The organism is Nitratidesulfovibrio sp. HK-II, assembly GCF_003402415.2.
Classification (GTDB): domain Bacteria; phylum Desulfobacterota; class Desulfovibrionia; order Desulfovibrionales; family Desulfovibrionaceae; genus Cupidesulfovibrio.
Map to the genome: position 1 here is coordinate 2,905,611 of NZ_AP036014.1, position 115,343 is coordinate 3,020,953.

Consider the following 115,343-nt stretch of genomic DNA (forward strand, 5'->3'; position numbering starts at 1 on the left):
CGAACCGGTGGGGGTGGCGGTTTCCGCCGGGTTCGCCATCTATCCGCAGGACATGGAAGGCGCGGCCTTTGCCCGCGACCACGGGGAGCAGGCCCGGGTGCTGCTGCGCAAGGCGCGCCTGGCCGCCGCCGTGGCCGTGGAGGCCGCCGCCATGCACTCCGGCGACGCGGACGGCCGAACCGGTGACGGCAGAAGCGGCGACGCCGCATCCGGCGTTCCGGTCATGGGTTTTTCACGCATCCTCGCCGAAGGGGGCCGGGTGCTGGAAACACTGCCCCTGTCGCGGGTGGTGGTGAGCCTTGGCGGCAACATGAACGCCCGCGAGGGGCAGCGCTTTTCCGTGTGGTCGGTGGCCTACCCCGTGCGCGGCGGCTCGCAGGAGCCGCGCCAGCCCCTGTACAAGGGCGAGGTGGTGCTGATGGAGGTGCGCGACAACACCTCGCTGGCCGAAATCATGCACGTGGGCGACCCCACCTGGTCCGTGGAGCCGGGCGACCGGCTGACCCTGCTGCCGGAGGAAAAGGGCGTCACCGTGCGCGACGGCGGCGGGGAATCCCCACGCACCGATCCCCTGACGGGCCTGTTCCGCCACGGCGATTTCCTGGCCCGCTGGAGCGCGGAGCGCGAAACCTGCGACGCCTTCGCCCTGGCGCTCATCCGCCTGTCGGACGAGGGACGCGAACCGGAGGGCCGGGCCGCGCATCCCGAGCAGCTCATGGCCGAGGCCGCCCAGATGTGCCGCGACCTGCTGGGGCCGCAGGCGCTGGGCGGACGCTACGGCCTGAACAGCCTGATCTTCTTCCACCCCGGCATGACGCCCGATGGAGCGAATGGAACGGACGGCGCGCGCGCCCAGTATGCCGCGCTGTGCGACGAACTGGAACGCCGCCTGCGCATCGGAGCCGCCGTGGGCGTGGCCTGCCATCCGTACCTCAGCTACCGCAAGGCCGACGCGCTGGAAAACTGCCTGAAGGCCCTGGAATACGCCATGCTGCTGCCCGCGCCGCGCGTGGGCGTGCTGGATTCGCTGGCCCTGAACATCAGCGCCGACAAGCGCTACAGCCTGGGCGACACCTTCGGAGCCATCGAGGAATACAAGCTGGCCCTGCTGGCCGACGAGAACAACACCATGGCCTGGAACTCGCTGGGGGTATGCATGGCGGGGCTGGGTCGGCATTCCGAGGCGCGGCGGCACTTCGGCGAGGCGCTGGCCCGCAAGCCCGGCGACCCCATGGCCCTGTACAACCTGGGCACCGTCTGCCAGTCCGAGGGCGAAACGACGGAGGCGCGCGACTGCTTCCGCAAGTGCCTGCGCAACGCGCCGGGGCACGTTTACGCGCTGATCCGCCTGGGCCAGCTGGCCGAGGGCGAGAAGCGCTTCGCCCAGGCCCGGCAGTACTACACCAAGGCCGCGAAGCTGGACGGCGGCGCGGCGCTGACCTGCCGCCACCTGGCCCGGCTGTGCATGCGCCAGGGCCGCCCCGACGAGGCACGCGAACACCTGCACGAGGCGTTGCTGCACAACCCGCAGGACGCCATCGCCTTGCAACTCATGGCGCGGCTGTATCTGGACGGCGGCGAGGACCCGGAAATCGCGGAAGTGATGGCCCGCCAGAGCGTGGCCCTGCGCCCGGACCTGAAGCAGGGCTGGCTGGAACTGGCCCGCGCCCTGCAAGTGCGCGGCCGCGAGCACGACGCGCGCGAGGCGCTGCTGCGGGCCGGGGAGCGCTGAGCCCGCCCCGCATTCGCAAACGAAAGGACGGCGCTTCGGCACGGCTGACCGCCGTGGCCGGAGTCGACGCGCGTGTCGGAATGCGGCCCGCTTCGGCAAACCCGCCCGGCATGGACCGGTGCGGCCCGTGTTCCGCATGGGGGAAGTTTCGCGCGGGATGACGGCACGACCAGAGGCGGCACCCCGCGACCGTTGCCCGGCCCCCCTTGCGCCCTACCGATTGATTGGGTACTCTTTCAACGTGAGGAACCCCATAGGCGGAACGCCATGGGCGTTGCATCTCCTCACCGTGGGCATTCCCCGCATCGGCGCTCCTGCCCAACCTGCCGCCGATGCCACGCCCATGCAGGCCACGCCCCCATCCCCCTACACCTCCGGTCACCGAGCACCGGCACACCATGGACCCCGCGCCCGCCCCATCCGAACCACACTTGCGACGCCTTGCCTGGAACGGCATCAGCCTTTCCGTCCCGGGCGACTGGCGCCCCGCCGACGTGGAACATCACTTCCTGTCGCTGGCCCGGCACGGCCGCATCATGCTGGAATGCGCATGGCGCCCCGACCCCGCGGAGTTTTCCACCCCGCGCCGCCGCGCCGCCCTGGAGCGCCAGAACCGCCGCCAGCCCGGCTTCACCGCGGACCCGCGCCGCGTACCCGCCCGCTGGGCGCAGGTGCTGGCCGCGTTGCGCCCCCGGCTGGCCTACGTGCCGTTTGCGTGGCTCGGCGGCTGCGGCGCCCTGTGCCATGACGCTGCGGCGCGGTGCAGCATCGAAGTGCGCTTTCTGCTTGCGCCTTCCCCCCGCACCGAAGGCATGGACACGCCCGGCCCGGACGCAAGCAGTCCAGACGCTATCGGCCCAGACCCTATCAGCCCAGACGCCGCCAACTCTCTGCGACGCGGGCGCGCGCCCGCCGCGCCAGCAGTCAGCAGGCTGCACGCGCCCGAACCCGACGAGGCCGCCCTGCTGCAGGCCGCCACGGTGCTGACCACCCTGCGGCTGCATTCCGGGCGCGAGGCAATGCCCTTCCGCCTTCATGATCTCGGGCTGGACGTGCCCCCCGGCTTCACCCTGCGCGACTTCACCTTTCGGCCGGGGCTTTGCGCGCTGCACTTTCGGCGCGACGCGGACACCCTGACCGTGGAGCGCCTTTCACCCGCCAACGTGGTGTTGCAAGGCGTTCCCTTGCGGCACTGGGCCGCCCGCCGCGCCGGGGTGGACACCGGGGAGGTGCGTTCGCGCCTGCCCCACTGCCAGCCGCCCCGCGCGAAAGAGGCGGCCGCCTGGCAGCGCGTGCTGCGCCGCCCCCTGCTGGGCGCGTTGCCGGTCATCGGCAGGCTGGCCCGGGGAGACATGCACGAGACCGGCGCGGCATGGCTGGTCGCCGACGAGAACAAGCTGGTCTCTGTCTGCCTGCGCAGCGCCGGGCAACCAGCCCCCGCCACATTGGCCGCCCTGTGCGCCAGCCTGCACGTGCTGGATACGGAGTAAGCCCGGATTCGGGGCACCCGCGCATATCCGGCAAAGTCAGAAACGACATGCGGCGGGCCGGGGAACACCCCGGCCCGCCGCCTTTTCACGAAACACTCGAACCTGGAGCAGCTAATAGATCTTGCGGCTGGAGAATCCCGTCCCGAGCACGTTGAAGGTATTCTCGATGATCATGAACGCATTGGGGTCGTGCCGGAACACCGTCTCTTCCAGGCGCTTCAACTGGTAGTTCTGCACCACCGTCATCAGCACCTGCTTCTCGCGCCCGGTAAAGGCCCCCTTGCCGTTCAGGAAGGTGGCGCCACGGTGCAGGTGCTGCAATATCTCCGCTGCAATGCATTCGGCGCATTCGGATATGACGAACACCATCTTGCGCTCGTTGAACAGCGAATGCACATAGTCCATGCCCTGTGAATACGTATACACGAGAATGATGGAATAGAGCACCGTGTCCACGTCCAGCGTGGCCAGCCCCACCATGAACAGCGCGAAATTGTAGGCGAAGCTGACTTGCCCGACTCGAATGTTCCAACGCTGGTGCAGCATGATGGCGATGATGGTCAGCCCGCCTTCGCTGCCCAGCGACCGCAGCACGATGCCCAGGCCCGCCCCGCACACAGTGCCCGCTGCCACGGCCGCCAGCAGCGGGTTGTTGATGTGCGCCTGCCAGGTGATGAACTGTGCGGCAAGCGAGGTGACCGCCGTTCCGTACAGGCTGTACAGAAAGAAGCGGCGGCTCACGAACAGCCACCCCAGCACGAAGATGGGCAGGTTGAGCAGCACGTACCACAAGGCGGGCGACAGCATGCCCGTGGCGTAGTAGATGTACATGCCGGTGCCGAAGATGCCGCCGGAGATGAAGCCGTGCGGCACGGCGATGGACTTCATGCCCAGCGAGAACAGCGTGCCGCCGATGGTGAGCAGCGCGATGTTCCACCAAACGGTCATGCTGACGTTGCGCAATTCCCTTTCAAGCATGGCTGTTCCTTTCGTATGCGTGGTGCGACGGTCCGGCGGCTCCACGGTCGCCGGGCGCGACAAGCGTCGACGGGCGTTGCCGCGCAAGCCCATGCTATCGACGTTCCCGTCCGGGGCACGGGGCAGGACCGCTCCGGGTGGTTGTGCTCCCCCCGGAAACAGGTATAGAATGGTTCCAACAGGATACCCTAGACCATCAACGCGCGCCACCCGCGACGAAGGAGGATTCACCGCATGCTCATCCGCGAATGGATGACCAAGGATGTCATCACCGTCACGCCTGACACGTCAATGATGAAGGCGTCCAAGATACTCAAGGAGAACCGCATCCGCCGGTTGCCCGTGGTGGACGCCGAAGGGCGGCTCATCGGCATCGTCTCCGACCGGGACATCAAGGAAGCCTCGCCCTCCAAGGCCACGACGCTCGACATGCACGAGCTGTACTATCTGCTTTCCGAAATCAAGGTCAAAGACATCATGACGCGCGACCCGTTCACCGTGCGCGCCGAAGACACCGTGGAAACCGTGGCCCTGAACATGATCGAGAAGCGCATAGGCGGCCTGCCCGTGATCGACGACGGCGGCAAGCTGGTGGGCATCATCTCGGACAGCGACGTGTTCAAGGTGCTCATCACCATCACCGGCGTGCGCCACGGCGGCGTGCAGTTCGCCTTTGAACTGGAGAACACTCCCGGCACGCTGAAGCCCATCGTGGATACCCTGCGCGAACACAACGCGCGCATCATCTCCATCCTTACCTCCATGGACGACAGCACCGGGCCCACGCGCCGCGTGTACATCCGCATCCTGCCCATGGACCGCGCCGAGGAAAACCGCATCATCGAAGCGGTGAAGGGGCGCTTTCCGCTCATGTACTGGGCGCGCGACAACGTGCACCCCGCCTAGCGCGAGCACCAGGCGGCACCGCCGCCAGAAGATATGGCCAGCACGGCCCGCCCGTCCGGTGCAACCGCGACTCGGCGGGCCGTTTCGCGTTGTGGGCGGAGAGGGATAGGGAAAATTGGGGGCGGCGGTGCGGCCATACCCCAGCCCCCTTCGGGTTGGCATGCAGGGCGCGCCCAACCTGTCGGGCACGGCAGGGCATTGCCCGTATCCCAGGCAGGTCACCGCCACGCCGGACGAGCGTGAGGCGGGAACTGCACTGAAGAATGGCGCGCCTTCGCACGCCGCCATGCCAACCTGACGCAGCAAATGAAAAACCGGGGGCCTTGCGGCCCCCGGCGGGGTGTGTGGAATCAGGCAGGGTAAGGCTTAGAAGTCGTAAACGAAGTTGAAGACCAGCTTCTTGGCGTCGGAGAAGTCCTGGTCGGCCCAGGTGTCTTCGTCCATGTCGAGCTTGATCCAGCCCATTTCGACCACGAGGGAGAGGTTCTCGTAGATCTTGTAGGTGGTGTCGAAGTTCACTTCGATGGCGCTGTCTTCGTCGGTCAGGAACACGTAGGTGTTGCCGGGGGTGAAGGCGTCACGCACGCCAGCGTTGTTCTTGATCACGTCGGCATCGTTGGTGCCCTTCATGTACACAAGGCGGAACACGTGCGACAGGTTCTCCATGAAGGAGATGTCGGCCAGCTGCAGGCCCACGGCCCAGGTGCCAGCGCCGTTCAGGCCGAAGTAGGTGTCCTGACGGTACACGGAACCGGGGTAGCCGAAGCTGGTCACGCCCCAACCGGTGGGGGAGACGGAGGGCATGCGCTCGGAGCCGTTGTCGAGGTCGTCGTCTTCACCAGAGCCGTACCAGGCCAGGATACCGGGGGTGACCATGTCGAGCTTGTACTCGGCAAGGGCAGCCACGATCCAGCCAGAGCGCTCGGCGGATTCGGCGTCGTCGTCGGCGGTCTTGGAGCCGTACACGGCGTCCATCTTCAGGGAGAAGGGAGCGAAGTAGGTCATTTCGAAGGCAGCGCCGCCCCACCAGGCATCATAGGTGCTGGAGGAGCTGTCGATGGCGCCGTTGGCGAATTCGGTCATGCTCAGCATGCCGGACAGGAATTCGGCGCCGCCGTTGGTGACGCCGGTGAAGTTGGCGTCCTTGCCCACGGAAGCGTACGCGCCGTAGGGGGTGATCTTGAAGCCGTCCAGGGTCACGGGCACCACGAGGGCGAACATGTCGACTTCGTCGTAGGTGTTGTTGTCGCTGCCTTCGTTGCCGGAAGCGTCAACAGGGCGGGCCCACAGGGCGGTCACGCCGACGTTGTCGTTGATGGCGTAGGACACGGTCAGGCCGGCCACGTCGTCATCGAACACCATGGAGGAAGGAGCAACAGCGCCGGGCAGGGACAGGCCCTGCAGACCCATGCGGACCTTCACGTCGGTGTTGGGCACGATCCAGTCGATGTACGAACGACGGACTTCGACGGACTTGCCGTCGGTGCCGAGGGCGCCGTCGGTACGGCCCCACACGGTGGTGCCCACTTCAAAGAACACGACGCCCTTCAGGGCTTCGCTGGCGATGACGTCAACCTGGGTGCGGAAGCGCTGGCTGGCGGAGAAGTCGTCGTCGCTGTTGCCATCGTCATCCTGGGAGGTGAAGTCGCCGCTGTCGAGCCACGAGAAGTCAAAGGCCCACTGGCCCTTGGCCTTGATGGTGGCGGCCTGCGCGCCGGAGATGGCGCCCAGCACCAGCGCGAAGGCCAGCATCAGGGTAGCAAAACGTTTCATGGAGTATCCTTCCTTCTTTGCTGTTGGGGATGCCTGAAACCACCTTGATTACGTATCCGAAGTTTAAAATTTTGGCAACAATCCCACGACGGCCTCTTTACCCCCATTGTGGAGGGCATTTTTTGCACGACAAAAATGGCAATGCTCGCGGGCCACACGCCGTGGGCATCGGCGCGTCACACATCCCCCCTAGCCTGTCCGGTTCCAGACTTCACGCGCCCCTCCCCCACACACACCACAACGACACGAGAACGCCCGCCTGCCGCTCCCGGCGATGGAAACCTTGGAGCACGCCGCCCCGTTTCCGCATGACCATTCCACCCCCGACAAACACGTAGAGGGCCACCATGCCGGGTGGCCCTCTACGTTGGACGAAAAAAGGGGAGGCCTTGCGGCCTCCCCCCGGGGTGCGTCAGGAACAGTGCAACCTAGAAGCTGTACTTGAGGTTGAAGCCCAGCTTCCAAGCGTCGCTGAACTCGTCGGTGCCCCAGGTATCTTCGTCGAGGTCGGCCTTGATGTAGCCCATTTCGACGATCAGGTCCAGGTTCTCGTAGATCTTGTAGAAGTGGTCGAAGTTCACTTCCCAGGCGCTGTCTTCTTCGGTCAGGTACAGACCGTTGGTGGTGTTGCGCAGGGAGGTGTAGTTGGCCATTTCTTCGTCGTTGGTGCCGCGGTAGTAGGTGGCACGCAGGGTGTGCTTCAGGTTCTCCACGAAGGAGATGTTGGCCAGCTGCACGCCAACGCCCCAGGTACCGGTACCGCTGACGGACACGATGGAGTCGGTCGCGATGGGCGCGCCCACCTTGTCGGTGCCGAACGAGGTCGGGCCGAAGTCGGGCGAGATGTAAGGCATGCGCTCGGAGCCGTTGGTCTGGTCGTCGTCGTCACCAGAGGCGTACCAGGCGAAGAGACCGGGGGTCATCATGTCCATCTTGTAGTCGACGGCGCCGATGACCATCCAGCCGGAGCGGTCCATATCGATGTTGCCAATTTCTTCGGCGTCCACGTTGCCGTACATGGCGTCCATCTTGAACGACAGGGGCGAGAACATGGTCAGTTCAAAGGCGGCGCCAGCCCACCAGGCGTTGGTGTCGTCACCAAAGGCCGAGGGAGCGTTGGCCGGACGCAGGCCGTAGATGGCCTGCTGGTAGGACGAACCGTTGTAGTCGGTCGGGGTGGTGGAGGAAACGGGCACGTCCTTGCCCACGGAGGCGTACACAGCGTAGGGGGTGATCTTCGCGCCGTCGAGGGTCACGGGCACCACGACGCCGAACACGTCCATTTCGTCGAAGGTGTTGTTGTCGCTGCTTTCGTTGCCGGCGGTGTCGTACGGACGCGCCCAGAAGGCGGTCAGGCCGACCATGTCGTTGAACTTGTAGGCCAGGGTAAGGGCGGCCACGTCGTCGTCCATGATCGGGGAACCGGCCACGGCGCCGGGCAGGGCCAGGCCCTGCAGGCCCATGCGGACCATCAGGTCGGTGTTGGGCACAACCCAGTCGATGTACGAACGCTTCACTTCAACGGACTTGCCGTCGGTGCCGAGGGCGCCGTCGGTGCGGCCCCACACGGTGTCGCCCATTTCAAAGTACACCACGCCGCGCAGGTTTTCGCTGGCGATGATGTCGATCTGGGTGCGCAGGCGCTGCTTGGCGCCGAAGTCGTCTTCGCCAGCGTTGTCCTGATCACCATCCTGGAAGTTGGTGTTGTCCAGCCATTCAAAGCTGAAGTCCCACTGGCCTTTCGCCTTGATGTCGGCGGCCGAGGCGCCGGCGACGGAGCCGAGCACCAGCATGGCGGCGAGCATCAGAGTAACGATGCGCTTCATTGTTTTCCCTTCCTTCCTTTGCGGTTCAAGTGCGATGTTCCTGACGCGGGAACACAAGGTTCGGGTGCAAGATACTCCACCCGAAAACCCTTGGCAAGGGCCGGTGTAAAATTTTTTTTACGGTAGAAGTTTTTAGCCCCGGATCGGGCAAAGCCGCCCTGCTGCCCGGCAATGCTTGACGCGCGCCGCCCGATGGGTGAGACCAGACCGCGACGCAGCGCGCCCGCTCCCCCCGGCGCGACCATGACGCAACCTGAACGTCACGTTTTTGACACATGGCTCCGCACTGGCGGGCCGCCCCCCTTCGCATGCAAAAGCCCGTCATGTCGAGCATTCCCGATACGCCCGGCGTCTACCTGTACAAGGACGCCGCCGGGCGCATCCTGTACGTGGGCAAGGCCAAGCACCTGCGCCGCCGCGTCGCGTCCTATTTCCGCGAGGCCGCCGAGGGCGCGCCCCCACCCCAACCGCCCCATACCCCGAAGACACTTGCCATGCTGCGCCAGGCCGAACGCCTGGACACCCTCAGCACCACCACCGAAAAAGAGGCGCTGCTGCTGGAAGCCAGCCTGATCAAGAAGCATCGGCCGCGCTACAACATCGTACTGCGCGACGACAAGCAGTACGTGCTGTTCCGGCTGCAGAAAAAACATCCTTACCCGCGCCTGGACATCGTGCGCGCGGTGCGCCGCGACGGGGCGCAGTACTACGGGCCGTTCACCTCGGCCGGGGCGGCCCGCGCAACGTGGAAGGCCATCCACCGCGCCTTTCCCCTGCGCCGCTGCACCGACAGGGCGCTGGAGAACCGGGTGCGCCCCTGCCTGTATCATTACATAGGGCAGTGCCTTGCCCCGTGCGTGTTCGACGTGCCCAAAGAGGACTACGCCGCGCTGGTGCAGCGGGTGGAGATGCTGCTCTCGGGCCGTTCGGGCGAACTTGTCGGGCAACTGCGCGCGGAGATGGAAACCGCCTCCGAGGCGCTGGAGTTCGAACGGGCGGCCGCGCTGCGCGACCAGATCAAGGCCGTGGAGCGCACCGTGGAACGCCAGGCCGCCGTGCTGCCGGGCGGCGGCGATCTGGACGTGGTGGGCATCGTGGACACAGGCGGCGGGCTTGGGCTTGGCGTGCTGTTCGTGCGCCAGGGGGCGGTGCTGGACGGCCGGGCCTTCCTGTGGCCGGGCCTGGGCTTTGAGGAGGCCCCGGAACTGTTGTTGAGCTTCCTCGGCCAGTTTTACGGCCCGCATTCGGCCATTCCCGCGCGCATCGTGGTGCCCTGGCTGCCGGTGACGGTGGACGGCGACGACGCGGGTGATTCCGGCGACACCGCTGCGCCAGGCGGACTGGACGGGCAGGACGGGCAGGGCGGGCAGGACATGGCCAGCGTGCCCGGCATGCCCGCCGCCCCCGGCATGCTCGCCCCCCAGGCGGCCACCGACATGAGCCTGCGCGCCATAGAGGAAACTCTGGCCGACCTGCGTGGCGGCCCGGTGCGCATCACGGCCCCCCGCTCGCCCGAGGAAAACCGGCTGGTGGACATGGCCGCCGCCAACGCGCGCGAGCATGCCCGCCGCGAGACCGAAGCCCCCCTGCCGGAACTGCTGGCCCGTGCCCTGCATCTTTCCGAACCGGTGCGCCGGGTGGAGGCCGTGGACATTTCGCACACCGGGGGCCGGTCCACCCGCGCGGGCATGGTGGTCTTCGAGGATGGCCGCCCCGTGCGCGACGCCTGGCGGGCCTACGCCCTCGATCGCCCAGTGGACCGCCCTGCGGACCGGCCCGGAGATTCCCCCCTGGACAGTTCCGCTGCCCATCCGGCATGCCGCTCCGCCGGGCACGAGTCCCCTTCCGGGGATGTCGGCCATGCCGGACCGCTCGCGGTCGCGACAATCGCGGGCAGCCCCGCCCACGCAGGGGGCGACCCCACGCCCACACCTGCCGAATCGCCTGCCCCCCCATCCCTTCCGGCTGCGTCCTTCACGGCGGGCGACGACTACGCCGCCCTGGCCGAATGGGCGCGGCGGCGCATTGCCTCCGGCCCGCCATGGCCGGACCTGGTGCTGATCGACGGCGGCAGGGGCCAGCTTTCCGCCGTGCGCAGGGCCATCCGCGAGGCGGGCGGCGAGGGGCTTTTCGCCCTGGCCTCCATCGCCAAGGCCCGCACCGAGGACGGCCGGGCTGACCGCCGCGCGGGCAACGTGGCCGATCGCATCTTCCTGCCCGATCGGACCAATCCTCTGCCCCTGCGCGACGGCGCGCCCGAACTGCTGTTTCTCCAGCACTTGCGCGACGCGGTGCACGACTTCGCCATCGGGCGGCACCGCCGCGCCCGGGCCGGGGCGGCGCTGACCGGCGAACTGCAGCGGGTGGAGGGCGTGGGCCCCAAGACCGCCCGCCTGTTGTGGGACCGCTTCGGCACGCTGGCCGCCATGCGCGAGGCCAGCGAGAAGGAACTGGCCGAGGTGCCGGGCATCGGCCCCCGCCGGGCGCGCCAGATACGCCAGCGCCTGCGGGAAATGGACACCTCGCGCAGCCGCTGACCCTGCCCTGCGACCGGCGCAACGCCTGGCGGGCGCACGCCCCCCCGAAGCATCCGTGGCCCCATGCGTCCGCCGCCAGCGCGATCCATGGGCCGGAAGACTCCCGGCCTGCGGAAGCCCCTGCGTTTTTCCAGTCCGCACCGCAGGTTCCGCCCCCCCGGACCATTGCCTTGCGGCGCGACTTTGCGCAGTATGGGGACACGACGGAGCCCGGCGGATTTCCCGCCGCGCCCTCCGGATGCGGGGAACACATGACACGTCTGCTGCACGACCACGCCGGAACCGGCCTTTGCGCGGTGGCCCCCTCGGGCCGCGTGCTGGGCGCGAGCGGCCTGTTCCTGCGTGCGCTGGGGCTTGCCGCCCTCCCGCCGGACGCCATGCTGCACGACCTGCTGCCCCTTGCCGACGGCTGCCCGCCGTGCGCCGGGTGGCACTGGCTGATCGAGCCCTCGCCCTCACGTCACCATCCGGCCTCGTTGCCCAATCCGCACGAGATGCAGGGCGACGCACGGCCCGCCCCCGCGCCATCGGGCCAGCGCCCCACCCCCGCCCCCGCCCTGGGCGGCGTGCTGGTGCGCACCCTGGCCATGGAAGAAGCCCGCGCCATTCCCGGCTGCCCGGATTTGCGTGATGCCGCCGGGGCGCCCGCCGGTCAGGCAGCATCCGCCGCACGGATGGGCGTGCTGCTGCAACTGTTCGCCCCCGACCTGCCTCTTCTGCCCGATCTGCCTGGCGTCCCCGCATCCCTTGCGCCCCCCGCACCCGGACCGCTTCAGCCGGGACGCGTCGCGGACGCTCCCCAACCCGCCCATGCGCCCGATCCTTCGCATGTCCACCCCGCCGCCCCGCCCGCAACGCCCAACGCCCACCTGCGCCAGGCGCTGGACGCGCTGTCCGTGGGCCTGGGGCACGACTTCGGCAACGTGGTGGCCTCCGTCCTGGGCTTCGCGGAAATCGCCATTTCGCGGCTGCATGCCGCGCCGCGACGCGTGGACGACCCGCACCCCGCCGTGGACCCCATGGTGGTGCGCAGCCTGGACAACATCGTCCTGGGGTGCCAGCGCGCCAAGGAGGTCATCGCCTTTGCCCAATCCATTGCCGGACGCGTGGACCTGACGGCCGAACCCGCCGACCTGCGCCCCCTGGTCACCGCCTGGTGCGCCGAACTGGCCGGGGAGCTGCCTCCGGAAGCCCGCTGGGCGGTATCCTGCGGGCTGCCCGCGCAAAAAACGTCATCGGAAAACCCCGCCCCGGACCGGGCGGATGCGGACCGTCTGCCGCTGGTCCGCGTGGACGCCGCCCGCCTGCGCGAGGCCTTTGCCGAAATCTGGCGCAATGCGGCCTGGTCTGTGCAAGCGGGGCAAGCGGGGCAAGCGGGGCAATCGGGGCAGCCGGGACAAACGACGACACAGGGCCACCACGCGGCCGCAGCTGCGCCCGTCAGCGCACCCGCCTCCCACCCGGCAGCGGACCCGCATGCGCCAGCGGCCCTGCGCGGCGACGACCAGACCGGGCGCATCCTGGTGGAAACCGCGCTTGTTCCGCCTTCACCGCGCCTGCCCGGCCGGTGGCTGCGGGTGCGCGTGCGCGACACTGGCCGGGGCATGGACGCGGACACCCTGTGCCGCATGCGCGACCCCTATTTTTCCACCAAGGCCCGGCACGAAGGCAAGGGACGCGGCCTCGCCCGCGCGGCGGGCATCGTGCGGGCCCACGGCGGACGGCTGGACGTGGCGGCGGGGCCTGGCCTCGGCTGCATGGTGGACATCCTGCTGCCCGTTCCCGACGGCGCCTGATCCCGGAGCCCCGCATGGCCAACGTGCTCATCCTCGACGACGACGAGCTGTTCTGCGAAATGCTGCGCTCCGCCATGGAGATGGAGGGCCACGCATCATCCGCCGCGCATTCGCTGGCCGAAGGCGCGCGCCTGCTGGAACGCGACACCTTCGACGCCGTGTTCCTGGATGTCCGCCTGCCCGACGGCAACGGGCTGGACATGCTGCCCCGGCTGCGCCGCATGGCCAGCCCGCCGGAGATCATCATCGTCACCGCCGCGGGCGACCCGGACGGCGCGGAACTGGCGATCACCGATGGGGCGTGGGACTACGTGGAGAAGCCCGCCTCGCTGGAACAGATGCGCTTCTCCCTCGACCGCGCCCTGCGCCACCGCGACCGGCAAGCCCGCATGCAACGCCGCCCGCTGGACACGGGGGGCATAGTGGGTGCCAGCCCACGCCTAGCCGCCTGCCTGGAACGGCTGGCCGAGGCGGCCAAGGGCGACGCCGCCGTGCTCGTCACCGGCGAAACGGGCACCGGCAAGGAACTGTTCGCGCGGGCCCTGCACCGCAACAGCCGACGCGCCTCCGGGCCGTTCATCACCCTGGACTGCGCGGCCCTGTCGCGCTCGCTGCTGCACAGCGAACTGTTCGGCTACCAGCGCGGAGCGTTCACCGGGGCCATGGAATCGCGCGCCGGCCTCATTCGCCAGGCGCACGGCGGCACCCTGTTCCTGGACGAGGTGGGCGAACTGCCCCTGGCCCAGCAAAAGGCCTTCCTGCGCGTGCTGCAGGAACGGCGTTTCCGCCCCATCGGCAGCAAGGAGGAGGTGGAAAGCGACTTCCGCCTGGTGGCCGCCACCAACCGCAACCTGCCGGACATGGCCGAGCGCGGCGCGTTCCGCAAGGACCTGCTGTTCCGCCTGCAAGCCGTGGAACTGCGCCTGCCCCCCCTGCGCGAACGCAAGGAGGACATCCGTGAACTGGCGACCACCCACGCCGCCCGCATCTGCCGCCGCGACGGCATCGCCGCCAAGGGCTTCGACCCCGAGGTGTTCGAGGCGCTGGCCGCCCACGACTGGCCCGGCAACGTGCGTGAACTGGTCAACGTGGTCGAGGGGGCGCTGCTGCTGGCCCGGGAGGAAGCCGTGGTGCAGCCGGAACACCTGCCGGTGCCGATGCGCGCCCGCCGGGCCCGGCACCGCCTGACCCCGGACGGACATGGCAGGGAACACGACGCGCCCACCCCCCAGGCACGCACGGACCCGGCAACGGGCCTTTGCCCGGCCTTGGCCGCCACCGGCGCGCACGCACACCCGGCCTGCCCCCCGCGCGTTGCCTGCGGCACGGAAATCATGCCGGGTGATCCACCTGCCGCCTGGAAGGAATACCGCACCGCGGCCCTGGGCAATGTGGAAAAGGGCTACCTGCACCACCTGTTGCTGGCCAGCGGCGGCAACATCTCGCGCGCCGCCCGCATGGCCGGGCTGTCACGCCAACGGTTGTACGCCCTGCTGCGCAAACACGGCGTGGCGCGGCACTGGATTGGCGGCGAAATAGCCAACGAGGAGTGACAATGTAATCTTTTTCAAGACTGATGATTGCTTTATTTTACACATTGTGCTCGGGCAACCACCCGCACCAAATACGCAACACCCCGCAATTACAAATCAATCACGAAAATAATGCCATGGTATGACTTTTGATAACGAACAAGCATGACGTTCCCGACCACAACCAGGAGACCGCTCATGCTTTCCGAATTGACCAAGATCGTCCACGGTATCGTGCTGGACAGCCCCACCCCCGCCAAGGCGCTGGCCAAGGAAATCGGCAAGCCCTACTCCACCCTGCTCCGCGAGATCAACCCGTATGATACCGGGGCCAAGCTGGGTGTCGAGACGCTGCTTGAAATCATGAAGCACACCGGCAACATCAAGCCGTTGGAATACATGGCCCGGCAGCTCGGCTACCGGCTGGAGCCCGATGCGGGCGGCGCCGAAATCCATCGGCCCCTGCTGCCCCTGCGTATGTCGGCCGAGCGCTAGCCCGCCCGGCACGCGCATCGGCCCGGCCAGCTCACGGCTGGCCGACCCTGGTGGAACGACGCGGCCGCACGGCGGCAGCCGTCCTGCCCGGATACCGGCATGACATGCCGCGCCGTGGCGCGGCGGAACCCGGCGGGGCTACCCGCATCTGCAACGGAGGACGAAGTGCGGATTCTGGTGGTGGACGACGACGCCGTGACGCTGTGCTACCTCGAAGCCCTGCTGTGCAGTTGGGGCCACGAGGTGGCCACGGCGGACAACGGCCGCTCGTGCATGAGCTGCCAGCGCGTGGCCCCCGCCGACGTGGTGATCACCGACATCATCATGCCGGAGCAGGACGGCCTGGCAACCATCGCCCAGTTGCGCCGCGAATTTCCCGGCGTGAAGGTCATCGCCATGTCCGGGGGCACCCCGGTCATGGACATGGAATCCGCCATCCGCACCGCCCACCTCATGGGCGCGGACGCCGTGCTGCCCAAGCCGCTGGACACCGACGTGCTGCGCGGCGCGCTCAACGCCGTATCTACGCAGCGCGTGCTGGCCGCCACCGCAAATCATCCGGATAGGCCCGCCATGGCGGCGCCCCTTCCCAAGCTCTGCTGAACCCGGCCTGACCGCCTACCAGGCACCACCTGACGCATCGCGCCGCCCCGTCCATCCGACCGGGCGGCGCGATGCGTTGCAATGCCGACATGCCTCTCCCACTTCCCGGCGCTGCTCCCCCCCCCCTGCCCGCCAAAGAAAAACGCCGCATTCCGTGCGGAAGGCGGCGTGCGCGCGAGGCGGCGTCAGTTCGTTGGTATGCGATACCAAATGGTTGCACGGCCCTGCCTACAGGCCCCATGCCGGTGCGATCCACACCAGGCCCGCACGGGTTGCACCGCGACGGTTGCTGCCTACACCGGCCCCAGAATGACGCCCCCGGCCAGCACGTGCCCTTCGGCGTCGTACACCGCCGCCACCTGCCCGCGCGCGGGCGGGGTTTGCGGCTCGCGAAAGCGCACGGCCATGCCGGTGTCGCCCACGGTAACCCGCGCGGGCAGCGGAGCCTGACGGTACCGGGTGCGTACCAGGATTTCCGCAGGCCAGTCGGCGGGCTCCACCAGCAGGTTCACGTCCTCGGTCAGGCAGCCGCGCGCTGCCAGGTGCTCGCGCCCGCCCACCAGCAGCACGTTGTTCTCCATGTCCTTGGAGACCACGTACAGCGGTTCGTCCCAAGCGATGCCAAGGCCGCGCCGCTGCCCCTCGGTGTATTGCCACAACCCCTTGTGGCTGCCGATCTTGCGGCCTCGCATGGTCACGATGGGGCCGGGGCCGGGCAGGCGCACCTGCCGCTCGCGCAGGAAGGCCCGGTAGTCGTCATCGGGCACGAAACAGATTTCCTGGCTTTCAGAGGGCAGCGGCGGCACGATGTTCCGCTTCGCCAGTTCCGCCTTCACCTGTTCCTTGCGCCAGTTGCCCAGGGGAAACACGGCCTGTTCCAGCCGCGCGCGCTCCACCAGCGACAGAAAGTAGCTCTGGTCCTTGGCCGGGTCGGCCCCGCGTTGCAGGGTCATGCCCCATTCCGGGTGGCGCAGCTGGCGCACGTAGTGGCCGGTGGCCAGGCGCGCCGCGCCAAGTTCGCGCGCGGCATCCAGCAGCAGGCCGAACTTCATGGTGGCGTTGCAGCGGGCGCAGGGGTTGGGCGTGCGCCCCACCACGTAGTCCTCGATGAACGGAGCCACCACGGCCTCCTCGAAGGCGTCGGACAGGTCCACGGCGTGAAAGTCCACCCCAAGGCGCGCGCACAGGGCACCTATGGCCTCTACCGGGTCGGGCCGCCCAGGGTGCTGGTGCGGACGGGGGGGCAGGAAGCGGGCGTGCAGGCCGAACACGTCCTGCCCCTGCTCCCGCAGGAGCAGAAGCGAAAAGAGGCTGTCGGTGCCTCCGCTGAGAGCGACGGCGATCTTCATGCCGGGTGCGCTGCCATTGTGCGGATATGGATCATTCCGATGCGCTACGCGCCCTCGCAGGCCGGGGCCACGCCCGGCACGCCCAGCGCTCCGGACAGCACGTTGGCCGCCGCCAGCAGGTCGCCCTCGCCAAAGGCGCGGCCCAGCATCTGCAAGCCCACCGGCATGCCGGAACGGCCGCCCATGCCCACGGGAATGCACAGGCCCGGCAGGCCCGCCAGGTTCAGCGACAGGGTGAACACGTCCATCATGTACATCTTCAGCGGGTCGCTGGTCAGTTCGCCAAGGCCCCACGCCGTCACCGGTGACGCCGGGCCGCACAGCACGTCGCACCGGGCAAGGGCCTTCTCGTAGTCCTCGCGGATCAGGCGGCGCACCTGCGCAGCCTTGCGGTAGTAGGCGTCGTAATAGCCGGACGAGAGCACGTAGGTGCCCAGCATGATGCGCCGCTGCACCTCGTCGCCGAATCCTTCCGCGCGCGAGCGCACGTACAGGTCGGCCAGATCGCGCGGGCTTTCCGCCCGGCGGCCGTAGCGCACCCCGTCGAAGCGGGCCAGGTTGGAACTCGCCTCGGCAGGGGCGATGATGTAGTACGCCGCGATGCTGTAGGGGGTATGCGGCAGTTCCACGTCCACGATGGACGCGCCCAGTTCCTGCGCCTTGTCCAGCGCGGCCTGACAGGCGGCGGACACCTCTGGGTCGATGCCCTCGCCCCGGAATTCGCGCGGCACGCCGATGCGCACCCCGGACAGGTCCTTGCGGGCGGCCAGCGCGCCCATATAGTTGTCCACCGGCAGGGCGGCGCTGGTGGCATCGCGCGGGTCGTGCCCGGCGATGACCGACAGCAGCAGGGCCGCGTCCTCCACGGTGCGGGTCAGCGGGCCGATCTGGTCCAGCGACGAACCGTAGGCCACCAGGCCGAAGCGCGAGACGCGCCCGTAGGTCGGCTTCAGCCCCACGCAGCCGCACAAGGATGCGGGCTGGCGGATGGAGCCGCCGGTGTCGGTGCCGAGAGACCCGAAGCACTGCCCGGCGGCAACGCTGGCGGCGGAACCGCCGCTGGAGCCGCCCGGCACGCGGGCCACGTTCCACGGGTTGCGGGTGGGGGCGAAGGCGGAATTTTCCGTGGACGAGCCCATGGCGAACTCGTCCATGTTGGTCTTGCCCAGGATCACCGCGCCAGCCTCGCGCAGCCGGGCCACGGCAAAGGCATCGTAGTGGGGGGTGAAGTCGCCGAGGATGCGCGAGCCGCAGGTGGTGCGGGTGCCCGCCGTGGTCAGGGCGTCCTTGACCGTCAGCGGCACGCCCCACAGGGGCTTTGCCGGGTCCGGCCCGGCCCCGTCCAGCGCGCGGGCTTCCGCCAGGGCGGCCTCGCCCCGGTTGGTCAGCAGCGCGGCGATGGCGGGCTCGGTGCCCGTGATGCGGTCAAGACACGCGGCGGTGACCTGCTCCGCCGTCAGTTCGCGCCGGGCCAGCCGGTCGCGCACTTCGGCCAGCGACAGGGAAACGATTGCGGTGGACGTATCGGACATCTCACTATCCTTGGCTGTGCATGCCGCCGCTTGCGCGGGGCCTTGTCTGTAAACTTTAAGAAAAATATCTGCGAGAGAGGAGGGTTAAGGAATCGGGGCTCCGCCCCGAACCCCGCCGGGGGAACATGTTCCCCCGGCCCCCCTGCATTGTCTGCCACCGGGCCAGACAGGCATCGGGAAACGCGCCACGCACTTTCGCGCGTCAGGCGGATACCCTCTCTTTCTGCCTTTTCCCCGTCGCACCTCAACGCATCAGGGGAACAGGCTCTCTTCCGGCCTTTTCCCTGCCGCGTCGGCACTACCAGCGCGGCGTCCGGTTCAGGAAGGAGGCACTTTTCTTTTTCCCTGCGGGCCTCCGCACGTCAGATGCGTTGCGCTCTGTCTTCCTGCCTTTCCCTCGTTGCGCCTCCGCGCGTCAGGTGCGGGAAGTCCGTGTCGTGGCAAGGAAGGCAAGCACGGTGGGGTGAAGGAATACTCTTGTCGTATTTCGAACCCCACCGTGCGCAGCCTGACGCCGCCACGGCGCGGAATCCCCGCACCTTGTCACACGATTCGCGGAACGATGAAGAATTCCGAATCGGCCTCCGGCGCATTCCGCAGCACGTCCTCGCGCGTGCAGCGCGGTGCGGCCTCGTCGGGCCGCAGGGCCGTGGCGTGCTGCACGGGGCTGTACAGCGGCTCGACGCCGGTGGTGTCGAGGCCGTTCAGCATGTCCATGTAGCCCAGGATGTCGCCGAACTGGCGGGCAAAGGTTGCAAGCTGCGCCTCGTCCGGGGCCAGCCGGGCCAGCCGCGCGATGGCGGCCACCTGTTCGGTGCTGATGGTGGTCATGTTCGATCCTGTATGCGTGCGGATTATTGCGGGGTCGCGGTGGCGGCGGCCTTGGCGCGCGCCTCGTGGCGTTCGCGGGTGCGTTCCAGCTTCTGGCGAAATTCCGTGGGCTCCACGGGCCTGAAGCCGTCGGACGCGGGGGTGAACAGGAACAGGTCTTGCGCGGCGCGGCCGTCGGCGCTCCAGTGCAGCGCGCCCATGGCCCACTGCATGCGCTGGGCGTCGGCCAGGCGCCGGTTGACCTCGGCCGGGGTCCAGCCCTTTTCCGGCAGGCCCAAGGTGGTGGCGAAGCGCACGAAGTCGTAGCCCAGGCCCACCCAGAAATCGGGGGCGTCGGGGTTGCCCGCCTCGCGCAGGGTGCGCGCCAGGGCGTCCCCGGCGGGCGAGGACTGCGCGCCGTTCCACGCGCCGGGGAACACGGCCAGCCCGAAGTTGCGCACGTCCACGCTCTTCTGCCCGGCCAGGCCCTGCTCCCACAGGGCGGTGCCCAACAGCACCTGGCGGTCCTCGCCGTGGAAGAACAGGTTGGGGACCAGCATCTCCGTGTTCTTCCAGCTGTCGGGCAGGAAGGTGGCCTCGAAGGTTGCCCCCGGCACGGGATAGCTGTTGACGGTGCGCACCTTCACGAAGCTGCCCGCGATGCGGTTCCATTCCTGGTGCCTGCTGGCCGGATAGGACATGGTGGAGGCCACGCTGCCGCCGCGCGCGCGGGCGCGCTCCGCGAACAGCGAGGCCATCTTGCCGCCGAAGGCGTCGTCCGGGTGCAGCACGCCGTAGCTGGTCGCGCCCAGGGAGTCCTGGGTGAAGGCCAGCAGCGCGTTCACCTGGTCGTCGGGGCTGGTGAAGAAGCGCCACGCCACGCGGCCCTCGTCGCTGCCGTCAAGCTGCGGCAGAAAGGTGAAGAAGGCGCGCTGGCCGGTCAGGCCGCGCTCCCTGGCCGCGTTGAAGCTGTTGACGCGCAGCGGCCCGCCCACCACCACGCACTGGGGCGGCAGGGCGGCCAGCTTGTCCAGCCAGTCGGGCGATTCGGTGTTCAGCACCACCACCTCGACCTCGACGCCGGTGCGCGAAAGCTCCCACTGGGCCGCGCCCGCGCCGCGCGAGACCTTCCAGCCGATGTTGCCGAAGGCCCCGGTCATGGGCAGGGCCAGGGCCACGGTGCGCGAGGCGCGCATGCCGCCCTGCTCCAGCGGCGAAAGCACCCCGCCGAGCAGGTTGGGGTCGTTGAAGTTGCCGCTGCGCTGCAACCGGGTAAGGGTTTCCAGCGCGCGCAGCGAACCGGCGTTGGCGGCGGCCATGCGCCGGGCCGACTCCAGTTCGATGATGTTGTAAGGGTAGCGGCCCTCGTTCTCCGGCGAGACCGCGGCGGCAAGGCGGTCCACGGTGGCGGGTTCGGCGCGCTTGAGTTCGTCGAGCAGGCGATTTTCCAGCGCGGCGCGGAAGGACTGGCTGCCCGCCCCGCCACCGGCCTGCGTGCCCGCCTGGTTCCACAGGCTGGACAGCGTCTGGAGCGAGGCGGGAATGTCGCCCGCCTCCCACTGCCGGGTGGCTACGATGAGCCCGGCCTGCGCGCGCAGGCCCCACGGCCGCGCCTGGTCGGCGAACACGGCGTTGGCGCGCTGGCGGCTTTCGGTCTTGGAAATGCGCGAGACGGCGCGGTACCAGGCGTCCTGCCATTCCTGCCCGGCGTCGGCGGCCGGGTCCTGCCTGCGCCAGCCATCCAGCCCGTCCAGGGCCAGGTTGGGGTGGCCGTTGGCCTCGGCGGCAAGGCTGTAGCCGCGCCACGCGCCCAGGCGCTCCTCGGGCGTGATGTCGGTGCGTGCGGTCATCATGCCGAAGATGCGTTCCGCCGTGGCTGCGTCGCCGCGCTTGAGGGCCTCGTTGCCCTCGTCCAGCGCGGAACGCCGCACCGGCTGCTGCGCCTGCGGGGTGACCGGCTCTCGCGGGATGATGATGGACCGCTTGCCGCCGCAACCGGCGGCGGAAAATACCATGAGCGCGAGCAGGAAGAGGACCGTGGCGCGCGAAAGAACGTGCTGCATCGTGGGTACCGTGGCGTGCACCGTGGGGTGGGCCGTGGGTTTCCGGATGGGGTTTCCGGATGAGAATTCCCGCATGGGGTGGGCCGCATGGGGTTGCCGCGCGGGGCGTGCCCGGCAAGGGGTGGCGCCACGCGCCGCGAAACGGGTGGGGCATGCTCCGGCATGCCCGGCGGCGAATCGCGTCAGGCTATACATTGTGGCCCCGGAATGCAAGCAGGGCGCGCCCTGCGGCCCGGCCGCCCCCAAAGGGATGCGGACGGGCGCGTGGCGCGCCCCGGATCATTCCTGCTCCGTTTTCCCCGCGCGGCCAAGGCCGCGCGGGAGAAGACGGGGCGTGGCTACTTCTTCACTTCGGTGTAGTCGGCGTCCACCACGTCGTCGTCGCCCTTGGCCGAGCCGCCGTGGCCGCCGTCGTGGCCCGCTTCGGGGCCTGCGCCGGGCTGGCCCTGCTGGCTCTGCTGGTACAGCTGTTCGGCCAGCTTGTGCGAGGCGCGCGAGAGTTCTTCGGAGGCGGACTTGATGGCGTCCACGTCCGAGCCGTCCATGACCTTCTTCAGGGCCTCGATCTTGCTCTCGATGTCGGCCTTGGTGGCGGCTTCCAGCTTGTCGCCAAGGTCGGCGATGGACTTTTCGGTGCCGTAGATCAGGCCGTCGGCCTGGTTGCGGGCCTCGATGAGTTCCTGCTTCTTCTTGTCCTCGTCGGCGTGCGATTCCGCTTCCTTGATCAGGCGCTGAATTTCACTTTCCGACAGGCCGGAAGAGGCCGTGATGCGGATGGACTGTTCCTTGCCGGTGCCCAGGTCCTTGGCCGACACGTTGACGATGCCGTTGGCGTCGATGTCGAAGGTCACTTCCACCTGCGGGGTGCCGCGCATGGCCGGGGGAATGCCGGTCAGCTCGAAGCGGCCCAGGGTCATGTTGTCGCCGGCCATGGGGCGTTCGCCCTGCAGCACGTGGATGGACACCGAGGGCTGGTTGTCCGCCGCCGTGGTGAAGGTCTGGCTCTTGCGGGTGGGGATGGTGGTGTTGCGGTCGATGAGCCGGGTGAACACGCCGCCCAGGGTTTCGATGCCCAGCGAGAGCGGGGTCACGTCCAGCAGCAGCACGTCCTTGACGTCGCCCGCCAGGATGCCGCCCTGGATGGCGGCGCCCATGGCCACCACTTCGTCGGGGTTCACCGAGCGGTTGGGCTCCTTGCCGAAGAACTCGCCCACCTTCTTCTGCACCAGGGGCATGCGGGTCATGCCGCCCACCAGCACCACTTCGTCGATCTGCGCGGCGGAAAGCCCGGCGTCGGCCAGGGCCTTGCGACACGGTTCGATGGTGCGGTCCACCAGGTCTTCCACCAGCTTTTCGAGCTTGGCGCGCGAAAGCTTCATCATCAGGTGCTTGGGGCCGTTCTGGTCGGCAGTAATGAAGGGCAGGTTGATTTCCGTCTCCATGGAGGTGGAAAGGTCCTTCTTGGCCTTTTCCGCCGCTTCCTTCAGGCGCTGCAGGGCCATGCGGTCCTTGGAGAGGTCGACGCCGTTCTCGCGGCGGAACTCTTCCACAAGGTAGTTGATGATCCGCAGGTCGAAGTCTTCGCCGCCCAGGAAGGTGTCGCCGTTGGTGGCGCGCACTTCCACGACGTTGTCGCCCACCTCGAGGATGGAAATGTCGAACGTGCCGCCGCCAAGGTCGAACACGGCGATCTTCTCGTTGGCCTTCTTGTCGAAGCCGTAGGCCAGCGAGGCGGCGGTGGGTTCGTTGATGATGCGCTTGACCTCAAGGCCCGCGATGCGGCCCGCGTCCTTGGTGGCCTGGCGCTGGGCGTCGTTGAAGTAGGCGGGCACGGTGATGACGGCGTCGGTCACGGTTTCGCCAAGGTAGGCTTCCGCGTCGGCTTTCAACTTGCCAAGGATCATGGCCGAAATCTCGGCGGGGGAATACTGGCGGCCCTGCACTTCCACAGAGGCATCGCCGTTGGCGCCGGGCACGATGCGGTAGGGGCTGTGGGCCTTCCACTTGTTCACTTCGGGGGCGTCGCCCTTGCGGCCCATCAGACGCTTGACTGCGAACACCGTGCGCTCGGGGTTGGTCACGGCCTGGCGCTTGGCGATGTCGCCGACAAGGCGTTCCTTGTCGGTGAAGGCCACGATGGAGGGCGTGGTGCGCCCGCCTTCGGGGTTGGTGATGCACTTGGGATCCTTGCCCTCCATCACGTAGACGCAGGAGTTGGTGGTCCCGAGGTCGATGCCGATGATCTTGCCCATTGTCTTCCTCCTCAAAGGGTACGCGAACGTATCGCGAAGTGATCTTGCGCTGGCCGCCGACCCGGTGCGAGCCGTTCCGGCGTTGGCTGGTGTGAATAGTAAGGCGGGGTTGCCGGTCGTAAAGAGGGGAAGGCCAATTTTTCGTGCAAGGATGTGCACCGATGTGGTCGGACGCGGGGCTGCGGGGCGGGAAAGATGGGCGCGAGCGGGCACGGCGCGCCCCGAAACGCCAACGGCCCCGACACGATGCCGGGGCCGAAGGGGATCCTTGCCATTGTTGCCGAGGATGGAGGAAAAAACTCGTCAGACGTCAGTTGCCGGAAAGCGCCGGGTTCCGGGTGTGGCGCGTCAGCAGGCGTGACTCTCCCTGCCTAGGCAAGGCCCATTTCCTGCCGCAACCATTCCTTGATCTCTTCAGTGGGTTCGTAGATGCCGCGCAGGTCGCCGAATTCCGCCAGAAAGCGGTTGGCCAGCCGCTCGGGCAGAGGTGCGCTGTAAATGTCTTCCGCCGCTTCGGAATTGCGGCGCACCAGGCGCACCACCGGGCGCGGCCCCCAGGTGTCCACCACGAAGTAGGTGGAATAGTCGTCCTTGGAGCGCACGGGGGGGTATTCCGCGTGCCAGTTGTTGTTGCCCCACTCAAGGTACATGGTCACCGCGTGCTCTGGGCTGAGGTTCCAGTCGATATCCATGTGGCCGAGCGTCTTCAGGTCGTGCATCGTTCACTCCTGCCTGGGTGTTGCGCGTAACGGGCTGACCGCCCCCGCCCGGTGCGTCGCGTTGAAATTTCCGGGCCGCTCCTGCCCGGGCCATCCCCCTTCCCCATCCGGTCACCAGAGCGGGCCGGGCTGCCACTCCCGGCCCGCCGGTAACCGTCGCCAATGTGAAGGAGAGTGTGGCTGAGGAAGCACCACTCACCTACACAGTAACAATTACCATTACCGTGTCAACGGGTTTTCGGAAAATTCCGGCAACGTCTTGGCAGGGCTTTCGCCGCGCAGCGCTCTCGGCGTTGCACCATGCTGCTTGCCCACGGTGGCACGGCGGTTGCCCGGCGCTGTGGCGATGCCCGCGCGGCCAGCCTACGGGCTTTCTGCACCGCGCCGACTTGACGGTTGGTGCCCCGTATGTCTTTATGGTGACGGTGGGAAAGTCTGGAAGCACATCCAGTCTCCCCCCGCGTTCGGACATGGTTCCGCCCGCCGCCGCCCGCCTGCTGCCAGTTTGCCGTGCGTGCGCGCGCCGGGCCCTTCTCGCCACACCGCGACCTGGGAGGATACATGAAACCGGAAGAGTTCGCCCACAAGTTCATGCAGACCGCCAACACCATGGGCTGCACCGTCACCCCGTCGGGCAACGTGGTCTGCCCCGGCGGCAAGAACATTTCGCCGGGCAAGGCGGCCGCCATCTACAAGCGTTATGGCGACACCACGGCCAAGGTGCCTTCGTCGGAATTCCGCAACGAGCCGCACAGCCTGAAGCTGTTCCGCTCCATCGCCGCAAAGACCCTGGGATAGCCCTGGGCGGCATGGTGCGGGACATGCCCTACGACAGGCCTGGCAATCTGCCCCGCAGTTTGCAGTGACGCCACGGAGCGGCCCCCTGCCGATCCCCAACAATACACGACGGGGGCAACGGCAGGGCCGCGCCTGGTCGCAGCCCGCACGCCGGGCCGGTACTTCCGGCCCGGCTCTTTTTTGGGGCGGGGGTGGCATGGCCAGCCGGAACAGCAACCGCATGCTGGCGGCAAGGCCTTGCCCTGCACACCGCGCTTGCGGGACCGCCCCGGCGCCCCTCCCCGGCACAACGCAAACGGCCCGGAGGTTTCCCTCCGGGCCGTCGCATTTCGTCGTCGGCCGTGCGGTCGGTCCGCGCTAGGCGGCGCCGCGCACCCTCATGCGCGCCAAGGCGCGCTGCAGGGCTGCCTGGGCCCGTGCGCTGTCGAGCTTTTCCTTGGCTTGGGCCAGGCGTTGCTCGGCACGTTCCCTGGCCTTGCGGGCGCGTTCGAGGTCGATGTCCTCTGCGCGTTCCGCCGATTCGGCCAGCACGGTCACCTTGTTGTCCGAAACCTCGGCAAAACCGCCGGACACGAAGATCCAGTGCGTCTTGCCGCCAGCCTTGTAGTACAGGCTGCCGATGTTCAGCGCGGAGAGGAAGGGAATGTGGTTCGGCAGGATGCCGAATTCGCCCTCGTAGCCGGGCGCGCCCACATAGTCGACCTTCTCGCTGAGCACGAGCCTGTCAGGCGTGACGATTTCGAGATGGAGCGACTTTTCCATGGGTCACTCCTTATTGCTGCTCCTGGCGCTTCTTGTACTTTTCAAGGGCCGTCTCGATGCCGCCCACCATGTAGAAGTCGCCTTCCGCCAGGTGGTCGAAATCACCGTTCAGGATGCCCCGGAACGCCTTGATGGTGTCTTCCAGCTTCACGTACACGCCGGGCGTGCCGGTGAAGGTTTCGGCCACGTGGAACGGCTGCGACAGGAAGCGCTGGATGCGGCGCGCGCGCGCCACGGTCAGCTTGTCCTCGTCGGACAGTTCGTCCATGCCGAGAATGGCGATGATGTCCTGCAGGTCCTTGTACTTCTGCAGAACCTGCTGCACCGCGCGGGCCACCGAGTAGTGCTCGGCACCGACCACGTTGGGGTCGAGGATGCGCGACGTGGAGTCGAGCGGGTCCACCGCGGGGTAGATGCCGAGTTCCGCGATCTGGCGCGAAAGCACCAGCGTACCGTCAAGGTGCGAGAAGGTGGTGGCAGGCGCGGGGTCGGTAAGGTCGTCCGCGGGCACGTACACGGCCTGGACCGAGGTGATCGAGCCCTTGACCGTGGAGGTGATGCGTTCCTGCAGGCCACCAAGGTCGGTACCCAGGGTGGGCTGGTAACCCACCGCCGAGGGCATGCGGCCGAGCAGCGCCGACACTTCCGAACCCGCCTGGGTGAAGCGGAAGATGTTGTCGACGAACAGCAGCACGTCCTGGTTCTCGATGTCGCGGAAGTATTCCGCGCAGGCGAGGGCGGTCAGGGCCACGCGGGCACGGGCTCCTGGCGGTTCGTTCATCTGGCCGTAGATAAGCGCGGCCTTCTCCAGAACGCCCGCGTCCTTCATTTCGTGGTACAAGTCGTTCCCTTCACGGGTACGCTCGCCAACACCCGCGAACACGGAAATGCCGCCGTGCTGCTTCGCGATGTTGTTGATCATTTCCATGAGGATAACGGTTTTGCCCACGCCCGCGCCGCCGAACAGGCCCATCTTGCCGCCCTTGGGGAACGGGATGAGCAGGTCGACGACCTTGATGCCGGTTTCGAGCAGTTCAACCTTGGTGTTCTGCTCGGTGAACTCGGGGGCCGCACGGTGGATGGGCAGGTACTTGTCGGTATCGATGGGGCCCATTTCGTCAACGGGGCGGCCCACGACGTTCATGATGCGACCAAGCGACGCCTTGCCGACAGGCACCATGATGGGCTTGCCGGTGTCCACCGCTTCCATGCCGCGCACGAGACCTTCGGTCGCGTCCATGGCGATGGTGCGGACGACGTTGTCGCCGAGGTGCTGGGCAACTTCGCAGACCAGCTCGGGCGCGTCGCTGTTGTTGGGGTTCTTGATATCCAACGCGCTCAAGATGTTCGGCAGGTTGCCGCTCGGGAACTCGACGTCCACGACGGCGCCGATGACCTGAACGATCTTGCCAATGTTAGCACTCATGTGTGTACGCTCCCTTATTAGCCTTTCAGCGCCTCGGCGCCACCGACGATGTCCATGAGGTCGCGCGTGATCGAAGCCTGCCGCGTCTTGTTGAAGAGCAGCGTCAGGGAACCGATCATGTCGTCGCAGCTGCGCGTGGCGTTATCCATGGCGGCCATGCGCGCCGCGTGCTCGCTGGCGGAGGTGTCGAGCAGGCCGCGATACAGCTGCACCTTGATGAAGCGGGGCAGCAGTTCGGCCAGCAGGCCCTCCACGGCGGGTTCGTAGATGTACTCCTTGTTGGAGGCGGGGGCAGCCGGGGCGGCCTCCTCTTCCTTGGGAGCAATGGGCAGGATGGGCAGCGCGATGGGCAACTGCTTGGCCATGCTCACGAACTCGCCGTAGACCATGATCACTTCGTCCAGTTCACGCGTCAGGTAGGCATTTATGACCTCGAGCCCGATCCTGTTGGCGAGCTGGAAGTCGAAACTGCCCATCTGGTCGGCAAGCGCCATGGCGACCTCGTGGTCGGTCTTGCGGGCCGCGTCGCGGCCTTTCTTGCCCACGCAGTAGAACTTGACCTTCTTGCCTTCCGCGGCCTTCTTGGCGGCCAGCTTCAGGGCGGTGGTGATGAGGTTGGAGTTGAAGCTGCCGCACAGCCCGCGGTCGGAGGTGGCGAGGACGATCCCACACGTCTTGATTTCCTCGCGCACTTCCAGAAGCGGGTGGACGGAGCTGTCCGCCTTGCTCGCCAGGTCCCCCAGCATGTCATAGAACTTGGACGCGTAAGGGCGGAACCGTTCTATGCGCTGCTGGGCACCGCGCAGCTTCGCCGAGGCCACCATGTTCATGGCCTTGGTGATCTGCTTGGTCTTCTTGACCCCGGCGATCTTGACCTTGACGTCTTTCAAAGAAGGCATCGGTTACCTCCCGCCTAGGCTTGGAAGCCCTTTTTGAACTCGGCAACAGCTGCCTTCAGGCGGTCTTCGATGTCCGCGTCGAGAGCCTTCTTGGTCTTGATGTCGTTCAGGATGTCGGCCTTCGAGTTCTTGATGAAGTCGAGCATCTCGGTTTCGAACTTGCGAATGGACAGCACCGGCACGTCGTCCATCAGGCCGCGGGTGGCGGCGTACATGGAGGCGACCTGCTGTTCCACCGGCATGGGCTGGTACTGGGGCTGCTTCAGCAGTTCCACCAGGCGCGCGCCGCGATCAAGCTTCTGCTTGGTGGCCTTGTCGAGGTCGGAACCGAACTGCGCGAAGGCAGCCAGTTCGCGGTACTGGGCAAGGTCCAGACGCATGGTGCCGGCAACCTGCTTCATCGCCTTGATCTGCGCGGCGCCGCCCACTCGGGAGACCGACAGACCGACGTTGATGGCGGGCCGGATGCCCGCGTTGAACAGGTTGGGTTCCAGGTACACCTGACCGTCGGTGATGGAGATAACGTTGGTCGGGATGTACGCGGACACGTCGCCGGCCTGGGTTTCGATGATCGGCAGGGCGGTCAGCGAACCGGCGCCCAGCGAATCGTTGACCTTGGCGGCGCGTTCCAGCAGGCGCGAGTGCAGGTAGAACACGTCGCCGGGGTAAGCTTCGCGCCCCGGAGGACGGCGGAGCAGCAGCGACATCTGGCGGTAGGCCACGGCCTGCTTGGAAAGGTCGTCGTAGATGATCAGGGCGTGGTCGCCCTTGTCGCGGTAGAACTCGGCCATGGTGCAGCCGGAGTACGCCGAGATGAACTGCAGCGGCGCGGGCTCGGAAGCGGTGGCGGAGATGATGGTGGTGTATTCCATGGCACCGTGCTTGCGCAGGGTGTCGGCCACCAGGGCGACCGTGGCCTTCTTCTGGCCGATGGCCACGTAGAAGCACCGGATGCCGGTGTCACGCTGGGCCAGGATGGCGTCGATGCAGACGGCGGTCTTGCCGGTCTGACGGTCGCCGATGATCAGTTCGCGCTGCCCGCGCCCGATGGGCGTCATGGCGTCGATGGCCTTGATGCCGGTAGGCATGGGCTGGTGCACCGACTTACGTGCGATGATGCCGGGCGCCTTCAGTTCCACGGGGCGGAACTCCTTGGCGTCCAACGGGCCCAGGCCGTCGATGGGCTGGCCGAGGGGGTTGAGCACGCGGCCCATGACCGCGTCGCCCACCGGCACCGAGAAGATCTTGCCGGTACGCTTGACCGGGTCGCCTTCCTTGATGTTGGTGTCTTCACCCAGAAGAGCAACACCCACGTTGTCCTCTTCAAGGTTGAGCACCATGCCCATGAGCCCGCCGGGGAACTCGAGCAGTTCCATGGCCATGGCATTACGGACGCCGTAGACGCGCGCAATACCGTCACCGACCGAAAGGACGGTGCCGGTTTCGCTCATCTCGACCCGCTGCTCATAGCTTTGGATCTGCTCTTCGATGATCTTGCTGATTTCTTCGGCTTTGATCTGCATAGCCCTACTCACCCCTCTTGATGTTGTCTTTGAGGATACCTAACTGCGCGCGCAGGCTGGCATCCAGCACCCGGTCGCCGACCTTCAGCACGACGCCGCCAAGGATGTCCTTGTTCACGCTGAAGGTGAGTTCCAGCTTGCGTCCGGCCTGCTGTTCAAGAGCTGCCTTGACCTGTGCGCGCTTTGCTTCCGCAAGTTCAACGGCCGTCATCAGCTCGCCGCGGATGACGCCCTTTTCGGCGTCGAGGAGAACGCCGTAGAAGGACTGGATGTCGGAAAGGTTGGAGAGCCGCCCCTTGTCCGCCAGCAGCAGACAGAAATTGCGGACGGTGGCGCTCACGCCGTACTTCTCGACCAGTTTCAGGATCACGCTCCGCTTCTCATCGGCGGTGATGATGGGATTGCGGAAGATGCGGCCAAGTTCGGGCGCCTTGTCGAGAGCCTCGGCAAGCGCGGCAAGGTCGCCACCGCACTTTTCGAGTTCACCGACGCCCGATTTCGCGCCCAGCGCAAAAAGCGCACGGGCGTATCTGCGAGCTACGATGTTGCCGGTCAATTGAGCACCACCTTCGTTAAGTATTTGTCGATAAGCTTCTCGTGCTCCTCACCAGTGAGCTTTTCCTGAAGCATCTTTTCGGCGGCGGCAATGATCTGGTCGGCCATCTCGGCGCGCATGTTCTCCATGGCCTGCTTGATCTCGTTCTCGGCCGTGCGCGCGGCCTGCTCGGTGATCTGGGAGGCGGTCTTTTCCGCCTTCTCGATGATGGCGGCCTGCATGGCTTCGCCCTGGGCGCGGTACTCGGCGAGGATGGCCTGCCGTTCCTGCTCAAGGCTGGCGATGCGGCGTTCGACGTCGGACAGGTTCTTGGCGGCCTCTGCCTTGCGGCTTTCAAGGTCGTTCAGTTCCTGCTCGATGCCCTTCCTGCGGCCGGAGAAGAAGCCCACAATCTTCTTGCCCGCGGCCCAGTAGATGATGCCGATGAAGATGACGAAGTTGGCGACACGGAAGGCGAAGTTGCCCCAGTCGGCATGACTCTCTCCTCCGCCGTCGGAGGCCAGAGCCACGCTGGCGGTGGCAAGCACCAGTCCGAGCGCCGCTGCACTGTGTTTCAGCCCTTTCAACGCCGATCCCTCCTTGCTGTTGCGCACTGACGGGGGGGGTTAGCCCAGCACCTTGGCGGTAGCCTTGGCGGCCAGCGCGTCGACCTGCCCCTTCAGGGTGTCCATGGCGGTCTTCACCTGGGCGGCCACCTGCTGGCGGGACTTTTCCAGGTAGTCCTGGGCCTGCCTGCCGGCATCGGCCAGGATCACCTGTTCCCGGGCCACGCCCTCGGCCCGGGCCTTGTCGCGCTCGGCCGTGGCTTCGGCGCGGGCTTTGGCAAGGGTGGCCTCGTAATTCTTCAGCTTGGCGTCGGCCTGACCGGCGAACTGCTCCGATTCGCCGAGAAGGCCGGACATCCTGTCACGCCGCTTTCTGATGATATCCCGCACCGGCCGGATGAGGATGGCATTCAGAACCACGAGCGTCACAAGGAAGTTCACCAACTGGAAGAAGAAGGTGATGTTCAGATCGATCATGCCTGCTCCCTTGGTGAGGTTGTGAATTTAAGCTCAAAGTCGGGTTGGATTTAGCTGATTACAACGGGTGTGTCAAAGTCTTTTTTCCTTTGCAAACAGTCTCCTGGAGCCCAACCTGCCGTCATTGCGATACAAATGAAAAAGCCGCCCGAAGGCGGCCGGAAAGGGCATGTGAAGGGGCGGGGTTTACTCCGTCTTTTCGGAAGGCTGCATGGTGATGCGGCCCTCGATGACGGCGCCCTCCTCCATGACCAGCACGGGGGTGGAGAGATTGCCGTTCAGATTGCCGGTGCGGTGCAGGATGACCTTGCGCTGGGCCGCCACCTCTCCGGTGACGCGGCCCGACAGGATGAGCTGCCCCACGCGCACCTGCCCTTCCACATTGGCGTCCTTGCCCACGATGAGCGTGCCCTCTGAATGCACCTCGCCCACGAAGTTGCCGTCTATGCGCACCGCCCCCTGAAAGCTCAACTGGCCCTGGTACACGGTACCTGCGCCGAGGAAGGCGTTTATCTCGTCCCTTGCCATGTGTGTCGCCTCCTTTGTGAGGGAAAGTGCAACTTTGCCGATGTTCGTATTTTCAGGAATCACGACGTCTTGAACATGAACCGCCGCATGGAGACATTGAGCACGATCCCAATCAGGCTGAAATTGACCAGGGTGGCGCTGCCCCCGTAGCTGATGAACGGCAGCGGCACGCCCACCACGGGCATGAGCCCCATCACCATGCCCATGTTGATCAGTATCTGCCAGAAGAAATAGAAGAAAACCCCCACCGTCAAGTAGCTGCCAAAGCGGTCCTTGGCGTCTCGCGCGGTGTTGAAGATGCTGAGCAGAAACAGGCAGAACAGCGCCAGCAGCACCACGCACCCCATGAAGCCCCATTCCTCGCCGAACACGGCCAGGGCGAAGTCGGTGTGTTTTTCCGGCAGAAAGCGCAACTGGCTCTGGGTGCCCCCCAGAAATCCCTTGCCCCACAGCTGCCCGGAACCGATGGCTATCTGCGACTGGATTATGTGATAGCCCGCCCCAAGCGGGTCGTTGCCGGGGTCGAGGAAGGTCAGGATGCGCTGCTTCTGATAGTCGTGCAAGCGGAACCACGCCAGCGGCAGCAGGGAGGGCACCACCACCAGGCAGGTCTTCAGCACGCCGGGCTTCACCCCGTGGAACAGGGTGATGCCGCCCAGCAGCATGAGCAGCAGCAGCGTGGTGCCAAGGTCCGGCTGCATGACGATGAACGAGGCGGGCAGCAGGCCCAGCCCCAGCACCTCGAACAGCCCCTTCCAGCCCAGCGGCTCGCGGCTGCGCGACAGAAAGCGCGCCCCCATGATCAGGATGGCGATCTTGGCCACCTCGCTGGGCTGCAGGTTCATGAAGCCCAGCGGCAGCCAGCGCCGCGCGCCGTACACCACCTTGCCGAACACCGGGATGGCCGCCAGCAGGATCATGGTGATGATGAACAGCGGCAGGGCCAGGCTCTTCATGTGCCGGTAGTCGAACAGCATGAAGAAGACCATGCCGCCAAGGCCCATCAGCCCCCACAGCAGCTGCTTCTGGTAGAAGGTGGAGACCACGATGCCGTCTTCCATGCGCACGCCGCTGGCCGAGTACAGGTTGGCCACGCCGAAGAGGAACAGCAGCGCGGTGAACCCTACCAGGCCCCAGTTCATGTGGGTGATGAGTCGGCGGTCGATGGGGGTCATTGTCCGTCCTCCGGGGCCACGTTCTGGAAGCGCCGCAGCGGCGGCGCCACGCCGTCGTCACCACCCCGCCCGTCCGTCGTGGCGGCGTCGGGATCGAAGGTGTCCGGGTCGTAGCGGTGCTGGCCCTCGCGGGCATCCTCCACCTCAAGCGCCTCGGCCCCCCGGCCCGTGGCGCGGTCTCGCCCCGCGGGCCGAGCCGAACGGCCCGCGGGCACGGTGCGCAGGCCTTCGTCCTGCCGGTCCTGCTGCTCCGGCTGTTCCGGCGCACCCGCCGTCTGGTCTGGCCGGGCGGGCGGCGGCACGGGGATGGCGGAACGGGAACTCGGAGCAGGCTGCACCTGCGGGACCGATTGCCCGGGCTGACCGGGCTGGACTGGCTGGCCGGGCTGGACTGGCTGGCCGGGCGAGACCATGCCCGGAGAGGCCGGAGCGACCGGGGCGGTCTGCCCGGCGGGCGACAGCGGCGCCGCACCCGGCGGCGAGCCGAAAAATTTGTCGTACACCCGGCGCGCCACGGGACCGGCATCCGAGCCGCCGTGCCCGCCGTGTTCCACCATGACCACCACCACCAGGCGCTTGCCCGCCTTTTCACCCCAGGTGGCGATCCAGGCGTGGTCGCGGTGCTCGTAGGCCAGGTTTTCGGTGCGCACGCGCTCTTCGCCCACCATCTTCAGCTTGGTGACCTGCGCGGTGCCGGTCTTGCCGCCCATCACCGCGTCGGCGCGCCGCAACACCTTGGCGGTGCCCCGGTCATCGTTGACGGTCTGGCGCATGCCGTCGAGAATCATCTTGCGGCCCGCGGCGGTGAACGGCAGAGAGGAGCGCACCGTGGGGTCTTCGTCGGCCAGCAGGCTGGGCTTCAGCAGCTTACCGCCGTTCATCAGGGCGGAAACGAACGAGGCCACCTGCACCGGCGTGACCAGGGTGAAGCCCTGGCCGATGGACACGTTCAGGGTTTCACCGCGGTGCCACGGTTCGCCGAAGCGGCGGCGCTTCCACTGCTTGGAGGGCACCAGGCCGGACTTTTCGTGCGGCAGGTCTATGCCCGTGGGCGCGCCGAACCCGCACGCCTTGGCGAAGGCCTCGATCTTGTCGATGCCGAAGCGGTCGCTCATCTGGTAATAGTACACGTCGCACGATTCGATGAGCGAACGCATCATGTCCACGCGGCCGTGCCCGCCCTTCTTCCAGCAGCGGAACACCTGCTTGCCCAGGGCCACTTCGCCAGTGCACCACACCGAGTCGGCGGGGTTCAGACCTTCGTTCAGCAGCATGCCCGCCATCATCAGCTTCCATACCGAGCCGGGCGGGTACACGCTCTGGATGACGCGGTTCTGCAGGGGATGGCGGGGGTTGTCGCGCAGGGCCTGCCATTCCTTCAGCGAAAGCCCGGCGGCGAAGGCGTTGTTGTCGAACGAGGGCTTGGTGACCAGCGCCAGCAGCCTGCCGGAGTCGGGGTCCATGGCCACCACGCAGCCGGTCTCGTCCTCCAGCGCGTCCCAGGCGACCTGCTGCAACCCGAGGTCGATGGAGAGGTCGATGTTCTCGCCGCTCTGCGGCTCCAGCACCAGCTTCTTGTTCAACTGGCGGCCCAGCACGTCCACTTCCAACTGGTGCAGCCCCTTCTGGCCGCGCAGGCGGCGTTCCAACACCAGCTCCAGCCCCTGCTTGCCCACGAAGTCGCCAAGGTTCAGGTCCTTGTCGTCCTCCAGCTCCTTTTCGTTGGCTTCGGCCACGTACCCCAGAATGTGGGCCATCAGCTCGCCCTGCGGATAGTTGCGCTTGGACCGGGTGACGATTTCCAGGCCCGGCCATTGCAGCACGCGGTTCTCGATGCGCGCGAGCAGATCGAAGGGCATGTCGGAGATGAGCAGCAGGTGCTCGAAGGGCTTCACCCGCAGGCGGTCCTGGTTGAACTTGGCGGTGAGCTGGTCAAGGGGAATGCCCGTCCACTCACTGACCTGGGCCAGGGTGGAAGGAATGTCGCGGCAGTCCTCGCGCACCAGGGCCAGACCGAAGGCGGGACGGTTTTCGGCCAGCAGGCGGCCTTCACGGTCACGCAGGAGCCCGCGCGAGGCGTAGATGCGCTCCTGGCGCAGCCGGTTCTCGCGCGCCATGCGCGCGAACTCCTCGCCCCGGTGGATCTGCAGGTACCAGAAGCGCACCACGAACAGGAAGAACAGTCCGGCGACAATGCACTGGAGCAGTATCAGGCCCCCGCGGGGCGGCTGAAAACCTTCGGGTTCAAACTGAATGCGCATCGCCCATGCATCTCCGGCGCACGAAATGGGTCAGCCACCAGGCCGGGGGAATGACGCAGGCCTGCCACACGCTTTCCAGGAACAGCCTGTCCTGCGGAATGTCCAGTTGCTGCAGCGAGGCCATCATCAGCGTGAACAGGAAGTGGCACGCGCCAAGGCCCAGGCTGAGCAACACCACGAAGACGAGGTTTTCGGCCTCGAACAGCCAGCGCCCCACGTTGAAGAAAACGATAAGCGCGCCGTACCACAGCGCGGTGGAGCCGAAGGCCAGGGTGCCCGTGCCCTCCTGCACCAGCAGCAGCACAAGCAGCAGCCAGAAGGTCTGGTAGAGCCGCCGTTCCTGCAGCGACACCAGCAGACCGGCCACCAGCAGGTCGATGCCCGGCAGCTGCTGCTGCAGCCATACGCCCACCACGATGAAGCAGGCCCACCAGACAAGGTTGCTGAAGTTCATGGACGTTCCGGCATGGGGGTGGTTGCGCCCAGGGGGCCAGGGTTGCGTGTGGACGGGCGGGCGCGCGTGCGCCGTGTGCGTGCAAACGGCCCGCGCAAGGTGCCGGGCCGGACGTGGCGCCTACTGCCGGGGAGGCTGGCCGGGCTGCTGCCCCGCCGGAGCCGTCTGGGGTACCATTTGGGGTGCCGCCTGGGGAACCGTTTGCGGAGTCACCTGGGGCTGCGCCTGCGGGCGCGGCGCTCGCGGCGCGGGCTGGTTCGACGGGGTCTGCTGCGCGCGGTGACCGCCGTGGCCAGAGGACGCTCCGCCGCCCTGCCCCGAACCCTGGCCGGTGCCCGGCCCCACGCCCTGCGTGGCGTTGACGCTGGGCAGGGGCAGTGTCTGCGCCCCCGGCTGCACCGGGGGGCGCTCCAGCAGCAGCACCTCTTCCAGGGCCTCCAGGTCGGCCAGCGGGCTCGCGTACACGGTCTGGAACAAAGAAAGATCGGACTGCGACACGCTTTCCACCCGGGCCACCGGCACCCCCTTGGGGAACGCGCCTTCAAGGCCCGATGTCAGCACCAGTTCGCCCACCTCTATGCGGGCGTTCTGCGGCACATACTTCATTTCCAGCAGGCCTCGCGGGCCGGTGCCCACCAGGATGCCCGCGGTGCGGTTGGCGGCGCTGAGCACGGCGATGCGGCTGCCCGGATCGGTCAGCAGCAGCACGGTGGCGGTGTAGGGGCCAGCCCGGTACACGCGGCCCACCACGCCTTCGTGGGTGAGCACGGGCGTGCCCGGCCCCGCGCCGGAATAGTAGCCCCGGCTGATGATGGCCGACTCCAGCGCGGCCTGCGGGCCAAGCCGGTTGGCCACCACGCGCGCGCCAAGGGGTTTCCAGCCTTCGGGGGGCTCCAGTTCAAGCAACGCGCGCAGGCGGGTCAGCTCGGCCCGCTCTTCGGAGGCAACCTGCACCTGTTGCGAAAGGGTGCGCACCTGCTCGCGCAGCGCCTCGTTTTCCTCGCGGACCCCGACCAGGTCGAGGTAATTGTTCCACGACGAAACCACCTGGTCCCTCGCCCATATGCCCGGCTTCAGGATGGCGCCCACGAATTCCAGACCGGCGTGTTCCGCCAGCCTGTCGAGCACGCCGGTTCTCTGGTTCCAGGTATACAGCCCAAGGTACAGGAACAGCGCCAGTACCAGAAGCAGGATGATGCGCTTGAGCGAGGCGTTAATCTATGCACACCTCCTTCAGGATGTGCAGATTGTCCAGCGCCTTGCCGGTGCCGATGACCACGGTGGAGAGCGGGTCGTCCACCACGGTGATGGGCAGCGAGGTTTCTTCGCGCAGCAGTTGGTCGAGCCCCTTGAGAAGGCCGCCGCCGCCCGTGAGCACGATGCCCCGGTCCACGATGTCGGCCGCCAGTTCCGGCGGGGTCTGCTCCAGCGCGATGCGCACCGCCTGAACGATGCTTTCGACCTGCTCGGAAATGGCCTTGCGCACCTCTTCGGAGGTGATGATGATGTTCTGCGGAATGCCGGTGACAAGGTCGCGGCCCTTCACCTCGAGCTGCTGCTCGGGGTCCATGGGGTAGGCGGAGGCGATCTTGATCTTGATCTCTTCGGCCGACGATTCGCCGATGAGCATGTTGTACTTGCGCTTGACGTGGGTCATGATCGCCTCGTCCATCTTGTCGCCGCCCACGCGCACCGAGCGCGAGTAGACGATGCCCGACAGCGAGATGACGGCCACTTCGGTGGTGCCGCCGCCGATGTCCACGACCATGTTCGAGGTGGGTTCCTGAATGGGCAGGTTGGCGCCGATGGCGGCGGCCATGGGCTCCTCGATCAGGTACACCTCGCGCGCGCCGGCGCTCTGGGCCGATTCCTTCACCGCGCGCTTTTCCACCTGGGTGATGCCGGTGGGCACGCAGATCATGATGCGCGGGCGCACCAGGCGGCGGGAATTGTGCACCTTGGAGATGAAGTGGCGCAGCATGGCCTCGGTGATCTCGAAGTCGGCGATGACGCCGTCCTTCATGGGCCGGATGGCCTGGATGTTTCCGGGGGTGCGGCCCAGCATGCGCTTGGCGTCGTGGCCCACGGCAAGCACCACGTTGTTGCCGCGCGTATCCTTTTTCACCGCCACCACCGAGGGCTCGCGCAGCACGATGCCCTGGCCCTTGACGTAGACGCAGGTATTGGCCGTACCCAGGTCTATGGCCAGGTCGTTGGAAAACATTCCGAGGACGAAATCCAGTATCTTTGCCATTTTATCTTACTTGCCTCTCTGAGGGGGAATGCGTATCAACATTGCGAAACAGGGCATTCTTCCAAAAGGACAGCCATTGTCAATCGAAAACACCACGGCCCGGCTGCACCAGTTGGCGACGTATTTGCGGTTGCGCTTCGGCGCGCGCGTCCAGAAGGTGCCGCTCGACGCCGGATTCTCCTGCCCGAACCGCGACGGAACGCTGTCGCGCGGGGGCTGCGTGTTCTGCAACCCGCACGGTTCCGGTTCCGGGCTTGGCGAAGAAGGACTGACGCTGGAAGAACAGTGGACGGTCTGGACGGGACGTTACGCCCGCACGCGCAACGCCGGTCTGTTCATAGCCTATTTGCAATCATTTTCCAACACGTATGGTCCACTCGACAAATTGCGCCATGTTCTCGGCGCGTTGTCCACATTACCGGGCATTGTTGGCGCGGCCGTGGGGACCCGTCCTGACTGTGTGGACAATGAACGCCTGGATCTGGTGGCCGCGCTCCCCCTGCCCGAAGTCTGGCTGGAGCTGGGCTTGCAGTCGGCCCACGACGCCACCCTGGCCCGCATCAACCGGGGGCACGACGCGGCCACGTCCGAGCGGGCCGTACGCGCGGCGGCGCAACGGGGGCTGCGGGTGTGCGCCCACCTCATGGCCGGGTTGCCGGGCGAAACCGGGGACGACTTTCTGGCCACGGTGGACTGGGTGAACCGCCTGCCCGTGCACGGCGTGAAGTTCCACGGGGTGTACGTGTGCGCACACACCGCGCTGGCGCGGCAGTGGCGGGCCGGGAAATACACCCCCCTGGAACGCGAGGAGTACGCAGACCTCATTGCCCGCGCCCTGCCCCGGCTGCGCCCGGAAATCGTCATCCAGCGCCTGACCGGCGACCCGGCCGGGGATGAACTGCTGGCCCCGGACTGGGCCGGGGACAAGCGGGCCACCACGGCGCGCATCCACGAACTGCTGGCCCAGCGGGGCACATGGCAGGGCAAGGATGTGGCGGAACATGCACCCAACGAACCGGGAGCGCCATCCGCCCCACAAGGCCCACCCGCATGGTTCGGCGTGCCTGCCCACCGCCTGCCGGGGGCCGCGCCGCGCCTGTGCGATACGGAACAGGCCCGCGCGTGGGAGGCCGAATATGCGGCCGCCTGCGCGGCGTTTCCGCATCTGCGGCCGATTCCGGGCGGCGAATGAGCGCGCCTGGCCGGTCCGCCTGAACGCACCGGCCAGCGCCGTCCCGCGCGGCGGAGCCTCTTTCCCGGCCTCGGCCTTTCCGGCTATGGAAGCAACAGGCGGACGCTCCGTCAGTGCGGCCCCGCCTTGCCGCTGCCCGCCGCAGGACAGCCCGATTCCACCGCCCACCCGCGCCCATTTTCGGAGGCCGCATGCCGCAACGTCGCCCCACCAATCCCCGCCGCCCCGCACTCGATTTTCCGGATACAGCACTCTTCGACGAGGTGCGCGAACGCCTGGCGGCTGGCCCGCTCTCGCTGATCCTGCATTGGCGCGGCAACAGCCTGCGCGAGATCACCATGAGTTGGGACGGGGCCGCGCTGGCATCGCCCCCCGCCGCGCGCGACGGGTGGAGCAACCCGCGCCCGGACGCCTGGCCCGGTCTGCCCGCAGGCCCGGTCACGGAGCACGGGCGGGCCGTTCAGACGGCACTGGCCGACTACGTGGCCGGGAAGCCGGTGCGCTGGCCCGACCTGCCCCTGCTGCTGGACGGGCTGACCCCGTTCACGCGCGACGTGCTCACCGCCCTGCGCGACAAGGTTCCGCACGGGCAGTTCACCACCTACGCCGGTCTGGCCGCGCTGGCGGGCCGCCCCGGCGCGGCGCGCGGCGTGGGGCAGATCATGGCGCGCAACCCGTGGCCGCTGGTCATTCCCTGCCACCGGGTGCTGGGCGGCTCCGGCCGCAACATCCGGCTGCACGGCTTCGGCGCGTCCGGCCTGCCCATGAAGCGCTGGCTGCTGCTACTGGAAGGGGCCATCGACGAAACCATGAAGGACTGACCCGGCCCATGCTGGACAAGACCACCCTCATCGCCACGGTGTGCGAACGGCTGCCCCGGCTGGAAACGGGCCACTGCCTGGACCTGCGCACCTACAAGCGCAACCGCTCCGTGGCCATCGTGCGCACCGGGCCGGACAGCTACGACGTGTTCGAGGCGGGTTTCCACGAGGAAACGTGGACCGGCGTGACCGCCGACGCGGTGCGCAGCCTGCTGAAAACCCTGCTGAAACGCGAATTCCCGCGCAGCCACAAGGTGCGCCTGTACACCCTGCCCAGCCGCGAGGCCGCCAACGTGAACCGCATGGGCCACGGCGCGGGAAGGTTTGGGGATTGAATCCCGCCATTTCTGCCTGGAAAAACGAGACGGCCAGCGCTCCCGATTGCGCTGGCCGTCTTGTTTGGAGGAGGCGGTGGTATGCCGAGACTTCCCTCAAGAGGGGCTGCCCCGCCCGGAAACGTCCGCAACGCGGGCGCATCCGGTGCCGCCGATGTGCACGTGCGGTATGAACACGGCACACAACAGATGAAGGCACAAGTTTCCTTGTGCCTTCAGGGAGCCGGACACCCGGCCACAACCGTTACCGCTGCTTCCTTTCGGACCTGACGGGGTTGGCGGCGTTGCCGCCGTCCGGCTCCCGATCTGCAATCAAGCTGAAAAAGACTGGCGGAGAGGGGGAGATTCGAACTCCCGGTACGCTGTTAACGTACACACGATTTCCAATCGTGCTCCTTAGACCAGCTCGGACACCTCTCCGTGCGAGAGGCAGTGTCTAGCAGACGCCGGGGCAGCATGGCAAGCGAAAAGTGCGGGATGCTGGCCAATCTGCCGCACACCACCCGGCAGCCTCCATCCCGCCTGAATACCGACGAACATCACGGCATGCCCCCGCACCGCGCAGAACCCGACATGCCCGTAGCCCGGCCATCCGCAGGCAGCCCTGGCAAACTACTCCTTTCCCGCGTCATGCCGCACGCGGCACCGCGCACCATCTTCCGTCCCGGCGCGCTCCCGGCGCGCCCGTGGCGGGCCTCAACACCCGCCGCCCGAGGGCAAAAACCGCCCGGCCACCACCACCCACACAACCAGAACGGCCACCAGTATCAAAATCTCCCACATGGGGACTGCTCCTCACATACGGCTACCGGAAAGGCGCTACACGCCCGCCATCTCCGGCGCTTCCGCATCCCTACGCCCGCCCCTTCCGGACGGCAACAGCGTGAGAACACAACGGCGCACGCACGACGCTCCGCACGCCGTCTAGACTTCCCCACCCACGCCCACGCGACAACACGCCATCCTCAAGCGCCACCAACACAAAAGGCCCACCCTTGCGAGTGAGCCTTTGTGAAAAGCAAAGCCGTGGCGCACTGTGGGACTGTTCACACTGCGGGGATTTCGTTCTCCGGCAAGGAAGGCGAGTCTTTTTGCGAAGGGAGCGTACTCTTCCGTACGTGACCGGAGCAAAAGGCGACGCCTGACGATGCCGGAGGGCGAAAGAACGCAGTGTGAATAGTCCCGCCTAGATGCCCATGACATTGTACCCGGAATCCACAAACATCACCTCGCCCGTCATGGCGGACGACAGGTCCGAGGCCAGGTACACGGCGGCGCGGCCCACGTCTTCGGTGGTCACGTTGCGGCGCAGGGGCGAATGTTCCTCGATGTGGTCCAGAATCTGCTTGAAGCCCGAAATGCCCGAGGCGGCCAGGGTCTTGATGGGACCGGCGCTCAGGCCGTTGATGCGCACGCCCTTGGCCCCCAGGTCCACGGAAAGATAGCGGACTGACGCTTCCAGCGCGGCCTTGGCCACGCCCATGACGTTGTAGTTGGTGATGACCTTCTGCGCGCCGTAGTAGGTCATGGTCAGCACGGAGGAACCGGGGTTCAGCAGCGGCTCGAAGGCCTTGCACAGCGCCACCAGCGAGTAGGCGGAAACGTCCAGCGCCAGCTTGAAGCCGTCGCGGGTGGTGTCGATGAACCGGCCGTGCAGGTCGTCACGGTGGGCAAAGGCCACGGAATGGACGATGACGTCCACGGTGCCCCACTTCTCGCGCACCATCTCGGCGGCGGCGGCCATCTGCGCGTCGTCGGTGACGTCACAGGGGAAGGTGAAGTCGCCGCCCAGTTCTTCGGAAATGGGCTCCACACGCTTCTGGATGGCCTCGCCCACGTAGCTGAAGGCCAGTTGAGCGCCGTGGTTCTTGAATTCCTTCGAAATGCCGTAGGCGATGCTCTTGTTGTTGGCCACGCCGAAGATCAGAGCCTTCTTTCCTGCGAGCAGCATGCGGTTCTCCCTGTTGTTCTGGGTAGATGACGTAAAGGGGGATGCTGGCGCGCGGGCGCGGCACCCCGGCTTGCGGCGGCGCAGTGCCCTTCCCTCAAGGGCACTGCACGCCGACAGAAATCGTGCGAAAACTAGACGGCCAGTTTGGCACCCGTCAGAATCTCATACGCCTCGCGGTACTTCTTCCCCGTCTCGGCAATGACGTGCTCCGGCAGGGCCGGGGGCGGCGGGGTCTTGTCCCACGGCTGCGAGGCCAACCAGTCGCGCAGGTACTGCTTGTCGAAGCTGGGCTGCCCCTTGCCGGGCGCGTACCCTGCGGCGGGCCAGAAGCGCGACGAATCGGGGGTGAGCACCTCGTCGATAAGGATCACCTCGCCATCCACCAGCCCGAACTCGAACTTGGTGTCGGCGATGATGATGCCGCGCCCTTCGGCGTATTCGCGCCCCTGCGAGAAGATGGCGATGGAAAGTTCCTGCACCCTGGCGGCCAGGTCGTCGCCCAGCAGCTTCGCGGCCTGCTCGATGCTGATGTTCTCGTCGTGCTCGCCCAGTTCGGCCTTGGTCGAGGGGGTGAACAGCGGGGTTTCCAGCTTGGCGGATTCCAGCAACCCGGCGGGCAGCTTGTGGCCGCACACCGCGCCGGTGGTCTTGTAGTCCTTCCAGCCGGACCCGGTGATGTGCCCGCGCACGATGCATTCCACCGGCAGGGGCTTGGCCTTCTTCACGATGACGGCGCGGCCTTCCAGCATGTCGCGGTAGGGGGTGAGCGGCGCGGGAAAGCGGTTCACGTCGTGCTCGATCAGGTGGTTCTTCACCAGCCCGGCGAAGCGGTGCATCCAGAACAGGGTGATGCTGTTCAGGATCACGCCCTTGTAGGGAATGGGCTCGCCCATGATCACGTCGAAGGCCGACATGCGGTCGGTGGTGACGATGAGCAGGGTCTGCGCGTCGATCTCGTAGATGTCGCGGACCTTGCCCCGCGAAAGCAGCGGGTATTCCTTGATGTCGGTTTGCGTGACGACCTGCATGTCTGTTCCCTTGTGTTCGGTTGCGGTGCCGCTGCGATGGCGGTGCCGATGTCGTTGCGACGGCATTCCGATGCCGGACTCCCTGCCGCCCCGCCAGCCGCGCGTGCGCGGGACGGGGTCGGCGGGCCTTCAAGTACGATAACGCGGGACGGGCGCCGGGGACAAGATGCCCACCACGCCGCGCGCCCCGACGCGCTACCTGTTGCGCGATTCCGCCGAGCGGGCGTGCGCCTCCAGCCCTTCCAGCCGGGCCAGCCGCGCGATGGAGGCGGCATGCCCGCGCGTGAACGCGGCCGTGGCGGATATGACGCTGGAGCGCTTGCAGAAGGTCTGCACCGAAAGGGCGGACGAAAAGCGCGCCGTGCCCATGGTGGGCAAGACATGGTTCGGCCCGGCGAAGTAGTCGCCCACCGGTTCCGGCGACCAGCCCCCCAGAAACACGGCCCCGGCATGGCGGATGGCCCCCAGCAGCGACCACGGATCCTTGGTCAGCACTTCCAGGTGCTCCGGCGCGACCTTGTTGGTGATGTCGACGCCGGTGGCCATGTCGGGCACCACCACGATGGCCCCCCAGTCGGCCAGCGCCTTGCGGGCGATGTCGGCACGGGGCAGCGTTTCGCACTGGGCGGCCAGTTCCAGCTTCAGGGCGTCCACCAGCGCGGGCGAATCGGTGATGCAGATGGACGACGCCAGTGGGTCGTGCTCGGCCTGCGACAGCATGTCGGCGGCCACCCAGTCGGCGCGGGCGGTGTGGTCGGCCAGGATCAGGATTTCGCTGGGCCCGGCGATCATGTCGATGCCCACCCGGCCGATAAGCAGCCGCTTGGCCGTGGTCACCCAGATGTTGCCCGGCCCGGCGATGACGTCCACGGGCCGCACCGTTTCTGTGCCGAAGGCAAGGGCGGCGATGGCCCAGGCGCTGCCCGCGCGGTGCACCTCTGTGATGCCCAGGTGGTGCGCGGCGGCGAGGATGTACGGATTCAGCGTGCCGTCCTTGCGGGGCGGCGAGATGACGGCGATTTCCGGCACCCCGGCCACCTGGGCCGGAATGGCGTTCATCAGCAGGCTGGAGATGAGCGGGGTGTTGCCGCCCTGCCCGCCGGGCACGTACAGCCCGGCGCGGTCCACGGGGGTGACCATCTGGCCCAGCACCGAACCGTCCGGCCGGGTGGTGAACCAAGACCGTTCCTTCTGCGCCTCGTGAAAGCTGCGGATGTTGGCGGCGGCCTCTGCGATGATGGCCCGGTCGTCCGGGCTCACCTGTTCGAGGGCGGCGGCCATTTCGTCTTCGCCCACGCGGATGCGCGCGGCGTCGAAGTCGGGACAGTCGAACCGGCGGGTGTAGTCGGCGAGGGCGGCGTCGCCCCCGGCGCGCACGGTATCCAGAATCTCGCGGACGGCTGGCTCCACGGTGTCGCCGGGGTCGTCACGTCCCGCGAGCAGGGCCTGCAGTTCCTTCCAGTCGTCCACCGACCGGAGAAAGAGCGTGCGGCAAGGCATGGCGGCCTCCTTGAAAAGAGTACGACCTGTTGTGCGACGATGTGCATCGGAATGCCGCGCGGCGGACGGCCCGGCGGGGGCCTGCCTGCGCGCACAGGCGGCATGGCGTGTCCGCGCCACATACCGGAGCGCCGTGCAAAAGTCGAGAGCGGCGCACTGGCGCACTGTCCTGCCCCGCTGCGTGGAGGGAGAGGCGACGGAAGGGCGACGGCGGTCCGGGCGGTGAACACGCGGCGGACTGACGCGGGGTAACGCGACGTGGCGGGCATGCGGCAGCGCCCGGTTCCGGCCAGGCAGCCCGGACGGACTATCAGGTCGGACAGGCTGGTCGGACAGTCGGGGCGGACAGCACGCCCCGGCCGCAGGCCGGAACGCGCCCCGTCAGCTCACGTTCAGGATGACCGAGAACACGTTGATCAGCACCCACACCGGGGTGCCCACGGAAAGGTCCAGCGCGCGCACCCGGTCAGCCGTGAGCACGGAACATATCTCGGTGCCGTCTTCCAGCCGCGCCACGGCCTCCGCAGTGGCCGCGCCCACCACCACCTTGACGATGGTGGCCGGGTACACGTTGCCCGCCGTGGACGACGGGGCCTCGCTGCCCACGGTCAGCACCACCCACGGGGCCTTCACCTCCGCCGCGGCGAACACGCCTGGCCGCAGGCCCAGGTTGTCCAGGCTGTCGTTGGTGATGACAGAGGCCACCCGGATGCCGGACGGCGTCTGCACCGAAACCACCGACTGTACGTCGCCGCGCACCACCGCCGCGATGCGCCCGTAGAAGGCGTTGCGCGCGCTGGTGCGGCGGCGTTGCTCGCGGTCCAGCGCGTGGCCCACCATGCGCTGCATGTCCTCGTGCGAAACGTCGATGTAGGCCGCCGTCAGGCTGGCTGTGGAATGGCCCAGCAGACGCTGCACCACCGGCAGCGGCAGGCCGGAGCGCAGCAGTTCGATGGCCCGCGAACGGCGCAGGGCGCTGGGGTTGGCCAGGTCCGGGGCCAGGTCGCATTCGTGGGCGCGCTCGTAGAACTTGCGGCGCACGTGGGCCTGGTCCACGGCAAAGGGGTGTTCGCCCTCGCCCGCCACGGCCTCGTCCAGCAGGTCGGAAAGCTGGGCGGCGAGATCGGGCGGCAACTGCACCTCGCGGGGCGGCTCGCCAAGGTACGCCACGCCGCGCGCCGCGTCGATGTCGCGGGCTGGGGCCAGGGCCAGCACCTCGCCCAGGCGCGCCCCGGTGTGGCGGATGAGCAAAAACACCAGCAGCATGCGCAGGCGCGAACGGCGCACGTCGCCCCGCGCCGGACGGGCGGCCCACAGGCGAAAGGCTTCTTCCAGCCGGGCCAGTTCCACCGTGTCCAGATACTTCACGTCGTCGGGAATGGAGAGCATGCCCGCCGGGTTGTGACGGCGTTCCGACACGTTTTCGGCAAGCGCTTCCCAGATTCGTTCGAGGCTGTCGTCCTGTCGCATGGGTGTCCCGTTGGTTGCGTGCGCGTGGGGGCCGGGGCGGCATGCGCGCCCTGCGGCGTGCCTGTTCGCGGCACGCCATGCAGGAAGGCGGGGCCAGAATCCGCGCGGCAGGGCCGCCCTTGTTCCCGGCCATTGTCCCCGGCCATTGCCCGAATTCCTATCATATAGGCGCAGACGCGCGAAAATCAAAGCCGTGTTTCAGGCCGCGCACGGACATGAAAATGAAATAATCCGTGACAACGGTTTTCCGATGCGCTATCTTTTCATTGACACGAAGATTATAAAAAACGTGTCAATAGCAGGCCAGACAGAAAACGGGCGGCGTCCTTGCCGAGCCAAGCCCGCCCGGCCACCCCCCCCCCTCACATCAGGAGGTCGCCATGTACTTCCCTGTCGCAGGCATTCACGCGGAACCGTGGGTACCGCCGCTGGTGGCGTTCGTGGTGTCGTTCTTCATGTCCATGGGGGGCGTGTCGGGCGCGTTCCTGCTGCTGCCCTTCCAGATGTCCTTCCTGGGCTACGTGAACCCATCCGTCAGCGCCACCAACCAGTTCTACAACGTGGTGGCCATTCCCAGCGGGGTGTACCGCTACATCCGCGAAGGGCGCATGGTCTGGCCGCTGACGTGGGTGGTGATCATCGGCACGCTGCCGGGGGTGCTGATAGGGGCCTTCGTGCGGGTGACGTACCTGCCCAACGCGCGCGACTTCAAGCTGTTCGCCGCGTGCGTGCTGGCCTACATCGCCCTGCGCATGGTGCGCGACCTGACCAAGAAGAAGGCGGGCAACGGAAAGGCCACGGCAGAGGAAAAGTTCCGCTCGCTGGTGCGCACCCACCGCGAAAAGGCGGCGGCGGAAGGCAAGAACCCCGATGACCTGCCCGCCGTGTGCATGAACGAATGCTGCCTGTCGCACATCTCGTACAGCTTTTACGGCGAAACCTACAGCTTCCGCACCGTGGGCATCTTTACCCTGAGCTTCATCGTGGGGATCGTGGGCGGGGTGTACGGCATTGGCGGCGGTGCCATCATCGCGCCGTTCTTCGTCTCGTTCTTCGGGCTGCCGGTGTACACCGTGGCGGGCGCGGCCCTGATGGGCACCTTCGTCACCTCGGTGGCGGGCGTCACCTTTTACATGGCCATCGCGCCGCTGTACCCGCACATGTCCGTGGCCCCGGACTGGATGCTGGGCCTCTTGCTGGGCATTGGCGGCATGGCGGGCATGTACCTGGGCGCGCGCTGCCAGAAGCACGTGCCCGCAAACCTGATCAAGTGGATGCTGTGCTGCATCCTGCTGTTCACGGCGGGGAAGTACGTGGTGGAGTTTTGGAGCAACTAACTAGTCTTTATGCATGTACATAGAATACGTAGCCCTTGTTAAATCAAATATAGCATAAAATATTGCAAAAACAGCAACCAACAGCATTATTTTTATTGCATCACAATAGTGGTGCCACTCAAAAACATTAACCTTCCCCCTATACAAAACCGCTAAAAACATGGTCATCAAGAACAAGAAAAAAACTTCATAGAAACTATTTCTCATAGCCACAAATGTATCTGTAAAATCTCCTGAAATCTCACCCTCCAACATTTTCAAATGTCCTGCCATCACTGCACCTCCGGCAGTGTGTATCGCCACAAATGTCCATACACACTCCAGCAAGCTTCCTTTTATGAAATCATCAATGAAATCACCTTGTATGTAATTTTCAAAAGCAACAAAAAACAATGACAATACAACAAACACAGAATATTTACCTATCATTTCTGCCATAGAAATAATCCAGTATTTTAACCAGTTCATCCACGTCGTTTGCCCTCAAAACAACATCATCAACTGCAAGTGTTATCGGATAATTTGACGTTCTTATCGGAACCCTCATCCCATTAATTTTCATTGCTATTTCCCCGCCACCTTCAGCGGAATAATCAACCAATCCACCCAATTCCTCGTTCTCAGGAGAAAGATCTAAGTAGCCGCTCTGCGGAGCCTCAATTTTTAGGCCAGTCTTAGCCGACAACGTATTCTTTGCTAATGCTTTTAATTGACCAGAAAGCGTTTTCGTAATCGATGACATATTTGGTGTCACCAATGAAAACTCTACGTAGCGCACTCGCCCAGAATATTCCTCAACACTCTCCCAAAAATCATCCTTTTTAAACATTGGCAGCGCTTGCGCTAGCAAATCATTCTTCCCGAGCATTCTGTTTACATTACGCATTATATACTTAACGACCGTTCTTGTTTCACGGAATGCAAGCGCATTGCGCTCAACAAAAAGTAACTGTCTTTCAGGTTTAACGTCAAAAATGACATGCGTAGGCGGCCAAGAATCTAATTCTTCACGAACAAATTTTTCTTTTTTGAACCTCTTCACATTTTTCTTCTTGCCAAGTCTAAAAAGAATGACTCCTGTTCCAAGATTAACCTTGGCATCAAAAACACTATCAAACGGAAAGTTATAGTCTGACACCCGCATCAAAGATTCATTAAAATACTTATTCTTATTCGCAATCACTTCAGCAAGGCTTGACTTCGCGAATAAAGATAACTGGATCTCCCCAGCTTTAGGTACAATTTGATACCTATACGCATCAAAAATTTTTTCCCTCTCCACCTAGGCCTCCATAAAAATTATACCTTACCAAAACACAAAGCCCCCAAAGTATCGCTCTATTCGTATTTGATTTCCACAATCCGGGCAATTCAAAATCACTCAGAGCTCCCCTTGCCTTTTGCCCCGCTCCGTGGTGATGGTGTGCCCGCCGGGCGCACCATGCACATCCGGGCATCCATCGCCCTGCCCACCACCCGCCCGACATTACCTGACGCCGACCGACCTCACCCGGCCAGTCCGGAACCCCGCGCAAGGAGCCCTGCAATGCGCAATGCCGTGCCGCGCGTGGCGGCCATCCACGATCTTTCCGGCTTCGGCCGCACCTCGCTCACCGTGGCCATACCCGTCTTGTCCGCCATGGGCGCGCAGGTGTGCCCCATGCCCACCGCCGTGCTGTCCACCCACACGGCAGGCTTCACCGGTTACAGCTTTCTGGACCTTACCGACCAGATGCGCCTGTTCCTGGACCACTGGCAGGCCCTGAACCTGAAGTTCGACGCAGTGTACAGCGGCTTTCTGGGTTCCCCGGCGCAGGTGGACATCGTGGCCCGGTGCATCGACATGTGCCGGGTAGAGGGCGGCCTTGCCGTGGTGGACCCTGTTCTGGGCGACAACGGCCAACTGGAACCCACCATGGACATGGAGATGGTGCAGCGCATGCGCTGGCTGGTGCGCAAGGCGGACATCATCACCCCCAATTTCACCGAGGCCGCCCTGCTACTGGACGAGCCCTATCGCGAATCCATCTCCACGGCGGAACTGAAGGACTGGCTGCGCCGCCTGACCGGCATGGGCCCGCGCGTGGCGGTGATAACCAGCGTGCCGGTGGCCGGTCATGCGGGCGTCAGCTCCGTGGCGGCGCACCACCGCCCGCACGACCGGTTCTGGAAGGTGGACTGCCAGTACATACCCGCCCACTATCCCGGCACGGGCGACACCTTTGCCAGCGTGCTCACCGGCAGCCTGTTGCAGGGCGACAGCCTGCCCATCGCCATGGACCGCGCCGTGCACTTCGTCACGCTGGGCATCCGCGCCACCTTCGGGCACAATTCGCCCAGCCGCGAGGGCATTCTGCTGGAACGGGTGCTGGACACCCTGCGCGCCCCGGTAACCGTGAGCAGCTACGAACTTCTGGAGGACGAGGACCGATGCAAGTAGACGGCCCCGCGTGCGGCAACGCCGCCACGGGCTCTGACCAGAACGGCGCGGGCGGATTCGCCCCCGACGCCGCGCACCTGCCCATCGGCATGTTCGATTCGGGCGTGGGCGGCCTTACGGTGCTGAAGGCCCTGCGTACCCGCATGCCCTGCGAGGACATATTGTACCTGGGCGACACCGCCCGCCTGCCCTACGGCACCAAGAGCGCGGAAACCATTACCCGCTACGCCGTGCAGGCCGCGTCCAAGCTGGTGCAGCGGCGCATCAAGCTGCTGGTGGTGGCCTGCAACACGGCCACCTCCGTGGCGCTGGACGCCCTGCGCGCCGCCAACCCCGGCCTGCCGGTGGTGGGCGTGGTGCAGCCGGGCGCGCAGGCGGCCTGCCGGGCCTCGCGCCGGGGCAACATCGCCGTCATCGCCACGGAATCCACCATCCGGGGCCGCGCCTACCACAAGGCCATCCACAGCCTGCGACCCGACGCGCAGATCATCGGGCAGCCCTGCCCGCTGTTCGTGCCGCTGGCCGAGGAAGGCTGGGTGGACGGCAAGATCGTGGAAGACATCGCCGCGCGCTACCTGGACCCCATCTTTCGCCCCGCGTCCGGCAGCGACACGCCGGAAACGCCCGATTGCCTGGTGCTGGGCTGCACCCACTTTCCGCTGCTGGCGCGGGCCATCCGCAACGTCATCGGGCCGGAACCGGTCATCGTGGATTCCGCCGCCACCACCGCCCTTGCCGTGCAGGCGGAATTGCAGGCAGCCGGGCTGGTGCGCCCCCTGCGCACGGGGCCGGGCGGCAACGAATGCGGCGAGGCGCGCTTTCTGACCACCGACGACGTGCCCCGCTTCGCCCGCACCGGCGGGCTGTTTCTGGGCACGGCCATCGCGCCGGACGAGGTTGAACTCATCGACCTGTAGCCTGTGCGACATGCTGTTGCCGCTTGGGTGTGGTTACTGGGCGGTAGGGGGACGTTGTTTTTTGCGCCTCCGGCGGGCAGGGGCTGCGCCCCTTGCATCCCCCGAATGGGGCGGTGAATTTTTACTACCAGATGGAAACCACACTGATGGGAATGCAAGGGGCGATAGCCGCTGTGCGATCGCCATCCGTAGTGCTCGAAGACTCGCATAACGGCTGCCGTCCTTGCCCGCCGGAGGCGTATAATAACTCTCCCCCATCCTCGCAGGGGCACAACAGCCCACCATATTTTGCAACCACCGGAGGTCACCCCCATGGCGCACAAGCCCTACGCCCCCATCCCCATGGTGCCCGGCCCGGTCACCCTGCACCCCGCCGTGCTGGCGGCCATGACCCGCGACTACGGCTCCGGCCAGATCGAGCCGGACTACCTGAAGCTGTACGCGGAAACGGGCCGCAACCTCGCGCAGCTCATGGGCACGCAGCATGACGTGGTGCTGATGACCGGCGAGGGCATGCTGGCCCTGTGGGCCGGGCTGAAAAGCTGCCTCGTGCCCGGCGACAAGGTGCTGTCCGTGGGCACCGGCGTGTTCGGCGACGGCATCGGCGACATGGCCGCGTCCATCGGCTGCGAGGTGCTGAAGGTCTCGCTGCCCTACGACGAAACCATCGACGACCTGACCGGCATCGAAGACGCCATCCGCAGCTTCAAGCCCAAAATGCTCACCGCCGTGCACTGCGAAACGCCGTCCGGCACGCTGAACCCGTTGGATGGCCTTGGCGCGCTGAAGCAGTCCTGCGGCGTGCCGCTGTTCTACGTGGACGCGGTGGCCAGCGTGGGCGGCGCGCCCGTGCAGGCCGACGCATGGCACGCGGACCTTGTGCTGGGCGGCTCGCAGAAGTGCCTTTCCGCCCCGCCGTCCATGAGCTTTCTGTCCGTCAGCCCGGCGGCGTGGGAAATCATAGAGGCCGTGGGCTACCAGGGCTACGACGCCATTGCCCCCTTCCGCACCGTGCAGCAGGATGGCCGCTGCCCATACACCCCGTACTGGCACGGCACCGCCGCGCTCAACGCGGGCGCGCTGGCCATCCTGAACGAAAAGGGCGGCATGCAGGGCTGCTTCGACCGCCATCGGGAAGTTGCCGAACGCTGCCGCGCGGGCCTCGCCAAGCTGGGCGTGGAACTGTGGACGGCGCAGGGCGCGGTGAACTCGCCCACGGTGACGGCGGCCCTGGTCCCGGAAGGCTTCGAGTGGCCGGAATGGCGGCAGGGCCTGCGCGAACGCGGGCTGATCGTGTCCGGCAGCTTCGGCCCCATGGCGGGCAAGGTGTTCCGCCTTGGGCACATGGGCACCCAGGCCACGGAAGCCCTGGTGGACGCGGCGCTGGATGTCATCGAAAGCGTGATGCAGGACTAGCCCGGCCCGCGAAGCGGCGGCAGGCGGCGATCGGTGGCTTTCCGATCCCGCAACCTGCCGAAAGACAACATGAACGCCCCCGGCGCGCAGCACGTGCCGGGGGCGTTTTCCATTCACGGCGTGGATTGGGGAAAGAAAAAGACCGGGTGGCCCTGCCCCTTTCCTTCGCTTACCGCACCAGTTCCTCCACCTCCGCCGCGCAAGCCAGGTAGCGCGCCTTGGTGGCCTCGTCCTTGGCAAGATCCGGCCGCTCGTCCAGAATGCGCGCGAAACGCAGCCGCGCCTCGCCCACGGACGCCACCAGCCCCGGCTCTTCCACCATGTCCGCCAGCTTGTCGGCGTAAATCACCAGTTTCTCTTCCAACGAGGTCAGACGGAAGTCACGCGGGGGCAGCCCGTAATCGCCGGTCTGTTCCAGCGGCACGCCCGCGCGCACGTGCTTTTCCATGATGTCCAGCACCGCGCCGGGCAGCCCCAGATGCCTGCCCAGCCGCGCCCCTTCCACCCCGTGCAGGATGCCGTCGGTGCGCACCTTGCCAAGGTCGTGAAACAGCGCGCCCAGCGCCACCAGCGAAAGGTCCACCGCCACGCGGGCCAGGCTGCCCAGCCCCACGGCAATGCCCGCCACCTGGCGCGAATGGGCGATGTCCGCTTCCGTCATGCCTGCCTCGCGCAGCAGGTCCACCTGTGCGTTGTCGTTATACGCGTTCATGTTCCTACTCCTGCCCGCAGGCGGCCCCGGTGGGCTCGCCGCCGCGCATCACCGCCAGAAACCACGGCACCGAACACAGCAGCACCCCGGCGATGATGGCGAATGCCGGGCCGTACCCCAGCGCGCCCACCAGCAGGCCGACCAGCAGCGGACCGGAGGCGTGCCCCACGTCGAAGATGGTGCCGAACACGCCCATGGCCGTGCCATAGTGGCGGGCGCGGCACAGGTCGGCCACCAGCGCGGCGGACGACGAAGTGACCAGCGCTTCGCCGAATCCGAACACCAGGCAGGCCCCGGCCAGCGGCCAGAACCCGGCCAGGTGCGGCACGGCAGCGAAGGGCGCGGCGCAAGCAACCACGCCCGCCACGATCAGCCCGCGCCGCCCCAGCATGCCGCGCGCGTCGGATGCGCGGCCCAGCAGGGGCTTGGCCAACAGGGTGGTCACCACCTGCACGGCCCACAGCAGCCCGGCCTGAAAGGGTGCCAGCCCGGCCACGGTCACGGCGTACACCGGCAGAAACGCCTCCAGCGCGCCCATGCTCATGTTCTGCACGCCCTCCATGACGGAGACGGCCACCACCCGCCGGTCGGACGCCACCTCGCGGATGCCGGAGGAAAACTGCCCCAGCCGGGCGCGGAAGCCGCCGGACGTTGCAGGCGAGGCGTTCTCCCCCCCGTCGCGCAGCACCCGCCAGCCCAGCGCCAGCGCGGCAAGGCCGGTCACCGCCACCACCCCGTACACCACCCGGAAGGCCACGGACGATCCGCCCGTCTCTGCCCCCAGCAGCGACAGGGCAAGCCCCCCCACGGGCGCGCCCGCCAGCGTGCCGATGATGCCCACGGACGAAAACCACCCCAGCATCTCGCCCTTGCGCGCCCCGGCCATGTCGGCCACCACGGCCATAACCACCGGGCCGTACACCGCCGTGGCGAACCCGTGCACGAAGCGCACGGCCACCAACTGCGCATAGTCGTTCACCAGAAAGTAGGCGAAGGGGGCCATCGCGAAAAAGCACAGCCCCGCCAGCATGGTGCGCCGCCGCCCGATGACGTCGGACAGCGCCCCGGCGGGCAGCTTGAAGAAGATGCCCGTCACCGTGGAGATGCCCACGGCAAGGCCCACCGCCTCCGGCCCCGCGCCCAGGAACACCGCGAACAGCGGCAGCACCGGGTTGCGCGCCAGCGCGTACGAGAACCGGGCCAGAAAGCCCACCGAGCACAAGGCCCGGAACATGGCCGATGCGTGCATGATTATTTCCTTTCGCCGGGCGCGCGCGGCGCTCCGGCGCTACTTCTTGCTGGGCCGGTCGTGAAAGATGGACTTGCCGTACACGCCCACGGGCACGCCCATGACCACGTCGGCCTCGATGATGCCCAGCGCCCGCGCCGCCGCGCCCACGCGCTGCTGCACGCGGTTGTCGATGCTGAGCAGGCTGGCCGCCTTGGCGGCGGAAGACAGCGCGCAGCCGATGTCGATGATGCGCATGACGCAGTGCGGGCCGCCGTAGCCCATCTCCTTGGCGAAGGCGGGCTGCTGCCCGCGCGCCGCCAGAAAGGCCTTGCACGATTCGTGGCCGCAGGCCCCGCAGTCGTACCCGGCGGCGGGGGAGGAACGCAGGCCCACCAGCACCACGGCGTGGCACTGGGCGATGTTGTCCGCGTCGCGCAGCCAGTAGGCCTCGTTGGTGCTGCGCGGGGCAAAGTCGCGCATGGCCTCGGCAATGCGGGCCAGATCCGCCTCGTCGGAAACCACGGCGATTTCCAGAAAGTCCTTGCCGCCCGCCTTGGGGGCGGTACGCATGGCGGCGGCCATCAAACCGGCGGCCAGAATGGAAACGTCTTTCATGGCTGACTCCACTTCCTTTTATTCCATGATGTTGGGCGCGCGCCTTTCGCACGATCCCCGAGAGAGCAACTGCCTTATCTACTAGCGCAATTGACATATATGAGCCTCGTGATGATATGTCAATTGCCACTTTTTAAAAAAAGCATTATCTGGCAATTGACACACAAGGAGACTGCCATGCCCGCCGACCAAGCCCGCGCCCTGCCGTGGCTGCTGTGCATCCACAACATCCCCCCCAAGCCGCCCTACCTGCGGGCCAAGGCCGCCCGCCGCCTTGCCGCGCTGGGGGCCGTGGCCCTGAAGAACGCCGTGTACGTGCTGCCCGACGGAGAACGGCAGCGCGACGGCCTGCTGTGGCTGGCCCGCGAGATAGAAGAGGGCGGCGGACGGGCCTTCGTCTGCGGCGCATGCTTCGACGTGGAGGCGGGCGGCCTGACCGACGCCCAGGTCAAGGCGCTGTTCGTGGAGGCGCGCGACGCCCAGTACCGGGAGTTGGCCGCCGAGGCGCAGCCGGAATTCGAGGCCCTGGGCGACCCCCGCGAGGTCGATGCCCCCCGGCGCGATGCCGTGGCCGCATGGGCGGCGCAGTTGCGCGCCCGGTTCGAGGCCGTCGCCGCCGTGGACTTTTTCGGCGCGCCCGCGCGCGAGATGGTGGAAGGATTGCTGGCCGGGGCCGAACGCTGGCTGCGCCTGGGCGCGCCCGGTGCCGCCCGCGCCGTGCAGACCGAAACGTACCTGCGCGCGGACGACTACAAGGGCTGCGTATGGGTGACCCGGCCCGGCGTGCACGTGGACCGCATCGCCAGCGCATGGCTGGTACGCAGGTTCATCGACGCCGAGGCCGCGTTCCGCTTCGGCCCGCCGGAATGCCGCGCGGACGGGACAGGCGGGCCAGACGGGCCAGGCAGGACAGGCAGGGCAGGCTCTAGTCGTTGCATCCGCTTCGACATGGCCGAGGCGGAATTCACCCACGAGGGCGAACTGTGCACCTTCGAGGTGCTGTCGCGCCGCTTCGGACTGGACGCGGACCCTGCCCTGGCCGCCGTGGGCGCGGTGATCCACGACATCGACCTGGACGAGCGCCACCCCGCCCGGCCGGAATCGCCGGGTGTGGGCGCGCTCATCGCGGGCATAACCCTGCGCACCGACGATGACGACGAACGCCTGGAACGCGGCTTCCGCGTGCTGGACGACCTGCTGGAATACTTCCGCCGCAGCGCGCCCGCGCGCCCCGCATAGGAGGCAACCATGGATGCCGCACCGCCCCCCAAGGCATCACCCCCTGCCGCAACATCACCTGACGCATCGTCAGCCTCCCCCGCGTCCCCGCCCCCCGCCACGCCCCACCCCACCTTCGGCGAGGCCCTGCGCACCTGGCTGCGCGTGGGCTGCCTGGGCTTCGGCGGACCAGCCGGACAGATCGCCCTGATGCACCGCATCGTGGTGGACGAAAAACGCTGGGTGGACGACGCGCGCTTCCTGCACGCCCTGAACTACTGCACCCTGCTGCCGGGGCCGGAGGCGCAGCAGCTTGCCACCTACGTGGGCTGGCTGCTGCACCGCACCGCCGGGGGCATCGCGGCGGGCACGCTGTTCGTGCTGCCCGGCTTCTGCGTGGTGATGGCGCTGTCGTTCATCTATGCGGCATACCGGCAGATTCCCGCCATCGATGCGCTGTTCTGGGGGCTGAAGCCCGCCGTGCTGGCCGTGGTGCTGGAAGCGCTGCTGCGCGTGGGCCGCAGGTCGCTGCGCGACGGGTTCTCGCTGGCGCTGGCGGGCGGGGCGTTCGCGGCGCTGTTCGCCTTCGGGGTGCCCTTTCCGGCGGTGGTCTTTGGCGCGGGGCTGCTGGGCTGGCTGCGCGCGCGGTACGCACCTGCCGCAGGCGGCGGCAACGGCGCAGGGGCCTCGCATGCTCCAGCAGGAAAAGGGACGCCCCCCGCAAGCGCCCTCCCTGCGGCCATCCGCGACATGCCCGATCACGCCCGGCCCTCCACCGCCCGCGCCCTGGGTGTGCTGGCCACCTGGCTGCCGCTATGGCTGGGGCCGGTGCTGCTGCTCGGCCTGCTGCTGGGATGGGACAACGTTTACGCCAGGATGGGCGTGTTCTTCAGCAAGATGGCTGTGGTCACCTTCGGCGGGGCCTACGCGGTGCTGGCCTACGTGGCCCAGCAGGCCGTGCAGGCGCACGGCTGGCTCACCGCCGCCGACATGCTGGGCGGCCTGGCCCTGGCGGAAACCACGCCCGGCCCGCTGATACTGGTGTTGCAGTTCGTGGGCTACCTGGCCGCGTGGAACAGCCCCGGCGCGCTCCACCCGGCCCTGGCCGGGCTGCTGGGGGCCACCCTGACGGTGTGGGTCACCTTCACCCCGTGTTTTCTGTGGATATTCCTGGGCGCGCCGTACATCGAGGCGGTGCGCGGCAGGCCCGCGCTGGCCGCCGCGCTGGCGGGCGTCACCGCCGCCGTGGCCGGGGTCATCGCCAACCTTTCGCTGTGGTTCGGGCTGCACGTGCTGTTCGGCACCGTCGGCACATGGGATGGTCCCATCGGACTGCACCTGCCCCTGCCCGCCCCGGCAAGCCTGGACCCGGTGGCCGCCCTGCTGGCCGTGGGCGCGGGCGTGGCCCTGCTGCGCTTCAAGGCCCCCATGCTGCCCGTGTTGGCGGCCTGCGCCGGACTGGGCGCGGTGATCCGCCTGATTCTGTAGGCGGACGGACCGGACGCCGCTCCTTTCCGCCCACTTTCCCGAGCCGAAACGACGAACGCCCCCGGCGCGCCCTGTCTCATCGGGACGCGCCGGGGGCGCTTTCATCCGCTGTCGCCAATACGTTCCGCGCGGCTACTGCACGGGCTCGAAGTATTCCTTCTCCGCGTCGCACCACGGGCACACCCAGTCTTCCGGCAAATCCGCGAAGGGGGTATCCGGCCCCACGCCATGTTCGGGGTCGCCCTCGGCGGGGTCGTACACATAGCCGCAGGGGCACTTGTACTTCTGCATCGGTGTCTCCTTGCGCCATGTCGGGCGCTGTTTCGGTCGTCCGCGCGCGCCCCGCGCACGCATGCGGGGCGCGGCGGAATGGCTACGGAATCAGGTACGACTTCACCGAGCGCACGCCGCCCACGGCGCGCGCCACCATCACGGCGCGGTCCACGTCAGCCTGCGCGCGCACCATGCCCAGCAGCACCACGTGGCCGCCGTATACTTCAAGGTCGATCTGGGTGGAACTGAGGGCCTTTTCGGCGATGAGGTTGGTGCGCACCTTGGTGGCCACGGCCAGGTCGTCGGCGGTATGCCCGGTGCCCGGATCGAACCAGTGGGTGGTTACCGAACGCACGCCCTTGACCTTGCGCGCGATCATCACGGCAGGGTCGCGGAACGACGACTGCACCTCGCCCACCAGAAAGACGCGCCCGTCGTAGCTGTACACCTTCACGGCGTACCCGTCCGAGGCGTCGCGCTGCAAGAGGTCGCTCTTGATGGCGGTGCGGATGGTGCTGTCGTCCACCATGGTGCCCACGGTGCGTTCGTCCTGCGGCACGGAATAGACGGCACAGCCGCCCAGACCGGAAAGCACGAGCACCGAGGCCGCCAGCAGCAGCACCGGCATGACGGCGGAAAGGATGCGGCGTTTCATGGCAGTCTCCTGCATTGTGTTCTGCGGTTGGTTGCCCCGCGCCCCGCGCCGCCCCACTGCCAAAGGGGGCGGCTCGGGCGCGAAGATTCATGATGAAATATAGCACGCGCCGGGCGCGCTGTCACCGGGGCGGGCGCGGCATGGACGGCCATCCGCCTTCCCCGCCGTCACGCCTCTTGACCGGTGGCGCACGGGCCACCTACCATGCGTCACGCGGCAGCGCCCCGCGCCCCGCCTTCTTCGTGAAGGATCGCCACGCGGACGGAAACCGCACCGCCGCCCCACCCCCAACCACGTCCCCGCAACGACGCCCCCTAACGACGCCAAGGAGATCGCCGCATGACCCCCGAACAGCGCGCCGTCCTCGACCATATCCTGTCCCGCGCCCTGGACGCCGTGGCCCCCGACCGCGCCGTGCACCGCCACGTGCGCCGCGACGGCAACACCCTGCACATAGCGGGGCGCGACTACGACCTTTCCGCCCACGACCGGGTATACGTGGTGGGCGCGGGCAAGGGGGCCGCCCCCATGGCCGCCGCGCTGGAGGACATCCTGGGCGACCGGGTGCACGACGGCGTGGTGGTGGTGAAGTACGGGCACACCGCCCCCCTGAGGCGCATCGCCCTGCGCGAGGCCGCCCACCCCGTGCCCGACGCCGCCGGAGAACGCGCCGCCAACGAGATACTGGACCTGGTGCGCACGGCGGGCCCGCGCGACCTCGTGCTGTGCGCCCTTACCGGCGGGGCCAGCGCGCTCACCCCGGCGCTGCAGCCGGGCATCACCCTGGACGACATGCGCGCCGCCACCACCCTGCTGCTGGAATGCGGGGCCACCATCCACGAGATCAACGCCCTGCGCAAACACCTGTCCGCCTTCGGCGGCGGCAACCTGGCCCGCGCGGCCGCCCCGGCGCAGGTGGTGTCGCTGATCATCTCCGACGTGGTGGGCGACGACCTGGACGTCATCGCCTCCGGCCCCACCTCGCCCGATGCATCCACCTATGCCGACTGCACATCCATCGCCGACAGGTTCGGCATTCTCCACAGGCTGCCCGCGCCGGTGGTGGAACGGCTGACGGCGGGGCTGCGCGGCCTTGCGGCGGAAACGCCCAAGCCCGGCGACCCGGTGTTCGGCGCGGTGCAGAACTGCATCGTGGCCAGCAACAGGCAGGCGCTGGAGGCGGCGGCGGAAGCGGCCGCCGCGCGCGGCTACCGGCCGCGCATCCTCACCGACACCATGACCGGCGAGGCCCGCGTGCGCGCCCGCGAACTGGTGGAGGAAGCCACCCGCGCAGCCGTTGGGCTGCCCCACCCCGAAGGCCCGTTCTGCCTGCTGGCGGGCGGCGAAACCACCGTCACCATCAGCGGCGGCGGACTTGGCGGACGTAACCAGGAAATGGCCCTGGCCGCCGCCATCCGCATGGACGAACTGGCCGACTGCGAGCATATCGCCATGCTCTGCGCGGGCACCGACGGCACTGATGGGCCGACCGACGCCGCCGGGGGCTACGCATCCGGCAGCACCCTGTGCGTGGCCCGCGAGTGCGGCGTGGACGCCCACGGCCACCTTGCCGACAACGACGCCTACCACTTCCTGGACCGCACCGGGCACATCCTGCGCACCGGCCCCACCCTGACCAACGTCATGGACCTGGCCGTGCTGCTGGTGGATGCGCCCAAGGGCAAGCCCGCCGCGTAAGGCCGCCCGGCCGGAGAAGAAAGGGAGACTTCGTGAAGGACGCCCGCGAAACCATCAGGCCGGAAAAAACGGACAAGCCCGGTGACCGGCCCGCCCCCCGCCCCGCGCACCCCCTGGCCGGGTTGCGTTCGGTGGGACCGGCAGCCCGGCGCGACCTTGACCTGCTGGGCGTGCGCACCCTGGCCGACCTCGCGGCGGCGGACCCGCAGGAACTGTACGACCGGCTGTGCTCGCGCACCGGGCAACGCCACGACCCGTGCGTGCTCGACGTGTTCGCCTGCGCCGTGGCCCAGGCCCGCCACCCGCGCCTGCCCGCCCCCCTGCGCGACTGGTACAACTGGACTCCCCACCGCAAGGCTGGCGCCCTGCGCGACGCGCTGCCGCCGCCCCCCGGCGGCGATTCCGGAAAGTGACGCGCCGGGCACCCTGCCCGCGCCAGTGCGCGCCGCTGGCCACGACGCCCCCTTCCACCCGCCAGCCCGGCATCCCCGGCCAGCGCCCCGCCCATTCCATCCCCCCGAAACGCGAAACGCCCCGCGTCTCCTTGCCGGAGACGCGGGGCGCGGAAATCTGCGGCCCGTGGGCTGCCTACTTCACGGAATCCTTCAGCAGCTTGCCGGGGGTGAACTTCACCACCTTGCCGGAAGGAATGGTGATTTCTTCGCCGGTGCGGGGGTTGCGGCCCTTGCGCGCGGCGCGTTCGGTCACCTTGAAGCTGCCGAAGCCGGTGAAGGTCACGGATTCGCCGGCGGCCAGGGCGTCGGCAAGCACGGCGATGGTGGCGTCAAGCGCGCCTTCGGCCTGGACCTTGGAGGCAAGACCGGCCTTGGCGCGGATCTTTTCAACCAGTTCAGCTTTGGTCATCGGTATCTCCATATGGGGGTTTCGGTCCGCGCGCGCTCCGGCGGCGCGGTATTGCATGCACGTGGTGCAAGGGCGCAGCTTTTACAGAGGTTGGCCCCCTTGTCAACCGTTTCTGCCCTCTAAGGCGCGCCGTTGCTTGATTCGTCACGCAACCGCCCCCGTTTCGGGCATGCCTTCGGCGTGTCCGCTGCCCACCCCCGGCGCCGGAACGCGGCGGCATGACGGGAAAACGCGCCGCGCAACCCTTTGATTTCGGTCCCGCTTGCGCTATAGAGGCCCCACAGAGAGACGGGAACCAGGGAGACGCAACCCCCATGGAAGTGCGCATCGAACGCCTGCCGGAACTTCGCGTGGTCGGCATCCGCGTGCACGGCCCCTATGCCGAATCGGGGCCGCAGGCGTGGAAGCTGCTTTCGCCGTGGATCGCGCGGCGGCAGGTGGCGTCCGCCTCCACCATGTTCCTCGGCCTGTGCCACGACGATCCGGAAATCACCCCGCCGGAACGCATCCGCTACGATGCCATGGTCACGGTGCCGGACGGTTTCGAGCCGGACGACTACGTCATCGTGCGGGTCATCCGGTCGCGGGAGTACGCCGTGGTGGAGCACAAGGGGCCTTACGCCACCCTGCCGTGGTCGTGGTCGGCGCTGTACTGGGAATGGCTGCCCGACAGCGGGCGCACCCCGCTGTCCGCGCCGCGCATGGAGATCTATCTCAACGATCCGGGTGCCACGCCCGAGGACGACCTGCTCACCCGCCTCTACCTGCCGCTGGCCCCGCTGTAACATCCGCCGCCCCGGCGGCGAACATCCATGCGCCGCGCACCGCGCACCGCGCACAGGAGGAACAATGCTGCATCACAACGTTTCGCGCACGCTCGCCGCGCTGCTGCTGGTTCTTGCCGCGCTTGCCCTTTCGGCCTGCGCCCCCGGCAATTCCGTCCGCCTGCTCTACTCGCCGCCCGACGCTTCCGTGCTGCCCGATCCTTCCGCCCCCCGCGTGACCGTGGTCATGTTCGAGGACAAGCGCCCGGTGGTGCAGGTGGGCGAACGCAAGGACGGCACCTCGTTCGTGGCCTCGTCCACCGTGTCCGACTGGATCAGCCGCTCGCTGGCCGACGAACTGGCCCGCCAGGGGCTGCAGGTGTCCTTTGCCCTGACCCAGGAACAGGCCCGCGCGGGCGGCCCCGACTACATCGTCACCGGCGTGGTCAACGAGGTGTGGCTGAAGGAACTGAAGACCACCGAGTTCAGCACCTCCATGAAGCTGGCCGTCACCGTGTCGGACTACACCAAGGTGCTGTACACCGAGCACCTGTCCGGCGGGCAGTCCAAGCAGGTCATTCCCGCCTCCGACGTGGCCGAGAAGCTGCTGGCCGAAACCCTGCGCGACGTGCTGCAACCCGCGGCCCGCAAGGTACAGGCCACCGTGAAGAAATAGATGCATTATTCAGGACGGGCGTTGCCGGGCCGCGCATCCGGCCCGGCAACGCCCCCTTCCGCCCGCCTGCGCGCGGGATTGCCCGCGCTGCTCTGCGGCATCGCCCTCCTGCTGGCGACAGCCGCCACCGCGCACGCCGCCAGCACCGTCACGGCGCCCTTCGGCGGCGGCCTGCGCAAGGAATCCGCCATCGTCATCGCCCGCTCCGCCGCGCGCCTTGCCGCGCTGCGCGAAGGGGTGGCCCCCTTGCTGGAAGGGTCCGCCGCCGCGTCCTTCGCCACCCTGGCCGCGCATGATCCGCAGCGCCGCCTGGCCGTGGCCTCCGCCGTGCTGGTCACCCGCGTGACGGACACCCGCGTCGAAGGCTACCCGCCCGAGGTGCGCGTGGCCGTGACCGTGCAGGCCACGCTTCCAGATGCGCCCGCCCCCGCGCCTTCGCCCGGGCTTTCCTCCGAAAGCTCATCCGAGACCTCGCCCGATATTTCAAACGTCACGCCATCCGACGACATCCCCCACCCGTCGCCCGCCGGAGCGGAGCGCGTCCGCGCCGTGCTGCGCGACGAAGCCCTGCTGGAACTGCACGAGGACGTGCTGCGCCGCGAAGCGGCCCTGACCGAAGAGGCGTTGGACGCGGCCCAGGCCACCGCCCGCCACGTGGCCCGCCACGGCGGCGAGGACGAAAGCCCCTTCGCCCAGCGGCTGGGCGCGCTGGCCCGCTCGCTGGAGGCGCTGGAACTGTACCGCGCCTGCCTGTCCGGCATCCCGGTCGGCGGCGACACGGCGGACAAAGGGAATCCCCCCCCGCAGCACTCCGCCGCCGAAAACGGCATCGGGAGCGGATGGGGCGGATGGGGCGCGCCGCCGGAGGCCATGCTGCGCCACATGCGCCGCGCCGTGGCGCTGGACGCGCGCAACCCGCTGCTGTGGAACGCGCTGGGCGAGGCGTTGCTGCTGCTCGACCGGCCGCAGGACGCCATGGAGGCCCAGGACCGCGCCCTGAAGCTGTCCCCCGGCTTCGCGCGCGCCCTGCACGCCCGCGCCGTGTGCCACCTGCGCCTGCAAATGCCCGCGCTGGCCGTGGAGGATGCCTCCGCCGCCATCCGCCTGCGGCCCGACGTGGCCGCCCACTGGCGGGTGCGCGGCGCGGCGTGGCAGGTGCGCGGCGAGCCCGGCCCCATGTGCGACGATTTCTATCGGGCCTGCGCCCTGGGCGACTGCGAGGGCTTGCGCCTTGCGCGCGGACGCGGGCAATGCCGTCCCCCCGCTGGCGGCAACGGGACCGACGCGCCCCCATCCCCGCCTGAAAAGGCCGCCTTGCCCACCACAACGGGCACTGCCGCCCCTGCCCCCGACGGCAGCGCACCCGCGCAAGGCGCAGCGGGCGGTGCCGGGAACGACGACCCGCTGCAATCCCCCGCGTACAACGAGCACATTCCGCCCGACGAAAAACCTGCTACCATGCAGACTCCGACGCGGAACGACGGCGACGCGGCCAAGGGCACGGACAGTGACGCGGGGACGGCGTCCGGCCCCGGACGGAAACCGGAGAGCGACGCCGGACGCAAAGCCAGCCTGTACGAACTGCCGGACGACAGCCCGGCCCCGCGCGCGCTGCCCTGACCCCGTCCGGCCAACTGGTCCCGTCCGGCCCAACTGCCCCCCGCCTGGCCGCGCCGGGACTGTCTTGCCAGACCTGCCAGGCCCGCCGTGTCCGCCCCCGCCATTCGCGGCCGCGCAAAAAGAGGTCGGCCGCGCTCCGAGGGGCTGGAACGCGGCCGACGCTGCAAGGGGGAGGATGAGTGGCCGGGTTGCCCGTTGCCGCGTCCCTTCGCGATACGTTTGCTGCCGTACGTATCGCCGGGTCCAGCACAGGGGGGTGCGGACCGGGCGCGGCGTGGAAACCGTAAACGGGTTTCCGGGGCACCACGTGACCACGGTAGCATGCTGCGCCGACCCGGCAATGATAACTTCGCCGCGACAACGATATCTTCGCGCGATACGTCCCACAGGAGCACGCCATGTACGATGCCGAAACCCTGGGTAAATACGCCGACGTCATGCTGTGGGGCCTTGCGCGTGGCCGCCGCGCCCCCCTGCGCAAGAGCGATTTCGTGCTGGTGCGCTTCGATTTGCCGGGTCTGCCTCTGGCCGAGGAACTGTGCGGCAGGCTGCACGACATGGGCATGATTCCCGTGCCGCGCATGCAGCCCACCCCGCGCATGGAGCACGACTTCTACGCCAAGGCCAACAACAAGCGCCTGACCACCCTCGTCCCCGGCGAGCGCGACCTGTACAGCCACCTTGGCGGGTGCATCACCATCATCGCGCCGGAATCGCTCACCCATCTCGCCTCCATCGAGCCGGAACGCATCGCCACGGCCCAGGCCGCCCGCCGCCCGTTGCAGGACATCGCCCACCTGCGCGAGGACATGGGGGCCTACGGCTGGACCCTGTGCATCTGGCCCACGGCGGCCCTGGCCGGGCAGGCCGGGCTTTCGCTGGCCGACTACGCCGACGAGGTGCGCCGCGCCTGCCTGCTGGGCGATGCAGACCCCGCCGCCACCTGGGCCCGCGTGGCCCTGCAGGCCGAGGAAATCCGCGCGAAGCTGGACGAACTGGGCGACGCCGCCCTGCACGTGGAGGCCGAAGGCACCGACCTGCGCCTGCGCGTGGGCCGCCAGCGCCGCTGGGCCGGGGTGACCGGCCGCAACATTCCCAGCTTCGAGTTGTACGTCTCGCCCGACTGGCGCAGCGTGGAAGGGGTGTACACCGCCGATCTGCCGTCGTTCCGCTCCGGCAACATCGTGCAGGGGGTGCGCCTGGAATTCCGGCAGGGCCGGGTGGTGCGGCTGGACGCCGAACAGGGCGAAGGCTTCGCCACCGGGCAGCTGAACAGCGACCCCGGCGCGGCCATGCTGGGCGAATTCGCCCTGGTGGACCGGCGCTTCTCGCGCATCACCCGGTTCATGGCCAACACCCTGTATGACGAGAACCACGGCGGCCCGCACGGCTCCATGCACGTGGCCCTGGGCCAGTCGTACGCCAACACCTTTTCCGGCCCGTCCGACGAACTCACGCCCGATGCCCGGCGCGACCTGGGGTTCAACAGCTCCAGCCTGCACTGGGACCTGGTGGCCACCACCCCGCGCAAGGTCACCGCCGTCACGCCGGGGGGCGCGCGCGTGGTGGTCTACGAGGACGGCGAGTTCCGGTTGTAGGAGGAGAGGCGGGGGAGATTTTTTGTACGCCTCCGGCGGGCAAGGGGCTTCGCCCCCTGCACCCCTCACTGTGTGATGACTCTGCTTGCTTGCAGCATATGTGGAGATGAACACGCCCGGCTGTCGTAATGAAACGTACAAATATTGGGGTGCAGGGGACAACGTCCCCTGCCCGCCGGAGGCATAAAAAAACACCTGCCTCCTGCCCGCCAGACACGCACAACCACCTGTCGGCACCCCTCGGATACACGCAAAGGAAGCCCGCATGGCCCGCGACATGATTCAGGAAAAGGTCTACGGCTCGGTGTGGCCCGCCGGGCAGGACATGCTGCGCGCGGCCGCCGGGGCCATCGGTGAGGAGTGGGTGGAGCTTGAGGGCGACCTGCTACGCATCGCCTACGAAGGCCCGTACTGCGACGCGCAGGAACTGGCCGACGCCATCGCCCCGCACCTTACCCCGGATTGTCAGGGCCGCATCGACCACATCGACATGGATGCCTGGCGGCTGACCCGCTACCTCATCACGGGCACGCAGGTGAAGAAGTCCAGCGCGGGGCTGAACCACGTGCTGGCGTATTCCGGCCATTAGCGGAATGGCCGGGGCGCTTGCCCGGCCCCGTCCCGCCTTCCGCCGGGCTCTCCTCTCGCGCCGTTCTCACGGCTGATCTCCCGGCTCCTCCCGTCGCTTCTCACGCTGCCCGCGCAAGACGTCCGATTCCACCATTCGCCAGATTTCACCCTTCGCCTTGCCCCGGCGTGCACGGTGTGCCAAGGTGGCGCAGGGTCCGTGGCGCGCGCCGCCTTCTGGCGGCGGTTCCGTTGTCCGGTGGCTGCACGGCGTTGCCCGGCGGCGGCCCGGCCCGCGACACACCCGCCAATACCGCAAGAAGGGAGGCACGCCATGCCGAGAGACGTCGAACTCGTCCTGCACGGGGAACCGGTCACCGAAGGCGCGGGCGTGCGGCTGCGCCGCATGTTCGGCTACTACGAGGCCCCCATGTTCGATCCGTTCCTGCTGCTGGACGACTTTCGCTCCGACCGGCCGGAAGACTTCGTGAAGGGCTTTCCGTGGCACCCGCACCGGGGCATCGAAACCATCACCTACATCCTGCGCGGCGACGTGGAGCACGGCGACAGCATGGGCAACAAGGGGGTCATCTCCTCCGGCGACGTGCAGTGGATGACGGCGGGCAGCGGCATCATCCACCAGGAAATGCCCAAGGGCGACGCGCACGGCTCCATGCACGGCTTCCAGTTGTGGGCCAACCTGCCCGCCAGCCACAAGATGATGGAGCCGCGCTACCGCAGCATCACAGCGGCGGAAATCCCCTTGGCGCACCTGCCGCAAGGGGTGACGGCCAGGGTCATAGCGGGGACGGCGCACGGCGCGGCAGGCCCGGTGACGGGACCTGCGGCGGACATCGTCACCGACCCCGGCTACCTGGACCTGACCATCCCGGCAGGGGTGACGCACGAGCACCCCGTGCCGCACGGGCATACCGCCATCGCCTACGTCATCGACGGAACGGGCGCGATTATCGGGACGGCTGGGGGCAGCCCCGGCGAAACCGCCGTGGCCAACTGCACCTTGGCCCTGTTCCGGCGGCCGGACGGCACGGGCACGGCGGCGGACGACGCCGTGGCCTTCCGCGCGGGCGCTGACGGCCTGCGCCTGCTGCTGTTCACCGGCCGTCCGCTGGGCGAGCCCGTGGCCTGGCGCGGCCCCATCGTCATGAACACCGACGAGGAACTGGAAACCGCGTTCCGCGAGGTGCGCGCGGGCACGTTCATCCGCCACCCCGTTCCCACCGGGCTGGGCAGGTAGGGGATTTCGCGACGGGCAGGCAGTTGGGGCGTGCTGTACGGCTCGACCCGGTTTTTCCGGCATCTGGGCTACCACCGGGTGGACGACGCCATCTCCCTGGATTTCCGGCTGGTGTACGGCCCGGCCAGCGGCGGGTGACGGGGCGGCAGAGGCCTGCCCGCACCACGAGACACGAACGGCCGGGCGGAACAACCGCCCGGCCGCACGCATTCATGGCGCGAAAAGGGATGGAAGGGCAACGCGCCCTGCTTGGTCGATGAGATACGGCGACAGGGCGCGGCAGCGGGCACGGTGGTGCGCCCGGCAGGCTCAGCAGACGTCGTCCAGCATGTCCAGGATGTCGTCCACGCTGATGGGCAGCACGTCGTCAAAGCAGATTCCCGCCTGCAGCCCGCTGCACCAGGCCACGCGGCCCTGCACGCCTTCCAGCGCGCCCGCCAGCGCGCGCGGCATTTCCACCAGGTTGACCACCTCGCCGAAGGGCAACCCTTCCGCTTCGCAGTGGGGGGGCAGTTGCAGCATCACCCCGCCCGCGCTGATGTTGCCGAGCATGCACGGCATGTCGCCCTGGCCGCGGCGCAGCGTGACGAAACACGGACAGTCCAGTTGCAGTCGCGGGTAGGTACGGCGCTCGTCGCTCATTGGGGCTCCTTGCCGGATGGTGTGCCGCCGGGCCATGCCGCCGGGATGAAGTGTGCGGTGTCCGATGCCCGGATGGACGCCGTGGGTGCGGCGCATTGCCGCGAAAACCGAGCGCCGCCCGATGCCCGGCGCGCCTGGGTGTCAGTCGGCCCGTTCGTCAGCCAGCCTGTCCGTCAGGTCGCCTCGCCCGTGCCCCTATCGGGGGTGTCGGGGGCGTCGGGGGCGTCGGCATCCGGCGTTCCGGCCGTCTGCCCGGCCGCGCCTTCTGTCCCCCCGGCGCGCGTCCCCGTAAGGACGAAGCGCAGGAACTTCTCGGCCACCTCCAGCCCGGGGTTGACCGCCAGCGCCCGCCGCAGTGAGTCGACGGCCTGCTCGGCCCGCCCCGTCTCGTAGTACACCCGCGCCAGGTTGAACAGGATGCGGTCTTCCTGCCCGCTCACGGCCAGGGCCCGCTCGTAGTAGTATTCCGCCGCCGCGTAGTCGCCGCGCTTGCGCAGGTTGATGGCCACCCCGGCCACGCGGCTCTGGAAATCGGGCACCATGCGCAGGCGGGACATGCCGTCCAGCATGGCGCGCAGGTCGGGCACGTCCTGCGCGCGCGGCACAAGGCCGGGCCTGCCCCGCAGCACGGCCAGCAACCCGTCCAGCACGCGCAACTGGTCGAACGGCAACGCCAGCGGGCTGAACTGCTCCACCGAAAAAGGCGCGTCCGGCGGCAGGTCGTCGATGTAGGCGGCCAGCGCCTCGGCCGCCGGGCGGATGAACTTTTCGTAGCACTCCGCGTCCGGCAGGAAATGCTCGATGAAATCGGCCTCGGGCAGGTCCTTCACCAGTCCCGACGGCAGATGGACGTCGGTCAGCGGTTGCAGCACGTAGCGTCCGCCGCTCGCGCCCTCCACACCTGGCACACCTGGCGCACCGGGCGCACCTGGCGCACCGGGCGTACCGGGCGCGCGCCCCCCGTCAGGCGCGCCTTCGGCGCAGTGGGCGGCCAGCCAGTAAATCTTCTGCGCCACGTCCCTGCTCGTGACGCCCATGCCCGTGCGCTCGGTGCGCATCGAGACGTACACCCCCAACACCTGCGGCACCATGCCTCCCCCTTTCCGCGCGGGTCTGCCCTGCCCGCCTGTCTTCCGGACGCCGCCGCCCTGCCGTGCCCGGCAGTTGGCGCATGCGGCCGCGCTACCCCGATTCTTCACGGGGTGATGGCATGGTGCGCCCCCCGCGTCAATGAGACTTGCGCGATGCGCGCCGCGCGCCATCGCCGCGTCTGCCCCTCCCCTGCCCGCGCCAGCCGAAACAACACGCGAACACCGGGCAAACCCTTGGCGCGGAGCGCGAAATGGTGCATGATGGCATCGGACCAGCAACCATCGGATGCCCCGCCCCCCACCGGCCTACGCTCGGCATGGACCGTCCACTGTCCTCTGTCACGAGCGGACGCCACAACCGGGTCGCCCCACGCAGGGACGCCCCGCACGGCACCCCCGAACGCCGCAGGCCGCCGGGTGGCCCAAAAGGTTGTCATGACGTCCGAGCAGCCCCCCGCACCGCCGTCCAACAACTCTCCCCCCGCACCGCCGACGGCGCTGGGCGCGGACCATGTCGCCGCGCGCATCCACGCCAAGCTCGAGGATTACGCCAGCTACAATTTCAGCGCGCGGCAGATCTGCGCCTTCAACGTGTTCTTCGACCTGGCCCAGGAATTCGACGCCCTGCCAGACCTCTACGCCCTGTCCGTGCTGGTGCCGCGCATCCTGTTCGGCATGCAGGCCGAACTGTACGTGCTGGACGCCTCTGGCAACCTGGTGCGGCGCAACCCGGACATGCCGCCCTTCGCGGCCAGCCCGCCCCAGCGCGACCACCTGGCCGAGGGGCCGCACACGCAGGACGGGCAGTACCGCATACCTGTGCGCGGCCGCCATGCCGACCGCGAAAGCCTGCCCTTCATCCCCGTGGGCGACGTGCTGGGCATGATGGTGCTGCACCCCGCCGCCCCCCTCACCGACCACGACCGCTTCTATTACGAAAAATACGCCAACCGCGTGGGCTTTCAGCTGCACAACCGCCTGCTGCAGATGAAGAACCGCGAGCACATCCGGTTCATCCGCAGCCTGGTGCACGACATCGGCCACAACGTCATCGTGCCCAACATGTACTTCAAGCTGTTGTTCCGGCAGTTGGAGGGCAAGATACAGGCCATGGGCGAATTGCGCGAAACCCTGGCCACCGGCGGCCGCATGCCCAGCGGGCCGGAGGCCGAGGCCATCCGCCAGTTGGGCTACCTGCACGAGCGGCTGGACGAACAGTACCGCGAAATCTACCGCCACTTCCTGCAATCCAGCCTGTTCCTGGAAACGCTGCTGCGCCAGAGCCACTTCGAGCAAGGCCACTACGTGCTGCAGAAGTCGGAAATCGACATCGCCCAGCGCGTGGTGGTGCCGCAGCTTGAACGCTTTCGCTCGCGGCTGGAGGAAAAGGGCATCATGGTGCGCATGGACATGCGCCCGGAATGCGAACACGTGCGCGTTTCCGCCGACGTGGGGCTTATCAGCCAGGTGCTCGCCAACCTGCTGTCCAACGCGGTGAAGTACACCCGCCCCACGCCGGGCTCGCGGCGCATGGCCGTGCACTGCCGCATCTGCCGCATGCCCGACGCCTTTGGCACGGGCCGCCACGGGGCGCGGGTAGAGGTGTACACCACCGGGCCGGGCGTTTCGGCAGAGGACGCCCCGCACCTGTTCGAGCCGGACTTTCGGGGGTCCAACACCCATGGCGAATACGGCACCGGCCACGGCCTGCACTTCGTGCGCGAAATCGTGGACCTGCACGGAGGCCGCGTGGGCTATGAGGCGCAAGAGGGCGGCAACGCCTTCTATTTCCTGCTGCCCTGCGACGCGCCGCCGCTGAACTGACCGGGACGCCGCACGGGCCAACCCGGCGTCCATCCCGTTCGACGTTCCGCCGGGTTCGGCCATCCGCCCTGTCGCCCCGTTCACGCTGTCCGGTCTGTCCGTCCCGTCCGGCCTGTTCGGCCCGTCCGGCCTGTTCTGCCTGTTCGGCCTGCCCGCCTGTCGGTCGGTCTCTCCGCCTGGCGGGCCGCAGCGCCGCGTCGGACGCGGAAAAGGCAGCGTTACCCCCGCCGGATGCTGACAATTTCGCAAATCCGCTCTCATCCGCGTGGCATCAGCGGGCCGCAGGCTGCGCCAACCACCCGCCATAAAGGGCGATGTCCGGTCCTGCAACGACGCTTGACCGTAACGCAACATCGCGAATTGAAACATTAATGTCAAAAGCGTAACCCCACGGGTTGCCCGCACCCCCGTATTCTGCTACTTCGCAGGCGCGGGGCGCGCAGGCCGCCGCCGTGGCGTCATCCGCCCGGCTGGCCGGATCGGGCCAGGCCGCCCCAGACCGAACCGTGGAGCACCGCGTGATCAAATTCGACCATGTGCACAAGTGGTACGCCAGCGGACTGCATGTGCTGCAGGATATCACCCTTGAGATCAGACAGGGCGAGGTTGTCGTCATCTGCGGGCCCAGCGGGTCCGGCAAGAGCACGCTGATCCGCTGCATCAACAAGCTGGAGCCCATCCAGAAGGGCCACATCGTGGTGGACGGCGTGGACATCAACGACCCGCGCACCAACCTCACCATGCTGCGCGCCGAAGTGGGCTTCGTCTTTCAGCAGTTCAACCTGTACCCGCACATGACCGTGCTGGAAAACATCACCCTGGCCCCCCTGCTGGTGCGCAACACCCCCCGCGCCGAAGCCGAGAAGACGGCCATGGAACTGCTGGAGAAGGTGAACATTCCCGACAAGGCGGGGGCCTACCCCGGCCAGCTTTCGGGCGGGCAGCAGCAGCGCGTGGCCATTGCGCGCGGCCTTGCCATGAAGCCGCGCATCATGCTCTTCGACGAGCCCACCAGCGCGCTGGACCCGGAAATGATCAACGAGGTGCTCGACGTCATGCGCCAGCTTGCCCGCGAGGGCATGACCATGGTCTGCGTGACGCACGAAATGGGCTTTGCCCGTGAAGTGGCCGACCGGGTCATCTTCATGGATCAGGGCGTGATGGTGGAAGAGAACACCCCCGAGGCGTTCTTCAGCAACCCCGTCCACGACCGCACCAAGGAGTTTCTCAGCAAGATCCTCACGCACTAGCCATTCGCCCCGCATGCGGGGCACACGCCTTGACTGCCGCCTTTCTTGCAGCTGTCGGCCCGACGTCCCTTTTGCCGAGGGGACCGCACCCCGGAAGGGGCCTGCCCGCATGTGCGGGGGCCGTGGGCAACCCAAAACAGGGAGAAGGATATGCGCTTGGTCAAACTGCTTGCACTGGCTACGGCCCTCACCGTGCTCATGGCTTCCGTGGCCGTGGCCGGCCCGGTCTTCGACCGCATCCAGAAGGATAAGAAGATCCGCGTCGGCATCATGACCGACTCCATCCCCGGCGCCTTCTACAATGAAAAGGGCGAATGGGGCGGCTTCGACTACGACATGGCCACCGAAGTGGCCAAGCGCATGGGCGTGGAAATCGAACGCGTCCAGGTGAACAACAAGACCCGCATCGCCCTCGTGCAGTCGGGCCAGATCGACCTTTCCGTCTCCAACATGACCCACACCCGCGAGCGCGACAAGTCCGTCGATTTCTCGCTGACCTACTTCTTCGACGGCCAGAAGATCCTGGCCAAGAAGGGCCAGTTCAAGTCCGTCAAGGACATGGTGGGCAAGAAGATCGCCACCATGCAGGGCACCACTTCCGAAGTGAACGTGCGCCGCGCCCTGAAGGAAGCGGGCGACCCCAACGCCGAAACCAACGTGATCTCCTTCCAGAAGGAATCCGAATGCTTCCAGGCGCTGCAGAACGGCCGCGTGGCCGGCTGGTCCACCGACGCCTCGATCCTGGTCGGCTACGCCGCCAAGACCCCCGGCCAGTTCGAACTGGTGGGCGACTTCCTGTCCGACGAACCCTACGGCATGGCCATGCCCCAGGACGATTCCGCCCTGCGTGACGCCGTGAACGCCGCCATCCAGGACATGTGGAAGGACGGCACCTACAAGAAGATCTACAACAAGTGGTACGGCCCGGGCACCCCGTTTGAAATGCCGCTGGCCGGCCAGATCGAAATGTGGCCCTAACGGCCAACCATAGTTGAGCATTGCGCGCAAGCCCGGCCCGTCCGGGCTTGCGCATTGTTACAGACCCGCGCGCCAGCGCGCGGACGGGCGGCAACCCTGCGGCCGCACGCCCGCACAGCATACGACCACGCACGCGCCGCAGCCCCGCATGCACCAGGGCAAGGCGCGCCCCTCCCCGGAACAGCACATGACCCGATACTGGCTGGAAAAGACCTGGGTCCAGAACGCCATTCTCGTCTCGCTGGCGGCGTTCGCCATCTACTACTGCGGCTGGGTCTTCGACTTCGGCTACGAATTCAAGTGGAGCATGCTCTTCACGCGCAACGAGACCTACGGCGTGGTCATGGGCGCGGAAATCCTGAAGGGCCTCGCCAACACGGTGCGCATCTCGCTGATAAGTTCCGTGCTGGCGCTCTTTCTGGGCACCGTGCTGGGCCTCGCGCGGCTGTCGCTGTTCCGCCCGCTGCGGGCCACGGCCACCAGCATCATCGAATTCTTCCGCAACACGCCGCTGCTCATCCAGCTGTTCTTCTGGTATTTCGCCTTTCCGGCCATCCTGCCCGAAAACGTGCGCGAGGTGCTGTTTTCCGGCCAGTTCGAGTTCTGGTGCGCCACCATGGGGTTGTCCATCTACACCGCCTCGTTCATGGCAGAAGTCATCCGCGCAGGGCTGCAGTCCATCCCCAAGGGGCTGCTGGAAGCGGCCTACTCCTCGGGCCTCTCCTATTTCCAGGTGCTGCGCACCATCATCCTGCCGCTGGCGTTCCGGGCCATCATTCCGCCGCTGGGCAGCGAGTTCCTGAACAACATGAAGAACTCGTCGCTGGCCATGGTGGTGGGCGTGGCGGAACTTACCTGGCAGGCCCAGCAGGTGGAATCGCTGACCTTCAAGGGCTTCGAGGCCACCAGCGCCGCCACGGTGCTGTATCTTTCGCTGTCGCTGATCATCTCGTTCATCCTCAACGGGGTGAACGGCCGCATGCGGCTGGACACCACGCCCGCGCGCTCCGTGCCGGTGCTGGTGGTGGGCGCGCTGCTGGCCCCGTTCGGGCTCATCCGCCGCCTGTTCGTGCGCCCCGTCACGCGCGCCCTGCGGGCCCGCCGCCGCGCCGCCGCCCAGACCACCTACACCCCGCTGGCGGCCATGCTGCACCAACTGGGCGGGCACGCCGCCCGCGCCGCCATCCTGGCGGGCAAGGGGCTGTTCCTGGCCGTGCTGGCCGGGCTGTTCTACTCGGTGGGCAAGGGGTTGCTGGGCTTCAAGTGGCAGGTGGTGTTCGACAACCTGCGCGCCCTGCTTATCTGGCACTTTCCCAACGGACGGCCGGACGAGATGTTCCTGGGCCTTGGCGGCCTTTCCTATTCGCTGCTCATGGCGGTGATCGCCATTTCGGTCAGCTTCTTCATCGGCCTTGCCGTGGGGGTGGGCCGCTCGTGCTCCAACAGGGTGTTCCGCATCCCCTGCCTGCTGTACATTGAGCTGATTCGCGGCAACCCGCTGATCATCGTCATCTTCTGGGTGTACTTCTTCATCCCGGTCATGTTCGGCACCACGCTGAACGTGTTCTGGTCGGCCACCTGGGCGCTGACGGCCTTCACCGGGGCCTACATCGCCGAAATCGTGCGCACCGGCATCCAGAACGTTCCGGCCGGGCAGATCGAGGCCGCCTACTCCACGGGCCTCACCTACCTGCAGGCCATGCGCAAGATCGTGCTGCCGCAAGCGCTGAAGCAGATGATACCCGCCATCGTGGGCCAGTTCATCGCCATCTTCAAGGACACCTCGCTGGCCTTCGTGCTGGGCGTGCTGGAACTGACCTTCGTGGCCCAGGGCATCAACAACCGCCTGATGATCCACCCCATGGAAATCTACGGCACGGTGGCCTTCTTCTACTTCATCTGCTGCTACTCCATGTCGGTGTTCGCCGCGCGGCTGGAACGCAGGCTGTCGCCTGAAAAGGTCAGCCTGCGCATGTAGCGCGCCCGGCGCTCGGCCATCGCCACGACGACAAGGCCCCCGCCGTCCTTCCATGGAAGCGACGCGGGGGCCTTCTTGCGGGGAGATGCCGCACGGCACGCCCGCCCCGCCTTCCCGCCTTTAGTCCGGCCCCTCTCCTGCCTTTGGCCCGGCCCGTCTTCCTGCCTTTGGCCCGGCCCGTCTTCCTGCCTTTGGCCCGGCCCCTGACGAACGGCATGGTCCACTCACTCCCGCCAGGGAGTATTCGCACGCCGATATCTGCACGCGCCCACTGCAAACCCAAGGCAACACCTGCAACCTCAAGGTGGCAGTTTTGCGGATGCCCACCAGGGGGGAGCCCCCCGGCACCTGTCGCAACACGCTGCCGTAATTGACGCCCACTGCATGGCACGCTCCTTGCCAATAAGCGGACTTCATCCGCGCATTTCCCAAGGAGCCATCCGATGTTGCATAGATTGTCCAGTGTCCGCGCCCGCATTCTGCTGCTTGCCGCCTGCGGCATCGTGGCCGCCGGTCTGGTGGCCTGCATCGCCCTGCACGCCATGAGCGCCATCCGGGCGGACTTCACCCACGTGACCCAGCACAGTCTGGCAGGCAAGATCGCCACGCTGTCCATAGGCAAGGACCTCAACTACGTCAGCCGCCTTACCCGCAACATCATGCTGGGCAGCAACCTGGAAAAGGACCTGGCCGCGCTGGAGCGCACCACGGCCTCCATCCGCGAGGGGTTCCGCGCCCTGAACCGCGCCGCCGCCAGCGAGGAAACCCGCCGCAAGGTAGCGCTGGCGGAGGATTCCACCCTGCAGTTCGTGGAGGACGGCATGGCCTTCGTGCGAGCCCTGGCCACCCTGCCCCCGGCGGACAGGCATCTGCGCTACCCGCAGTATCACGCCTCGGCCACGCCGCTGGCCGAAGCCTCGCGCAAGCATTTCGACGCGTTGGTGGCCGACGCCGACGCCTCGTACACCGAAAGCCTGTCACGCTTCGAGCACGACCTGTCCGCCGGGCGCACGCGGGTGCTGCTGCTGTCCGGCGGCGTGGTGGCCGCGCTGCTGCTGCTTGGCTGGTACATCGTACGGGCCATCGTGCGCCCGCTGGACCGGGCCACGGATTTTGCCCGCGCCGTGGAAGGCGGCCGGTATGACGACCTGTCCGATGCCGAGGCGGACGCCTTTTCCGGCGAAGTGGGCACATTGGTGGGGGCCATGCGCGCCATGGTCCGGCAGATTCGCCAGCGCATCGGCTTTGCCCAGGGGGTGCTGCACAGCCTGCCGGTGCCCTGCGCCATCCTGAACACCGACGGCACGGTGCAATGGGCCAACGACGCCCTGGCCGCGCTGTCCGGCCGGGGCAATTCCGGAGCCGCGCTGGCGGGCCAGCCCGGCGCGCGCGCCCTGCCCACCCCGCACGCGGCCGCCATCTGCGAAGACGCCCTGCGCCGCAACCGGCTGCGCCGGGCCGACCTGCCCCTGGACGACGAGGGTGAACGCGGCGCGGACATGACCGCCTGTCCCGTGCACGACATGGACGGCAACCCCCTGGGGGTCATGGCCTGCCTGGTGGACGTTTCGGAACTGCGCCGCCAGCAGCGCATGGTCATGGCGCGCAACGAGGCCCTAGCCGAGGCGGCCGACAATGCGGGCCGGGTGGGCGGCGACGTGGTGGACGCCGCGCAACGGGTGGACGAGAGGGTGCGCGAATCGCTGCGCCGGTCGGACATGCAGCAGACCCGCACCGCCGAGGTTGCCGTTGCCGTGGAACAGATGAACGCCACCGTGGCCGAGGTGGCGCGCGGAGCCACCGATGCCGCCGGTTCCGCCGACGAGGCCCTGCGCCGCGCCGCCGAAGGGCGCGAAGTGGTGCAACGCGCCGTGGCCGCCATCGCCGAAGTGGACGAGACGGCCCGCAACCTGCGGGCCGAGATGGGCGACCTGGCGGGCAAGGCCGAGGGTATCGGGCGCATTGCCGGGGTCATCAGCGACATCGCCGACCAGACAAACCTGCTGGCGCTCAACGCCGCCATCGAGGCGGCCCGCGCGGGCGATGCCGGGCGCGGTTTTGCGGTGGTGGCCGACGAGGTGCGCAAGCTGGCGGAAAAGACCATGACCGCCACCCGCGAGGTGGAGGAATTCGTGCGGGCCATCCGGGAAAGTTCCGGCCGCAGCGTGCGCGCCACAGAGGAAACCACGGCCATCGTGGGCCGCGCCACGCAACTGGCCTCTGGCGCGGGCGAGGCCCTGGCGGCCATTCATCACATCGCCACAGACACGGCCGACCGCGTGCGCGCCATCGCCACGGCCAGCGAGCAGCAGTCCGCCGCCAGCGAGCAGATCGCCCGGTCCACCACCGAAATTCGCGGCGCGGCCGACGAAACCGGGGCCGCCCTGCGCGCCATCGGGTCCGCCATGGACGACGTGCGCCGCATGAGCGCGGACCTGGCGGCCATCGTGGCGGCCATGCAGGATTGACGACAACACCGGCACCCCGAAGACTCCGACACTGCCGACGGGCATGGCGGACCGTGCGCCAACGGTCCACCCCATCGGGTGCGGAGCCCCCGCTCCGTGCGCGCGGTCCGTGCGCCCCATGCCCGCCCCCTGCGGGGGCCCCGTGCGACACGGGGCCCCCGCTTCCGTTTGCGGCTACCCCGCAAGAGACGCACGTCGCGCCGAGGTCGTGGTTGTTCGCACAACCTTGCGGTGCGCAACCTGCCGCCCCTTTTCAGATTCCCATGGCGCATGTACAGTACGGGGTGAATGACATTGTTCCGGGCGCATGGGCGCGGCCGATGCGGACGGGTTCCGCCGGGCCGTACGCTGTGCGCTCCGGTCCCGGCTCACCTGGCCCCACCGCAACGCCAGCGCCCCGCGCGGCACGGTCCAACCCACGGTCACGACGGTCACAACGGGCACCACGGTCACATATGACGCGCCTGAACACCCTACTCGCCCACCCCGACCCGGAAGTGCGCCTGCGCCTGCGCCGCCTGCTGGCGCCCGTGCCCTTCCTGCGCGTGCTGGGCGAGGCCGTGGACGGCGACGAGGCATGGGCCCTGCTCGACGCCCTGCCCTACGGGGTGTTCATCACCGGCGTGGACCTTGGCGGCGAGACATCCGGGCTGGAACTGGCCCGCCGCCTTTTGGGCCGCCGCGATCGCCCCGCGCTGGTGTTCATCGCCGAGGACGAGCGGCTGGCCTTCGACGCCTTCGACCTGGACGCCACCGACTACCTCATCTTTCCCTGCCCGGAGGAGCGCTTCCAGCGCACCGTGGGGCGGCTGGACCAATTCCGCGCCCACTTCCGGCTGGCTCCGGAACCGGCGGCCCGCTGGCGCGAACCGCACCAGCCCGCCGGGGCATCAAGCCCGCAGGGACAGCCCGCGCACCCCGTTCACGCGGACCAGCCGGGCGGATCGGCCAGCCCGCGCCCGGAACCGGCCGCGCCGCCTGCCGCCCCCCGCGCGCCATCCGCCGTGCAGGCGGCCATCGCCTCCGGCGACATTGAGCCCCTTGCAGGCTGGCACGAGGAATGGCGCGACGACCCCCGTGATGTCGGCGACGACGGCCCGCCCGTGCAGACCCTGCAGCTGGCCCTGGGCGACGAAGAGCAGGATAGCTTCCTCTCCGCGCTGGGCACCGCGTGGGACTATACCAGCCGCTTTCGCCCGGTGGAGATCGGCAAACTGGCCATCACCCAGGACGGCACCACCATCCTCGTGCCGTACAACGAGATCGTCTTCGTGGAGGCCTACGAGGACTACAGCTACGTGCACACGGCCACCGACAAGTACCTGACCTCGTACCGACTGAAGGTGCTGGAGGGCAGGCTGCGGCCGCACCGCTTCTTCCGCGTGCATCGCAAGTACCTGGTGAACCTGGATATGGTGACGGAAATAGCCTCGGTGCCGGGCGGCAACTGCATGCTGCGCACCATGGGCCGCACCCGCATCGAACTGCCCATCAGCCGCAGGCGGCTGGGCGAACTGAAAGAGATACTGGGGCTCTAGCCATGCCGCGCCGCAAACATCCCGCACAGCCTCCCGCAGCGCCGGTCGCAGCGGCCGACGCCGCCCCCGGCGTCCGCCCCGACACTTCTCCCGCCCTGCCGTCCACCATGTCACCCGGTACGGACATGAACGCGCGGCATCCCGCGCACGACGACGGCACCCCGCCCTCGGCTGCCGTACCGCCCGTCCGTGACCTGCCCTTTACCGGCGGCACCATTGATGCGCTGCTGCGCGAGGAACGCGTGTTCCGCCCCCTGCCGCAGGTGGTGGCCGGGGCAGAGGTGAACCCGCAGGATGTTTCCCGCGCCCGCGCCCGCGCCGCCGCCGACCCGGACGGCTACTGGGAGGAGGCGGCGGAAGAGTTGGAATGGTTCCGCCGCTGGGACGCGGTGCACGACGGCAGCAATGCCCCCTTCCACCGCTGGTTTACCGGCGCGCGCTGCAACATCGTGCACAATGCGCTGGACCGGCACATAGAAACCGGCACCAAGAACCGCCTGGCCCTGATCTGGGAGGGCGAATCGGGCGACACGCGCAGCTTCACCTACTACCAGTTGTACCGCGAGGTGAACCGCCTGGCCAACGCGCTGCGGGGCCTTGGCGTGGGCAAGGGCGACCGGGTGATCATCTACATGCCGCCCCTGCCGGAAACGGTGTTCGCCATGCTGGCCGCCGCCAAGATCGGGGCGGTGCATTCCACGGTGTTCGGCGGCTTTTCCGCCCGCTCGCTGCGCGACCGCATGGAGGACGCCCGCCCGGCCGTCGTCGTCACCGTTGACGGCTTCTACCGCAACGGCCGGGTCATCCCCCTCAAGCCCATCGCCGACGAGGCCGTGGCCGCCCTGCCGCCGGACCTGGCCGCCGGGGTGCGCCACATGATCGTGGTGCACCGCGCCCACGTGGAAACGCCCATGACCGAAGGGCGCGACATCTGGTACCACGACGCGGTGCGCGGCCAGCACCACGAGGCGCTGACCGAAATCATGGACAGCACCGACCCGCTGTTCCTGCTGTACACCTCCGGCACCACGGGCAAGCCCAAGGGGCACGTGCACGCCCACGGCGGCTACATGGTGGGGGTGCACCGCACCATGCGCTGGGTGTTCGACGTGAAGCCCACGGACATCTTCTGGTGCACGGCGGAACCGGGCTGGATCACCGGGCACAGCTACGTGGTGTACGGGCCGCTCATGGCGGGCACGACCACGGTCCTCTATGAAGGCCACCCCCTGTACCCCGAGCCGGGGCGGGTGTGGTCCATGGTGGAACGCCTGGGCGTCACCATCCTGTACACCGCGCCCACCCTGGTGCGCATGCTGATGCGCCACGGCGCGCAGCACGTGGCCCGGCACGACCTGACCACCCTGCGCCTGCTGGCCACGGTGGGCGAACCCATCAGCCCGGAAGCGTGGCTGTGGTTCCACCGCCACGTGGGGCGCGGGCGCTGCCCGGTGCTGGACACCTGGTGGCAGACGGAAACGGGCATGATCATGCTCAGCCCCCTGCCCGTCTCGCTGCTGAAGCCGGGCTCGGTCACCCGTCCGCTGCCCGGCATAGAGGCCGAGGTGGTGGACGAGCACGGCCAGCCCGTGCCCCCGGGGCGCGGCGGCCTGCTGGTGCTCAAGCGCCCGTGGCCCGCCATGTCGTGCGGGGTGTACAACGACGAGGAAAGCTACCGCCGCCTGTACTGGGAGCGCTTTCCCGGCTGGTACTGCACCGGCGACGTGGCCCGGCGCGACGAAGACGGCTACTTCTGGATCCAGGGACGGGCCGACGACGTGCTGCTCATCGCCGGGCACCGCATCGGCACTGCGGAGATGGAAGCGGCCCTGGCCTCGCACCCCTCGGTGGCGGAATGCGCGGCCATCGGCGTGCCCGACGCCTTGCGCGGCGAGGTGGCCAAGGCCTTCGTGGTGCTGGTGGACGACCACCCGCCGCTGGGCACCATGATCAACCCCGATGACCTGGCCGCGGAACTTGTGGAGCACGTGCGCCGCGAACTGGGGCCGGTGGCGGTGATCCGCGAGATATCCTTCCGCGAGGGGCTGCCCCGCAACCGCAGCGGCAAGATCATGCGCCGGGTGCTGCGCAGCGAGGAACTGGGGCGGGACACCGGGGACCTTTCCACGCTGGAAGACGGCTACGTGTAGGTGAAGCCTGCGCAAGGGGCCTTTTGCACGGGCTTCATCTGCTGCCAGTCCCATATTCGCTTCGACCTTACGCCCCCTTGCCGCGCAATCCCCCAATCTATACCCGGCGTTTGCTGCACCCTGGGGACGTAGAAATCGCGCAACGCATCAATCCCGCATCAGCCGCCATCTCTAGAAAAATCACGCCAAAGTCTAAATTTTTTTGAACAGGCTTTCCTGGCCTGAAAAACCCTTCTACGATTTCCAGACATCGGACATCCGACACACCCAAGGCTCGAAATGCGAACGCCGCCCCTGCACATGGCCGGGGGCGGCGTTCGCGTCATTATCAAGGCGCTGGGCGTGGGGACGAATGAAAGAGCAGGACAGGACTCGGCGGCCCTGCCGGGGCGGCAGCGGAACGGGCGCGCGACTGGCGGAGGCATGCCCACGCCGGGCTATCCTTCCACCTGCCCCCGCCGCACCTTCAGGATGCGGCCCGCCAACGGCTCCAGCCAATCGCGGTCGTGCGAGACCACGATGACCGTGGTGCCGCGCCCGGCCACGGCGCGGGCCGCGTCGGCGATGCGCGCGGCGCTGTCCTCGTCCAGGCTGGCCGTGGGTTCGTCCATCAGCAGCACGCGGGGCGAAAAGGCCAGCCGGGCGGCCAGGGCCACGCGCTGGGCCTCGCCCCCGGAAAGTTCGAACCAGCGGCGGCGCAGGAACACGTCCGGGTCCAGGGCCACCAGTTCCAACGCCTCGCGCACGGCGTCCTGCGCATGGCGCACGCCGCGCCCGGACCGCACAGTCAGGCCGAAGGCCACGTTTTCGTACACGCTGCGGCGCAGCAGGTAGGGTTCCTGCAGCAGCAGGGTCACCGAACGGCGCAGTTCGGCCGTGCGCGCGGAAGACAGAGGCCCCACCGCCTCGCCCGCAAAGCGCAGCACGCCCTGGCTGGGCGCGTCCAGCAGGGCCAGCAGGCGCAGCAGGGTGGATTTGCCGCCGCCGTTGGGGCCGACCACCCCGGTGATGCCCCCGGCGGCAATGTCCAGCCGGGGCACGTCGAGCACGGTGCGTTCGCCATGGCGGCGCACCACGCCTTCCAGTTGATAGAGCGGCACGTGGCAACGGGCGCACAGCACGCCGCTGCTCGCCTCGGCAGGGTCGTCAAGGTCAGGGAGAACGGGGCTAACGGGGGGCACAGGGAGCCCGCTGGGCATCTTGTTTCCGCTCATCGTCCCGCCCTCCTGCGCAGCGCCGCCAGCATCAGGTTCAACAGCAGGGCGATGGCCAGCAGCACCAGCCCCAGGGCGATGCCGAGGGCGTAGTCGCCCTTGCCGGTTTCCAGCGCGATGGCCGTGGTGATGGTGCGGGTATGCCACTTGATGTTGCCCCCCACCATCATGGAGATGCCCACCTCGGAGACGATGCGCCCGAAGGCCGCCACCCCCGCCAGCATCAGGTGGTAGCGGGTTTCCCACAGCGTGGCCGTAAGCATCTGCCGCCCGTCAGCCCCCAGGGTGAGCAGGGTCAGGCGCAGGCGCGCGTCGGCCTGTTCCACGGCCAGCGCGGTCATGGCCATGACGATGGGCACCCCCAGCAACGTCAGGCCGATGGACATGCCGGGAATGGTGAACAGCAGCCCCAGTTCGCCCAGCGGCCCCTGCCGCGACAGCAACAGATACACCAGCAGGCCGATGACCACGGTGGGGAAGCACAACGCCGTATCCACGGCGATGCGCACCGCCTTGCGGCCGGGAAAGTCGTGGTAGCCGATCAGAAACCCGAGCGGCGCGCCGATGGCCAGGCACGCGGCGATGGACATTCCCGACGCCGCGAGGGTGATCCACACGGCGGAGAAGGTTTCCGCGTCGCCCATGGCCAGCAGGCGCAGGGCTGTGGCGAGGCCGTCGAGCAGGTAGTCCATGGGGTTGGAGGCTCCTTGCGGGGACTCTAAACGCTGCCCCGCCATGCAGGCAACGGCGATGACCAATGAAAGATGCCCAACTGCCGGGCATGCGGGCATGCCGGTTCGGTTGACGCCCACGCGAAGGCGGCGGAACGGCACTGCCGCCCCGCCGCCCGGGTATCTTCAACCTTAAAGGAAGCTACTTGCCCGCGTTGGGGGTAAACAGCGGCTTGTCCATCAGCTTGAAGTCGGCGATGCGCTTCTGGGTGGAGGGGCTGGCCATCCACTTGGTGAAGGCGTCGGCCAGGTCGGCCTTGGCGGAGGGGCACTTGGCCGGGTTCACGGTGATGGAGCTGTACTGGTTGAACAGCTTCTGGTCCTTTTCCACCACGATGGCCAGCGGGCCGGGTTCCTTCAGGCCTGCTTCATACTTGATCCAGGTGCCCCGGTCGGTAAGGGTGTAGCCGCTCTTTTCCGCGCACATGGCGATGGTGCGCATCATGCCCTGCCCGGCTTCCACGTACCATTCCTTGCCTTCGGGCACGCCCGCGCCGGTGTCCTTCCACAGGCGCAGTTCCAGCGCATGGGTGCCGGACTTGTCGCCGCGGCTGATGAACGGGGCCTTGCCGCCGGACAGGGCCTTCATGGCCTCGGCCACGGTCTTGCCCTTAACCCCCGCCGTGTCGGCCTTGGGGCCCACCATGACGAAATCGTTGTACATCAGCTGGACACGGTTGATGCCGAAGCCGTCACCCACGAACTTGGCCTCGGCCTCGGGGTCATGCACCAGCAGCACGTCCACGTTGCAGCTGCGACCCATTTCCAGCGCCTTGCCGGTGCCGGTGGCCGTGAACTTGAGCTCGATGCCCGTCTCTTTCTGGAAGGCGGGGGCGAGGTCGTCGAGCAGGCCGGTGTCGGCGGTGCTGGTGGTGGTGGCCATCATCAGCACCTTGTCCGCCGCCATGGACTGCGCGGGCAGCAACACGGTGAACAGGCAAAGCACGAGAAGCAGACGACGCATGGCATCCTCCGGGGTTGTCGTTAGTCGATGAGGGTCCGGTTTTTCTCCAATCGTCGTCAATGCTAGCAGCCATAACAGTCACGAAACAAGAGGAAAACGTGCACAAGGATTGACACTTTCCTTTCCCGAGACAAACAGCTTCAAACCATAAGTAACCATATCCGCCCATAAACACCCCAAATAAACTCAAACAAACATGCTAGAAAAAGCGGATGAAATGCCGCCGCGCCGCATTGCCGCCCTTGCGGGCGGTGCATTGCCGAAAAAAGCCCCGCTCCGGGTTCCGGGGCGGGGCGTCGTGCGCATGCGGCCGTGGCGGGGCGTCTTTGCGCACCGGGGCGGCTGAAACGTGACGATCAGTCGCCGCCGCCCCCCTCGTCTTCGCCATCGGCATCGGCCATGCCGAATTCCACCAGCTTGCGGTACACCGTCTGGCGCGACACGCCCAGCAACCGGGCGGCGCGGGCCTTGTTGCCCCCCGCCCGGCGCAGCGCGCCCCCCAGCAGTTCCCTGGTCAGCCGCTGGCGGCGGGTCGCCTCCGGGCCGTGGGGCGCGCCGTCTTCGTTCACCTGGCCGCCGTAAGGTTCTTGCGGCAGCCCACGCCCCGCCAAGGGCAGGTCCACGGGAGTGCCGTCGGGGAAAACGCCCCCATGCCCTGCTCCATGCGGCGGAATGCGCGGGGGCGCGGCCGGGGCCGCCATCTCGCCCGGCCCAAAATGCGCCGAAACATCCTCGCAGGGGATGATCCGGGGGATGGACGGCGCGGGAACGGTCAGCCCGGCGGCAATGCGCACTTCGGGCGGCAGGGCGTCCACGTCGATGACGTCGCCCCGCGAAAGGATGAAGCCGTGCTCCAGCGCATGGCGCAGTTCGCGCACGTTGCCCGGCCAGGCGTGCGCCATGAGCGCGTTCAGCGCCGCGGGGGTCACCCCGCCCACGCGGCGGTGGAAATGGATGTTGAACTGCTCCACGAAGTGATCCACCAGCAGCGGAATGTCCGATCGCCGGTCGCGCAGGGCGGGCAGGTGCAGTTCCACCACCCGCAGCCGGTAGTAGAGGTCCTCGCGCAGCCTGCCGGAGCGCACCAGATCGAGCAGCGGCCGGTTGGTGGCGGCGATGACCCGCACGTCCACCTTCACGGTGCGCGTGTCGCCCACCCGCTCGAACTCGCGTTCCTGCAACACCCGCAACAGCTTGAGCTGCACGGCGGACGAAACGTCGCCGATCTCGTCCAGGAAGATGGTGCCCCCGTGCGCCAGCTGAAAGCGCCCCACCCTGTCGCGCACGGCCCCGGTGAAGGCCCCGCGCACATGGCCGAACAGTTCGCTTTCCAGCAGGTGTTCGGAAAGCGCCGAGCAGTTCACCTTGACCAGCGGCCCCAGCGCGCGCGGCCCGCCCCGGTGCAGGGCCTCGGCCGCCAGTTCCTTGCCGGTGCCCGATTCGCCGGTGATGAGCACGGTGGTGTCGGTCTGGGCCAGTTCGTCCAGCAGGCGGAACAGCTCGCACATGGGCGTGCTGCGCCCGATGATCTGGTTCATGCCCGCCCGCTGGCCCAGGGCTTCCTCCAGCCCGGCCAGCCGGGTGACGTCGCGCGCCACCAGCAGCGCACCCAGGAATTCGCCCCCGGTCCCGGCCAGCGGGGCGGCCTCGATCTCGAACACCTGCTCCCGGCCGTCGGCCAGTTGGGCAGAAACCCTGCGCCGCCGCGATGCCCGGCGCGTGCCCAGGGTCTCGTCCAGCACCGGGCGGAACAGCGGCGCGAACACCCCCAACGCCTCGTCGAAACGGCGGCCCACCGTCTGGCGCGCCTCGCGCGCGCCGCCCGGCAGTTCGCGAGCGGCAAGGTTCATGCGCTGCACCCGCAACTCGGGGGTCACGGTCACCAGCACGTCGGGCACGGCCTGGAACACCGCCTCCAGATGCACCCGCAAATTTTCGCGTTCGGCCACCAGGGAACGGCGCTCGTCATCCAGGGCCTTGTGACGCAGGGCGCTGCGGGCCGCCTGAAGCATCTGCTCCTTGTCCACGGGCTTGATCAGGTACTGCTCCGCCCCTTCCGACACGGCCCGCACGGCCGATTCCACGCTGGGGCGGCCCGTGAGCAGGATGACCGGCACGAAGGGGCAGCGCTCGCGCACCAGGCGCGTGAAATCCAGCCCGTTCTCGCCGCGCAGCACGATGTCGGTGACCACAAGGTCCGGCGGGCCGCCGTTGGCCGGTTCCAGCGCGCGCGCCGCCTCGTCCAGGGACGCGGCCGTGACCACCACGTGGCCGTCGCGCCGCAGAAAGGCCGAAAGGGTGAAGCGGATGCTCTCCTCGTCGTCAACGAGCAGTATCTTCGCCATGGGCGACCTCCCCCCCAGGAATATTCGTTCCTTTGGCCGCGCCCCTGGCGTCCGCCGCGTCTTGGGCGTTTTCCACGCCGGGCGCAGCGGACTCGGCGGCAACCGCCGCCTCCGGCAGGATCACTACGGCCCGGGTCCCCGAACGCCCGTCGCTGTCCAGCACCAGCGAGCCGCCGTGGCTCTTGATGATGCCGTAGCTGATGGACAGGCCGAGCCCGGTGCCCTTGCCCTCCGGCTTGGTGGTGAAGAACGGCTCGAACACCCTGTCCAGCACCGCCGGGTCAACGCCCGTGCCGGTGTCGGCCACGGTCACGCATACGCAGGGTCCGCTTACCGCAAGCCGCCCGCCGGGCCGCCGCGTGCCGCGGCGCTCGGCGATGCACGTGCCCCGGCAGCGGTCGCCGCCATCACTCGGCGATGCGCCCCGTCGCGCACCCGTCCTGTGCGGCCCCTGGGAAGACCGGGCCGCCGCAAGGGTCAGGCGCTTTGGGTGCGCGGCCAGACTGCCGGATTCTCCGGGCGGGACCGCGTTCATGGCCTGGTGGGCGTTGGCCAGCAGGTTCATGAACACCTGCTGCAACTCGCCAGGACGGCCGACGACCATCAACGGCTCGTCGGGCAGATCCAGTTCTATATCCACCCCGTCGCCCTCCATGTGGGCGCGGCTGAGCGCCAGGGCGTCGTGCAGCACCTCGCGCAGGTCCACCCGCGCGTCGGTGTCGCGCCGGTCGCGCCCGAAGAACAGCAGGTTGCGCACGATGCCCGCGATGCGCTGCCCCTCGCGCAGGATGCGTCCGGCCAGCTCCGGCTGCGGCTCGTGGCGCATGCCCCCCTGGGCCGAGACGTCCGCGTCGTCCAGCATGAGTTGGGCGCAGTTGATGATGCCGTTGATGGGGTTGTTGATCTCGTGCGCCACCCCGGCGGCCAGTTCGCCCAGCGCGGCCAGTTGCCCGGCCCGCACGGCCTCGGCCCGCAGGCGGTGCAGTTCCGTCTGGTCCTCCACCACGCCCAGGCCGAACAGGGGCTGGTCGTCGGTGCCCCAGACCACCGTCGAGGTGACCCGGCACAGCCGAATCTGGCCGTCCGAGCGGCGCACCCGCACCTCGAAGCGGGCCACCCGGTCGCGCTCCGCCCGGTTGCGCTGCATCTCGAAGGCCAGCCCCTCGCGGTATTCGGGCAGCACCAGGTCCAACACGTGCATGCCGCGCATCTCGCCCAGGGTCAGCCCGGTGATGGTGCACAGCGCGCGGTTGGCCTCGATGACGTTGCCCGCCGCGCTGGTGTGCAGCAGGCCCACGGGCACGTCGTCGTAGATGCGCCGCAGCAGCCGCTCGTGGCGCCCCAGCGCGGCCTCGTGGGCGTGGACCATGCGGTCCTTGCGCTCCAGGGTGGCCTGCAGCTCTTCTTCGGCCCGGCGCTGGACGGTCACGTCGTGCACGTACACGGCGACCTGGGCCACGCGGCCTTCCGCGTCGCGCACGGGCACCAGGTTGTGACGCAGAACGCGCCCCCCGTCCCGATCCTCGAAGGAACCGGCGTGCCCGGCGGCGATGCACTGGCCAAGCTCCGCCCGGCGGCGCGCGGCCATTTCCGGCGGCATGTGGGCGAACACGCTTTCGCCGGTCATGTCCTGCCCGTCACGCCAGGCATGGCGCGACGCGGCGCTGTTGTGCGCCACGATGGTGCCGTCCGCCTCCATCAGAAAGGCGGCCCCCGGCGCGGCGTCCAGCAGGGCGCGACGGGTTTCGCCCACCTCGCGCAGGGCACGGCGGGCGATGACGGCGTCGGTGATCTCCACCCCCACCAGCAGAACCCGGCACATGATGCCGTTGCCCGGCATCCCCCGCGCGGCCAGGGTCACGTTGAAATGCCGCTCGCCCGCGCGGCCTGTGACGGCCAGTTCGCCCGTCACCCGCTGCTCGCCCGCGAAGGCGCGGGCCAGCAGGGGCGCAAGCTGGGCGGCCACGCCGGGCGGGACGAGTTGCTCCAGCCGACGGCCCCGCGCCTCCATGCGCCAGACGCCGAACAGCGATTCGAATCCCCGGTTGACCATGCGCACCCGGCCGTCCGCATCCACGCACAGGGCCAGCAGGGGCACGGCGTCCAGGAGCATGTCCGGGGTTTCGGGGTCGGCGTTCAGGGGCAGCAGGCGCGCCTCTGCCTTGCGCAGCCGGTGGCGCAGCACGGCCACCTCGGCCCGCAGGCGGTGCAGTTCCTGTTCCGGGGTTTGCGGGGGGGGCGGCGGAAACATTTCGGCCGGGGCGGCAGATGGCGTGTCGGGCGGCACGGCCGCGCCCTTTCCGGGCAAGGGGGACGAGTGGGGCATGGAAGATGCGAAAGGCGCGGCGGCGGCACGCGCGGGACAACCCGGCATGCCCGGCCCGGAAGGCACCTCCGCTGCGAGGGAAGACGCCCCCGACGTACGGGAGGACGCGCCCGGCGGAGAAGTCGCGCCGGGCGGGGAAGTCGCGGAGGCCCCCTGCGTCGCCGAAGACGCCGGACCTGCCGTGGGCACGGAAGGCCGAGGGGGCGAGCCCCCGGCGCGGGGCGGCGTGCCGGGGCGGTGGGCGGCGCGCTTGGGCATGGTCTACTTGCTCACCCAAAGGGAAAAACGGTTCACCTGGTCGTGCAGCCGTTCGCTGACGCTGCGACCGAACATGCGGCGCATCAGGGTGTCCGGCAGGGCGGTGCGGCGGCCCACGGCCACCACGGCAAACCTGCCCTGCTCGGCCACGCGCAGGATGGTTTCCGCCTTGTCCCCCCTGTCCGTCCTGTCGCGGGCGTGCACCATCAGCACCCGCACCCGCGACTCGTCCACGCCGTTGGCCAGCACGGCATCGCGCGCGGCGGCTATGGCCTCTTCACCGGACAGGGGCGCGTCAGCCATGCCCGGCAGACCGGCAGGGCCGTGCGCACCGGCCGCGCCGCGCCCCGCGCCGTTTTCCGGCTCCCGGCAATGCAGCAGGGTCACGGTGTGGTTCTCCGCGCCGGGGGTGGACAGCATGAACCCCACGTGGTCGGCCATGCGCAGGTTCTCGCCCGATCCGTCCACGCACAGCAGCACGTCGGACAGGTCCGGTTCCGGCTGGTGGCACACCCACAGGGGAAAGGCTATCTCCTCGCCCAGCAGCCCGCGCGAGACGCTGGTGGTGTAGGTCTGCTCCAGCCAGCCCAGATAACGGCGGCCGGACACCACGGCGTCGTACAGGCCCTTGTGGGCTTCCTCGACGATGTCGCGCACCACGCCGAACTGGCGGGGCACCGCGCGCATCTCCACGTTTTCGGAGGCAAAGCCGTGCTCCACGGCCCACTTGCGCGCCCGTGCCAGTTGCTCCATGCCCTGCCGCATCTGCGCGTCGGACAGGATCACCTCGCCAAGCCCGGAACTGTACGCGTCGGGCACCACGTAGAACAGCGTCAGCCGCAGGGACGACTTGTTGCGGAAGAACCCGGCCACGAAGCGCAGGTTCCACGATTCACCGCCGTCTCCGCCCATGGTCAGCAGCAGGTGGCGCTCCATGGCGGGCCTACTGGAACAGGTAGCCGTAGCGCACGGAAATGCCGTCGGTGCGCTCCGCGATGTGCGCCACCAGGTCTTCCACGCCTTCGGCCGTCACCACGCCCACCTCGCGGGCCAGGTAGTGGCGCAAGGTACCCTCGCTCTGCGAGAACACCCAGACCACGGAATAGGCCGACCCAACCGAGGGGCGCGAAGGGAATTCCGGCATGGTGGAAAGCAGCACGCGGATCTTGGGCGCGTCCTTTTCCGACAGCACGAACAGCGAACTGGAGTTGAAGGTGTCCTTCAGGCGAAAGGCCAGGCGCGCACCCAGGCTGTCGGTGCCCTCGTGCTCCACGGCAACCTGCACGGCACGGTCCACGCCCGGCGCGGGCTTGTCGGCAACGGCCTTGGGCGCTGCGTCGGCCGCCTGCGCGGCCAGCACGGGGGAACCCGCCAGGGGGGAAAACAGTGCGGCGGCGATCAGGAACAACGAAACGGACAGCAGCAGGCGCGCCCATGGGCGCGGTCTCGATGCGGGGATGTAGAGCGGGGACGGGCGCGACATGACACAACCTCCTTGCGGTTCACGGATCGTCACACAAGGGTAGTCGCTGCCGGACCATTTAGCAAGACGCGCCCCGCGCGGGCAGCCGCATGAACAGTGTGGCCACCAGCGAACAGCCAGCCAGCGCTGCGCCCAGATAAAACGGAATGCGGAAGTCCATCATCCACAACATGCCGCCCACCGCGGGCACCACCACCGCCGCCACGTGGTTCACCGCCACCCCCACGGCCATGCTGGGGGCGATGTCTGCCGGGTCGGCGATCTTCTGGAAGTAGGTGCGCACCGCCACGATGAAATTGAAGAATATCTGGTCCAGCACGTACAGCAGCCCCACCAGCCAGCGGTCTTCCACCACGGTGTAGGCAAGGCAGATGCCCCCCAGCGACAGGCATTCCAGCACCAACAGCCTGCGTTCGCCCACGGCGTTGATGGCCCTGCCGATGAGCGGGTTGAGGAACCAGTTCACCGCGTTGTTGAGCATGAAGAACAGGGTCATCTCGCGCACGCCGAATTCAAAACGCTCCACCAGCAGAAAGGCCGAGAACACGATGAATATCTGCCGCCGCGCACCGCCCAGCAGGGTGAGCAGGTAGAACAGCCAGTAGCGTTTGCGCATGACCATGCCCCGGCGCTGCACCGGCAGGCCCTGGGCGCGGGGGTCTTGCGTCAGCGCCCACAGCCCGGCCAGTACGGCCAGCCCGCCCGAGATGGCGAACAGCCCGGAAAAGGGCAGCACCCCGGCGGCCACGAAGATCACCGCGCCGATGGCCAGGTTGCCCCCGGCGTTGAGCCCGCGCAACCGCCCGATGACCAGCGGCGCGGTGCGCACGTCGAAGTATTGCAGAATCAGCGACTGGTTGGTGGTTTCAAAGTAATGGAACCCGAAGGACATGAGCATGGTGGTGAACACGATGCCCCCGAACGACGGAAAGAACCCGGCGGCCAGCACGCCCACGCCCAGCATGACCACTGAAAGCGCGGCCAGGCGATGCTCGCGCAGCACCAGCAGCAGCAGGATGACCCCGATGGACAACAGGCCCGGCACCTCGCGCAGCGACTGGACGAGGCCGTTCTGCGCGCCGGTAAGCCCCGCCTCGTGCACGGCGAAGTTGGTGTAGAGCGTGCTCCAGCCCTGGTAGCCGATGGCGTTGGCCAGGGTGAGCACCAGCAGAAAGACATACATGGGCCGGTTGGGAATGGTGGGCAGATCGGGAATGCGCTGCACGCAGGGCTCCTGCGGGGCGGGACCGGAAAGGCCGCGCCGGGTGGGGAAATGCGAAGGGAGGGGGGCCGGTGTCGGAAGGTGTGCCCTACTCCCGCGTGTGGGCACTGTCAACGCGGCAAGGGCGCACGCGCAGCAGCGAGGGCACACGATGCATGAAGCCGCACCGAAGGGCGGGGCGTTGCGGACGGGGCCTCGCGGAGCGCGGGGCGGCGACGGGCGGCTATGCGTCGCCGAATACCTCGGCCTCGAACCAGTACAGTTCGGTATGCCCGTCCCGCCAGGCACCTCGCCACGCATCGGGGGGCAGGCCCGCCTTGCGGCAGGTCTGGGCCAGGAAGGTCTCGCGGTCCCATCCCCATTCCACGGGCACCTGCGGCAGCAGCACGCCGGAACGGAACCCCTGGCGCACCAGCAGCCCGTGCCGCCCGATGCGCACGGCGGCGGGGTCCGCACAGCGGGTGATGGGGCCGAGCACCGAGATGTCCAGTTCCAGCGCGGGAACCTCGGCGGCGGTCACGGGCGGAAAGCGCGGGTCCTCGAAGGCCGCCGCGCGGGCCATGCGGGCCACGGTACGGTACAGCGGGCCGTCGCCCACCATGGAGCCGATGCATCCGCGCAGGTGTCCGTCCTTCTTGAAGGTGACGAACGCCCCGAGGGAACGGTGCAGCACGCCGGGGGGCGGCGCGGGGACGTCGGTCTCGCCGGGTTCGCCCATGGCGTCGAGCCCGGCCGGTCCGGAGGGGTCGGACGGGTCGGACGGGCCACCCGAAGCGCCAGGCATACCGTGTTCTCCTGCATCGTCGGCCAGTTGGCGCAGCACGACCCAGCGGACCAGGTCGAGCAGCCAGGCCCGCTCGTCGGCGGACAGTTCCAGCCGGAACGCGCCGTCACCGGCGCTGGCGGCTCCCGTGGAATCATGGGGCGCGGACATGGTGGCTCCCTTGCGCGGCCCGGCGGCGACGTCATGCCGCCCGGCGGGGACCGCGCATGGCCATGGTGCCAGAGCCGGTCCGGCGCGTCCACCCATGCGCGGCCGGGGTCCGCCGCCCTGGCGGGGATATCCCCGGGGTCGCACAGAGTGTCTCCGGATGGACTTTCCCGCATGCCCGCTATAAGATTTTGTACATATTGCCCCGCGAGAGGTCACATGCCGCACCCACCCCAAGGCAACGCACCGGGCCGCCGCCCGCGGTACGCCCTTCCGGCCGTGGCCGTGGCTGCGGTCGTGGCCGTGCTCGCAGCAATGGCGATGCTGGGCCTGCCGCGCGAGCCGCGCGCCGTGCGCATCGGCTTTGCCGGGCAACTCGAAGGGCTGATGTCCGACCTTGGCGTGCAGGGGCGCAACGGCGGGCAACTGGCCGTGGAGCATCTGAACGCTGCGGGGGGCGTGGCCGGACGGCGGCTGGAACTGGTGGCGGAGCACGACGGCACATCGGCCGATGACGCCCGCGCCGCCGTCACCCGCCTGCTTGCCCGCAACGTGCAGGTGGCGGTGGGGCACATGACCAGCGGCCAGACCGTGGCTGCCCTGCCCCTGTGGGAGGCCGCCGGGGTGCCGCTGATTTCGCCCACCACCAGCACCCCCGAATTGGAGGGCAAGGCGGACGGCTTCTTCCGGGTCATTCCCGCCAACACCTCGTGGGCCACGGACCTGGCCTCGTATGCCCGCGCGCACGGGCTGCGCGAGGTGGCCATCGTCCGCGAAACCGCCAACGCCCCCTTCTCCACTCCCTTCGCCGAAGCCTTCGCGGCCCGGTTCCGCGAACTGGGCGGCACCGTGGCCGCCGACCTGCCCTACGTCACGTCTGATCGAAAGGCATTTGCCGAGGCGTTGCTCCATGCCCGGCAGTCGGCCGCCTCCGGCGTGCTGCTGGTATGCCCGGCACGCGATGTGGCCATGGCCGCGCAGGCGTTCCACCGCGACGGGTTCTTTCCCGCCATGTACAGTTCCTCGTGGGGCTACACCCGCGAACTGCTGCTGGCGGGCGGGCGCGACGTGGAGGGCATCGTCTTCGCCCACGCCTACGCCGCCGACCTTGACGACGAGGCCTTCCGCAACTTTCACGCCGCCTATGCCGCCCGCTTCGGCTGGGAGCCCAATTTCGCCGCCGCCTTCGCCTACGAGGCGGTGATGGTGCTGGGCGACGCCCTGGCCCGCGCCGGTGGCGACCCGGTCATGCTGCCGCGCACCCTGCCCGAGGTGCGCGACCTTGCCGGGGTGCTTGGCCCCATCAGCCTCGACCAGTACGGCGACGTGCACCGCCGCTCGTTCATCCTGACCATCCGCGACGGGGAGTTCGCGACCCTGCAATGAACGCCGCAACCGCCACCACGCCGCGCACGTTGCGCCGCCTGCTGCACACCCGGCTGCTGGTGTGGCTGGCGCTGCTTGCCGTGTGCATCCTGGCCTTCGCGGGCACCTTCACCTACCTTGGCCGCACGGCCGACTTCGAGCGGCAAAGCTCGCTGCTCACGGCCACGCTGGCCCACTACATCGAAGAGCATGTGGACAATGCCGCCCAGTCCCTGAGCCGACTGGCGTCGGCGCTGCCCGCCTCGCCCTCGCCCGCCCTCATGGCCGAGGAACTGGGGCGCAGGCGCGCCACCCGCCAGTACTTCGCGCGGGTCATGCTGCTCGACGCCTCGCGGCGGGTGGTCTTCTCGCTGCCCGACGGCCCGGTCATGGTGGACTTTCCGGTCCTGCGGGACCGTGCGGGGCAGAGCCCGGGCGGGCGCGGCTACATGCTCGGCAGCCCGGCCCCCCTGCCCGACACCGGCGAAGTGGTGGTGTACATCAGCGAGACTCTTGAGGGCGGCGGCCAACTGGTGGGCGCGCTGCGGCTGAACCAGTTGCAGGACCACGTGCAGCACCTGCTGCCCGGCGAGGATGGCGCGGTGCTGCTGGCCGACGCATACGGCAACCTCATCGCCCACCCCGACCTGCCCCGCGTGCAGCGCCAGGAGAACATCGGCCATCTGCCCTTCTTCGGCCTTGCCGCCAGGGGGGACGCGCCCCGCCGCGACGACGGGGCCGTGCACCGGATACGGCTGGACGGGGAATCGTGGTTCGCCTGCACGGCCGAGGTTGAAGGGCCGGGCTGGACCATCATCACCCTGAAGCGGCAGGGGGCCGTGCTGGCCGAGGTGGCCCGCGAGATGGCCATCTTCCTGCTGTTGCTTGCGGTACTGCTGACGGTGTTCGCCGTGTCGCTGCTGGCCGAACTGGAATGGAGCCTGGCCCGGCCGCTGACGGCGTTCTGCCAGTCCATCCGGCTGGTCTCCGGCGGCAGCTACGACCTGCCGCCCCCGGACGGCAACCGGCTTGCGGAACTGGCCGAGGTGGACCGCGAATTCCGCGACATGGCGGCCACGGTGCGCCAGCGAGAGGCCGCGCTGCGCCGGACCCGCGCCTACGTGCAGCAAATGATGGACGCCATGCCTTCGGCCATCATCGCCCTGGACGGCCATTGCCGCGCGGTGCGCATGAACCCGGCGGCCTTGCGCCGCACCGGGCACGCCATGACGCCCGCGGGCACGCCCTTGGCCGAACTGCTGCCCGGCTACGCGGACGTGGCCATCCGGCTGGCCAGCGCGCTGGCCCGCCGCATTCCGGTGAACCGCGAACGGGTGGTCACCCTGCACGAGGGGCATTACCGCTACGAAGACGTTTCGCTGTACCCCATGAACAGCGAGATGACCGGCGACGTGACCGGCGACGGCGCCACGGACGGCGGCGTGCTGCGCATCGACGACGTGACCGAGCGGGTACGAATGGAAGAGGTGCTGGTGCAGTCGGAAAAGATGCTTTCCGTGGGCGGCCTGGCGGCGGGCATGGCGCACGAGATCAACAACCCGCTGGGGGCCATCCTGCAGGGGGCCCAGAACATCCAGCGCAGGCTGGCCGACGGCCTGCCCGCCAACGAAGAGGCGGCGCAGCGCCTGGGCTGTTCGCTGCCGGTGATCCGCGCATACCTCACCGAACGGCGGATCATGGAATTCCTGGAAAGCATCCGCGAAGCGGGGTGCCGGGCCGCCCACATCATCACCAACATGCTGGAATTCAGCCGCGCCAGCGGCGACCGCCGCACCACTGTGGACCTGCACCCCCTGCTGGACCGCACGGTGGACATCGCCGCCAGCGACTACGACCTGAAGAAGCGCTACGACTTCCGCAACATCGCCATCGTGCGCGACTACGCGCCCGACCTGCCGCCGGTGGTCTGCTCGGAACAGGAGATATCCCAGGTCATGCTGAACCTGCTGCGCAACGCCGCCCAGGCCATCGCCACGCAGGGCGGGGCCACGCGCGAAGAGCCGCGCATCGTGCTGCGCACCAGGGTGGACGGGGCCTGCGTGCGGATAGAAGTGCAGGACAACGGCACCGGCATGCCGGAAGAGGTGCGGCGGCGGGTGTTCGAGCCGTTCTTCACCACCAAGGAGGTGGGCGTGGGCACCGGGCTTGGCCTGTCGGTGTCCTACTTCATCGTCACCCGCAACCACGGGGGCACCTTCGACGTGGCCTCGGAGCCAGGCCGGGGCACCACCTTCATCGTCCGCCTGCCGCTGCCCACCGGCGAATGCGCTGCGCCAGCCCCGCCGCCACAGTTTCCCGGCTGCCAGATGTAGCGGACGAAGCCCGGTTCGCAGCCGACGGACGCGCCCCGCAGCCTGCGGCGCGGCCTGTCCACCGACGCGAGAAAGACGGGGGACGAGAGGGCAGGGGACGCGAGGGCCAAAGGCGAGACATCCAAGGACGAGAGACCCACAGACGGGCGGGCCATCCGGCGGCAGCCCTACCCGCGCAGGAAGGACACCACGCTCCATCCCGCCAGCAACAGCAGCAGCGCGCCGGTAAGCCGCACCAGATGCTGGCCGTGCCGCTCGTAGAAGCGGCGCATGGGCGCGGTGTCCAGAAAGCGCACGAAGATGGTCCAGCCCACCAGCGCCTCCAGCACGATGACCGCGCCGTAGGCCACCCGCTCGCACGTGGGCGTGCCCGGGGCCACGAACTGCGTGAACACCGAGAGGATGAACAGCGTCACCTTGGGGTTCAGCAGATTGCAGAACAGCCCGTCGCGAAAGCCCTCGCGCAGGGTGGGCGGCGCGGTCCCCTCACCCTCTTCGCCGGCCCGCGCACGCAGGGCCTTCCACCCCACCCAAGCCAGATACCCGGCTCCGGCCAACTGCACCGCCTGGAACGCCCGGGGGCTGCCCTGCAACAGGCCGGTGCCCAGCACCGCCCAGGTCACGTGAAAGGTCAACCCCAGGCAAATGCCCAGCACGCAGGCATACGCCGCGCGCGTGGGGCCGCCCGCGCCGTGGCGCACCAGCAGCATCATGTCCGGGCCGGGGCTCATGCGGCCCACCATGCACAGGCCGAACAGGGCAACGAGATTGTAGAGCATGACGGGGGGGGTGAACGCTGGCGTCTTAAATGGTTACTTGCAGTCAGTATTCAGCAAACAATCACTTTCGCAGGGCTGTCGTCAAATTAGGATTTTCGTTCGTTGGCGAGGAAAACGAGTCTGCCATGAGGGAGTATACTCTTCTCGTATTCGACCGACATGGCAGACGAAGTTTAACGACGCCAACGGGCGAAAGGACAATTTGACGGCAGCCCTTAAAATCCAGGCTCAAGCGGCGGCCACACCAGCCACGGCCCATCGGGGATGCCCGCGACGGCCTTGCCGTCAAGGCGCGGCAACACCCGAACCACCCGGCCCTCCTGCCGCACCCGCCCCTCGGCCAGCCACTGCAAGGCCTGAGGATAAATGCGATGCTCCATGGCGTGAATCCGCGCCTTCAGATCATCCAGCGGCTCGCCCGCATTCACCGGCACCGCCGCCTGCACGATGACCGCGCCATGGTCCACCTGCTCGTCCACGAAATGCACGGTGCACCCGGCCAGGGTCACGCCATAGTCCTGGGCGTCCGCCGCACCGCGCAACCCCGGAAAGCTGGGCAGCAGCGCCGGGTGGATGTTCACCACCCGGCCGGAAAACGCCGCCAGAAACCCCGGCGTGAGCAGGCGCATGTACCCGGCCAGCACCACGGTGTCCGCGCCATGTTCCCGGGTGGCCGCCACCATGGCGGCATCGAAGGATTCGCGGTTCGGGTGGTCCGCCGGGGCAAGGGCCAGATGGGCCACGCCCGCAGCGCGGGCGCGCGCAAGGGCGCGGGCCTCGGGCTTGTTGCACAGCACAAGACGCACCTGCGCGTCCAGCGCGCCATCGGCGATGCGGTCGAGGATGGCTTGCAGGTTCGACCCGTTGCCGGAGGCCAGCACGGCCAGTTGCAGCGTCATGAGGCTCCTTGCCGAAAGGGCGGACGAGCGGTTGCCCGGGCTGGCGGACGACGGACGGACGGCGGACGGGTGGAAGGGCTCACGCCTTTGGCGGGGCTACCCTTTCGCCTCTTTCGCCATGTCCACGGCGTCGCCGGGGCGCAGCACGCCGCCGCGCAGCACCCGCGCGAACACCCCTTCCGTGGGCATGATGCAGAAGCCCACGGTCTTGTGGATGTTGCACTTGGAATGACAGGTCTTGCCGATCTGGGTGATTTCCAGAAGGATGTCCGGCCCGGCGGTGAGCCGATCGCCCACCTTGCACAGGGTCAGGGGCAGCCCTTCCACCAGGATGTTTTCCGCGAAGTCGCCCGCCGCCAGTTCCGGCATGCGCGGGCGCATCACGTCCACGCTCTCCACGGCCAGCAGGCTGACCTGCCTGCCGCTGCCCGCGTGCACGTCGTCCGCCACGCCGTAATCCTCGAGCAGGGTGATGGAATCCACCACCCGCTTGCGTTCACCCTTTCTGTCGCTGATGCAGACGGCGCGTACGATGCCCATGCGGGGTCCCTCCCTTGTGTGTCCGTAAGGATGCCGCGCCCGGCGCGGGGCCGGGCGGGATTGCGGACCGGATCACTCCGGTCACCATTCCTCACAACACGGGACGTTCCGCCTGTCAAATGGTGTCGCACTGACGCATGGTCCTGCACCGGCGGGGCAAACGAACAGGCGGAACAGGCGGAACGGGGCGATCCGCCGGGCGGCGCGCACCGCGCCGCCCCCATTCAAACCCGCCTACAGATCAGGCAACCGCTTGACCAGCTCATCCACCAGCGCGGGAATGGTGAAGTCCTCGGGCTGGATGTGGCAGGTCAGGCCGTAGCCTTCCAGCGTCTTGCGGGTGACGGGCCCGATGCAGGCCAGCTTCACCTCGGGGTGGTCCTTCACCATGTCCACAGGCACCAGCGAGAAGAAGTTGTCCACCGTGGACGAGGAGCCGAAGGTGACGCAGTGGATGCGCCCTTCCTGCATCCGGGCCAGCACGTCGTCCTTGCGGGCGGTGCTGGGCACGGTTTCGTACACCGGCAGCACGTCCACCACGGCCCCGGCCTTGCGCAGTTCGTCGGGCAGCACCTCGCGCGCCTCGCGGGCGCGGGGCAGCAGCACGCGCTTGCCGCCCATGCCGCGCGCCAGCATGCCTTCCACCACGCCTTCGGCCACGTACTTTTCGGGGATGAAGTCCGGCTCGATGCCCTTTGTCCGCAGCACGTCGGCGGTGGCGGGGCCGATGGCGGCCACCTTGCGCCCGGCCAGCGCGCGCGAATCCTGCCCGCACGCGGCAAGGCGGTTCCAGAAATGCTTCACGCCGTTGACCGAGGTGAACACCACCCAGTCATAGCCGGGCAGGTCGCGGATGGCCGCGTCCACCGGGGCGTAGTCGGCAAGGGGAATGATTTCGATGGTGGGAAACTGCACCACGTCGGCGCCCAGTTCGCGCAGGGCCTCGGCAAGGCCGCTGGCCTGCTCGCGGGCGCGGGTGACCACCACGCCCTTGCCCAGCAGGGGCTTCTGCTCGAACCAGTTCAACCGGTCGTGCAGGTTGACCACCCCGCCCACCACGATGAGCGAAGGGTTGGTGAAGCCGTGCTTCGGGCCTTCTTCCGGCAGGGTGGCGATGGTGGCCACAAGGCTGCGGTGGCGGGCGGTGGTGCCCCAGTGCACCAGGGCGGCCGGGGTTTCCGCAGGCATGCCCGCCTCGATGAGCTTGCGCGAGATTTCGGGCAGGTTCTTCATGCCCATGAAGAAGACCAGGGTGCTGGCGCTGTCGGCCAGGGCCTTCCAGTTGTGCACCGAGCCGGGTTTGGTGGGGTCTTCGTGCCCGGTGATGAACGACACGGACGAGGAGTAGGAGCGGTGCGTCAGCGGTATGCCCGCGTAGGCGGGGCCAGCCACGGCGCTGGTGACGCCGGGCACTTCCTCGAAGGGCACCCCGGCATCCAGAAGTTCTTCGGCCTCTTCGCCGCCGCGCCCGAACATGTACGGGTCGCCGCCCTTCAGGCGAGCCACGGTCTTGCCTTCCTTGGCCTTGTCCACGATCAGGCGGTTGATGCCGTCCTGCGACAGGGTGTGGTCGCCGCCCTTCTTGCCCACGTAGATGATTTCCGCGCCGGGCTTGGCATAGGCGAGGAACGCGTCGTTGGCGAGGTAGTCGTAAACGATGACGTCCGCCGATTCGAGGATGCGCTTGCCCTTGAGCGTGAGCAGGCCGGGGTCGCCGGGCCCCGCGCCGATGAGATAGACCTTCATCCTTCCTCCGGTATGTGTCGCGCCGCGCGTGGGCGCGCAAAAGATCTTTGCGGTATTTCAGCTTAAAACCACAATCTCCCGGGCGACGCACCAACCCGGCCACGCCAGGACAGGGAAGGAGCATCGCGCCCGCCCGACCGCGCATGACATTGCGTGCATGCCCGCTTTTTCGACCGCCGCAGCCTACAGGTAGCGGGGCGTTTCGGCAAGGGCGCGCAGGAAGGCGTCGCGCCCCGCCGCGCGGATGTGGTCGTTGCAGGCGCGCCACTTCTGCTCCAGCCGGGGCGGCAGGCCGGTGTCGACGCAGGGGTAGTCCGCGCAGTCGGCGCAAAAGTCCAGCCCGCGCGCGGCGGCGCACCCGGCCACCTTGCAGGTGGGCAGACAGGTGCGGCGCTCGGTCTTGCAGCCGGGGCACGTACCCTCCGCCAGCGCGTCCAGCACGCGGGCAAAGGCCGGGTACTCGGCCAGGGCCGGGTTCATGGCCGCAAGCCGCTCGGCGAACGGCGCGAAGTTGGGGCCGAGGATGTCGCGGATGGCCTTGGCATGGGCGGCTATCTGGCCTTCACTACAGTTCACGCAACGCGAACAGTCCAGCCCGCACGGGGCCACGAGATGCAGGGGGGCGGGTTCGGTCATGGGGTGTTCCTCGGGGGCTCTTGCGGTATCTGAAAACGAATGGGCGGAATATGTGGCCCGGACTGTCAGCACAGGGCATCGTGCCGCCGCCGCACGCATGACCTATCCCGGTTTCTCATGCCGTTGACAAGCCCAATAGCGCTTTCTATACGCGATATACCAAACCGTTCGCCCCCCTGTCGCACCCCCCTCCCCCCGCACGTTACTCTTCCCCTGCGTATCCCAAGGGTGCGCTCCGCGCCGCCGCGCCCCCTGCGGCCAACCCCAACCCGGAGGAGGCCATGAACCGTCGCATGGATACGTTTCCCCGCATCCCGCTGCTGGCACTGTGCTGCGCCATGCTGCTGGCCGGATGCGCCACCGTGGACAAGACATCCATAACCAGGTTTCAAGAGGGCGCGGCGACAATCAGACAGAACTCGCAGGCGCTGTTCCTGGACTACAATGCCTTTGTCCGGGAGATGCAACTGGAGAGGGCCGTCACTCTTTCCCGCCTGACGGAATCCGACGTGGCGGCCGGGCTCGACGCGGAATCCCAGGCCCGCTGGAGCGCGGCGCTTGATGCGCTGGCCCTGTACGCGTCGTCCCTGCAACTGCTCGCATCCCCATCTTCGGGCGAGAGTGTGCAAACGAACCTGACAAACCTCGGCAACCGCATCATCGCCCTTGCGCCATCCTCCGGCGGCGGCGCACAGGCCGCCAACGAGGCCATCGGTCATCTGGGAAACATCATCGTCCGGCAGGCCTCCAACGCAAAAGCGCTGGAGGTGGCCCGCACGGCCGACCCGGCGGTGCGCGACGTGCTCGGGCACATGGCCGACATGGTGGGCTCGGACCACACCAACGGCCTGCGGGGGACCATGTGGAGCAACTGGACCACCAAGGCCACGGGACATCAGGTCCGCTTCCTCGCGCCCGGAGCCGACAAGCGAAAAGTCGCCGCCGAGTACGCACAGGCGCTGGATTCCCGGCAGGCGCACGATACATCGCTCGCCGCACTGCGCGCATCCCTGCTGGACCTCGCCGATTTGCACACGGCGGCGGCACAGGGGCGCACGGCCGATGCGGAAACCATCGTCGCCACACTGCGCCAGGAGGTGGCATTCGCCCGGCAACTGGTATCCACGGCCACAACGCCATAACAGTATCGGGAGAACAGCATGAATACCCAACTCCGTGAACTGCACGCCATGCTGCTGGGGCACGTCCAGAAGCTTTCGGAATCCATGGATTCCGTGGCGTCCCCGGAAGATGCGCAGAAAATCCTGATGGAGATGCAGGAATTCAACCACCGCGCGACGCTGGTGGGGGGCTTGCTGTTCCGCCAGGAAAGCAAGGAGCTTGAACTGAAGGTCGATGCGGTCCGCGCGTTCAAGGCAAGGCTGGACGCAGCCGTGGACGACATCAAAAATCTCACGCGGCTGCTCGAACTCGCCGCCTCGTTCCTGGCCCTGGTGGACGAAGTCATCGACATGGCCAAGCTGTTGCCATAGTTCCCACCACCACGCAAAAACGCCGCGCCGGTTGCCCCGGCGCGGCGTCTGCATATCCATTCAGTTCCCGCACGGCCCGATGGCAGTGCGGGCAGGGCGGGACGCTTACGCGATGGCCTCGCGGAACCGCTGCTGCAACGCCTCCAGCTTGGCCTTGGCGTCGGCCAGCTCACCGGCGCGGGCGCGCTCCTTGGCCACCACCTCGGCGGGGGCCTTGTCCACGAAGCTCTCGTTGGCCAGCTTCTTGTTCACCTGCACCAGATCCTTTTCGATCTTGCCCAGTTCCTTGTCCAGGCGGGCAAGCTCCGCCTCGAAGTCCACGGCGCCGGTCAGCGGCACGATGACCTCGTTGCCGGACACCACGTTGCTGGCGGATGCCCTGGGCGCCTCGATGGCGGGACCGAACTCGGCGTTTTCCAGCCGGGCCAGCACCAGCAGCATCTGGCGGTTTTCTTCCAGCACCTGCCGGTCGTGCTCGTTGGCCGTGCGCACCAGGGCGGTCAGGCGCAGCGAAGGCGCGATGTTCAGTTCCGCCCGGATGGTGCGCACAGCGCCGATGACGCCCTGCACCAGTTCCATGCGCGCTGCGTCCTCTGCCCGGACGCAGCCGGGGCGCGCGGCGGGGAAGGGCTGCACGGCAAGGTCGGCGCCCGCGTTGCCGGGCAGGGCCGCCCAGATTTCGGACGTGATGAACGGCATGATGGGGTGCAGCAGGGTCAGCGTTTCGCGCAGCACGGTGAGCAGCACGTGCTGCGCCGCGGCCTTGCGTTCGCCCCCGGCCTGCATGTCCGGCTTGATGAGTTCCAGGTACCAGTCGCAGAACTCGTTCCAGATGAACCGGTACAGCCCCTGCGCCGCATCGTTGAAGCGGTAGCCCGTGATGGCGGCGTCGGTGGATTCCTTCATCTCTTCCAGCCGGTGCAGAATCCAGCGGTGGTGCAGCCCCTGCACGGTGTCCAGGTCCACCGGGGCGGGCGCTGCGTCGTCGGGCAGGTTCATCAGCGCGAAGCGCGCGGCGTTCCACAGCTTGTTGACGAAGTGGCGGTACCCCTCGATGCGCTCCTCGCTCAGCTTGATGTCGCGCCCCATGGCCGCGAAGGCCGCCAGGGTGAAACGCAGCGAGTCGGTGCCGTACTTGTCGATCATTTCCAGCGGGTCGATGACGTTGCCCGTGGATTTCGACATCTTGCGGCCTTCGGCGTCGCGCACCAGGGCGTGGATGTACACGTGGCGGAACGGCACCTCGTCCATGAAGTGCAGCCCCATCATCATCATGCGGGCCACCCAGAAGAACAGGATGTCGAAGCCGGTGACCAGCACCGAGGTGGGGTAGAAGGTCTTCAGTTCGCGCGTGTCGTCCGGCCATCCCATGGTCGAGAACGGCCACAGCGCGGACGAGAACCACGTGTCCAGCACGTCCTCGTCCTGGGTCAGGTTGCCGGAACCGCAGGCGCAGCGTTCCGGGGCGTCCACGGCCACGATGAGCTTGCCGCAGTCATCGCAGGTCCACGCGGGAATGCGGTGGCCCCACCATATCTGGCGGCTGATGCACCAGTCGCGGATGTTGTCCAGCCAGTTGTAGTAGGTCTTTTCCCAGTTGTCGGGAAAGATCTGCGTGGCGGCGGGCACGGCGGCGCGGGCGCGCGGGGCCATCTTGCTGGCCGCCACGAACCATTGCGTGGACACGTGCGGCTCGATGACCGACTTGCAGCGGTAGCAATGGCCCACGCTGTGGTCCAGTTCCTCTTCCTTGACCAGAATGCCCTGGGCGGCAAGGTCGGCCACCACGCGCTTGCGGCATTCTTCCTTGGTCAGGCCCGCGTAGATGCCGGCGTGTTCGTTCATCACGCCGTCCTCGTCGATGACCTGCAGGAATTCCAGCTTGTGGCGGTGCCCCAGTTCCCAGTCGTTGTGGTCGTGCGAGGGGGTGACCTTCAGCGCGCCGGTGCCGAATTCGCGGTCCACGTAATTGTCGGCGATGACCGGAATCTCGCGGTCCGTCAGGGGCAGCTTCACCTTCTTGCCGATGAAGGCGGTGTAGCGCTCGTCCTCGGGGTGCACGCACACGGCGGTGTCGCCGAACATGGTTTCCGGGCGGGTGGTGGCGATGACCAGTTCACCGCTGCCGTCGGCCAGCGGGTAGCGCAGCTGCCACAGGTGGTCCTTGCGCGGCAGGTGATCCACCTCGTCGTCGGCAAGGGCGGTGTGGCAACGGTTGCACCAGTTGATGATGTAGTCGCCCTTGTAGATCAGGCCGTCGTCGTACAGCTTCACGAACACCTGGCGCACCGCGCGCGAAAGGCCCTCGTCCATGGTGAAGCGCTCGCGCGTCCAGTCCACCGAGGCGCCCATGGCGCGGATCTGGTTCAGGATGCGGGTGCCGTACTCCTCGCGCCATTCCCATACCCGCTCGATGAACTTCTCGCGGCCCAGGTCGTGGCGGCCCTTGCCTTCCTTGGCCAGCCCGCGTTCCACCACGTTCTGGGTGGCGATGCCCGCATGGTCGGTGCCCGGCACCCACAGCACCTTCTTGCCCTTCTGGCGGGCATGGCGGCACAGGATGTCCTGGATGGTCAGGTTGAGGGCGTGGCCCATGTGCAGGGCCCCGGTGACGTTGGGCGGCGGTATGACGATGGAGAAGGGTTCGCCGGGGGCGTCCAGGTCGGGGGTGAAGGTGTTGTTCCCCTCCCAGTGGGCACGCCAGCGGGATTCTACGTCCCGAGGCTCGTAGCCCTTGGGCAGCGCGTTGTCCGACATGTTGTAATCTCCGGAAAAGATGATGTAGGGTGCCGCACCGGCGGGCGATGCGCGCGGCGGCCCGCGACGGCCACCCGCGATGGCCACGGGCACGGGCTAAACGCCGCGCCGGGCATGCCGCGCGGACGTTTTCGTCATGGCGGCAAGGCCCGGCGATGCCCCCGGTAAAACGGCTTCCCCACCCTAATGAGCGGCAGAGAGATGTCAACCCTTCACATACTTTGGGACGAATCCCACGTCTGGGGGCTGCTGGCCTGGCGTGCGGTCGAGAGCATGGGCCTGCCGTACCGGCTGGTGCGGGCGCAAGAGATAGCCGACGGCCTGCTTTCCCGCAATCCCCCCGCCCTGCTGCTGGTGCCCGGCGGCACCGCCCGCCTCAAGGCCGACGCCCTGGGCGAAACCGGCATGCAGGCCGTGCGCGACTACGTGGTCGGGGGCGGCCGCTACCTTGGCTTCTGCGGCGGCGCGGGCCTTGGCCTTACCGGCGAGCACGGCCTGGGGCTGTGCCCGTGGTCGCGGGCGTCGTTCACCGACCGCATGCAGCACTTCGTGTCCGGCCACGTCCACGCAGCCGTCAGCGCCGGGCACCCGCTGACCCCCGCCGACCTTTCGGCCTGCCCCGCCCTGCCGGTATGGTGGCCCGGCCGCTTCGCGCCGGAAGACGGCCACGACGTGGAAATCCTGGCCCGCTACACCGAGCCGGGCGGCGACTTCTGGGTGGCCGACCTGCCCCTGGACACCCTGCCCCCCGGCACCTTCGCCGAATGGGAAGACCTGTACGGCATCCGCCTGCGGCCCACCTTTCTGGCCGGGCAGCCGTGCATCCTGCATGGCGGGTACGGCGCGGGCAGCTACACCCTCAGCTACACCCACCTGGAAACGCCGGAATCGCCGGAGGCCAACCTGTGGCTGGCGCACCTGGTGGAACGCCTGACGGACGGACCGACGCCCCCAGCCGCCCCCGGCGGCCTGCGCGCCACGAACCCGCTGGTGCCCGCGTGGGAACTGGACGCCCTGCCCGCCCGCTGGCACGACGAAGGCCTGCTGCGCGCCCGCGCGCTGTTCGACGACATCGTGACCATCGGCATCAACCACTGCCTGTTCTTCCGGCGCAATTCATGGCTCATCGGCTGGCGCGCGGGCATTCCCGGGGCCAACCTGAACAACCTGCACGCGGCGGTGTGCACTGCCGTGTCCACCCCCCCCACGCCCGCCGCCGTAGACTACTGGAACGCCCACCGGCGATCCTTCCTCGACCGGCTGGCCCTGTTCCACAAGGGCGTCACCGGCTACCTGCTTGCCGAGCGGCTGGCCATGACCCTGTCCAAGACCTTTCCGGAAACCGTCTCGCGCCAGAGCCTGAAGGAACAGCGCGCCGCCCTGTTCGGCCCGCCCATGGCCAGCGGCGGCCTGTACGCGGAACTGCTGGACGTGCTGGACCGGCTGGTGTTTCTGCAATTGCGGGGGTAGCCCGGCGCACGCACTCACCGGCTGGACAGCGCACGCAGCGGGGCGTAGGTTGCATAGGCGGACATCCCCCAACCGCCAGCCAGCGCAACGCTTTTTCGCGCCACCGCCGGTTAGCGCCGCACGCGCCATCACCCTTCGGGGGCACCTTTCGCAAGGTCGCGCACCATGAACGAAATCATCACCCAATTCCACGACCTGCTGCCCGACATCTTTCGGCTGGCGGCATCCGCCGCGTTCGGGGGGCTGGTGGGCTACGAGCGGGAACGCAAGGGCCAGGCCGCCGGCTTCCGCACCAACATGCTGGTGGCGGTGGCCGCCTGCCTGCTGGGCCAGCTTTCGCTGTACATTTCCACCATCGCCCATGCCGACGCCGCGCGCGTGGCCTCGTATGCCGTGTCGGGCATCGGGTTCATCGGCGGCGGGGCCATTCTCAAGGGCAAGAGCCGGGTGCGCGGGCTGACCACGGCCACCATGCTGTGGGTGGTGACCGGGGTGGGCCTTTCCGTGGGCGTCGGCATGTACGTGCCCGCCCTGTGCACGGCGCTGGTGGTGACGGGCATCGTCTACCTGTCGCCGCAGATGCACCGGGTGGCGGCCCATGCCCTGCGCTACTACACACTCACCGTGTCCTCGCCGGGCGGGTCCGCCCCCTTCGACGCGGTGGTGGCCACCCTGAACGGCTTCGGCTGCGAGGACGTGCAGGTATCCGTCTACGAGTGCGACGCCGCCACGGACCGCTGCCGCCTAGTGGTGCGCATCGCCACCAACGAGGAACTGGACTGGCACGCCCTGGTGCAGGTGGTGCGGACCATCCCCGCCGTGTCGTCGGTGTACCTTGGCGAATCAGGGGTTCCCTGACATCGGCATGGGGGTGGGAGACATGCCACATGGGGGCTTGCCCCCACAGTCTTGAATATACGCCCAACCAATCATGATCACTGACCATTTCCAAACCGCCTGATTTCATCCCGCCGCCTTTTCCCGCGCAGCGGGGGCCACAAGCGGCTCCCGGCAGGGCGCTTGCGCATCCACGCGGCCCGGAAGGGGCCGGGTGTAGGGCATCGCACCACCTTGCCGCGCGCCGGAAATCGCGTATAGCCTTCCATCATGCATCGTCCAGTGTCCGCCCCCCCCGTGCCCTCCCTGCGCGCCGCAGGCCCCGCATGGCTTTTCGCCGCCCTTGCCGCCTACTGCGCCGCCACGTGGCTGGACGCCAACGTCTTTGCCCTGGGCGCGCACAATATGACGGCGCTGCGCCTGGGCGCGGGCGTGGCCATGGTGGCGTGCCTGCGCGCCGGGTGGCAGGCCATGCCGCTCATAGCCGTCCTTTCACTGGCCGTGTCCCTGCTGGCCGATCCCGCCGGGCTTCACGCCCAGCCCCTTGCCTGCGCCCTGTCCGCCGCCGCGTCGGACGCCCTTGCCGGCGGCATGGCCGCCATGCTCCTGCGGCGCGTCTTCTCCGCGCCCCCCGACAGCGTGCCCGACCTGTTCCGCGCCGTGCTCACGGTGTGCCTGCCCGCCGCTTCGGCCGGGGCGGGGGTCATCGTGGCGCAGCAGGCCGTGGGCGGTTACATCCCCCCGCGCGAGGCGGGACACCTGTTCGCCACCCTGGTCATGGCGGTGAGCCTGGGGGTGCTGCTGGTATACCCCCTGTACCGGGCCTGGACGTCGCATCGACGCCTCACCCCGCAGGAGTGCCGCTGGATTGCGGGCGTGCTGGGCGGCAACCTGCTGTGCCTCGCCCTGTCCTTCAACGGATATGGCGGGTGCATCCATTTCATCATGCCCCTGTTGGTGCTGCTGGCCTACCATGCCCGCCTCAACGGGCTGATGCTGGCCCTGGTCCCCTCCATGACGGCCGTGGCCTATTCCGCCACCACCGGGCTTGGTCCGTTCCAGATGCCCAGCGCGGGCGAGTCGGCCTTTCTGCTGGCCACCTTCCTGTGCGGCACCACGCTGGTGACCCTGGGGGTGGCCCTGCACAACCGCCAGTTGCTGGCCGCGGGCAACGTTGGCGAGATGTGGCGGCAAAAAGCCCTGTGCGACCCGCTGACCGGGCTGTCCAACAGAAGCAGGCTCGACAGCATGCTGGAGACGGAACTGCGCCGGGCCCAGAGATCGGAGGACGTGCTGTCGCTGCTCATGGTCGATGTGGACCACTTCAAGGCCTACAACGACGCCCATGGCCACCTCGCGGGCGACGCGTGCCTGCAGGCGGTGGCGCAGGCCCTGCGCGCCGTGGTGCACCGCGCGCCGGACATGGTGGCCCGCTACGGCGGCGAGGAATTCGCCTGCGTGCTGCCCGGCACCCCGGAACAGGGGGCGGCCCAGGTGGCCGAACGCATCCGCAGGGCCGTTGCCGACCTGTGCCTGGCCCACCCCGGCAACGATCCGGCCGGGCGCGTCACCGTCAGCGTGGGCGTGGCCACGGTGCGCGGCGGACGCAATGCCGCGCCGGACCAGATCATCGAAATGGCTGACCGCGCCCTGTACCGGGCCAAGGCCGAAGGGCGGAACACGGTGTCCACCGCCCTGCCCCCGCTGGTCTGCCCGCACGAGGGCCTGCGCCTGCCGGGTGAACTGCTGCGCCTGGGGTGGAATTGCTCTTACGAGTGCGGCGACGCGCGCATCGACGCCCAGCACCGCCAACTGTTCGAGATGGTCAACCGGCTGCTGGCCGCCTTTCTGGACAACGCCCCCCGCCCGGCGTGCCTGGCCATCATCCACGAACTGCTCACCGCCCTTGGCGAACATTTTCGTGACGAAGAGGCCATGCTGCGCAGCCGTGGATACCCGGACGCGGAGCACCACGCGGAACTGCACGCCACCCTGCTGGAAGCGGCGGGCGACCTGGCCGAGCGCTACGAGAACGAGGGGTTGCCCCTGGGCGAGGCGCTTGGCGTCATCGCCCACGAGGTGGTGGCCCGGCACATGCTGGACGACGACACCAAGTTCCATCCCTACGTGCAGGCAGTGTCCGAACCGCACGCCGCCTAGCCGGTCCGGGGCCGCGCGCCTCGCCCCCCGCGCCGTCCCCCATCTCCCCTGCCCCATGAAAAACGGCGGCCGAAGCCGCCGTTGCATGACGCCCCCGTGCCGACGACGGCAGGGGGGCGTTCGTCGTGCATCCCGCATCATGCATAGGGAATCTCGCGTTCTCCAAAGGATTCGTAATCGGCCACCGACGCAAAGCGCGGCAGCGGCGGAACGGGGTCGTCCAGTTGGCGGATGCGCCTGCGCGCCCGGCCCAGCAGACCGTCGGCGATCATCGAGGGGCCGTTGCACGCGTTGACCACGTAGTCGCGCACGTCGGCGATGTCCTGAAACACCACGGCCCCCCGCAGCACGCGATGCCGGGGAAAATTCAGGTAGAAGACCGAGGACAGCACAAGGCGCCCAGCTTCGGAACGGTACAGGGCAAGTTCCCACCAGTTGGGGGCGATGCCCATCCATTCCCGGTCATCCACGGTCGCCAGGTGTTCGCCGATGAATACGAGGTCTTCGCGTCCATTACGATGCAGCCTGATCTCCTGCATGGCGCCACTCCTGCGGTTTGAAGGTGTGGGGGAACCGCGCGTCCGCCGGGCCTGCCGCCATGAGGCGCTTGCGCGACGCGGACGAGAGGAGAGAATCCTGCCGACAGCGTACACCAAAACGGGCACCCGCGTGAAATTATTTTCCGAAAAAACGCCATGGATTATCATCGATATCACGCCGCGCCGCATTGATGCGTTGGCAATCCGCCGGGTTACGGAATACCATGTTTTCGGGCCCGCAACCCACCCGAACCGTCGCCGGGATTCGCCATGCCGCTCCGCCAGCAACTGCTCACAGCCAGACCACGCCCCCCCCTGCGCCACGCCCTGCTCTGGGCGGTGCGCGTCGTTGCGCTGCTGGCGGCGGGATACGTGCTGGCCGTGGCCGCGCTGGGCGTGGTGCCGCGCCCCAGGGAGGCCCCCCCCCTGCCCGCGTGCTGCCTGCTCGCGCCCGGCGAGCGAGCGGCGGGCGCGGCGCAAGGCCCGGAACCGGCAACGGAACCCGGAGCGGGGCAGGACAGGAACAGGGGAATGCAGGAAGGGGACGCACCGGACGGTCCGCCCGTGACCATCTACGTGATCAGTAACGGCGTGCACGCCGACATCGTGCTGCCCGCGCGCGTGGAGGGAGAGACGGGGCTCGCGGAACTGCTGGGGCTGCAAGGGGCGGCGGATGCCGCCGCATCGTCAGCAGGGCAGCCCCGGCTGACGGCGCGGACCCACCTGGCCGTGGGCTGGGGCGCGCGGGAATTCTACCTGGCCACCCCCACCTGGGACGAGGTGCGCCCTGGCGTGGCCCTGCGGGCGCTGGCCCTGGCCCCCGCCGCCCTGCACGTGGACGTGATGGCCGGTCCCCCGCTGGCCGATGCGGACACCCGTGTGCTGCGCCTTGCGCGGCAAGGGTATCGCGGGCTCGTGGCCTTTGTGGCGGCCAGCCTGCTCCGCGATGCGGCGGGACGGCCCGTGCCCATTCCGGTCCCCGGAAATGCCGGCAACGGCGATGCGGGGCAAGGCCCAAGCTATGGACCGGACAGCCTGTTCTACGAGGCCACGGGCCGCTTCAGCCCCGTGCGCACCTGCAACACCTGGGCGGCCGACGCGCTGGCCGCCGCCGGTGCGCGCGCCCCGTTGTGGACGCCCCTGCCCCACTTCGTGCTGCACCACCTGCCCGTGGCGCGCTGACAGTACACCCTTGCGTTTGCCTGCCAGACCCGAAAACGGCGACAGGCCGAAGGGACCGCCCCTTCGGCCTGCGACCACATGACTCGCCCAGGAGACAGGGCGTTGCCAACTTCGCCGTTGCGGCCGCGCCACGCGGCGGCAACCTGACGGACGTGCCGCGCGGCGGCGACGGGGCCGCCGCGCGCACGTTCCACCACGCTGGATTCCGGCACGTATCTGGGACGAACTCATGCGGCGAACACGAATGCGCACGTTCCCGACGCGGGTGTACGGGCACCAGGGCGACGGAAAGCATGGCGGATTCGCCTGCCGGGAAAGCCGGTGTGGAAGCGGAGGACGGCAGTCCGCACGGGGCGGACCTGCCTTGGGGGGCACGGTGGGTGTCCGGCGGCACTCCGGCCCGCCGATTCCGATCACGGGGATCGGCCGGAAGGACCGGCTCGCGGGCGGGAACCGCCTGCGCACGAGGCGCGGCGGGCGCATGCCGACCGGAGTCACGCGTGGCACTCTGTCCTTTTACCTGAGAGTTTCGCCGCCCCGGTTCCCTGCGAGGACACGGGCGGTTTGCTCCTTCGGTGCTCCACGGATGGAGGCTCTCCAGAGGCTCGTCGGGCAGCAGTCCTTTCGCCTGAAAGATTCACTTCGTCGGCGCCCCATGCCGTTTGCCGCCGGCTGGGGTCTCTCCTGCTGTCGTCATCCGAAACCAAGCGTGAATGGGGGTGTATCCGGTTGGCGCGGGAAACGCAAGCGCCATCGCAACCCACCTGATTACATCAAGAAATGTACCGTTTGCGCGCACAACACCACATTGTTCCGCGCGGGCTTGCGGCAACGCCGCCGCCCCTGCCCGCAGGAACCGCCGCAGGGCAACCTGGCCACGGCCAACTCCCTGCCGCGCGCCATGCCCCAACGGACACGCTACGGGCGCGAGACGTCCCGGCCTACCCCTGCGCCAGGGGGCGCACGGCCATCAGCCGGGCCTTCAGTTCCGCCGGGTCGGTGATGGGCGGCGAACACGCGTAATTCTCGCACAGCCAGGCCGTGGCGCGGTCCTCCACCGGGGCGAGGTGCGCGGTGAAGGGCACCAGCGCGGCCAGGTCGCGCGCGTTGTCGCTGGTGCGCAGGTGCAGCACCGTGGTGGGGGCGTAGGTACGCCGCACGGCGGCCAGCATGGCCTCGGTGTCCGGCTGGTCCGGCTCGCCCGCCACGATGACCGAGCGCCCGCCGCTGAGGGCGAAATCCACCCCGCACAGGAACATGGTGGACCCGATGGGATGATGGCGCACCTGCGTGGCGAAGGCCCGCAGCACGCCCCGCGCCCGTTCGCCGTATTCCGGCCTGCCCAGCAGCAGCGCAAGACGCAGCAGGTTGAACAGCGCGGCGGCGTTGCCCGAGGGCAGCGCGCCGTCGTGGCCTTCCTTGCGGCGCACCAGCAGCGCGTCGCCGTCGGCCGGGGTCATCCAGTAGCCGCCCCCCTCGGGGTCGTGGAAGAAGGTGTCCTGCACCTCTTGCAGGCGCAAGGCGCGGCGCAGCCAGCGCACCTCGCCCGTGGCTCCGTACAGCTCCACCAGCCCCCAGATCATGAAGGCGTAGTCGTCCAGCAGGCCGGGCACGGCGGCCTCGCCGTCGCGCCAGCGGTGCAGCAGGCGGCCTTCCGGCGTGACCATGCGCGTCAGCACGAAGTCGGCCGCCACGGCCGCCGCCTCCGCCAGGTGCGGCGCGTCGAAGGCCTGCGCGCAGCGCGACATGGCGGCGATGGCCAGGCCGTTCCAGTCGGCCAGCACCTTGTCGTCCAGATGGGGACGCGGCCGCGTGGACCGCAGGTCGAACAGCGCGGCGCGGGCCGCTTCCAGGCGCTCCTCCACCTCTCGCGCGGGCAGGCCAAGCTCGCGCGCCAGCGCCTCCTGCGAGCGGGGCAGATGCAGCACGTTTCGGCCGGTGCGGCTGCGGGTGGCCTCGTCCTCATAGTTGCCGTAGGCGGTGCAGCCGAAGCCCCGCGCGGCGAGATCGGCGTCGGAGATGGCCCCCTCGCCCGCCTTCGCGCCCCCGCCGCTGTCCCCGTCACTGCCGACATCGAGCGGCGCGCAGGCGGCCTTCAGGTCCGCCAGGGTGAAGGTGTAGAACAGCCCCTCGCCGCGCACGCCGTCCAGTTCGCTGTCCGCGTCCTCCGCGCTGTAAAAGGCCCCCTCGGGCGAAGTCAGGTCGCGCAGCACGTAGGCGGCGGTCTCCTCGGCCGTGCGGCGGAATTCGCCGTCGCCGGTGGCCAGCCACGCCTCGGCGTAGGCCAGCATCAGCATGGCCTGGTCGTAGAGCATCTTCTCGAAGTGGGGCAGCAGCCAGCGGGCGTCGGTGGAGTAGCGGTGAAAGCCGTAGCCCACGTGGTCGTGGATGCCCCCGCGCCGGATGGCCCGCAGGGTCTGCGCGGCCATGCGCAGGGCCTTGGCTCCGCCCGGCTCGTCCTGGGTGGAACCTGGCGCGGCGGCACCTGACGCGCTCGAACCGGCCCCGTAACCGTTGCGGCGCGCCCAGCGCAGCAGGAACAGCAGATTGTGCGGCGAAGGAAACTTGGGGGCGGAACCGAACCCGCCGCTGGCCGCGTCGAATTCCGAGGCCATGGCCTCGCAGGCGGCGTGCAGGGTGCCCGCGCCGGGCAGGCGCCCGTCGGCGGGCGGGCGCAGCATGGCCTCCGCGTGGCGGCGCACGTGTTCCACGATGCTTTCGGCGGAATCAAGCACCTCGCCGCGCTTGTCGCGCCACACGGCCAGCACGCGCGGCACCAGGTCCATGAGCCCGATGCGGCCGGGCCGCGAATGCTTGGGCAGGTACGTGGCCGCGAAAAAGGGCCGCCCGTCGGGCAGGGCGATGATGGTCAGCGGCCAGCCGCCGGTGCCGGTCAGCATCTGGCAGGCGGCCATATAGGCGGCGTCGATGTCGGGGCGTTCCTCGCGGTCCACCTTCACGCACACGAAGGCGTCATTGAGCAGGCGGGCCACCTCGTCGTCCTCGAACGACTCGTGGGCCATGACGTGGCACCAGTGGCAGGTGGAATACCCGATGCTGACGAACAGCGGCCTGTCCTCGTCGCGGGCGCGTTGCAGGGCCTCGTCGCCCCACGGAAGCCAGTGCACGGGGTTGGCGGCGTGCTGGAGCAGGTACGGGCTCTTGGCCCTGGCCAGAAGGTTGCCCCCGCTGCCGCCGGGCGCGGAAGCAGGGACGGAAACGGCGGGGCTGGCGGCCAGGCCGGGCGAGGCCGAGGAATCGGGCGTGACGGACTTGCGGGAGAGGTCGGACATGGATACCCCCCTTGCCCCTTTGGGGTGTCGCGGGCGGTGAACGGCCGTGACTACGCACGGCCACCGGTTCCGGGCCATCCGCCGTGCGGATGCCCCGCTCCCCTCCCGACGGCGCGGCGCGGACCGGGCATTCCTTCACGCGCGGCAGCGGGCGAAGGCGATGAACCCGACCTTGTGCATTCCCTATCAGACTCGCGCCATGCGGGCAACGTGGCCGCGAAAAAAG

At 68.1% G+C, this 115,343-nt stretch carries 93 protein-coding genes, 1 tRNA gene, 1 other RNA gene, 1 pseudogene and 1 riboswitch (1 of these 97 only partly in view); of the genes and pseudogenes, 41 read left to right on the forward strand and 55 right to left on the reverse strand.

Annotated features, from left to right (window positions below):
* Together RVX_RS12140 and RVX_RS12145 are read left to right on the forward strand one after the other, a co-directional pair.
* Positions 1-1,732 carry the 3' portion of a tetratricopeptide repeat protein gene (locus RVX_RS12140; protein ID WP_116306072.1) on the forward strand. 797 nt of this gene lie to the left of the window's left edge, so 1,732 of the gene's 2,529 nt are visible here — the last part of the coding sequence; the start codon falls outside the window, past its left edge; it ends in the stop codon at positions 1,730-1,732.
* A gap of 431 nt (positions 1,733-2,163) precedes the next feature.
* The gene (locus RVX_RS12145) at positions 2,164-3,222 is read left to right on the forward strand and encodes a hypothetical protein (RefSeq protein ID WP_230404599.1); all 1,059 of its coding nucleotides are present in this window, start codon (positions 2,164-2,166) and stop codon (positions 3,220-3,222) included.
* 111 nt (positions 3,223-3,333) lie between these two features.
* On the opposite strand, the gene RVX_RS12150 is transcribed toward RVX_RS12145, so the two are convergent.
* Positions 3,334-4,200: a YitT family protein gene (locus RVX_RS12150; protein WP_116306074.1), complete on the reverse strand. Its 867-nt coding sequence runs from the start codon at positions 4,198-4,200 to the stop codon at positions 3,334-3,336.
* Between the two features lie 234 nt (positions 4,201-4,434).
* Here RVX_RS12150 and RVX_RS12155 point away from each other — a divergent pair, with 234 nt between their 5' ends.
* Entirely contained in the window at positions 4,435-5,106 is a 672-nt protein-coding gene (locus tag RVX_RS12155) for a CBS domain-containing protein (RefSeq protein WP_116306075.1), read from the forward strand.
* Positions 5,107-5,472: 366 nt separating this feature from the next.
* Here RVX_RS12155 and RVX_RS12160 read toward each other — a convergent pair whose 3' ends face one another.
* On the reverse strand, positions 5,473-6,879 hold the full coding sequence (locus RVX_RS12160) for an outer membrane homotrimeric porin (protein ID WP_116306076.1): 1,407 nt from the start codon (positions 6,877-6,879) through the stop codon (positions 5,473-5,475).
* Between the two features lie 428 nt (positions 6,880-7,307).
* On the reverse strand, positions 7,308-8,705 hold the full coding sequence (locus RVX_RS12165) for an outer membrane homotrimeric porin (protein ID WP_116306077.1): 1,398 nt from the start codon (positions 8,703-8,705) through the stop codon (positions 7,308-7,310).
* A 308-nt stretch (positions 8,706-9,013) separates the two neighbouring features.
* On the opposite strand from RVX_RS12165, the gene uvrC reads away from it, so the two are divergent.
* The 5 genes from uvrC (at position 9,014) to RVX_RS12190 (ending at position 15,668) form a co-directional block, all read left to right on the forward strand.
* Positions 9,014-11,242: an excinuclease ABC subunit UvrC gene (gene uvrC / locus RVX_RS12170; protein WP_116306593.1), complete on the forward strand. Its 2,229-nt coding sequence runs from the start codon at positions 9,014-9,016 to the stop codon at positions 11,240-11,242.
* A gap of 251 nt (positions 11,243-11,493) precedes the next feature.
* Positions 11,494-13,038, forward strand: a complete 1,545-nt coding sequence (locus RVX_RS12175; protein ID WP_116306078.1) for a sensor histidine kinase — start codon at positions 11,494-11,496, stop codon at positions 13,036-13,038.
* Positions 13,039-13,052: 14 nt separating this feature from the next.
* Positions 13,053-14,591, forward strand: coding sequence for a sigma-54-dependent transcriptional regulator (locus tag RVX_RS12180; RefSeq protein ID WP_116306079.1), 1,539 nt, complete (start codon positions 13,053-13,055; stop codon positions 14,589-14,591).
* Positions 14,592-14,768: 177 nt separating this feature from the next.
* A complete protein-coding gene (locus RVX_RS12185; RefSeq protein WP_007527085.1) occupies positions 14,769-15,065 on the forward strand; it encodes a phage regulatory CII family protein in 297 nt (98 codons plus the stop codon).
* A 99-nt stretch (positions 15,066-15,164) separates the two neighbouring features.
* A complete protein-coding gene (locus RVX_RS12190; protein WP_230404600.1) occupies positions 15,165-15,668 on the forward strand; it encodes a response regulator in 504 nt (167 codons plus the stop codon).
* Between the two features lie 293 nt (positions 15,669-15,961).
* Here RVX_RS12190 and mnmA read toward each other — a convergent pair whose 3' ends face one another.
* The 6 genes from mnmA to RVX_RS12220 form a co-directional block, all read right to left on the reverse strand.
* Positions 15,962-17,017, reverse strand: coding sequence for a tRNA 2-thiouridine(34) synthase MnmA (gene mnmA, locus RVX_RS12195; protein ID WP_116306081.1), 1,056 nt, complete (start codon positions 17,015-17,017; stop codon positions 15,962-15,964).
* Between the two features lie 44 nt (positions 17,018-17,061).
* Complete coding sequence (gene gatA / locus RVX_RS12200) at positions 17,062-18,549, reverse strand: Asp-tRNA(Asn)/Glu-tRNA(Gln) amidotransferase subunit GatA (protein ID WP_116306082.1); 1,488 nt, start codon at positions 18,547-18,549, stop codon at positions 17,062-17,064.
* Between the two features lie 543 nt (positions 18,550-19,092).
* Entirely contained in the window at positions 19,093-19,380 is a 288-nt protein-coding gene (gatC, locus tag RVX_RS12205; RefSeq protein WP_116306083.1) for an Asp-tRNA(Asn)/Glu-tRNA(Gln) amidotransferase subunit GatC, read from the reverse strand.
* A gap of 23 nt (positions 19,381-19,403) precedes the next feature.
* Positions 19,404-21,422, reverse strand: a complete 2,019-nt coding sequence (locus RVX_RS12210) for a penicillin-binding protein activator (RefSeq protein WP_230404602.1) — start codon at positions 21,420-21,422, stop codon at positions 19,404-19,406.
* A 338-nt stretch (positions 21,423-21,760) separates the two neighbouring features.
* Entirely contained in the window at positions 21,761-23,674 is a 1,914-nt protein-coding gene (dnaK, locus tag RVX_RS12215; RefSeq protein WP_116306085.1) for a molecular chaperone DnaK, read from the reverse strand.
* Between the two features lie 371 nt (positions 23,675-24,045).
* A complete protein-coding gene (locus RVX_RS12220) occupies positions 24,046-24,393 on the reverse strand; it encodes a DVU0772 family protein (protein ID WP_116306086.1) in 348 nt (115 codons plus the stop codon).
* Positions 24,394-24,954: 561 nt separating this feature from the next.
* Between RVX_RS12220 and RVX_RS12225 the strand changes: the two genes are divergently transcribed.
* Positions 24,955-25,191, forward strand: coding sequence for a hypothetical protein (locus RVX_RS12225; protein ID WP_007527068.1), 237 nt, complete (start codon positions 24,955-24,957; stop codon positions 25,189-25,191).
* Positions 25,192-25,548: 357 nt separating this feature from the next.
* Here the strand turns inward: RVX_RS12225 and RVX_RS12230 are convergent, their stop codons facing one another.
* The 13 genes and pseudogenes from RVX_RS12230 to RVX_RS12290 form a co-directional block, all read right to left on the reverse strand.
* On the reverse strand, positions 25,549-25,953 hold the full coding sequence (locus tag RVX_RS12230) for a F0F1 ATP synthase subunit epsilon (RefSeq protein ID WP_007527064.1): 405 nt from the start codon (positions 25,951-25,953) through the stop codon (positions 25,549-25,551).
* A 10-nt stretch (positions 25,954-25,963) separates the two neighbouring features.
* Positions 25,964-27,379 (reverse strand): F0F1 ATP synthase subunit beta, encoded by a 1,416-nt coding sequence (gene atpD, locus RVX_RS12235; RefSeq protein ID WP_116306087.1) that lies wholly within the window; start codon positions 27,377-27,379, stop codon positions 25,964-25,966.
* Positions 27,380-27,396: 17 nt separating this feature from the next.
* Positions 27,397-28,278: a F0F1 ATP synthase subunit gamma gene (locus tag RVX_RS12240; RefSeq protein WP_116306088.1), complete on the reverse strand. Its 882-nt coding sequence runs from the start codon at positions 28,276-28,278 to the stop codon at positions 27,397-27,399.
* A 14-nt stretch (positions 28,279-28,292) separates the two neighbouring features.
* On the reverse strand, positions 28,293-29,801 hold the full coding sequence (gene atpA, locus RVX_RS12245) for a F0F1 ATP synthase subunit alpha (RefSeq protein WP_116306089.1): 1,509 nt from the start codon (positions 29,799-29,801) through the stop codon (positions 28,293-28,295).
* A 4-nt stretch (positions 29,802-29,805) separates the two neighbouring features.
* Positions 29,806-30,357, reverse strand: coding sequence for an ATP synthase F1 subunit delta (atpH, locus tag RVX_RS12250; RefSeq protein WP_116306091.1), 552 nt, complete (start codon positions 30,355-30,357; stop codon positions 29,806-29,808).
* A complete protein-coding gene (locus tag RVX_RS12255) occupies positions 30,354-30,923 on the reverse strand; it encodes an ATP synthase F0 subunit B (RefSeq protein ID WP_172596571.1) in 570 nt (189 codons plus the stop codon). The genes atpH and RVX_RS12255 overlap by 4 nt, the downstream gene beginning before the upstream one ends.
* Positions 30,924-30,962: 39 nt before the next feature.
* On the reverse strand, positions 30,963-31,379 hold the full coding sequence (locus RVX_RS12260) for an ATP synthase F0 subunit B (RefSeq protein WP_007527052.1): 417 nt from the start codon (positions 31,377-31,379) through the stop codon (positions 30,963-30,965).
* 186 nt (positions 31,380-31,565) lie between these two features.
* Positions 31,566-31,907, reverse strand: a complete 342-nt coding sequence (locus tag RVX_RS12265) for a bactofilin family protein (RefSeq protein WP_116306093.1) — start codon at positions 31,905-31,907, stop codon at positions 31,566-31,568.
* Between the two features lie 59 nt (positions 31,908-31,966).
* The gene (rodA, locus tag RVX_RS12270) at positions 31,967-33,082 is read right to left on the reverse strand and encodes a rod shape-determining protein RodA (RefSeq protein WP_116306094.1); all 1,116 of its coding nucleotides are present in this window, start codon (positions 33,080-33,082) and stop codon (positions 31,967-31,969) included.
* A 479-nt stretch (positions 33,083-33,561) separates the two neighbouring features.
* Positions 33,562-35,343, reverse strand: a pseudogene (gene mrdA / locus RVX_RS12275) (penicillin-binding protein 2); the annotation flags it as partial.
* Positions 35,327-35,797 carry a hypothetical protein gene (locus RVX_RS12280; protein WP_116306098.1) on the reverse strand — a complete coding sequence of 157 codons (471 nt, stop codon included), beginning with the start codon at positions 35,795-35,797 and terminating at the stop codon, positions 35,327-35,329. The pseudogene mrdA and the gene RVX_RS12280, both read right to left, overlap by 17 nt.
* Positions 35,798-35,917: 120 nt before the next feature.
* Complete coding sequence (gene mreC / locus RVX_RS12285; RefSeq protein WP_216362348.1) at positions 35,918-36,925, reverse strand: rod shape-determining protein MreC; 1,008 nt, start codon at positions 36,923-36,925, stop codon at positions 35,918-35,920.
* Positions 36,926-37,010: 85 nt separating this feature from the next.
* Complete coding sequence (locus RVX_RS12290; RefSeq protein ID WP_007527040.1) at positions 37,011-38,051, reverse strand: rod shape-determining protein; 1,041 nt, start codon at positions 38,049-38,051, stop codon at positions 37,011-37,013.
* A 76-nt stretch (positions 38,052-38,127) separates the two neighbouring features.
* Between RVX_RS12290 and RVX_RS12295 the strand changes: the two genes are divergently transcribed.
* The 3 genes from RVX_RS12295 to RVX_RS12305 all read left to right on the forward strand — a co-directional run bounded on the left by RVX_RS12295 (position 38,128) and on the right by RVX_RS12305 (position 40,399).
* A complete protein-coding gene (locus RVX_RS12295) occupies positions 38,128-39,243 on the forward strand; it encodes a TIGR01212 family radical SAM protein (protein WP_230404603.1) in 1,116 nt (371 codons plus the stop codon).
* Between the two features lie 191 nt (positions 39,244-39,434).
* The gene (locus tag RVX_RS12300; protein ID WP_116306102.1) at positions 39,435-40,064 is read left to right on the forward strand and encodes a methylated-DNA--[protein]-cysteine S-methyltransferase; all 630 of its coding nucleotides are present in this window, start codon (positions 39,435-39,437) and stop codon (positions 40,062-40,064) included.
* Between the two features lie 8 nt (positions 40,065-40,072).
* The gene (locus RVX_RS12305; RefSeq protein ID WP_116306104.1) at positions 40,073-40,399 is read left to right on the forward strand and encodes a hypothetical protein; all 327 of its coding nucleotides are present in this window, start codon (positions 40,073-40,075) and stop codon (positions 40,397-40,399) included.
* Positions 40,400-40,609: 210 nt separating this feature from the next.
* Here RVX_RS12305 and ffs read toward each other — a convergent pair.
* From ffs to RVX_RS12335, 6 genes are all read right to left on the reverse strand, one after another.
* Positions 40,610-40,706: signal recognition particle sRNA small type (gene ffs, locus RVX_RS12310), an RNA gene on the reverse strand.
* 21 nt (positions 40,707-40,727) lie between these two features.
* A tRNA-Ser gene (locus RVX_RS12315) sits at positions 40,728-40,819 on the reverse strand.
* Positions 40,820-41,585: 766 nt separating this feature from the next.
* Entirely contained in the window at positions 41,586-42,350 is a 765-nt protein-coding gene (locus RVX_RS12320; protein WP_116306106.1) for an enoyl-ACP reductase FabI, read from the reverse strand.
* Between the two features lie 131 nt (positions 42,351-42,481).
* On the reverse strand, positions 42,482-43,378 hold the full coding sequence (locus RVX_RS12325; RefSeq protein WP_116306109.1) for a phosphoribosylaminoimidazolesuccinocarboxamide synthase: 897 nt from the start codon (positions 43,376-43,378) through the stop codon (positions 42,482-42,484).
* 195 nt (positions 43,379-43,573) lie between these two features.
* The gene (gene hisD / locus RVX_RS12330; RefSeq protein ID WP_116306110.1) at positions 43,574-44,878 is read right to left on the reverse strand and encodes a histidinol dehydrogenase; all 1,305 of its coding nucleotides are present in this window, start codon (positions 44,876-44,878) and stop codon (positions 43,574-43,576) included.
* A gap of 381 nt (positions 44,879-45,259) precedes the next feature.
* Entirely contained in the window at positions 45,260-46,348 is a 1,089-nt protein-coding gene (locus RVX_RS12335; protein ID WP_116306112.1) for a TOBE domain-containing protein, read from the reverse strand.
* Positions 46,349-46,728: 380 nt separating this feature from the next.
* Here RVX_RS12335 and RVX_RS12340 point away from each other — a divergent pair, with 380 nt between their 5' ends.
* Complete coding sequence (locus tag RVX_RS12340) at positions 46,729-47,685, forward strand: sulfite exporter TauE/SafE family protein (protein ID WP_116306114.1); 957 nt, start codon at positions 46,729-46,731, stop codon at positions 47,683-47,685.
* On the opposite strand, the gene RVX_RS12345 is transcribed toward RVX_RS12340, so the two are convergent.
* Both RVX_RS12345 and RVX_RS12350 read right to left on the reverse strand, forming a co-directional pair.
* A complete protein-coding gene (locus RVX_RS12345; RefSeq protein WP_147307522.1) occupies positions 47,686-48,123 on the reverse strand; it encodes a hypothetical protein in 438 nt (145 codons plus the stop codon).
* Positions 48,104-48,967, reverse strand: coding sequence for a hypothetical protein (locus RVX_RS12350; protein ID WP_147307523.1), 864 nt, complete (start codon positions 48,965-48,967; stop codon positions 48,104-48,106). The genes RVX_RS12345 and RVX_RS12350 overlap by 20 nt, the downstream gene beginning before the upstream one ends.
* 264 nt (positions 48,968-49,231) lie before the next feature.
* Here RVX_RS12350 and RVX_RS12355 point away from each other — a divergent pair, with 264 nt between their 5' ends.
* The 3 genes from RVX_RS12355 (at position 49,232) to RVX_RS12365 (ending at position 52,458) form a co-directional block, all read left to right on the forward strand.
* Positions 49,232-50,125, forward strand: a complete 894-nt coding sequence (locus tag RVX_RS12355; protein ID WP_116306116.1) for a pyridoxamine kinase — start codon at positions 49,232-49,234, stop codon at positions 50,123-50,125.
* A complete protein-coding gene (murI, locus tag RVX_RS12360) occupies positions 50,116-51,042 on the forward strand; it encodes a glutamate racemase (protein ID WP_116306118.1) in 927 nt (308 codons plus the stop codon). The genes RVX_RS12355 and murI overlap by 10 nt, the downstream gene beginning before the upstream one ends.
* Positions 51,043-51,354: 312 nt before the next feature.
* On the forward strand, positions 51,355-52,458 hold the full coding sequence (locus RVX_RS12365; protein ID WP_116306120.1) for a pyridoxal-phosphate-dependent aminotransferase family protein: 1,104 nt from the start codon (positions 51,355-51,357) through the stop codon (positions 52,456-52,458).
* Between the two features lie 169 nt (positions 52,459-52,627).
* On the opposite strand, the gene RVX_RS12370 is transcribed toward RVX_RS12365, so the two are convergent.
* The 3 genes from RVX_RS12370 to RVX_RS12380 are packed head-to-tail and all read right to left on the reverse strand — an operon-like array spanning position 52,628 to position 55,016.
* Positions 52,628-53,170, reverse strand: a complete 543-nt coding sequence (locus tag RVX_RS12370; protein ID WP_116306122.1) for an HD domain-containing protein — start codon at positions 53,168-53,170, stop codon at positions 52,628-52,630.
* 4 nt (positions 53,171-53,174) lie between these two features.
* Positions 53,175-54,419 carry an MFS transporter gene (locus tag RVX_RS12375; RefSeq protein WP_116306124.1) on the reverse strand — a complete coding sequence of 415 codons (1,245 nt, stop codon included), beginning with the start codon at positions 54,417-54,419 and terminating at the stop codon, positions 53,175-53,177.
* 39 nt (positions 54,420-54,458) lie between these two features.
* The gene (locus tag RVX_RS12380) at positions 54,459-55,016 is read right to left on the reverse strand and encodes a DUF2148 domain-containing protein (protein WP_007527002.1); all 558 of its coding nucleotides are present in this window, start codon (positions 55,014-55,016) and stop codon (positions 54,459-54,461) included.
* Positions 55,017-55,193: 177 nt separating this feature from the next.
* On the opposite strand from RVX_RS12380, the gene RVX_RS12385 reads away from it, so the two are divergent.
* Both RVX_RS12385 and chrA read left to right on the forward strand, forming a co-directional pair.
* Positions 55,194-56,255: a chromate resistance protein ChrB domain-containing protein gene (locus RVX_RS12385; protein WP_116306126.1), complete on the forward strand. Its 1,062-nt coding sequence runs from the start codon at positions 55,194-55,196 to the stop codon at positions 56,253-56,255.
* Positions 56,256-56,264: 9 nt separating this feature from the next.
* The gene (chrA, locus tag RVX_RS12390) at positions 56,265-57,722 is read left to right on the forward strand and encodes a chromate efflux transporter (protein WP_230404605.1); all 1,458 of its coding nucleotides are present in this window, start codon (positions 56,265-56,267) and stop codon (positions 57,720-57,722) included.
* A gap of 132 nt (positions 57,723-57,854) precedes the next feature.
* Here the strand turns inward: chrA and RVX_RS12395 are convergent, their stop codons facing one another.
* Together RVX_RS12395 and RVX_RS12400 are read right to left on the reverse strand one after the other, a co-directional pair.
* A complete protein-coding gene (locus tag RVX_RS12395) occupies positions 57,855-58,013 on the reverse strand; it encodes a rubredoxin (protein ID WP_035068411.1) in 159 nt (52 codons plus the stop codon).
* Positions 58,014-58,095: 82 nt separating this feature from the next.
* Positions 58,096-58,650 (reverse strand): BON domain-containing protein, encoded by a 555-nt coding sequence (locus RVX_RS12400; RefSeq protein ID WP_116306128.1) that lies wholly within the window; start codon positions 58,648-58,650, stop codon positions 58,096-58,098.
* Positions 58,651-58,989: 339 nt separating this feature from the next.
* On the opposite strand from RVX_RS12400, the gene RVX_RS12405 reads away from it, so the two are divergent.
* Both RVX_RS12405 and RVX_RS12410 read left to right on the forward strand, forming a co-directional pair.
* Positions 58,990-60,348, forward strand: a complete 1,359-nt coding sequence (locus RVX_RS12405) for a glycerate kinase type-2 family protein (RefSeq protein WP_116306130.1) — start codon at positions 58,990-58,992, stop codon at positions 60,346-60,348.
* A gap of 32 nt (positions 60,349-60,380) precedes the next feature.
* Positions 60,381-60,761, forward strand: a complete 381-nt coding sequence (locus RVX_RS12410; protein WP_116306133.1) for a helix-hairpin-helix domain-containing protein — start codon at positions 60,381-60,383, stop codon at positions 60,759-60,761.
* 175 nt (positions 60,762-60,936) lie between these two features.
* On the opposite strand, the gene RVX_RS12415 is transcribed toward RVX_RS12410, so the two are convergent.
* Positions 60,937-61,212: an HU family DNA-binding protein gene (locus RVX_RS12415; protein ID WP_007526990.1), complete on the reverse strand. Its 276-nt coding sequence runs from the start codon at positions 61,210-61,212 to the stop codon at positions 60,937-60,939.
* A 314-nt stretch (positions 61,213-61,526) separates the two neighbouring features.
* Here RVX_RS12415 and RVX_RS12420 point away from each other — a divergent pair, with 314 nt between their 5' ends.
* The 6 genes from RVX_RS12420 to RVX_RS12445 all read left to right on the forward strand — a co-directional run bounded on the left by RVX_RS12420 (position 61,527) and on the right by RVX_RS12445 (position 67,695).
* Positions 61,527-61,997 (forward strand): AraC family transcriptional regulator, encoded by a 471-nt coding sequence (locus tag RVX_RS12420; RefSeq protein ID WP_116306134.1) that lies wholly within the window; start codon positions 61,527-61,529, stop codon positions 61,995-61,997.
* A gap of 64 nt (positions 61,998-62,061) precedes the next feature.
* Positions 62,062-62,652 (forward strand): hypothetical protein, encoded by a 591-nt coding sequence (locus tag RVX_RS12425; RefSeq protein ID WP_116306136.1) that lies wholly within the window; start codon positions 62,062-62,064, stop codon positions 62,650-62,652.
* On the forward strand, positions 62,653-64,272 hold the full coding sequence (locus tag RVX_RS12430) for a tetratricopeptide repeat protein (RefSeq protein ID WP_116306138.1): 1,620 nt from the start codon (positions 62,653-62,655) through the stop codon (positions 64,270-64,272). It begins immediately after the preceding gene.
* Between the two features lie 398 nt (positions 64,273-64,670).
* A complete protein-coding gene (locus tag RVX_RS12435) occupies positions 64,671-65,870 on the forward strand; it encodes an aminopeptidase (protein WP_116306140.1) in 1,200 nt (399 codons plus the stop codon).
* Between the two features lie 265 nt (positions 65,871-66,135).
* Entirely contained in the window at positions 66,136-66,459 is a 324-nt protein-coding gene (locus RVX_RS12440) for a hypothetical protein (protein WP_007526984.1), read from the forward strand.
* Between the two features lie 312 nt (positions 66,460-66,771).
* Positions 66,772-67,695, forward strand: a complete 924-nt coding sequence (locus RVX_RS12445; protein ID WP_116306142.1) for a pirin family protein — start codon at positions 66,772-66,774, stop codon at positions 67,693-67,695.
* A 309-nt stretch (positions 67,696-68,004) separates the two neighbouring features.
* On the opposite strand, the gene RVX_RS12450 is transcribed toward RVX_RS12445, so the two are convergent.
* Both RVX_RS12450 and RVX_RS12455 read right to left on the reverse strand, forming a co-directional pair.
* Positions 68,005-68,337 (reverse strand): PilZ domain-containing protein, encoded by a 333-nt coding sequence (locus tag RVX_RS12450; protein ID WP_116306144.1) that lies wholly within the window; start codon positions 68,335-68,337, stop codon positions 68,005-68,007.
* Positions 68,338-68,510: 173 nt separating this feature from the next.
* Complete coding sequence (locus tag RVX_RS12455) at positions 68,511-69,428, reverse strand: tetratricopeptide repeat protein (RefSeq protein ID WP_230404607.1); 918 nt, start codon at positions 69,426-69,428, stop codon at positions 68,511-68,513.
* Positions 69,429-69,863: 435 nt separating this feature from the next.
* Here RVX_RS12455 and RVX_RS12460 point away from each other — a divergent pair, with 435 nt between their 5' ends.
* From RVX_RS12460 to acs, 7 genes are all read left to right on the forward strand, one after another.
* Positions 69,864-71,252, forward strand: coding sequence for a sensor histidine kinase (locus tag RVX_RS12460; protein WP_116306146.1), 1,389 nt, complete (start codon positions 69,864-69,866; stop codon positions 71,250-71,252).
* A 518-nt stretch (positions 71,253-71,770) separates the two neighbouring features.
* On the forward strand, positions 71,771-72,502 hold the full coding sequence (locus RVX_RS12465) for an amino acid ABC transporter ATP-binding protein (RefSeq protein ID WP_007526977.1): 732 nt from the start codon (positions 71,771-71,773) through the stop codon (positions 72,500-72,502).
* Between the two features lie 150 nt (positions 72,503-72,652).
* Positions 72,653-73,480, forward strand: a complete 828-nt coding sequence (locus tag RVX_RS12470) for a transporter substrate-binding domain-containing protein (RefSeq protein ID WP_116306148.1) — start codon at positions 72,653-72,655, stop codon at positions 73,478-73,480.
* Positions 73,481-73,667: 187 nt separating this feature from the next.
* Entirely contained in the window at positions 73,668-75,458 is a 1,791-nt protein-coding gene (locus RVX_RS12475) for an amino acid ABC transporter permease (RefSeq protein WP_116306604.1), read from the forward strand.
* A gap of 443 nt (positions 75,459-75,901) precedes the next feature.
* Entirely contained in the window at positions 75,902-77,926 is a 2,025-nt protein-coding gene (locus RVX_RS12480; protein WP_116306150.1) for a methyl-accepting chemotaxis protein, read from the forward strand.
* Positions 77,927-78,381: 455 nt separating this feature from the next.
* On the forward strand, positions 78,382-79,464 hold the full coding sequence (locus RVX_RS12485) for a LytR/AlgR family response regulator transcription factor (protein ID WP_116306152.1): 1,083 nt from the start codon (positions 78,382-78,384) through the stop codon (positions 79,462-79,464).
* Positions 79,465-79,589: 125 nt separating this feature from the next.
* Positions 79,590-81,614 (forward strand): acetate--CoA ligase, encoded by a 2,025-nt coding sequence (acs, locus tag RVX_RS12490; RefSeq protein ID WP_371682102.1) that lies wholly within the window; start codon positions 79,590-79,592, stop codon positions 81,612-81,614.
* Positions 81,615-82,051: 437 nt separating this feature from the next.
* On the opposite strand, the gene RVX_RS12495 is transcribed toward acs, so the two are convergent.
* The 9 genes from RVX_RS12495 to amrA form a co-directional block, all read right to left on the reverse strand.
* Positions 82,052-82,828 carry an ABC transporter ATP-binding protein gene (locus RVX_RS12495; RefSeq protein WP_230404610.1) on the reverse strand — a complete coding sequence of 259 codons (777 nt, stop codon included), beginning with the start codon at positions 82,826-82,828 and terminating at the stop codon, positions 82,052-82,054.
* Entirely contained in the window at positions 82,825-83,520 is a 696-nt protein-coding gene (locus RVX_RS12500; protein WP_420192313.1) for an ABC transporter permease, read from the reverse strand. The genes RVX_RS12495 and RVX_RS12500 overlap by 4 nt, the downstream gene beginning before the upstream one ends.
* A 181-nt stretch (positions 83,521-83,701) precedes the next feature.
* Entirely contained in the window at positions 83,702-84,523 is an 822-nt protein-coding gene (locus RVX_RS12505) for a substrate-binding domain-containing protein (RefSeq protein ID WP_116306156.1), read from the reverse strand.
* 356 nt (positions 84,524-84,879) lie between these two features.
* Positions 84,880-86,868, reverse strand: a complete 1,989-nt coding sequence (locus RVX_RS12510; RefSeq protein ID WP_116306157.1) for a sigma 54-interacting transcriptional regulator — start codon at positions 86,866-86,868, stop codon at positions 84,880-84,882.
* Positions 86,846-89,194, reverse strand: coding sequence for a PAS domain-containing sensor histidine kinase (locus tag RVX_RS12515; protein WP_230404612.1), 2,349 nt, complete (start codon positions 89,192-89,194; stop codon positions 86,846-86,848). Before RVX_RS12515 ends, RVX_RS12510 begins: the two co-directional genes overlap by 23 nt.
* A gap of 261 nt (positions 89,195-89,455) precedes the next feature.
* Positions 89,456-90,388, reverse strand: coding sequence for a universal stress protein (locus RVX_RS12520; protein WP_116306159.1), 933 nt, complete (start codon positions 90,386-90,388; stop codon positions 89,456-89,458).
* A gap of 7 nt (positions 90,389-90,395) precedes the next feature.
* Positions 90,396-90,935 carry a hypothetical protein gene (locus RVX_RS12525; protein WP_116306161.1) on the reverse strand — a complete coding sequence of 180 codons (540 nt, stop codon included), beginning with the start codon at positions 90,933-90,935 and terminating at the stop codon, positions 90,396-90,398.
* Between the two features lie 58 nt (positions 90,936-90,993).
* Positions 90,994-92,160 carry an MFS transporter gene (locus tag RVX_RS12530; protein ID WP_116306164.1) on the reverse strand — a complete coding sequence of 389 codons (1,167 nt, stop codon included), beginning with the start codon at positions 92,158-92,160 and terminating at the stop codon, positions 90,994-90,996.
* A gap of 220 nt (positions 92,161-92,380) precedes the next feature.
* On the reverse strand, positions 92,381-93,091 hold the full coding sequence (amrA, locus tag RVX_RS12535) for an AmmeMemoRadiSam system protein A (RefSeq protein WP_116306165.1): 711 nt from the start codon (positions 93,089-93,091) through the stop codon (positions 92,381-92,383).
* Positions 93,092-93,391: 300 nt separating this feature from the next.
* On the opposite strand from amrA, the gene RVX_RS12540 reads away from it, so the two are divergent.
* Complete coding sequence (locus RVX_RS12540) at positions 93,392-94,474, forward strand: ABC transporter substrate-binding protein (protein ID WP_230404613.1); 1,083 nt, start codon at positions 93,392-93,394, stop codon at positions 94,472-94,474.
* Positions 94,471-96,786 (forward strand): PAS domain-containing sensor histidine kinase, encoded by a 2,316-nt coding sequence (locus tag RVX_RS12545; RefSeq protein WP_116306168.1) that lies wholly within the window; start codon positions 94,471-94,473, stop codon positions 96,784-96,786. Before RVX_RS12540 ends, RVX_RS12545 begins: the two co-directional genes overlap by 4 nt.
* A 167-nt stretch (positions 96,787-96,953) precedes the next feature.
* Here the strand turns inward: RVX_RS12545 and RVX_RS12550 are convergent, their stop codons facing one another.
* From RVX_RS12550 to RVX_RS12570, 5 genes are all read right to left on the reverse strand, one after another.
* Complete coding sequence (locus RVX_RS12550; RefSeq protein WP_116306169.1) at positions 96,954-97,565, reverse strand: LysE family translocator; 612 nt, start codon at positions 97,563-97,565, stop codon at positions 96,954-96,956.
* 215 nt (positions 97,566-97,780) lie between these two features.
* Positions 97,781-98,464 (reverse strand): phosphoribosylglycinamide formyltransferase, encoded by a 684-nt coding sequence (gene purN, locus RVX_RS12555; RefSeq protein WP_116306171.1) that lies wholly within the window; start codon positions 98,462-98,464, stop codon positions 97,781-97,783.
* A gap of 96 nt (positions 98,465-98,560) precedes the next feature.
* On the reverse strand, positions 98,561-99,004 hold the full coding sequence (locus RVX_RS12560; RefSeq protein WP_007526947.1) for an MOSC domain-containing protein: 444 nt from the start codon (positions 99,002-99,004) through the stop codon (positions 98,561-98,563).
* Between the two features lie 234 nt (positions 99,005-99,238).
* The gene (gene cobA, locus RVX_RS12565; protein WP_116306173.1) at positions 99,239-100,750 is read right to left on the reverse strand and encodes a uroporphyrinogen-III C-methyltransferase; all 1,512 of its coding nucleotides are present in this window, start codon (positions 100,748-100,750) and stop codon (positions 99,239-99,241) included.
* A 183-nt stretch (positions 100,751-100,933) separates the two neighbouring features.
* Positions 100,934-101,386, reverse strand: a complete 453-nt coding sequence (locus tag RVX_RS12570) for a DUF3795 domain-containing protein (RefSeq protein WP_116306175.1) — start codon at positions 101,384-101,386, stop codon at positions 100,934-100,936.
* A 281-nt stretch (positions 101,387-101,667) separates the two neighbouring features.
* Here RVX_RS12570 and RVX_RS12575 point away from each other — a divergent pair, with 281 nt between their 5' ends.
* The gene (locus RVX_RS12575; protein WP_116306177.1) at positions 101,668-102,528 is read left to right on the forward strand and encodes a hypothetical protein; all 861 of its coding nucleotides are present in this window, start codon (positions 101,668-101,670) and stop codon (positions 102,526-102,528) included.
* Between the two features lie 18 nt (positions 102,529-102,546).
* Entirely contained in the window at positions 102,547-102,879 is a 333-nt protein-coding gene (locus tag RVX_RS12580) for a hypothetical protein (protein ID WP_116306179.1), read from the forward strand.
* 105 nt (positions 102,880-102,984) lie between these two features.
* Here the strand turns inward: RVX_RS12580 and RVX_RS12585 are convergent, their stop codons facing one another.
* Complete coding sequence (locus tag RVX_RS12585) at positions 102,985-105,636, reverse strand: valine--tRNA ligase (RefSeq protein ID WP_116306181.1); 2,652 nt, start codon at positions 105,634-105,636, stop codon at positions 102,985-102,987.
* 201 nt (positions 105,637-105,837) lie between these two features.
* Between RVX_RS12585 and RVX_RS12590 the strand changes: the two genes are divergently transcribed.
* From RVX_RS12590 to RVX_RS12600, 3 genes are all read left to right on the forward strand, one after another.
* A complete protein-coding gene (locus tag RVX_RS12590) occupies positions 105,838-107,106 on the forward strand; it encodes a BPL-N domain-containing protein (protein WP_172596573.1) in 1,269 nt (422 codons plus the stop codon).
* 165 nt (positions 107,107-107,271) lie between these two features.
* Positions 107,272-107,964: an MgtC/SapB family protein gene (locus RVX_RS12595; protein ID WP_116306185.1), complete on the forward strand. Its 693-nt coding sequence runs from the start codon at positions 107,272-107,274 to the stop codon at positions 107,962-107,964.
* 261 nt (positions 107,965-108,225) lie between these two features.
* Entirely contained in the window at positions 108,226-110,103 is a 1,878-nt protein-coding gene (locus RVX_RS12600; protein ID WP_230404615.1) for a diguanylate cyclase, read from the forward strand.
* Positions 110,104-110,240: 137 nt separating this feature from the next.
* Here the strand turns inward: RVX_RS12600 and RVX_RS12605 are convergent, their stop codons facing one another.
* Positions 110,241-110,642 carry a hypothetical protein gene (locus RVX_RS12605; RefSeq protein ID WP_116306189.1) on the reverse strand — a complete coding sequence of 134 codons (402 nt, stop codon included), beginning with the start codon at positions 110,640-110,642 and terminating at the stop codon, positions 110,241-110,243.
* Positions 110,643-110,912: 270 nt separating this feature from the next.
* Here RVX_RS12605 and RVX_RS12610 point away from each other — a divergent pair, with 270 nt between their 5' ends.
* A complete protein-coding gene (locus RVX_RS12610) occupies positions 110,913-111,824 on the forward strand; it encodes a TIGR02117 family protein (protein WP_420192314.1) in 912 nt (303 codons plus the stop codon).
* A 498-nt stretch (positions 111,825-112,322) separates the two neighbouring features.
* A riboswitch (glycine riboswitch) is annotated at positions 112,323-112,435 on the reverse strand.
* Positions 112,436-112,765: 330 nt separating this feature from the next.
* On the opposite strand, the gene RVX_RS12615 is transcribed toward RVX_RS12610, so the two are convergent.
* Positions 112,766-115,117, reverse strand: coding sequence for a thioredoxin domain-containing protein (locus RVX_RS12615; RefSeq protein ID WP_116306191.1), 2,352 nt, complete (start codon positions 115,115-115,117; stop codon positions 112,766-112,768).
* Positions 115,118-115,343: the final 226 nt, after the last annotated feature.

Excerpts from the sequence above, each read along its gene's own strand:
- RVX_RS12150 (WP_116306074.1), bottom strand. The coding sequence starts at position 4,200 with ATGCTTGAAAGGGAATTGCGCAACGTCAGCATGACCGTTTGGTGGAAC.
- RVX_RS12155 (WP_116306075.1), top strand. The coding sequence starts at position 4,435 with ATGCTCATCCGCGAATGGATGACCAAGGATGTCATCACCGTCACGCCT.
- RVX_RS12160 (WP_116306076.1), bottom strand. The coding sequence starts at position 6,879 with ATGAAACGTTTTGCTACCCTGATGCTGGCCTTCGCGCTGGTGCTGGGC.
- RVX_RS12165 (WP_116306077.1), bottom strand. The coding sequence starts at position 8,705 with ATGAAGCGCATCGTTACTCTGATGCTCGCCGCCATGCTGGTGCTCGGC.
- uvrC (WP_116306593.1), top strand. The coding sequence starts at position 9,014 with ATGCAAAAGCCCGTCATGTCGAGCATTCCCGATACGCCCGGCGTCTAC.
- RVX_RS12175 (WP_116306078.1), top strand. The coding sequence starts at position 11,494 with ATGACACGTCTGCTGCACGACCACGCCGGAACCGGCCTTTGCGCGGTG.
- RVX_RS12180 (WP_116306079.1), top strand. The coding sequence starts at position 13,053 with ATGGCCAACGTGCTCATCCTCGACGACGACGAGCTGTTCTGCGAAATG.
- RVX_RS12185 (WP_007527085.1), top strand. The coding sequence starts at position 14,769 with ATGCTTTCCGAATTGACCAAGATCGTCCACGGTATCGTGCTGGACAGC.
- RVX_RS12190 (WP_230404600.1), top strand. The coding sequence starts at position 15,165 with ATGACATGCCGCGCCGTGGCGCGGCGGAACCCGGCGGGGCTACCCGCA.
- mnmA (WP_116306081.1), bottom strand. The coding sequence starts at position 17,017 with ATGAAGATCGCCGTCGCTCTCAGCGGAGGCACCGACAGCCTCTTTTCG.
- gatA (WP_116306082.1), bottom strand. The coding sequence starts at position 18,549 with ATGTCCGATACGTCCACCGCAATCGTTTCCCTGTCGCTGGCCGAAGTG.
- gatC (WP_116306083.1), bottom strand. The coding sequence starts at position 19,380 with ATGACCACCATCAGCACCGAACAGGTGGCCGCCATCGCGCGGCTGGCC.
- RVX_RS12210 (WP_230404602.1), bottom strand. The coding sequence starts at position 21,422 with ATGCAGCACGTTCTTTCGCGCGCCACGGTCCTCTTCCTGCTCGCGCTC.
- dnaK (WP_116306085.1), bottom strand. The coding sequence starts at position 23,674 with ATGGGCAAGATCATCGGCATCGACCTCGGGACCACCAACTCCTGCGTC.
- RVX_RS12220 (WP_116306086.1), bottom strand. The coding sequence starts at position 24,393 with ATGCACGACCTGAAGACGCTCGGCCACATGGATATCGACTGGAACCTC.
- RVX_RS12225 (WP_007527068.1), top strand. The coding sequence starts at position 24,955 with ATGAAACCGGAAGAGTTCGCCCACAAGTTCATGCAGACCGCCAACACC.
- RVX_RS12230 (WP_007527064.1), bottom strand. The coding sequence starts at position 25,953 with ATGGAAAAGTCGCTCCATCTCGAAATCGTCACGCCTGACAGGCTCGTG.
- atpD (WP_116306087.1), bottom strand. The coding sequence starts at position 27,379 with ATGAGTGCTAACATTGGCAAGATCGTTCAGGTCATCGGCGCCGTCGTG.
- RVX_RS12240 (WP_116306088.1), bottom strand. The coding sequence starts at position 28,278 with ATGCCTTCTTTGAAAGACGTCAAGGTCAAGATCGCCGGGGTCAAGAAG.
- atpA (WP_116306089.1), bottom strand. The coding sequence starts at position 29,801 with ATGCAGATCAAAGCCGAAGAAATCAGCAAGATCATCGAAGAGCAGATC.
- RVX_RS12260 (WP_007527052.1), bottom strand. The coding sequence starts at position 31,379 with ATGATCGATCTGAACATCACCTTCTTCTTCCAGTTGGTGAACTTCCTT.
- RVX_RS12265 (WP_116306093.1), bottom strand. The coding sequence starts at position 31,907 with ATGGCAAGGGACGAGATAAACGCCTTCCTCGGCGCAGGTACCGTGTAC.
- rodA (WP_116306094.1), bottom strand. The coding sequence starts at position 33,082 with ATGACCCCCATCGACCGCCGACTCATCACCCACATGAACTGGGGCCTG.
- RVX_RS12280 (WP_116306098.1), bottom strand. The coding sequence starts at position 35,797 with ATGAACTTCAGCAACCTTGTCTGGTGGGCCTGCTTCATCGTGGTGGGC.
- RVX_RS12290 (WP_007527040.1), bottom strand. The coding sequence starts at position 38,051 with ATGGCAAAGATACTGGATTTCGTCCTCGGAATGTTTTCCAACGACCTG.
- RVX_RS12300 (WP_116306102.1), top strand. The coding sequence starts at position 39,435 with ATGCCGCAACGTCGCCCCACCAATCCCCGCCGCCCCGCACTCGATTTT.
- RVX_RS12305 (WP_116306104.1), top strand. The coding sequence starts at position 40,073 with ATGCTGGACAAGACCACCCTCATCGCCACGGTGTGCGAACGGCTGCCC.
- RVX_RS12320 (WP_116306106.1), bottom strand. The coding sequence starts at position 42,350 with ATGCTGCTCGCAGGAAAGAAGGCTCTGATCTTCGGCGTGGCCAACAAC.
- RVX_RS12325 (WP_116306109.1), bottom strand. The coding sequence starts at position 43,378 with ATGCAGGTCGTCACGCAAACCGACATCAAGGAATACCCGCTGCTTTCG.
- hisD (WP_116306110.1), bottom strand. The coding sequence starts at position 44,878 with ATGCCTTGCCGCACGCTCTTTCTCCGGTCGGTGGACGACTGGAAGGAA.
- RVX_RS12335 (WP_116306112.1), bottom strand. The coding sequence starts at position 46,348 with ATGCGACAGGACGACAGCCTCGAACGAATCTGGGAAGCGCTTGCCGAA.
- RVX_RS12340 (WP_116306114.1), top strand. The coding sequence starts at position 46,729 with ATGTACTTCCCTGTCGCAGGCATTCACGCGGAACCGTGGGTACCGCCG.
- RVX_RS12345 (WP_147307522.1), bottom strand. The coding sequence starts at position 48,123 with ATGGCAGAAATGATAGGTAAATATTCTGTGTTTGTTGTATTGTCATTG.
- RVX_RS12355 (WP_116306116.1), top strand. The coding sequence starts at position 49,232 with ATGCGCAATGCCGTGCCGCGCGTGGCGGCCATCCACGATCTTTCCGGC.
- murI (WP_116306118.1), top strand. The coding sequence starts at position 50,116 with ATGCAAGTAGACGGCCCCGCGTGCGGCAACGCCGCCACGGGCTCTGAC.
- RVX_RS12365 (WP_116306120.1), top strand. The coding sequence starts at position 51,355 with ATGGCGCACAAGCCCTACGCCCCCATCCCCATGGTGCCCGGCCCGGTC.
- RVX_RS12370 (WP_116306122.1), bottom strand. The coding sequence starts at position 53,170 with ATGAACGCGTATAACGACAACGCACAGGTGGACCTGCTGCGCGAGGCA.
- RVX_RS12375 (WP_116306124.1), bottom strand. The coding sequence starts at position 54,419 with ATGCACGCATCGGCCATGTTCCGGGCCTTGTGCTCGGTGGGCTTTCTG.
- RVX_RS12380 (WP_007527002.1), bottom strand. The coding sequence starts at position 55,016 with ATGAAAGACGTTTCCATTCTGGCCGCCGGTTTGATGGCCGCCGCCATG.
- RVX_RS12385 (WP_116306126.1), top strand. The coding sequence starts at position 55,194 with ATGCCCGCCGACCAAGCCCGCGCCCTGCCGTGGCTGCTGTGCATCCAC.
- chrA (WP_230404605.1), top strand. The coding sequence starts at position 56,265 with ATGGATGCCGCACCGCCCCCCAAGGCATCACCCCCTGCCGCAACATCA.
- RVX_RS12395 (WP_035068411.1), bottom strand. The coding sequence starts at position 58,013 with ATGCAGAAGTACAAGTGCCCCTGCGGCTATGTGTACGACCCCGCCGAG.
- RVX_RS12400 (WP_116306128.1), bottom strand. The coding sequence starts at position 58,650 with ATGAAACGCCGCATCCTTTCCGCCGTCATGCCGGTGCTGCTGCTGGCG.
- RVX_RS12405 (WP_116306130.1), top strand. The coding sequence starts at position 58,990 with ATGACCCCCGAACAGCGCGCCGTCCTCGACCATATCCTGTCCCGCGCC.
- RVX_RS12415 (WP_007526990.1), bottom strand. The coding sequence starts at position 61,212 with ATGACCAAAGCTGAACTGGTTGAAAAGATCCGCGCCAAGGCCGGTCTT.
- RVX_RS12420 (WP_116306134.1), top strand. The coding sequence starts at position 61,527 with ATGGAAGTGCGCATCGAACGCCTGCCGGAACTTCGCGTGGTCGGCATC.
- RVX_RS12425 (WP_116306136.1), top strand. The coding sequence starts at position 62,062 with ATGCTGCATCACAACGTTTCGCGCACGCTCGCCGCGCTGCTGCTGGTT.
- RVX_RS12430 (WP_116306138.1), top strand. The coding sequence starts at position 62,653 with ATGCATTATTCAGGACGGGCGTTGCCGGGCCGCGCATCCGGCCCGGCA.
- RVX_RS12435 (WP_116306140.1), top strand. The coding sequence starts at position 64,671 with ATGTACGATGCCGAAACCCTGGGTAAATACGCCGACGTCATGCTGTGG.
- RVX_RS12440 (WP_007526984.1), top strand. The coding sequence starts at position 66,136 with ATGGCCCGCGACATGATTCAGGAAAAGGTCTACGGCTCGGTGTGGCCC.
- RVX_RS12445 (WP_116306142.1), top strand. The coding sequence starts at position 66,772 with ATGCCGAGAGACGTCGAACTCGTCCTGCACGGGGAACCGGTCACCGAA.
- RVX_RS12450 (WP_116306144.1), bottom strand. The coding sequence starts at position 68,337 with ATGAGCGACGAGCGCCGTACCTACCCGCGACTGCAACTGGACTGTCCG.
- RVX_RS12455 (WP_230404607.1), bottom strand. The coding sequence starts at position 69,428 with ATGGTGCCGCAGGTGTTGGGGGTGTACGTCTCGATGCGCACCGAGCGC.
- RVX_RS12460 (WP_116306146.1), top strand. The coding sequence starts at position 69,864 with ATGACGTCCGAGCAGCCCCCCGCACCGCCGTCCAACAACTCTCCCCCC.
- RVX_RS12470 (WP_116306148.1), top strand. The coding sequence starts at position 72,653 with ATGCGCTTGGTCAAACTGCTTGCACTGGCTACGGCCCTCACCGTGCTC.
- RVX_RS12475 (WP_116306604.1), top strand. The coding sequence starts at position 73,668 with ATGACCCGATACTGGCTGGAAAAGACCTGGGTCCAGAACGCCATTCTC.
- RVX_RS12480 (WP_116306150.1), top strand. The coding sequence starts at position 75,902 with ATGTTGCATAGATTGTCCAGTGTCCGCGCCCGCATTCTGCTGCTTGCC.
- RVX_RS12485 (WP_116306152.1), top strand. The coding sequence starts at position 78,382 with ATGACGCGCCTGAACACCCTACTCGCCCACCCCGACCCGGAAGTGCGC.
- acs (WP_371682102.1), top strand. The coding sequence starts at position 79,590 with ATGAACGCGCGGCATCCCGCGCACGACGACGGCACCCCGCCCTCGGCT.
- RVX_RS12495 (WP_230404610.1), bottom strand. The coding sequence starts at position 82,828 with ATGAGCGGAAACAAGATGCCCAGCGGGCTCCCTGTGCCCCCCGTTAGC.
- RVX_RS12500 (WP_420192313.1), bottom strand. The coding sequence starts at position 83,520 with ATGGACTACCTGCTCGACGGCCTCGCCACAGCCCTGCGCCTGCTGGCC.
- RVX_RS12505 (WP_116306156.1), bottom strand. The coding sequence starts at position 84,523 with ATGCGTCGTCTGCTTCTCGTGCTTTGCCTGTTCACCGTGTTGCTGCCC.
- RVX_RS12510 (WP_116306157.1), bottom strand. The coding sequence starts at position 86,868 with ATGGCGAAGATACTGCTCGTTGACGACGAGGAGAGCATCCGCTTCACC.
- RVX_RS12515 (WP_230404612.1), bottom strand. The coding sequence starts at position 89,194 with ATGCCCCACTCGTCCCCCTTGCCCGGAAAGGGCGCGGCCGTGCCGCCC.
- RVX_RS12520 (WP_116306159.1), bottom strand. The coding sequence starts at position 90,388 with ATGGAGCGCCACCTGCTGCTGACCATGGGCGGAGACGGCGGTGAATCG.
- RVX_RS12525 (WP_116306161.1), bottom strand. The coding sequence starts at position 90,935 with ATGTCGCGCCCGTCCCCGCTCTACATCCCCGCATCGAGACCGCGCCCA.
- amrA (WP_116306165.1), bottom strand. The coding sequence starts at position 93,091 with ATGTCCGCGCCCCATGATTCCACGGGAGCCGCCAGCGCCGGTGACGGC.
- RVX_RS12545 (WP_116306168.1), top strand. The coding sequence starts at position 94,471 with ATGAACGCCGCAACCGCCACCACGCCGCGCACGTTGCGCCGCCTGCTG.
- RVX_RS12550 (WP_116306169.1), bottom strand. The coding sequence starts at position 97,565 with ATGCTCTACAATCTCGTTGCCCTGTTCGGCCTGTGCATGGTGGGCCGC.
- purN (WP_116306171.1), bottom strand. The coding sequence starts at position 98,464 with ATGACGCTGCAACTGGCCGTGCTGGCCTCCGGCAACGGGTCGAACCTG.
- RVX_RS12560 (WP_007526947.1), bottom strand. The coding sequence starts at position 99,004 with ATGGGCATCGTACGCGCCGTCTGCATCAGCGACAGAAAGGGTGAACGC.
- cobA (WP_116306173.1), bottom strand. The coding sequence starts at position 100,750 with ATGAAGGTCTATCTCATCGGCGCGGGGCCCGGCGACCCCGGCCTGCTC.
- RVX_RS12570 (WP_116306175.1), bottom strand. The coding sequence starts at position 101,386 with ATGACCGAACCCGCCCCCCTGCATCTCGTGGCCCCGTGCGGGCTGGAC.
- RVX_RS12575 (WP_116306177.1), top strand. The coding sequence starts at position 101,668 with ATGAACCGTCGCATGGATACGTTTCCCCGCATCCCGCTGCTGGCACTG.
- RVX_RS12580 (WP_116306179.1), top strand. The coding sequence starts at position 102,547 with ATGAATACCCAACTCCGTGAACTGCACGCCATGCTGCTGGGGCACGTC.
- RVX_RS12585 (WP_116306181.1), bottom strand. The coding sequence starts at position 105,636 with ATGTCGGACAACGCGCTGCCCAAGGGCTACGAGCCTCGGGACGTAGAA.
- RVX_RS12590 (WP_172596573.1), top strand. The coding sequence starts at position 105,838 with ATGTCAACCCTTCACATACTTTGGGACGAATCCCACGTCTGGGGGCTG.
- RVX_RS12595 (WP_116306185.1), top strand. The coding sequence starts at position 107,272 with ATGAACGAAATCATCACCCAATTCCACGACCTGCTGCCCGACATCTTT.
- RVX_RS12605 (WP_116306189.1), bottom strand. The coding sequence starts at position 110,642 with ATGCAGGAGATCAGGCTGCATCGTAATGGACGCGAAGACCTCGTATTC.
- RVX_RS12610 (WP_420192314.1), top strand. The coding sequence starts at position 110,913 with ATGCCGCTCCGCCAGCAACTGCTCACAGCCAGACCACGCCCCCCCCTG.
- RVX_RS12615 (WP_116306191.1), bottom strand. The coding sequence starts at position 115,117 with ATGTCCGACCTCTCCCGCAAGTCCGTCACGCCCGATTCCTCGGCCTCG.